Annotated in this window: 114 protein-coding genes and 1 tRNA gene (2 of these 115 only partly in view); 52 read left to right on the top strand and 63 right to left on the bottom strand. The window is 64.2% G+C overall.

The genetic code is table 11. The features are described from left to right. From ASC68_RS22215 to ASC68_RS22195, 4 genes are all read right to left on the bottom strand, one after another. Positions 1 to 465, bottom strand: partial view of a transcription termination/antitermination NusG family protein gene (locus tag ASC68_RS22215; protein WP_055884258.1) — the 5' portion only. Its footprint begins 90 nt before the window's first position; the window shows 465 of its 555 coding nt (coding positions 1-465); it begins with the start codon at positions 463 to 465; its stop codon lies beyond the left edge, outside the window. A 362-nt stretch (positions 466 to 827) separates the two neighbouring features. After that, positions 828 to 1733, bottom strand: a complete 906-nt coding sequence (locus ASC68_RS22205) for a hypothetical protein (protein ID WP_055884254.1) — start codon at positions 1731 to 1733, stop codon at positions 828 to 830. Then, entirely contained in the window at positions 1730 to 2326 is a 597-nt protein-coding gene (locus ASC68_RS22200; protein WP_055884251.1) for a helix-turn-helix domain-containing protein, read from the bottom strand. The genes ASC68_RS22205 and ASC68_RS22200 overlap by 4 nt, the downstream gene beginning before the upstream one ends. A gap of 171 nt (positions 2327 to 2497) precedes the next feature. After that, positions 2498 to 2716, bottom strand: coding sequence for a hypothetical protein (locus ASC68_RS22195; RefSeq protein ID WP_156387415.1), 219 nt, complete (start codon positions 2714 to 2716; stop codon positions 2498 to 2500). A gap of 43 nt (positions 2717 to 2759) precedes the next feature. On the opposite strand from ASC68_RS22195, the gene ASC68_RS22190 reads away from it, so the two are divergent. Then, positions 2760 to 3479, top strand: a complete 720-nt coding sequence (locus tag ASC68_RS22190; protein ID WP_197421367.1) for a LexA family transcriptional regulator — start codon at positions 2760 to 2762, stop codon at positions 3477 to 3479. Positions 3480 to 3984: 505 nt separating this feature from the next. On the opposite strand, the gene ASC68_RS22185 is transcribed toward ASC68_RS22190, so the two are convergent. After that, the gene (locus ASC68_RS22185; RefSeq protein ID WP_055884243.1) at positions 3985 to 4233 is read right to left on the bottom strand and encodes a hypothetical protein; all 249 of its coding nucleotides are present in this window, start codon (positions 4231 to 4233) and stop codon (positions 3985 to 3987) included. Between the two features lie 166 nt (positions 4234 to 4399). Here ASC68_RS22185 and ASC68_RS28760 point away from each other — a divergent pair, with 166 nt between their 5' ends. Both ASC68_RS28760 and ASC68_RS22175 read left to right on the top strand, forming a co-directional pair. Then, positions 4400 to 4798, top strand: coding sequence for a hypothetical protein (locus ASC68_RS28760; protein ID WP_055884240.1), 399 nt, complete (start codon positions 4400 to 4402; stop codon positions 4796 to 4798). Positions 4799 to 4930: 132 nt separating this feature from the next. Further along, a complete protein-coding gene (locus ASC68_RS22175) occupies positions 4931 to 5818 on the top strand; it encodes a DUF4238 domain-containing protein (RefSeq protein ID WP_055884237.1) in 888 nt (295 codons plus the stop codon). Between the two features lie 55 nt (positions 5819 to 5873). On the opposite strand, the gene ASC68_RS22170 is transcribed toward ASC68_RS22175, so the two are convergent. From ASC68_RS22170 to hisD, 9 genes are all read right to left on the bottom strand, one after another. Next, on the bottom strand, positions 5874 to 9023 hold the full coding sequence (locus ASC68_RS22170; protein WP_055884234.1) for a type I restriction endonuclease subunit R: 3150 nt from the start codon (positions 9021 to 9023) through the stop codon (positions 5874 to 5876). Next, the gene (locus ASC68_RS22165; protein WP_055884228.1) at positions 9023 to 10783 is read right to left on the bottom strand and encodes a DUF262 domain-containing protein; all 1761 of its coding nucleotides are present in this window, start codon (positions 10781 to 10783) and stop codon (positions 9023 to 9025) included. The genes ASC68_RS22170 and ASC68_RS22165 overlap by 1 nt, the downstream gene beginning before the upstream one ends. Positions 10784 to 10788: 5 nt before the next feature. Further along, positions 10789 to 11616, bottom strand: a complete 828-nt coding sequence (locus ASC68_RS22160; protein WP_055884225.1) for a DUF6615 family protein — start codon at positions 11614 to 11616, stop codon at positions 10789 to 10791. Beyond that, a complete protein-coding gene (locus tag ASC68_RS22155; RefSeq protein ID WP_055884222.1) occupies positions 11613 to 12836 on the bottom strand; it encodes an FRG domain-containing protein in 1224 nt (407 codons plus the stop codon). The genes ASC68_RS22160 and ASC68_RS22155 overlap by 4 nt, the downstream gene beginning before the upstream one ends. Next, the gene (locus ASC68_RS28440) at positions 12833 to 14197 is read right to left on the bottom strand and encodes a restriction endonuclease subunit S (protein ID WP_197421365.1); all 1365 of its coding nucleotides are present in this window, start codon (positions 14195 to 14197) and stop codon (positions 12833 to 12835) included. Before ASC68_RS28440 ends, ASC68_RS22155 begins: the two co-directional genes overlap by 4 nt. Continuing rightward, a complete protein-coding gene (locus tag ASC68_RS22145) occupies positions 14190 to 15785 on the bottom strand; it encodes a class I SAM-dependent DNA methyltransferase (RefSeq protein WP_055884219.1) in 1596 nt (531 codons plus the stop codon). The genes ASC68_RS28440 and ASC68_RS22145 overlap by 8 nt, the downstream gene beginning before the upstream one ends. A 288-nt stretch (positions 15786 to 16073) precedes the next feature. Next, the gene (locus tag ASC68_RS22140) at positions 16074 to 16529 is read right to left on the bottom strand and encodes a PH domain-containing protein (protein ID WP_055884216.1); all 456 of its coding nucleotides are present in this window, start codon (positions 16527 to 16529) and stop codon (positions 16074 to 16076) included. 308 nt (positions 16530 to 16837) lie between these two features. Continuing rightward, positions 16838 to 18223 carry an RDD family protein gene (locus tag ASC68_RS22135; protein ID WP_055884213.1) on the bottom strand — a complete coding sequence of 462 codons (1386 nt, stop codon included), beginning with the start codon at positions 18221 to 18223 and terminating at the stop codon, positions 16838 to 16840. Positions 18224 to 18554: 331 nt separating this feature from the next. After that, positions 18555 to 19868 (bottom strand): histidinol dehydrogenase, encoded by a 1314-nt coding sequence (hisD, locus tag ASC68_RS22130; protein WP_055884210.1) that lies wholly within the window; start codon positions 19866 to 19868, stop codon positions 18555 to 18557. 207 nt (positions 19869 to 20075) lie between these two features. On the opposite strand from hisD, the gene ASC68_RS22125 reads away from it, so the two are divergent. From ASC68_RS22125 to ASC68_RS22100, 6 genes are all read left to right on the top strand, one after another. Continuing rightward, a complete protein-coding gene (locus tag ASC68_RS22125) occupies positions 20076 to 21596 on the top strand; it encodes a M81 family metallopeptidase (RefSeq protein ID WP_055884208.1) in 1521 nt (506 codons plus the stop codon). Between the two features lie 50 nt (positions 21597 to 21646). Further along, positions 21647 to 22945 (top strand): extracellular solute-binding protein, encoded by a 1299-nt coding sequence (locus ASC68_RS22120; RefSeq protein ID WP_082528378.1) that lies wholly within the window; start codon positions 21647 to 21649, stop codon positions 22943 to 22945. 591 nt (positions 22946 to 23536) lie between these two features. Further along, positions 23537 to 24469, top strand: a complete 933-nt coding sequence (locus ASC68_RS22115; protein ID WP_055884206.1) for a sugar ABC transporter permease — start codon at positions 23537 to 23539, stop codon at positions 24467 to 24469. A 1-nt stretch (position 24470) separates the two neighbouring features. Next, positions 24471 to 25340 (top strand): carbohydrate ABC transporter permease, encoded by an 870-nt coding sequence (locus ASC68_RS22110; RefSeq protein WP_055884205.1) that lies wholly within the window; start codon positions 24471 to 24473, stop codon positions 25338 to 25340. Between the two features lie 2 nt (positions 25341 to 25342). Then, positions 25343 to 26431 (top strand): ABC transporter ATP-binding protein, encoded by a 1089-nt coding sequence (locus tag ASC68_RS22105; RefSeq protein ID WP_055884204.1) that lies wholly within the window; start codon positions 25343 to 25345, stop codon positions 26429 to 26431. A 6-nt stretch (positions 26432 to 26437) separates the two neighbouring features. Further along, the gene (locus tag ASC68_RS22100; protein ID WP_055884203.1) at positions 26438 to 27181 is read left to right on the top strand and encodes an SDR family oxidoreductase; all 744 of its coding nucleotides are present in this window, start codon (positions 26438 to 26440) and stop codon (positions 27179 to 27181) included. Between the two features lie 75 nt (positions 27182 to 27256). Here the strand turns inward: ASC68_RS22100 and ASC68_RS22095 are convergent, their stop codons facing one another. Then, complete coding sequence (locus tag ASC68_RS22095; RefSeq protein WP_055884200.1) at positions 27257 to 28297, bottom strand: substrate-binding domain-containing protein; 1041 nt, start codon at positions 28295 to 28297, stop codon at positions 27257 to 27259. A gap of 197 nt (positions 28298 to 28494) precedes the next feature. Between ASC68_RS22095 and ASC68_RS22090 the strand changes: the two genes are divergently transcribed. Genes ASC68_RS22090 through ASC68_RS22080 form a run of 3 tightly spaced genes read left to right on the top strand, consistent with a single transcriptional unit; the run spans position 28495 to position 31419 of the window. Then, complete coding sequence (locus ASC68_RS22090; RefSeq protein WP_055884197.1) at positions 28495 to 29688, top strand: aminotransferase class V-fold PLP-dependent enzyme; 1194 nt, start codon at positions 28495 to 28497, stop codon at positions 29686 to 29688. Continuing rightward, positions 29685 to 30710: a succinylglutamate desuccinylase/aspartoacylase family protein gene (locus tag ASC68_RS22085; protein WP_055884194.1), complete on the top strand. Its 1026-nt coding sequence runs from the start codon at positions 29685 to 29687 to the stop codon at positions 30708 to 30710. The genes ASC68_RS22090 and ASC68_RS22085 overlap by 4 nt, the downstream gene beginning before the upstream one ends. Next, positions 30682 to 31419 (top strand): MBL fold metallo-hydrolase, encoded by a 738-nt coding sequence (locus tag ASC68_RS22080; RefSeq protein WP_055884191.1) that lies wholly within the window; start codon positions 30682 to 30684, stop codon positions 31417 to 31419. Before ASC68_RS22085 ends, ASC68_RS22080 begins: the two co-directional genes overlap by 29 nt. A gap of 101 nt (positions 31420 to 31520) precedes the next feature. On the opposite strand, the gene ASC68_RS22075 is transcribed toward ASC68_RS22080, so the two are convergent. The 3 genes from ASC68_RS22075 to ASC68_RS22065 all read right to left on the bottom strand — a co-directional run bounded on the left by ASC68_RS22075 (position 31521) and on the right by ASC68_RS22065 (position 33917). Continuing rightward, positions 31521 to 32525 carry a pyridoxal-phosphate dependent enzyme gene (locus tag ASC68_RS22075; RefSeq protein ID WP_055884188.1) on the bottom strand — a complete coding sequence of 335 codons (1005 nt, stop codon included), beginning with the start codon at positions 32523 to 32525 and terminating at the stop codon, positions 31521 to 31523. Positions 32526 to 32542: 17 nt separating this feature from the next. Then, complete coding sequence (locus ASC68_RS22070; protein WP_055884186.1) at positions 32543 to 33046, bottom strand: RidA family protein; 504 nt, start codon at positions 33044 to 33046, stop codon at positions 32543 to 32545. Positions 33047 to 33146: 100 nt separating this feature from the next. Next, the gene (locus ASC68_RS22065; RefSeq protein WP_055884183.1) at positions 33147 to 33917 is read right to left on the bottom strand and encodes an IclR family transcriptional regulator; all 771 of its coding nucleotides are present in this window, start codon (positions 33915 to 33917) and stop codon (positions 33147 to 33149) included. A 192-nt stretch (positions 33918 to 34109) separates the two neighbouring features. Here ASC68_RS22065 and ASC68_RS22060 point away from each other — a divergent pair, with 192 nt between their 5' ends. The 3 genes from ASC68_RS22060 to ASC68_RS22050 are packed head-to-tail and all read left to right on the top strand — an operon-like array spanning position 34110 to position 37580. Continuing rightward, on the top strand, positions 34110 to 35069 hold the full coding sequence (locus ASC68_RS22060; protein WP_082528375.1) for an ABC transporter permease subunit: 960 nt from the start codon (positions 34110 to 34112) through the stop codon (positions 35067 to 35069). Beyond that, positions 35066 to 36001 carry a carbohydrate ABC transporter permease gene (locus tag ASC68_RS22055; RefSeq protein WP_156384724.1) on the top strand — a complete coding sequence of 312 codons (936 nt, stop codon included), beginning with the start codon at positions 35066 to 35068 and terminating at the stop codon, positions 35999 to 36001. Before ASC68_RS22060 ends, ASC68_RS22055 begins: the two co-directional genes overlap by 4 nt. A gap of 46 nt (positions 36002 to 36047) precedes the next feature. Then, complete coding sequence (locus tag ASC68_RS22050) at positions 36048 to 37580, top strand: DUF3502 domain-containing protein (RefSeq protein ID WP_082528374.1); 1533 nt, start codon at positions 36048 to 36050, stop codon at positions 37578 to 37580. 61 nt (positions 37581 to 37641) lie between these two features. On the opposite strand, the gene ASC68_RS22045 is transcribed toward ASC68_RS22050, so the two are convergent. The 5 genes from ASC68_RS22045 to ASC68_RS22025 form a co-directional block, all read right to left on the bottom strand. Then, positions 37642 to 38601 (bottom strand): class 1 fructose-bisphosphatase, encoded by a 960-nt coding sequence (locus ASC68_RS22045; protein ID WP_055884174.1) that lies wholly within the window; start codon positions 38599 to 38601, stop codon positions 37642 to 37644. 87 nt (positions 38602 to 38688) lie between these two features. Next, the gene (locus ASC68_RS22040; protein ID WP_055884171.1) at positions 38689 to 39474 is read right to left on the bottom strand and encodes an SDR family oxidoreductase; all 786 of its coding nucleotides are present in this window, start codon (positions 39472 to 39474) and stop codon (positions 38689 to 38691) included. Further along, positions 39471 to 40403: a dihydrodipicolinate synthase family protein gene (locus ASC68_RS22035; protein WP_055884168.1), complete on the bottom strand. Its 933-nt coding sequence runs from the start codon at positions 40401 to 40403 to the stop codon at positions 39471 to 39473. The genes ASC68_RS22040 and ASC68_RS22035 overlap by 4 nt, the downstream gene beginning before the upstream one ends. Before the next feature lie 72 nt (positions 40404 to 40475). Further along, positions 40476 to 41348, bottom strand: coding sequence for an amidohydrolase family protein (locus tag ASC68_RS22030; protein WP_055884165.1), 873 nt, complete (start codon positions 41346 to 41348; stop codon positions 40476 to 40478). Further along, entirely contained in the window at positions 41345 to 43042 is a 1698-nt protein-coding gene (locus ASC68_RS22025) for an IlvD/Edd family dehydratase (protein WP_055884162.1), read from the bottom strand. The genes ASC68_RS22030 and ASC68_RS22025 overlap by 4 nt, the downstream gene beginning before the upstream one ends. 255 nt (positions 43043 to 43297) lie before the next feature. On the opposite strand from ASC68_RS22025, the gene ASC68_RS22020 reads away from it, so the two are divergent. Then, on the top strand, positions 43298 to 44323 hold the full coding sequence (locus ASC68_RS22020; RefSeq protein ID WP_055884159.1) for a Gfo/Idh/MocA family oxidoreductase: 1026 nt from the start codon (positions 43298 to 43300) through the stop codon (positions 44321 to 44323). Positions 44324 to 44356: 33 nt separating this feature from the next. Continuing rightward, positions 44357 to 45022, top strand: a complete 666-nt coding sequence (locus ASC68_RS22015) for a GntR family transcriptional regulator (RefSeq protein ID WP_055884157.1) — start codon at positions 44357 to 44359, stop codon at positions 45020 to 45022. Between the two features lie 123 nt (positions 45023 to 45145). Here the strand turns inward: ASC68_RS22015 and ASC68_RS22010 are convergent, their stop codons facing one another. Next, complete coding sequence (locus ASC68_RS22010; RefSeq protein WP_055884155.1) at positions 45146 to 46750, bottom strand: beta-xylosidase; 1605 nt, start codon at positions 46748 to 46750, stop codon at positions 45146 to 45148. A gap of 387 nt (positions 46751 to 47137) precedes the next feature. On the opposite strand from ASC68_RS22010, the gene ASC68_RS22005 reads away from it, so the two are divergent. From ASC68_RS22005 to ASC68_RS21980, 6 genes are all read left to right on the top strand, one after another. Beyond that, positions 47138 to 49030, top strand: coding sequence for an ABC transporter substrate-binding protein (locus ASC68_RS22005; RefSeq protein ID WP_055884152.1), 1893 nt, complete (start codon positions 47138 to 47140; stop codon positions 49028 to 49030). A 71-nt stretch (positions 49031 to 49101) separates the two neighbouring features. Then, positions 49102 to 50106: an ABC transporter permease gene (locus ASC68_RS22000; RefSeq protein ID WP_055884149.1), complete on the top strand. Its 1005-nt coding sequence runs from the start codon at positions 49102 to 49104 to the stop codon at positions 50104 to 50106. Between the two features lie 4 nt (positions 50107 to 50110). After that, positions 50111 to 50965, top strand: coding sequence for an ABC transporter permease (locus tag ASC68_RS21995; RefSeq protein ID WP_055884147.1), 855 nt, complete (start codon positions 50111 to 50113; stop codon positions 50963 to 50965). A 1-nt stretch (position 50966) separates the two neighbouring features. Further along, positions 50967 to 51998 (top strand): ABC transporter ATP-binding protein, encoded by a 1032-nt coding sequence (locus ASC68_RS21990; protein ID WP_055884144.1) that lies wholly within the window; start codon positions 50967 to 50969, stop codon positions 51996 to 51998. After that, complete coding sequence (locus ASC68_RS21985) at positions 51995 to 52834, top strand: ABC transporter ATP-binding protein (RefSeq protein WP_055884142.1); 840 nt, start codon at positions 51995 to 51997, stop codon at positions 52832 to 52834. The genes ASC68_RS21990 and ASC68_RS21985 overlap by 4 nt, the downstream gene beginning before the upstream one ends. A gap of 155 nt (positions 52835 to 52989) precedes the next feature. Further along, complete coding sequence (locus tag ASC68_RS21980) at positions 52990 to 53208, top strand: hypothetical protein (RefSeq protein WP_055884139.1); 219 nt, start codon at positions 52990 to 52992, stop codon at positions 53206 to 53208. A 219-nt stretch (positions 53209 to 53427) separates the two neighbouring features. Here ASC68_RS21980 and ASC68_RS21975 read toward each other — a convergent pair whose 3' ends face one another. The 3 genes from ASC68_RS21975 to ASC68_RS21965 are packed head-to-tail and all read right to left on the bottom strand — an operon-like array spanning position 53428 to position 56272. Continuing rightward, positions 53428 to 54036 carry a hypothetical protein gene (locus tag ASC68_RS21975; RefSeq protein ID WP_055884135.1) on the bottom strand — a complete coding sequence of 203 codons (609 nt, stop codon included), beginning with the start codon at positions 54034 to 54036 and terminating at the stop codon, positions 53428 to 53430. Beyond that, complete coding sequence (locus ASC68_RS21970; protein WP_055884134.1) at positions 54037 to 54969, bottom strand: hypothetical protein; 933 nt, start codon at positions 54967 to 54969, stop codon at positions 54037 to 54039. Positions 54970 to 55003: 34 nt separating this feature from the next. Further along, complete coding sequence (locus tag ASC68_RS21965; RefSeq protein WP_055884441.1) at positions 55004 to 56272, bottom strand: site-specific integrase; 1269 nt, start codon at positions 56270 to 56272, stop codon at positions 55004 to 55006. A gap of 156 nt (positions 56273 to 56428) precedes the next feature. Here ASC68_RS21965 and ASC68_RS21960 point away from each other — a divergent pair, with 156 nt between their 5' ends. After that, a complete protein-coding gene (locus ASC68_RS21960; RefSeq protein ID WP_055884131.1) occupies positions 56429 to 57424 on the top strand; it encodes a DUF2971 domain-containing protein in 996 nt (331 codons plus the stop codon). A 17-nt stretch (positions 57425 to 57441) separates the two neighbouring features. Further along, complete coding sequence (locus ASC68_RS21955; RefSeq protein ID WP_156387414.1) at positions 57442 to 58374, top strand: hypothetical protein; 933 nt, start codon at positions 57442 to 57444, stop codon at positions 58372 to 58374. Between the two features lie 532 nt (positions 58375 to 58906). Here ASC68_RS21955 and ASC68_RS21950 read toward each other — a convergent pair. Continuing rightward, a complete protein-coding gene (locus ASC68_RS21950) occupies positions 58907 to 59215 on the bottom strand; it encodes a hypothetical protein (RefSeq protein WP_055884125.1) in 309 nt (102 codons plus the stop codon). A 167-nt stretch (positions 59216 to 59382) separates the two neighbouring features. Here ASC68_RS21950 and ASC68_RS21945 point away from each other — a divergent pair, with 167 nt between their 5' ends. The 3 genes from ASC68_RS21945 to ASC68_RS21935 are packed head-to-tail and all read left to right on the top strand — an operon-like array spanning position 59383 to position 60972. Further along, the gene (locus ASC68_RS21945; protein WP_055884121.1) at positions 59383 to 59700 is read left to right on the top strand and encodes a hypothetical protein; all 318 of its coding nucleotides are present in this window, start codon (positions 59383 to 59385) and stop codon (positions 59698 to 59700) included. Positions 59701 to 59709: 9 nt separating this feature from the next. After that, entirely contained in the window at positions 59710 to 60279 is a 570-nt protein-coding gene (locus tag ASC68_RS21940) for a hypothetical protein (RefSeq protein ID WP_156387413.1), read from the top strand. Between the two features lie 9 nt (positions 60280 to 60288). Continuing rightward, positions 60289 to 60972 (top strand): hypothetical protein, encoded by a 684-nt coding sequence (locus ASC68_RS21935; RefSeq protein WP_055884115.1) that lies wholly within the window; start codon positions 60289 to 60291, stop codon positions 60970 to 60972. Between the two features lie 949 nt (positions 60973 to 61921). On the opposite strand, the gene ASC68_RS21930 is transcribed toward ASC68_RS21935, so the two are convergent. The 7 genes from ASC68_RS21930 to ASC68_RS21895 all read right to left on the bottom strand — a co-directional run bounded on the left by ASC68_RS21930 (position 61922) and on the right by ASC68_RS21895 (position 69483). Then, positions 61922 to 63607 carry a hypothetical protein gene (locus ASC68_RS21930; RefSeq protein ID WP_055884112.1) on the bottom strand — a complete coding sequence of 562 codons (1686 nt, stop codon included), beginning with the start codon at positions 63605 to 63607 and terminating at the stop codon, positions 61922 to 61924. A 199-nt stretch (positions 63608 to 63806) separates the two neighbouring features. Continuing rightward, positions 63807 to 64316, bottom strand: a complete 510-nt coding sequence (locus ASC68_RS21925; protein WP_055884109.1) for a hypothetical protein — start codon at positions 64314 to 64316, stop codon at positions 63807 to 63809. A gap of 227 nt (positions 64317 to 64543) precedes the next feature. Continuing rightward, positions 64544 to 65305, bottom strand: coding sequence for a head maturation protease, ClpP-related (locus ASC68_RS21920; RefSeq protein ID WP_055884107.1), 762 nt, complete (start codon positions 65303 to 65305; stop codon positions 64544 to 64546). 144 nt (positions 65306 to 65449) lie between these two features. After that, on the bottom strand, positions 65450 to 66406 hold the full coding sequence (locus ASC68_RS21915; protein ID WP_055884105.1) for a hypothetical protein: 957 nt from the start codon (positions 66404 to 66406) through the stop codon (positions 65450 to 65452). 1 nt (position 66407) lies between these two features. Further along, on the bottom strand, positions 66408 to 66602 hold the full coding sequence (locus ASC68_RS21910; RefSeq protein WP_055884102.1) for an AlpA family phage regulatory protein: 195 nt from the start codon (positions 66600 to 66602) through the stop codon (positions 66408 to 66410). Between the two features lie 731 nt (positions 66603 to 67333). Beyond that, positions 67334 to 67410: transfer RNA gene (locus tag ASC68_RS21900), tRNA-Met, on the bottom strand. Between the two features lie 165 nt (positions 67411 to 67575). Next, the gene (locus ASC68_RS21895; RefSeq protein ID WP_055884097.1) at positions 67576 to 69483 is read right to left on the bottom strand and encodes a heparinase II/III-family protein; all 1908 of its coding nucleotides are present in this window, start codon (positions 69481 to 69483) and stop codon (positions 67576 to 67578) included. Positions 69484 to 69599: 116 nt separating this feature from the next. On the opposite strand from ASC68_RS21895, the gene ASC68_RS21890 reads away from it, so the two are divergent. Further along, positions 69600 to 70841, top strand: a complete 1242-nt coding sequence (locus ASC68_RS21890; RefSeq protein WP_156384723.1) for a cellulase family glycosylhydrolase — start codon at positions 69600 to 69602, stop codon at positions 70839 to 70841. A 196-nt stretch (positions 70842 to 71037) separates the two neighbouring features. Here ASC68_RS21890 and ASC68_RS21885 read toward each other — a convergent pair whose 3' ends face one another. From ASC68_RS21885 to ASC68_RS21875, 3 genes are read right to left on the bottom strand one after another with little or no spacing between them, the layout of a single operon-like run. Further along, positions 71038 to 71712 (bottom strand): MIP/aquaporin family protein, encoded by a 675-nt coding sequence (locus tag ASC68_RS21885; protein WP_055884093.1) that lies wholly within the window; start codon positions 71710 to 71712, stop codon positions 71038 to 71040. Further along, on the bottom strand, positions 71709 to 72239 hold the full coding sequence (locus ASC68_RS21880; protein ID WP_055884090.1) for an arsenate reductase ArsC: 531 nt from the start codon (positions 72237 to 72239) through the stop codon (positions 71709 to 71711). The genes ASC68_RS21885 and ASC68_RS21880 overlap by 4 nt, the downstream gene beginning before the upstream one ends. Continuing rightward, complete coding sequence (locus ASC68_RS21875; protein ID WP_055884088.1) at positions 72229 to 72588, bottom strand: metalloregulator ArsR/SmtB family transcription factor; 360 nt, start codon at positions 72586 to 72588, stop codon at positions 72229 to 72231. The genes ASC68_RS21880 and ASC68_RS21875 overlap by 11 nt, the downstream gene beginning before the upstream one ends. 188 nt (positions 72589 to 72776) lie before the next feature. On the opposite strand from ASC68_RS21875, the gene ASC68_RS21870 reads away from it, so the two are divergent. The 3 genes from ASC68_RS21870 to arsK are packed head-to-tail and all read left to right on the top strand — an operon-like array spanning position 72777 to position 75791. Continuing rightward, complete coding sequence (locus tag ASC68_RS21870) at positions 72777 to 73103, top strand: metalloregulator ArsR/SmtB family transcription factor (RefSeq protein ID WP_055884085.1); 327 nt, start codon at positions 72777 to 72779, stop codon at positions 73101 to 73103. A gap of 49 nt (positions 73104 to 73152) precedes the next feature. Beyond that, positions 73153 to 74556, top strand: a complete 1404-nt coding sequence (locus ASC68_RS21865; protein ID WP_055884082.1) for an NAD(P)-binding domain-containing protein — start codon at positions 73153 to 73155, stop codon at positions 74554 to 74556. A 14-nt stretch (positions 74557 to 74570) separates the two neighbouring features. Beyond that, a complete protein-coding gene (gene arsK / locus ASC68_RS21860) occupies positions 74571 to 75791 on the top strand; it encodes an arsenite efflux MFS transporter ArsK (RefSeq protein WP_055884078.1) in 1221 nt (406 codons plus the stop codon). Positions 75792 to 75983: 192 nt separating this feature from the next. Here the strand turns inward: arsK and ASC68_RS21855 are convergent, their stop codons facing one another. The 3 genes from ASC68_RS21855 to ASC68_RS21845 form a co-directional block, all read right to left on the bottom strand. Continuing rightward, the gene (locus ASC68_RS21855) at positions 75984 to 77399 is read right to left on the bottom strand and encodes a hypothetical protein (RefSeq protein WP_156387411.1); all 1416 of its coding nucleotides are present in this window, start codon (positions 77397 to 77399) and stop codon (positions 75984 to 75986) included. 16 nt (positions 77400 to 77415) lie between these two features. Beyond that, on the bottom strand, positions 77416 to 78411 hold the full coding sequence (locus ASC68_RS21850) for a GNAT family N-acetyltransferase (RefSeq protein ID WP_082528372.1): 996 nt from the start codon (positions 78409 to 78411) through the stop codon (positions 77416 to 77418). Between the two features lie 95 nt (positions 78412 to 78506). Next, positions 78507 to 79604, bottom strand: a complete 1098-nt coding sequence (locus tag ASC68_RS21845; protein ID WP_082528371.1) for a glycosyltransferase family 4 protein — start codon at positions 79602 to 79604, stop codon at positions 78507 to 78509. A gap of 224 nt (positions 79605 to 79828) precedes the next feature. On the opposite strand from ASC68_RS21845, the gene ASC68_RS21840 reads away from it, so the two are divergent. Next, entirely contained in the window at positions 79829 to 81268 is a 1440-nt protein-coding gene (locus ASC68_RS21840) for a lipopolysaccharide biosynthesis protein (RefSeq protein ID WP_055884067.1), read from the top strand. Positions 81269 to 81757: 489 nt separating this feature from the next. On the opposite strand, the gene ASC68_RS21835 is transcribed toward ASC68_RS21840, so the two are convergent. Both ASC68_RS21835 and ASC68_RS21830 read right to left on the bottom strand, forming a co-directional pair. Next, positions 81758 to 82252 carry a hypothetical protein gene (locus tag ASC68_RS21835; protein ID WP_055884064.1) on the bottom strand — a complete coding sequence of 165 codons (495 nt, stop codon included), beginning with the start codon at positions 82250 to 82252 and terminating at the stop codon, positions 81758 to 81760. 535 nt (positions 82253 to 82787) lie between these two features. Further along, a complete protein-coding gene (locus ASC68_RS21830) occupies positions 82788 to 84884 on the bottom strand; it encodes a catalase (protein WP_055884061.1) in 2097 nt (698 codons plus the stop codon). A gap of 192 nt (positions 84885 to 85076) precedes the next feature. Here ASC68_RS21830 and ASC68_RS21825 point away from each other — a divergent pair, with 192 nt between their 5' ends. The 4 genes from ASC68_RS21825 to ASC68_RS21810 all read left to right on the top strand — a co-directional run bounded on the left by ASC68_RS21825 (position 85077) and on the right by ASC68_RS21810 (position 87748). Continuing rightward, positions 85077 to 85724, top strand: a complete 648-nt coding sequence (locus ASC68_RS21825; protein ID WP_055884058.1) for a hypothetical protein — start codon at positions 85077 to 85079, stop codon at positions 85722 to 85724. Continuing rightward, on the top strand, positions 85711 to 86127 hold the full coding sequence (locus tag ASC68_RS21820) for a phage holin family protein (protein ID WP_055884055.1): 417 nt from the start codon (positions 85711 to 85713) through the stop codon (positions 86125 to 86127). Before ASC68_RS21825 ends, ASC68_RS21820 begins: the two co-directional genes overlap by 14 nt. After that, the gene (locus tag ASC68_RS21815) at positions 86127 to 87095 is read left to right on the top strand and encodes a DUF3618 domain-containing protein (protein ID WP_055884052.1); all 969 of its coding nucleotides are present in this window, start codon (positions 86127 to 86129) and stop codon (positions 87093 to 87095) included. The genes ASC68_RS21820 and ASC68_RS21815 overlap by 1 nt, the downstream gene beginning before the upstream one ends. 158 nt (positions 87096 to 87253) lie before the next feature. Continuing rightward, positions 87254 to 87748, top strand: coding sequence for a ferritin-like domain-containing protein (locus ASC68_RS21810; protein WP_055884050.1), 495 nt, complete (start codon positions 87254 to 87256; stop codon positions 87746 to 87748). A gap of 38 nt (positions 87749 to 87786) precedes the next feature. On the opposite strand, the gene ASC68_RS21805 is transcribed toward ASC68_RS21810, so the two are convergent. Continuing rightward, positions 87787 to 88908 (bottom strand): PAS domain-containing sensor histidine kinase, encoded by a 1122-nt coding sequence (locus ASC68_RS21805; RefSeq protein WP_055884047.1) that lies wholly within the window; start codon positions 88906 to 88908, stop codon positions 87787 to 87789. A gap of 3 nt (positions 88909 to 88911) precedes the next feature. Continuing rightward, the gene (locus ASC68_RS21800; protein ID WP_055884045.1) at positions 88912 to 89700 is read right to left on the bottom strand and encodes an alpha/beta hydrolase; all 789 of its coding nucleotides are present in this window, start codon (positions 89698 to 89700) and stop codon (positions 88912 to 88914) included. 164 nt (positions 89701 to 89864) lie between these two features. Here ASC68_RS21800 and ASC68_RS21795 point away from each other — a divergent pair, with 164 nt between their 5' ends. Beyond that, entirely contained in the window at positions 89865 to 90239 is a 375-nt protein-coding gene (locus ASC68_RS21795) for a response regulator (RefSeq protein ID WP_055884042.1), read from the top strand. On the opposite strand, the gene ASC68_RS21790 is transcribed toward ASC68_RS21795, so the two are convergent. Further along, positions 90236 to 90910: a hemolysin III family protein gene (locus ASC68_RS21790; RefSeq protein ID WP_055884038.1), complete on the bottom strand. Its 675-nt coding sequence runs from the start codon at positions 90908 to 90910 to the stop codon at positions 90236 to 90238. The two genes, ASC68_RS21795 and ASC68_RS21790, sit on opposite strands and share 4 nt — an antisense overlap. Before the next feature lie 149 nt (positions 90911 to 91059). Here ASC68_RS21790 and ASC68_RS21785 point away from each other — a divergent pair, with 149 nt between their 5' ends. Continuing rightward, entirely contained in the window at positions 91060 to 91314 is a 255-nt protein-coding gene (locus tag ASC68_RS21785; protein WP_055884035.1) for a hypothetical protein, read from the top strand. 1 nt (position 91315) lies between these two features. Further along, positions 91316 to 92056 (top strand): Crp/Fnr family transcriptional regulator, encoded by a 741-nt coding sequence (locus tag ASC68_RS21780; protein WP_248310582.1) that lies wholly within the window; start codon positions 91316 to 91318, stop codon positions 92054 to 92056. A 30-nt stretch (positions 92057 to 92086) separates the two neighbouring features. Here ASC68_RS21780 and ASC68_RS28755 read toward each other — a convergent pair whose 3' ends face one another. The 7 genes from ASC68_RS28755 to ASC68_RS21750 all read right to left on the bottom strand — a co-directional run bounded on the left by ASC68_RS28755 (position 92087) and on the right by ASC68_RS21750 (position 97507). Further along, positions 92087 to 92233 (bottom strand): hypothetical protein, encoded by a 147-nt coding sequence (locus ASC68_RS28755; protein ID WP_156387410.1) that lies wholly within the window; start codon positions 92231 to 92233, stop codon positions 92087 to 92089. A gap of 141 nt (positions 92234 to 92374) precedes the next feature. Next, entirely contained in the window at positions 92375 to 92740 is a 366-nt protein-coding gene (locus tag ASC68_RS21775) for a hypothetical protein (protein ID WP_055884033.1), read from the bottom strand. 29 nt (positions 92741 to 92769) lie between these two features. After that, positions 92770 to 93153, bottom strand: coding sequence for a response regulator (locus ASC68_RS21770; RefSeq protein ID WP_197421363.1), 384 nt, complete (start codon positions 93151 to 93153; stop codon positions 92770 to 92772). A 398-nt stretch (positions 93154 to 93551) separates the two neighbouring features. Further along, complete coding sequence (locus ASC68_RS21765; protein ID WP_055884027.1) at positions 93552 to 95132, bottom strand: PAS domain-containing sensor histidine kinase; 1581 nt, start codon at positions 95130 to 95132, stop codon at positions 93552 to 93554. 651 nt (positions 95133 to 95783) lie between these two features. Next, positions 95784 to 96419, bottom strand: a complete 636-nt coding sequence (locus ASC68_RS21760) for an SH3 domain-containing protein (RefSeq protein ID WP_055884024.1) — start codon at positions 96417 to 96419, stop codon at positions 95784 to 95786. A 260-nt stretch (positions 96420 to 96679) separates the two neighbouring features. Continuing rightward, positions 96680 to 97081 (bottom strand): hypothetical protein, encoded by a 402-nt coding sequence (locus ASC68_RS21755; RefSeq protein WP_055884020.1) that lies wholly within the window; start codon positions 97079 to 97081, stop codon positions 96680 to 96682. A gap of 24 nt (positions 97082 to 97105) precedes the next feature. Continuing rightward, positions 97106 to 97507, bottom strand: a complete 402-nt coding sequence (locus tag ASC68_RS21750; protein ID WP_197421361.1) for a response regulator — start codon at positions 97505 to 97507, stop codon at positions 97106 to 97108. 530 nt (positions 97508 to 98037) lie between these two features. On the opposite strand from ASC68_RS21750, the gene ASC68_RS28750 reads away from it, so the two are divergent. From ASC68_RS28750 to ASC68_RS21740, 3 genes are all read left to right on the top strand, one after another. After that, positions 98038 to 98235 carry a hypothetical protein gene (locus tag ASC68_RS28750; RefSeq protein ID WP_156387409.1) on the top strand — a complete coding sequence of 66 codons (198 nt, stop codon included), beginning with the start codon at positions 98038 to 98040 and terminating at the stop codon, positions 98233 to 98235. A gap of 1 nt (position 98236) precedes the next feature. Further along, entirely contained in the window at positions 98237 to 98428 is a 192-nt protein-coding gene (locus ASC68_RS21745; protein ID WP_055884015.1) for a hypothetical protein, read from the top strand. A gap of 438 nt (positions 98429 to 98866) precedes the next feature. Next, a complete protein-coding gene (locus ASC68_RS21740; protein WP_055884012.1) occupies positions 98867 to 99175 on the top strand; it encodes a hypothetical protein in 309 nt (102 codons plus the stop codon). A gap of 384 nt (positions 99176 to 99559) precedes the next feature. Here the strand turns inward: ASC68_RS21740 and ASC68_RS21730 are convergent, their stop codons facing one another. Next, positions 99560 to 99820: a hypothetical protein gene (locus ASC68_RS21730; RefSeq protein ID WP_055884006.1), complete on the bottom strand. Its 261-nt coding sequence runs from the start codon at positions 99818 to 99820 to the stop codon at positions 99560 to 99562. A 292-nt stretch (positions 99821 to 100112) separates the two neighbouring features. Further along, positions 100113 to 100427 carry a hypothetical protein gene (locus tag ASC68_RS21725; protein WP_055884003.1) on the bottom strand — a complete coding sequence of 105 codons (315 nt, stop codon included), beginning with the start codon at positions 100425 to 100427 and terminating at the stop codon, positions 100113 to 100115. 416 nt (positions 100428 to 100843) lie between these two features. On the opposite strand from ASC68_RS21725, the gene ASC68_RS21720 reads away from it, so the two are divergent. Then, positions 100844 to 101713, top strand: coding sequence for a Ku protein (locus ASC68_RS21720; RefSeq protein WP_055883999.1), 870 nt, complete (start codon positions 100844 to 100846; stop codon positions 101711 to 101713). Here the strand turns inward: ASC68_RS21720 and ASC68_RS21715 are convergent. From ASC68_RS21715 to ASC68_RS21695, 6 genes are all read right to left on the bottom strand, one after another. After that, positions 101710 to 102534: a Ku protein gene (locus tag ASC68_RS21715; protein WP_055883996.1), complete on the bottom strand. Its 825-nt coding sequence runs from the start codon at positions 102532 to 102534 to the stop codon at positions 101710 to 101712. The genes ASC68_RS21720 and ASC68_RS21715 overlap by 4 nt on opposite strands. Positions 102535 to 102735: 201 nt before the next feature. Next, on the bottom strand, positions 102736 to 102918 hold the full coding sequence (locus tag ASC68_RS28745; RefSeq protein ID WP_156384720.1) for a hypothetical protein: 183 nt from the start codon (positions 102916 to 102918) through the stop codon (positions 102736 to 102738). A 53-nt stretch (positions 102919 to 102971) separates the two neighbouring features. Continuing rightward, entirely contained in the window at positions 102972 to 103160 is a 189-nt protein-coding gene (locus ASC68_RS21710) for a hypothetical protein (protein ID WP_055883993.1), read from the bottom strand. A gap of 151 nt (positions 103161 to 103311) precedes the next feature. Continuing rightward, positions 103312 to 103620: a hypothetical protein gene (locus ASC68_RS21705; RefSeq protein WP_156387408.1), complete on the bottom strand. Its 309-nt coding sequence runs from the start codon at positions 103618 to 103620 to the stop codon at positions 103312 to 103314. An 81-nt stretch (positions 103621 to 103701) separates the two neighbouring features. Next, complete coding sequence (locus tag ASC68_RS21700; protein WP_055883987.1) at positions 103702 to 104049, bottom strand: hypothetical protein; 348 nt, start codon at positions 104047 to 104049, stop codon at positions 103702 to 103704. Positions 104050 to 104134: 85 nt separating this feature from the next. Beyond that, positions 104135 to 104335, bottom strand: coding sequence for a DUF2934 domain-containing protein (locus ASC68_RS21695; protein ID WP_055883984.1), 201 nt, complete (start codon positions 104333 to 104335; stop codon positions 104135 to 104137). 320 nt (positions 104336 to 104655) lie between these two features. Here ASC68_RS21695 and ASC68_RS28740 point away from each other — a divergent pair, with 320 nt between their 5' ends. Both ASC68_RS28740 and ASC68_RS21690 read left to right on the top strand, forming a co-directional pair. Beyond that, positions 104656 to 104844 (top strand): hypothetical protein, encoded by a 189-nt coding sequence (locus ASC68_RS28740; protein WP_156384718.1) that lies wholly within the window; start codon positions 104656 to 104658, stop codon positions 104842 to 104844. Positions 104845 to 104875: 31 nt separating this feature from the next. Further along, on the top strand, positions 104876 to 105733 hold the full coding sequence (locus tag ASC68_RS21690) for an alpha/beta hydrolase (protein ID WP_055883980.1): 858 nt from the start codon (positions 104876 to 104878) through the stop codon (positions 105731 to 105733). A gap of 17 nt (positions 105734 to 105750) precedes the next feature. Here the strand turns inward: ASC68_RS21690 and ASC68_RS21685 are convergent, their stop codons facing one another. Continuing rightward, complete coding sequence (locus ASC68_RS21685; RefSeq protein ID WP_055884430.1) at positions 105751 to 106716, bottom strand: SDR family oxidoreductase; 966 nt, start codon at positions 106714 to 106716, stop codon at positions 105751 to 105753. A 171-nt stretch (positions 106717 to 106887) separates the two neighbouring features. On the opposite strand from ASC68_RS21685, the gene ASC68_RS21680 reads away from it, so the two are divergent. From ASC68_RS21680 to ASC68_RS21655, 5 genes are all read left to right on the top strand, one after another. After that, positions 106888 to 107292, top strand: a complete 405-nt coding sequence (locus ASC68_RS21680; protein WP_055883977.1) for a low affinity iron permease family protein — start codon at positions 106888 to 106890, stop codon at positions 107290 to 107292. A gap of 46 nt (positions 107293 to 107338) precedes the next feature. Further along, complete coding sequence (gene xth, locus ASC68_RS21675) at positions 107339 to 108118, top strand: exodeoxyribonuclease III (RefSeq protein ID WP_055883974.1); 780 nt, start codon at positions 107339 to 107341, stop codon at positions 108116 to 108118. Positions 108119 to 109151: 1033 nt separating this feature from the next. After that, a complete protein-coding gene (locus tag ASC68_RS21665) occupies positions 109152 to 109412 on the top strand; it encodes a hypothetical protein (RefSeq protein ID WP_055883968.1) in 261 nt (86 codons plus the stop codon). Positions 109413 to 109585: 173 nt separating this feature from the next. Then, entirely contained in the window at positions 109586 to 109813 is a 228-nt protein-coding gene (locus ASC68_RS21660; protein ID WP_055883966.1) for a DUF2188 domain-containing protein, read from the top strand. A gap of 412 nt (positions 109814 to 110225) precedes the next feature. Continuing rightward, entirely contained in the window at positions 110226 to 110450 is a 225-nt protein-coding gene (locus ASC68_RS21655) for a hypothetical protein (protein ID WP_055883962.1), read from the top strand. A gap of 83 nt (positions 110451 to 110533) precedes the next feature. Here the strand turns inward: ASC68_RS21655 and ASC68_RS21650 are convergent, their stop codons facing one another. Then, a complete protein-coding gene (locus ASC68_RS21650; protein ID WP_055883959.1) occupies positions 110534 to 110716 on the bottom strand; it encodes a DUF3606 domain-containing protein in 183 nt (60 codons plus the stop codon). A gap of 683 nt (positions 110717 to 111399) precedes the next feature. Here ASC68_RS21650 and ASC68_RS21640 point away from each other — a divergent pair. Further along, positions 111400 to 111695, top strand: partial view of an HWE histidine kinase domain-containing protein gene (locus tag ASC68_RS21640; protein WP_082528368.1) — the 5' portion only. The gene runs 1531 nt beyond the window's last position; the window shows 296 of its 1827 coding nt (coding positions 1-296); it begins with the start codon at positions 111400 to 111402; the stop codon falls past the right edge of the window.

The following is a 111695-nucleotide window of genomic DNA, read 5'->3' as shown; positions in this document are numbered from 1 at the left end:
ATCCACCGCTTCCACCGTGCCGGCAAAGCTGGTGAACGGCCCCGCGGCGACCCGCACCGGCTTGCCGGTCAACCGCTTCTTCATGGCAGTCAGCGTGTGCTTCGTCGTCTCGCCGCGCAGCCGCCGGGCGGCGTCGGTGTCATCGAACAGCTGGCGGGCCTCGGCGTCGCGCAAGGCCAGCACGTCCCCGGTCGGCACCGGCATCGGCGGGTGCGGGCGGCCGGGCAGCAGCTCGAGCACCTGGGGGCAGGCGAGCACTTTCGAGGTGTCCTCGAGCCGCTCCATCCGGACGAACAGGTAGCGCGGGAAGTGGCAGAGTGTTGTGACCTTGCGCACCCGCAGCCGCCGGTTGAAGCGCTCGATCTGGTATTGCGGCAGGTAGGCCTCGAAGCCCGCCCGCTCGAGCTGGCGCAGCGCCTCGCGCTCGCCCTTGGCCCGTGTCCTCAGTGCGTACCACTCTGCCATGTTCGGTCTCCTTCAGCTGTCGGTCGAGGGCGCGCAACGCCGCCCGGATCTCTGCCATCGCGGCACTGGCGCCGAGGCCGCGATCCGAATATTCGGCCGCCACCTCGCGGATGCGTTCGATGAAGTTTTTGCGGCCGCCGCCGCGGTGCTCGGCGCCGGTTTGCGACCAGGTCATGGCGCGCCTCCACGCGGGGCGCGGCATCCGGCCGGCCCGCACCAGCAGCGCAGCCGGCCGAATTCGCCGGTGCGGATGGCTTCGCGGAGGCTGCCTTTGCCATAGGGGGCGTGCGGTGCGCCGCAGCCGTCGCAGCGGCGCTCGAAGACGTGGGAGCCACGGGCGGTTTCGGTTGCGCGGATCGGCATCAGTGCACCGCCTCGGCGACCAGCGCCCGGGCCGCCGCGACCACCTCGGGCTCGAACGACCAGGGGCTCGCCGGCGCCGGCTTGCCGCGCACCGTTTCGCAGGCGGCCCACAGGGTGGCATCGAGAATGCGATCGAGCCGCACCATGGTCACCGCCGGTCGATCCGGATCGACCTGCAGCCCCAGCCCCGCCGCCTCGCGCCAGGCGCCATCGCCGAGCCACTTGGCGAGATGCGGGGCATAGCGCCGGCCCGCCTCCTTGCTGCGCCCGCGCGCCGCACAATCCTCGGCGAACCAGTTCTGGTAGCGCCGCGCCGCCGCCAGCACCGGCTGGCGTTCGGCGGGACTGAGCGCCGTGAACGCCGCTTCGGCCCGCGCCCGCGAACTGGTGGGGTTGCGCGGGAATACCGACCAGAGCGTCGCAAAGATTTCGCGCGTTTCGGCTTCAGGCACTGGCGGGGGTGGGTTGGAGTCCTCCTTCTCTCCTCCTTCCTCCTCCATCTGCGCGAAGAGTTCGGCAGTGGTGGCGGCCGGGTGGGGAATTGCTTCCGCATTGGCGTGGCTGAGCCCGACATAGGCCTCCCATTCGGGCCGCAGCAGGCCCGAAGAGTTCGGCTTTTTCGGCCGCTGGAAGGCGCGGAAATTGCGGATCAGCCCGATCGGCCGGCCGCCCACCGCCTCGCGGCGGACGAACCCCCCGGCGATCAGCTCGTCGAACATTTCAGGTATTTCGACCGCATCGACCGGGAAGATCCGTGCCCTCAGGGTCAGCGGCTTCCACTCGAACACGCCATCATCGAACGCCTCGGTCCAGAGGCCGATCAGCAGCAGCCGGGCCGGGGCCGAGAGCGCCATGAAGGCCTCGTCGGTCCAGAGCCCGGGGTGGATGGAGCGGATGCGGCTCATCGCGCACCCGCCTGCTGTGCTGGGCGGGCCGTGTCGCCGGAGAGCGCCCTGGCCTCGAGCTCGGCGGCATAGCGGCGGATGTTGTAGAGCACGGTGGTGTGGTCGCGGCCGCCCAGGTGCCGGGCGATCTCGGGCAGGCTGATCTGGCGGCCGTTGACCAGCACTTCGTGGCGGATGCGCCAGCTCGCCTCGCGCCGCGCCGCAGTGACCGGCGCCCGCCGCGACGAACCTGACAGTTCGACTCGGCTGACCCGGTGTTTGGCCACGACTTCGTCGATGATTTCGCGCGCCGTCAGCGGGCGGGCGCTCGGGGCAGCGACGAGGTATCGCGCCGAAAACTCCATGGTGTCGTAAGGCGCCGGCTCGCGATAATCCGGCCAGGCCTCCGCCGCCGGCAGCAGCAGCGGCTGCATCGGTCGCGGGCGCGGCGCGTGGAACGGCCGCACCGTGAGGTTCGAGGCGGGCAGGGGGTGCTGGGCGGCACGGCGGATGCGCGCCTCGCGGGCCCGCCGCTCCTCGGCGAGGCGCTGCTGGCTGGGGCTGGCATCGGCCGCCCGCACCGGGGCGAGGCGAAGCTGGCGATAGAGCATCATGAGCTCGGCTCCATGGGCAAAGGGGTGGCGTTCACCGGCGCGGGGTGCGCCGGCGGTGGGGTGGTGGCGTTGCCCGCGCGCCGGGGCGCGCGAGCAGTGAAGCGTGAGGGTCAGCGCCGGCGCATCAGAGCGCCGGTGCCTGAGAATGGCGGGTGGGGCGGATTGCCGGGTTCATGCTGGCGTTGCCGCCCGCCCGAGCTCCGGTTTGACTCCTCGACGCGATAGCTCGTCGTCGTTGAGCATCCGCCCCTGCGACTGCGCCCGCCCGCCGGCAGGCTTTGGGAGTTGCTCGGGCTTGAACTGGCCGCAGCGCGGCGACTCGAAACCGAAGATGTCGTTGCTGCTGCTCATGGGGTGATACTGAGCATTAATGCACAGCATGTCAAGCATGAATGCACGATGCATTTGTGCACAAGGGTGCTAGGTTATGCACATGGCAGAACCCAACCAGCTCGCTGTCGAGTATGTGCGTCACGTGCTCGGCGTCACCGGCCTGTCGCCGACGGGCCTGGCGCTGAAGGCCGGCATTTCATCGACCACGCTGACCCGGCCGCTGAACTCGGCCGAGTACAAGTTCGCGCTGACCAACACCACGCTCAGCAAGATCGAGGCGGCAACCGGCATCGCCTACCTGAGCTTTGCCGCCGCCCACAGCACCGACCAGATGCTGCCCGGATCCGAAGCGCCGGCCCAGCCCCGCACCGCCGGCCAGCCGGTGCGCTACGTGCCGGGCGAGCAGGTGGTGCTCTCGGGCCGCCGCAACCTGTTGCCGGTGTTTTCGGGCGCCATGGGCGGCGATGGCAAGCTGATCGTCAGTTCCGATTTCGTCGACCACATGGCCATGCCCGCCGCGCTCGAGGGGGTGCAGGGCGCCTATGGGCTGATCGTCGATGGCAGCTCGATGAACCCCGAATTCTGGGAAGGCGACATCGCCTGGATCAACCCGCACCTGAAGCCGGCGCGCGGCCGCAACCACGTCTTCTTCCACACCCCGCCCGGCGGCGAGGATGCCGAAGCCATCATCAAGCGGCTCAACGGCTGGAACGATCGCGAGTGGCAGCTCGAGCAGTGGAACCCGGCCAGGCAATTCACGGAGTCGCGCCGCATCTGGCCGATCTGCCACCGCGTGGTGGGCAAGTACGAAGCGCCTTAGGGCAGGGGTCCTGGCCGACCGTCAGGTCGGGATCCAGCCCCAAACTCGATGCCCACCTCCCCCTTGACGGGGGAGGCAAGCGAAGCTTGGGAGCGCCAGCGACCTAGCGCAGCTCGGAGGGGGTGCGCGGAGTCTCGGCGCCGCAGGCAACCGCCGGACGGGCGGAGCAAGGCCCCTCACCGAGCCGCTCGTCGCTTCGCTCCAAGCGCGCTACGCGACGCCAGCCTCCACATCCCCGAAGGCCCCAGTCAGGCCTCTCCCCCTCGGCGGGGGAGAAAGCGAAAACTTGGGCTTAGCGCAGCTAAGTCCTTAGTTTTCGCCAGAGAGGGGGCGCGGAGCTACGGTGCCGATGGCTTTCCATCCAGGGGCGAGCCATGCAATGCAGCACCCGCGGAAGGCCTCGCAACCGACACAACCGCGGCATCTCAGGATGGCCCCGGCCTTCGCCGGGGTGACGCCGTGGGTGGGGCAAGAGCCGCGGGCGGAGTTCGGGCGGCAGCCCCCCTCAAGCCGCCGCCTCAGCCAGCAACTCGTCCGACACCGCCCCCAGCCGGCAGATGATCTCCGCATCCTGCCACTCCCCGGTCGCCGGGTCGCCGCTGCGCGAAAACGCCACCGCCGCCATGCGGTCGGCCATCAGCCGCTCGCACAGCGCCCGGGCATAGCGCGCATTGGGCACCTCGCGGCTCTCCTCGGGGATCGGATAGCCGTTCTTCCCCGCCACGAACCCCTGCACGACGTAATAGGTCACCATCCCCCGCAATCCCCAAGTGTTCACTGTTTGTTCACATTCAAACACCAGCTCAGCGACGGAGTCGAGTCGGTCTCGTGACTGCAGCGTGATGTGCATTCGTGCATGGCATCGCTTGACTCTAATTGTGCATTAATGCATCGTCATGCTATCGCACCTGGAGCTGGCAATGACCTCCTACCTGATCGAGCGCGGCCCTTACCCCATCGCCGCCGAAACCATCCGCACCGCCCTCGGCCTCAAAACCACCGCCCTCGACCTCCTCATCACCGCCGGCATCACCTCGATCTGCGCAATGAGCGTCCGCCCCGTCACCCGCGAAATCTGGGATGTCACGGTCGACGACGACCCAGCGACCTTCGGCGTCCCCCTCTCGATCAGCGCCCCCCGCAAAACCGCCGCCGACCGTCGGCTGGTGCGGCGGGTGGAGTATGTGGCGGATGATTTCGCGTTGGCGAAAGCGCGCGAGCGGGTGGAGCGCTGGTGCCGCAACCAGCATGAGGTGGCGCTGGCGCTGCTGGCGGAGCGGGAAGGGGTGGTGGCGACGGAGTTGGCGGAGGTGGCTTGAGGGGCAGGGCAGACGATGCGCAGGCTTCCCAAGGTTGATCATTGTCGCCGCGACGGGGAGCGTCGCGACCTCGGTTGACCGTCCGGAACCGACTGTGCATCGAGACGGGAATCTGCTCCCTTCAGGAACGAGATGGCTCGCAAGAACTCCCCTCACAGGCACCACTACATTCCGCAGATGATCCTGCGAAACTTCGTGAGTTCGGAGGGTGGCCTTTGCTTTTGGCGCCGTGAGTTCCAGGTCGGCGACGTCCGTGCCACAACACCCGACAACCTGTTTATTGAGGACAATCTCTACTCCGTCATGGACGACGAAGGCGGCCGCGACGTGTCACTCGAACACTGGTTTGCAAAAATGGAGTCGACCGGCGCCCGACTGATTGGCGACCTCCTGACGGTCGTGCGATCGGGAAGGACGCCCGTGCTCAGCGAGGATGCATGGGAGTTCTTTTGCTACTTTCACTACTACTCGGGGAAGCGTTCGGCCGCGTGGCATAGCCGGTTTGTCACTCGCGATCAGGTCGTGGCCCTCGCCAACCGGATGGCCAATGAGTTGCGCTGGACCGATGCAGAACGAGCTCAACTGAACGAGCCGGCGAAGCTCGACCGCGTCATGAACAACGCTCGGATCGCCGCGCAAGGCATGCCTCCCCCAGATGATCTCCTGGCCGTGATGCGCAACCGGGGCATGGCAATCTACGTCGTACCGACGGGGGCATCCTTCGTCCTGGGCGATCACCCAATAGCGATGGCACGAGTTGGAAAGGCGGCAGAAGCATCCGTTGGCGGCAAGACCACTTTCATGCCGATCGCCTGCGACGTCGCCATAGGCTATCACGTCCGTCCGCGGACCGTTCAAGTGGAACGCCTGACTCGTCCGCAGGTTAGAGCAATGAACGAAGCAATGACGCGGCAGTCCGTGATGATCGCCGGCAGATCGCACGCACTCGTCGCCTCCTTGTCGAAGTTGGGTTACGAAACCCCCGAGTACTTCACTACCGCCGACTATCTCTTCGGATAGCGATCGTCGGACGACGGGCAGATTCTGCATCGTCTCACCAGCGGGCCACCAACCGTCACACGTGCTGCGCGGTAATCTCCCGTAGCAGCATCTCCGCCTGCGCTAAGACCATTTGCACCGCGCTTTCCGACAGATCCGGTGGGTAGCCGTGCTTCTTGAGGATGCGTTTGACTAGGATCCGCATCTTGGCGCGGGCGCTTTCCCGCTTCTGCCAGTCCACGGTGACGTTCATCCGCAACTGCTCCAGGAGTTCGTGCGCGATAATGCGCAACCTCTCGCTTCCCATGGCTTCAATCGCGTTCTCGTTTTCGGCAAGTGCGTCGTAAAAGGCCACCTCCTCAGCGGAGAGCCCTTGTTCTTCTCCTCGCGCTCGCGCCGCCTGCAAATCCTTGGCGAGGGCTATGAGTTCCTGGATCATCTCAACTGCCGTGAGGGCACCGGCGTGATATCGCGCAACGGCTTCGTCGAGGCGTTTTGAGAAGAGCTTGCTCTCCACGACATTACTGGATGAGCGGCTGGCAATCTCACCGTTGAGAAGTTTGCGGAGCGCCTCAAGTGCGAGATTCTTGTATTGCATCCCCTCGATCTCAACGAGGAACTCGTCGGATAGGATCGATATGTCAGGCGTCTGCAGACCAGCGGCCTTCAGCACATCGACGATCTCCGCCGAGGAGACGGCGCGGTCAATCAGCTGCCGCACGGCAAAGGCGCGATCGGCTTGGCTAATCTTCCCGGTCCCGGTGCTCTTTGCTAGGGCAGCGCGTACGGCCTGAAAGAAGCCAACCTCATCTCGGATTTCGCGTGCGTAGTCGCTCGCCGAGGCCAGCGCGTAGGCTTTGGACAATTCCAGGACCATATCGAGAAACTTGCGGTGGGCGCGCTTCTTCTCTTCTGCCGACGTCACCTTCCCAGCCATCTCTTCGGCCCAACGCAAGACCCAATCCACCGCACCGGCTAGACAGGTGAGACGTTGTGCGGGAGCTCCCTCTATTCCCGGGCGGAGGTCATACCCGTGGAAGATGCCGGCGACCACTTCGAAGCACTCCTGCAGCAGCGCGATGGCAGCTTCTTCGTCGATGCCGGTCTTGTCACGGTCGGACTGGGTGTATTGGCCTAGCGCCGACTTTAGGTTGGAAGCAATGCCGACGTAGTCGACGATCAGCCCACCTGGCTTGTCACGGAACACCCGATTGACACGCGCTATGGCCTGCATCAGGCCGTGGCCTCGCATGGGCTTGTCGACGTACATGGTATTCATGCAGGGCGCGTCGAAGCCGGTCAGCCACATGTCGCGGACCAGCACCAGCCTTAGGGGATCTGAGGGATCACGGGCGCGTTTCGCAAGGTCATCGCGTCGCCGCTTATTGCCGATGTGCTGCTGCCACGACAGGGGATCGGATGCCTGGCCAGTCATCACCACCTTGATCGCACCCTGAGTGTCATCGTCCGAGTGCCAGGATGGCCGTAGGGCGACGATCTCATCATAGAGAGCGACGCAGATGCGGCGGCTCATGCACACCGCCATTGCCTTGCCATCGAGTGCTTCGATGCGCGCCTCGAGATGAGTGACGAGGTCAGCTGCGATCTGCTTCAAGCGCTTCGGCGAACCAACCAGCGCCTCAACGCTGGCCCATTTTGCTTTAGCCTTCTCGGCCTCGCTGAGTGCCTCGTCTTCGATGAGCGCCTCAATCTCGGCATCGATCTTTGGTTTTTCGTCCTCATTGAGCACGATGCGTGCCAGCCGGCTCTCGTAGTAGATTGGGACCGTCGCCCCGTCTTCAACGGCGCGGCTGATGTCATAGATGTCGATGTAGTCGCCGAAGATCGCCGGCGTATTGACGTCTTCCGCCTCGATCGGCGTCCCGGTGAAGCCGATGAACGAAGCGTTGGGCAGAGCCTGACGGATGTAATGGGCGTAGCCATACCGGCGCAGGCCGCTCCTGGCGTCGAGCTTGGCGTCGAAGCCGTACTGACTGCGATGTGCCTCATCGGCCATGACGATGACGTTGCGGCGATCGGTGAGCAGTGGGAAGTGCTCTTCACTGGCGTCTGGCGAGAACTTCTGCACGGTCGTGAAGATGACGCCGCCTGAGTTGCGACTGAGCAGGCGTCGCAAGTCATCTCGACTGCTGGCCTGCTCCGGATTCTGGCGGATGAGGTCGCGGCAAAGACCGAACGTTGAGAACAACTGATCGTCGAGATCGTTCCGGTCGGTAAGGACCACCAAGGTGGGGTTTCCCAGTTCCTGCGACTTGACGGCCAAGCCGGCAAAGAACGCCATCAAAAGACTCTTACCGGAGCCCTGCGTGTGCCAGATAACGCCAATCTTGCGGTCGCCATCGGGAGCGCTGGCTTCGACGGCTTCGCGGACGGCCTTCTGGGCGCCGTGGAACTGGTGGTAGCCGCCGAGGATCTTGAACGGCCCCGCTCCCTGATCACCAAAGACGACGAAGTCACGCATCAGCCGCAGGAAGTTCCGCCGATCGAACACACCGCGCAAGAGCGTGTCTAGCTCCGGCGTGCCGCGCGGCGCAAAATCCTCGCCGGTGATCGTGCGCCAGGGCATGAAGCGCTCTCGGTCGGCAGTCAAAGAGCCGATCCGCGCCTCCATGCCGTCCGAGACCACCATCGCAGTGTTAGTGCGGAACAGGCCTGGGATTTGCTGCTTGTAGGTCTCGAGCTGCTGGAACGCGTCGTCGATCGTAGCGCTTTCGGACGCGGCATTCTTCAGTTCAAGCACCGCGACTGGCAGGCCGTTGAGGAACAGCACCAGATCGGGACGGCGGTTACTGCGGCCCTCGACAACAGTGAACTGGTTGACGACCAACCAATCATTGTTCTCTGGGACCGCAAAATCGATGAGCCAGACTTTCGTGCCCACGACGCGGCCATCGGCTTGGCGATACTCGACATCGACGCCTTCGGTGAGCAGGCGATGGAGCCGTCGATTCTCTTCGACCAGGGAACCAGTTTCGGAAATCAACACCTTGCGAATTGCATCGCTTCGTGCGCCGTCCGGCACTCCAGGGTTGAGTGTCTCGACCGCACTTTCCAGGCGCTTGGTGAGCACCGTATCGCCAAAGGATTGACGTTGCGGCGCGGGACCATCAGGGGCGATGATAGCGCCGCCAAGATGTAGCCAGCCGAGGTCCTTAAGGATCTCGATGCCGGCGTGCTCGACAGTGTCCTCGGAAAACCCCTGCATCAGAGGCTCTCGAAGCCACGCTGGATGATGCGCGCCATCAGCACACGTCGCTGCTCCAGGAAATTCTGGAAGTCGAGGTCCTGCCAACCGGCAGGCAGCGCGTGCAACTCACTCATGGTGTGCCACTCGGCGTCGCTGAAGCGTGCACGAATGGTGGCTACGTACTCGGCCGGTGCGGTGTCGCTTATGTCGATATTGTCCGGCCACTCCAGCAGCGCGTAGTTGGCCATCTGGTTGGTCTGCACCTGGTCCGGAAAGCCATTACGCTCGAGCCAGGCTTTGGGAAACAGGTGGTGCCGCTCCAGCGGTTTCTTCTTCGTGCGGAGTGCCGGATCGATCAGGTCGGAGACGCGCTTATGCGAGAACAGCACTTTGGCATCGAGCCGGTTCTGTGACGCGACATAGGCGAAAAGCTGGGGGTTGCGCGCCGACGAGGTGGCGAGTTCGGCAGGTAAGGTAATGGCCCAGTAGTCCGCGGTCAGTTCGGATGTCACTAGCCGATCCAGCACCTCGAGGAAGGCATCGCCAGTCTCCACCCCCTTGAGGCGGTTGAGGTCGGCATCGACTACGGATTCTGGTGACCCCGAATAGCGTCCGGTGAGGCTGGAGAAGAAGAACCAGCGTCCGATGGCGCGCTGCAGCTCATGCTCCTTGATGGCATAGCGCGTCTTGCCGATGAGGTAGAAGGCGTAGGAGTAGAGGATCGCGCTTTGCGACGACACCATCTCCTCACTGCGGAAGCCAGCGCCGATCAGCGCGCTTAGGAACTGGTGCCAATAGCCAAGATTCAGCACGAGGGCCTGGGCCTCGGCAAGTTTGGCGAACTGCTGGTCGCGCAGGGTTGGCGAGAACTGCTCGGTTTCGGGGTCCTTGCCACGCAGGACTTGATAGACGCTCTTGAGCCGTCCGCGGCCAAAACCAAGCGCCACCGAGACGCGCAGCAACTGGTCTGGGTCGGGCTGGATGAAGTGGTTGTAGGGCGAAGCCGTGTTTCCTTTAGGCGGCTGCCGCGCTTCTCGGCAGAAGCGCTCCAGGTCGGCTCGGCCTTCGTCCCAGAACACCGATAGCAGCGTCAGGATGAAGTCAGCCTGGTTGAGCTTCACCCCTTCGCTGTTGATGCGCACGAAAATGTCGGCCACCTGCTCCTCATCGACCGAGGAGGCGATCTCCAGCGCGGTAAAGGGGTACTTCTGCAGGTCGAACAGGCGATCGAGATTGTGGGCGATCTCTTCCTCTTCGTCCTCGGTCAGCGGGGTTTTGGTTGAGACCTGTGCGAGGTAGTCATTGACGATCTTGCGGCTGGAACGCTTGGACGACCACATGTCGGAAATATTCGCGATCCACTCCGGGTCGCGCCGGATGGCAGCGTCGGCTACTTCGAACTTGCAGCTGCGCGGGTTGAAAGCTACTTCGATCTTACGATCCTTGTAGTCCGCATCTAGCACCGTCTTACCCTTGAACACTGCATAGAGCGACGTAAGGCGCTGCTGGCCATCAACGATCAGGCGGTTGGGCGCGGCGTGGGGCTTGTCGGTACTGCCGATCGTTCGCGCACCCTGCGTAGCTCCATTCTCCCAGAACAGCAGATAGCCAACCGGAAAGCCTTTATACATGCTGTCGAACAGGTCGCGGACCTTGGCGTTCGACCACACAAACGGTCGCTGAATTTCGGGCAGGCCGATGTCGCCGAGATCGATATAGTGCAGAAGATTGCTGAGATCGTAGTCGACGCGCTTGAAGCAGGTTTTGAGCTCGCTCATCGGTTCTATTCTGACTCTGTTCGAATGATTACGAAGCCAGCCAAACTTCGTTCGGCGGCAACCCTCCGGAGATTACTATCGAGTTCGGGTGGAGGTAGTCTATCTAGATCAAGCTCGTACTGAGCAAGGTAGGTGGGCAGTCGTTCGGCAGGCGGAAATAGTGGCTCAACATCCAGGTCCCCGCGGGCGTCAAGTGCACTCATTCGACTCTGGCCGAGAAGCGCCTGAACAGCGCTGCCGCTGGGCAGAGAGTGGGAGGCTGCGAGGCAATCGCAAACCATCCAATGCCAAGGAAACATAAGTGACGAGAGCTTGGAGAAATTGTTCGATCGGGTCGCCTTGACTGCTACGCCATCTGCCATGAAGCACCCGCTAGGGGTGAAGATCGTTTGAGGGCGCACACCAGTGACCGGACCGAAACCGACGGCAGGGCTTCTATTCAAGTAGAAACAGTACGCGGGGTTGAGTCTGTCCTTCTTTGCGTGAGCGAGCAGGTTGTCGATCTGTGGCAGTTTTTGTTTCTTGGCCTTCTGGGTTTGCAGCCTCTTGAAGTCCGAGCTGCCGGGTTCCAAGCGCTTAGCTTGCACCCGCAGCCCGGCCCAGCACCCTGGTGAGCCGATGTGCCACTCCCAATCCGCTCCGTTGCTCGCTTCCTCACTGCGGTTGAAGGCTTGAATAACAATCTGCGCCGGATGCCGGCGCCCGAGCTCAAGGAGCAGAGTCTCGGTGTTGGTTTCTTCGCTCCATTTGAGGCCAGCCCGCTGGGCATCCGTCATCCGTTGCCAAGTGAGTGCGCCCAGTTCCTGAAAGGTGGAGCAAAGCCCTGCACTCATCGGTCGACCTTGGAATCGCGGTTTGCGTAGAGCTCAGTCAATCGCTCCGCCAACACTTCGCGGGAGCTTTCCGGCCAGTCCATTGAGGCCAGCAAGCGCTTGAGGTCGACCTTCATTCGGGCGCGGGTAGTAGGGTGCGCCCACCAATCTAGACCACTCCTCGATGTGTAGAGGTCGTGCACCCGCCGGGCGATGGTGCTGAGGTCGAACAGGCCTGTCCCCTCTAAAGAGGCTAGTTGCTGCAGGACGTCCTCAAGAACGGCATCCGCACCAGCCTCGTCGGTAGGCATTTCGAAAGGCTTATTCTCAGCGACTGCAGCCGTCGCTCGCGCGACTGCCAGCGCCTTCTCCAATTCTTTCCGCTCCGCCACCGCCCGGCTGAGCCAATCGTTGCAGTAGCTGGACGCACCGGTGGGGTCTGGAAACAGGCTGGCATGGTGAATATTCATCTTGCGCAGCATGGAGAGGCAGGACACGCGATCCACATTTGGGATGTGTATCTTGCAGATGAACTTCGCCAGTTGCTCGGCGTCGGGATTGTCGAGATCGATCGCGCCCGTGTCGCCGAGGGCGTTGATGATCTCAGTCACCGGGTTCTCCGCTTCAGAGGAGGTGACAGTGAACAGGCCGGCTTGGTTGACCAGGCGAGTGTTCTCGCCGAACTTCGGTTCGAAGAAGAAGTCGTCGAGCACATCGTCCAGTGCCGATCGGTTGAGGCAAAACACAGTACGCGTCGGATTGTCTTTTTCTTCGACGCGATCGGCATCAGCAAATGCGAAAAACAGGGCGACGAAGGCAGATTCTGTCCAGTCCAGAAGCGGTGTGAATAGGCCGAAGTGCTGACCGATGGCCCAAACTTCGTTGTCATCGTAACCGCTAATGTCGGAGCCGCGCCCGCGCATTGAGAGTTTGAACTTGTGCAAAATACCAGCGGCCCATTCGCCGGGAATGGCGCCGCCGTCGAAGGCTCTGGACAGTCCCGGGGCCAATGGCCAGTCGTAGCGTCGATGGCCGCGATAGATCATCTGGCCGACATTGCTGCTATGAGGTGGGCCGGCAACTACGCGCTCAAGTTCGCGCCAGCTTTCGACCTTGCACGAGGGCACAAGGCCATCGATGCCCTCATCCCCAAATGCGAATTGCGGCCAAACGGTCAGTCGATCCAGATAGGACAGTTCGGCCTTTAGCGTATAATCGTCGGCCTGGGCAGCGGTCGTCATGGCGTTTCGACCTCGGCGGCACGACCAAGGCGCAATTCGCCGGACATTAACCGCGGCAGCAGATAGTCGCGGGTCTCTGCCAGCGTGTGGCTTTCCCGAGAGGCCGAGACAACGCGGTCAAGCAACGGCTGGGCCATGCTGCTGAACGCTCGAAAGACTGCATCCTCGATCGGGGTCGCAGAGACGATCGGCTTGAAGTTTTTCTTGCTGATTTCTTGGAACGTTGAGCCATTCGCGTTGGCGACAATCGCCGGCATGTTGGCTTTGCACCATAGGTACAGATAGGCGCTGCCGATTGGCCCGGCCGGCTGCAAGGCGATGAAACCTTGATTGATGGCCACGGGCTTCTGAGCAATCGCGAGGTAGCCTATCGGGGCGCGCGACGAGAGCAGCACCGTTCCTACTGGCAGCAGGCCCGAGGAGATTTTGGCGAGACCTTCATCGCTGATCCGTCTTTCCGTCTCGAACAGCGCGAAATCGCGCATTCCGGATAGGTCCTTCGGCGTTGCCCACCTATGTTGCCCTGGCGCCCAGTAGGACGGCTCGCCCGTGCTCGGCGTTGAGCCGCCTACAGGGTTTACTAGCTCACCTATGGGGCGCTCTCGCCACCCAACGGGGAGACCGTTATCGCCGAGTTCGTCCGTGAACGACGCAGCCAACGAAGCGGCCCTCGCGCCGTCTCGTGCTACCCCGCCCATTATGACAACCGGGTCGGTGGCGCCGGCGCGCTTGCGCTGGGTGGGACCGAAATCGATGAACCAATCTCGGAATATGGCTTGCGCCATCGTCTCAAGCGACTTGTTGGTTTCCCTGTTGATCGCGATCTTCAAGTCCAGCGGTCGCAATGTGTCGGCAAGTCGTTTCTGGACTTTTGGGGACGGCCACTCAACGCGCAGGCGCCGTTGCTCAGTTAAGCTGACGTATGGGAACGTATCCGACCCACCAGCCACAGCCCACACTTGGTTCATGAATGCGGGCGTGTGCATCCAGTAGTAGAGATAGAGAGGGTCAAGTATTTCCGGCTTCAGCGAGCGCCAGACAGTCACTCCGGGATTGGTAACAAACTCACCCGCCGCGATGTCCATTAGTGCGAGCCTGCCGACGGTAGCACGATGCGTGAAAAGGATGTCACCGCCGCGACCGATGCCCTTGCGGATGCGAGCACGAGCCGTGGCGTTGATCTTTTCGCAGCGATCTAGGTCGACCTCCCCATCAACCAAGTCGGGAGGTCGTACAAACGGAATGCCTCTTGCCACAAACTCGTGTGGCAGGGGCCTGTTCTCGCCATGGTTGCCGTCCTCAACGAAGAGGATACCCAGGCGAACTAGCTCAGCAACTGTGGAGTGATTGATTTCACCCACGCTCCACAACTCCCAGTGCTGCATCGATCCGAGCCTCTAGGTCTCGCCCGACGGCAAACTGTTGGGTCAGTTTCTCCCGTAGCTCCCCGAACCGCTCCTCGAAGCTTACACCGTCGTCCTCAATGTCCTGGGCGCCAACATAGCGACCTGGAGTGAGCACAAAGTCGTGGCTCCGGACCTCATCTAGGTTGGCGGCACGGCAGAAACCTTTTTGGTCTGCGTAGGACGGAAGCCCCTCGGCTTCGTTTGTTTCGGGCTTATTGCGCCACCGATGATAGGTGCTGGCGATGCGCGCGATCTCATCGTCGGAAAACTCGCGCCGGGTGCGATCGACCATGTGGCCGAGCTTGCGCGCATCTATGAACAGGATTTCGCCTTTGCGACTGCGATGGCCGTTTGCGCCTTTGTTGCGCGCAAGAAACCATAGGCAGGCGGGTATCTGCGTTGAGTAGAAAAGTTGGCCAGGCAGCGCCACCATGCAATCGACCACATCGGCCTCAACCATGGCCTGCCTGATCTCGCCCTCGCCCGATTGCTGAGATGACATTGAGCCATTGGCCAGCACGACGCCAGCCGTACCCCGCGGCGCCAGGTGATGTAGGATGTGTTGCAGCCAGGCGAAATTGGCGTTGCCCTGCGGCGGTGTGCCGTACGCCCACCGCGCATCGCCATCGAGGCTCGCCTGCCACCAATCCGAAATGTTGAACGGCGGATTGGCCATGGCGTAGTCAAACTTGAGGTTCGGAAACGCGTCGCGGATGAACGAACCCTCATTGTTCCAGGCGATGTCGGCATCGATGCCGCGCACCGCCAGGTTCATTTTGCATAGCCGCCAGGTCGTGTGGTTGCGTTCCTGCCCGTAGATGGCAATGTCGGACCGGCGTCCTTGGTGTGCCTCGACGAAGCGCTCCGACTGCACGAACATGCCGCCGGAGCCGCAGGCCGGGTCGTAGACACGACCGTTGGTGGGCTCGAGCAATTCGACGATGGTGCGCACGACCGAGCGCGGGGTGAAGAACTCACCACCTCTCTTGCCCTCGGCGCCGGCGAATTGCGAGATGAAGTACTCGTAGGCCCGGCCAAGTAGATCCTGGGCGCCACCCTGGCCGGCCTTCATGTCGACATTAGAAAAGAGGTCGACCAGCTCGCCCAACATGTTCTTGTCAAGCTGAGGTCGGGCATAGATCTTCGGCAATACATCCTTCAGGACGCTGGCATTGGCGCGTTCGATCGCCTCCATGGCGTTGTCGATCAGCCCTCCGATGTCGCCCTTCCGCTCTCGCCCGGTGGTCACATCGGTGAACGTGATTTCCGGTCGCTTGGCATTTGCCCGCAGGTTCTCCCACCGCGCCTCTGGCGGCACCCAGAACACATGAGCTGCGAGGTACTCTTCAGGATCCTCGGGGTCGGCATACTCTTCCTTCGAAAGCGCGGCGCGCTGGGCCTCGAACGCTTCCGAGATGTACTTTAGGAAGATCAGCCCCAGCGCGACATGCTTGTATTCCGAGGGTTCGAGATTGCCCCGAAGCTTGTCGGCCGCCTTGAAAAGCTCAGCCTCGAAGCCAAGGTCGTTGCCCTGTATCGCCATTATTGCCCCCAGATGCGTGCGATCTTGATTGTTGCACTAGAGGTGGCTACCGCACCTCGAGACTGATCACTGCCGCATTACCAACGTGATTTGATACGGCATTGACGTCAAAGGCAAAACCCCAATTGATCTTCGTGAACGGGGGATCGGGGCGGGGGGGCATGCGCGCCGCCTCCGGCAAGGCCGGTCCTTGTCACAAAACCCGGGTCCGGTAAGGTACGAGACCCAGGATATGTGACGCAGTTCAGGTCCGGCCGGGACAGCCTGTCGGCAGCGGCTCACCCGCCCCTACCGCACCACAATCGAACTCCTGAGCGCGATCGGATCCGCAATGTGGTGCAACCCCTCGATCCCCGACCCCGTCCCCCGCACCACGATCGAGCCATAGCCCAAAACGCGCCCGAGGATGGATTGGTCGACGATCACCGACTCGACCTTTTCCATGTTCATCTCGCCGGTCTGCCGGCGGATGAGGCCGCGTTTCTGGATGACGCGGCGGGTGGTTACGGCGATTTCGGTGGTGGCCTGCTCGATCCAGGCGCCGGCGAGGCTCCAGAGGCCGAAGAGCAGGAAAGCTGCGCCTGCGATGGTAAGGGCCAGGCTGAGGCCGGGCCCGACCGGCGCGAGGATCAGGATCAGGCCGGCGGCGGCGAGGATCAGGCCGCGGAGATAAACGATCCAGTGCATGCGGCCGATGGCCAGCACCTGCTCATCGGGTTTCAGCACGCTTTCGACATAGCCCATCGCAGAGGACCTTCCGCTATCAACACCATGCCGTACGCTGCGCTTGTTGAGGCAGGCGCTCGACTCAACGGTCGCCGGGCATTCGGCAACGATACGTCCTGTTCCCTATTACGGGGCTAAGGGCAAGCCGGATGCCTATGGCGTTGATGAGGTGGTGAGAGCAGGTCGGCTGACGTCAATCAAAAGGTTGACGCACGTTCCATCCGCGTCAACTCACGGGTTGACGTTGCCAGCCGGTGGGCCGCGCCGATTGTTGATCTGTCGCAAGAAGCGCTGCAGGTCTGGGCCAGGGCGCTGAGCGCCCCACCTCACCCTCCGACCCCCACACTCCTGAACAGCGCCTGCGTCAGCTCCGGCTCGATGATCTCGCGCGGGGTGGTGGAGAACTGGTCGATATAGACGATGCGCCAGAACTGGTTGCCGGTCTGGGCGGCGTAGACGGTGGTGGGGAAGCCGTCCGGGGCCATCTGGCCGCTGGCGGTCCAGACGCCGGGCAGGCTTGCCGTCGACCAGTTGCCGAGCGGGGTAGTGGCGCCCATGCCGCGGGCGAGGGCGGCGGTGTAGGTCGCCATGTCGATGTTATCAGCGGTTTCGACGCCGAGGAAGGCGGTAAGGCCGGTCTTCATGTAGGTGAAGCCGAAGAGGGTTGTGCCATCGGGGCCGGTGACGGCTTCGTATTGCCAGCCGGCGGGGATGGTGGTGGCGATCGCGGTGGTTGGGTTGGTCCAGGCACTGGGCAGCTCGAGGGCGTCGATGGCGCGCTTGTCCACGAGGTTAACCGCGGTGATCACGGCGTAGAGCGCGAGGCCGAACAGGATGCCCAGCGTGCGACGCAGGCGGTTCTGCGAGTGGGCGCGGACGGTCGCGACCTTTGTGTCGTAGGGCGCCGGCGAGCCGGCCAGCACCGCCCGGTAAGCCGAGACCATGGTGAATATGTTGACCAGCGGAATACCCAGCCCAAGCCCCTGGGCCCACACCCGGAACTCACGCTTGAGGTTGCCGCCGAAGCCGAAGCGCGGCCGGCCATCGACGGGTTCGGCCCGGATCGCGAAAATGGCTTTGCCCAGCGAGTTGCCGGTGAGCGTGATGATGGCGGCGTTGATCACCACCACGACCGGCAGCAACAGGAACACCATCGCCCTGGGATCGACGAAGTAGACCTGCAGGTAGAGCTTTGGGTTTACCCACGGCAGCACCCAGTAGATGCCGGTGAGCAGCACCGTGGCGATGATCGAAATGTCGATCGAGCGCGCGAAATAACGGGTCCATGGCCCCGCGAGCGCATGGGCCGCCGGCGCCGGGGCAAGGGTGAAGGCCGGCTCGCCGTCGTCGCCGGCGCGTTGGCTTTCATCGTCGCCGGCGCGTTGGCTTTCATCGTCGCCGGCGCGATAGCTCTCATCGGCGTCAGTACGATCGCTGCCCGGGCGATAGTCGCCGACGCGATCGGCGACAAGCACATCGCCATCGGCAGCATAGGCGGTTGCTTGCTGGCGGGCAGCGGGCAGGGGTGGTGGCAGCGCGTCATCTATCAGGTGCGCGAACTCGGGAGTATCGGCGAGCGGTGTCCACTCGGCCAATCCTTTGCGCCATACTAACGTCTCTGCCGTGATCTGACGGCTGGCGAAGAGGCTCTCGATCTCGTCGGCGGAATGCGGGCCGACGGCGGCGCCCTCGGCTGAATAGTACCAATCCATTATGAAATCCCCCAAATTGGGCGGATCGTTACATGGTCCTGCGGCGGCTGTCATTAGTTTGTTGCTGGTTTGTTCCCGGGTGGTGGTGTGGGGCTTCCGAGTCGGCGGGAACCTGGTGTGATCGGGCAACGCTGGTGAGGCTGTGACATCCCACTGGGTCCCCGCGTTCGCGGGGATGACGCCGGTGGGGTGGGGCGGGGGGCCATTGGAACCTGGTTCTCAGGTCCTTTCCCACACTGCTGCCGCCAGTGGCTGTGGACCCCCACCCCTGTCCCCTCCCCGCAAGGGGGAGGGAGACCAAAACACTGGCATCTCGGCTCCCGTCCCTGCCTCACCTCCGGCTGGCCGCCTCAGCATACGGCACGTTGCGGCCGCCATAGCGGCGGACGCGGATGTTGGCTTGTTCGGCGTGGCCGGCAAAGCCTTCGAGCAGGCAGAGGCGGGAGCAGTATTCGCCGATCATCGCCGAGGCCTCGTTGGTGAGGACACGCTGGTAGGTGACGGTCTTCAGAAATTTTCCCACCCACAGCCCGCCGGTGAAGCGCGCCGCGCCCTTGGTGGGGAGGGTGTGGTTGGTGCCGATCACCTTGTCGCCGAAGGCCACGTTGGTGCGGGGGCCGAGGAACAGGGCGCCGTAATTGGTCATCCGCTCGAGGAACCAGTCGGGGTCCGCGGTCATCACCTGCACGTGCTCCGACGCGATGGTGTCGGCGGTGGTCAGCATTTCCTCAAGCGTGTCGCAGACGATCACCTGGCCGAAATCGGCCCAGGAGCGGGCGGCGATGGCAGCGGTGGGGAGGATGGTGAGGAGCTGCTCGACCGCGGCGATGGTGGCGCGGGCGAGGGTTTCGGAATTGGTGAGGAGGATGGCCGGCGAGGTCGGGCCGTGCTCGGCCTGGCCGAGCAGGTCCGTGGCGCAGAGCTCGGCATCGACGCTGTCATCGGCGATAACCAGCGTTTCGGTGGGGCCGGCGGGCAGGTCGATGCCGATGGTGCCGAACAGCTGGCGCTTGGCTTCGGCGACATAGGCGTTGCCGGGCCCGACGATCATATCGACCTTGCCGATGCTGGCGGTGCCGAGCGCCATCGCCGCGACGGCCTGCACGCCGCCGAGGCAATAGATCTCGTCGGCGCCGGCAAGGTGCTGGGCGGCGACGATGGCCTGGGCCGGACGGCCTTCGAAGGGCGGCGCGGCGGTGATGATGCGCTTGACGCCGGCGACGCGCGCCGTGACCACCGACATGTGGGCCGAGGCGAGCAGCGGGTATTTGCCGCCCGGCACATAGCAGCCGACGGCATTGACCGGGATGTTCTTGTGGCCGAGCACGATGCCGGGCAGCGTTTCCACCTCGATATCGGTGAGCGCGGCGCGCTGGTGCTGGGCGAAGTTGCGCACCTGGGTCTGGGCGAAGCGGATATCGTCGAGCGCCTCCTCGCCGACGGCCGCGACGCAATCGGCGATCTCGCTGTCGGAGAGGCGGAAATCGGTGCGGTCATAGTTGTCGAAGCGCTGCGACAGCTCGTGCACGGCGTCGTCGCCGCGCTTGATGATGCTCTCGATGATGGTTTCGACGGTGCTGCGCACCTGGCGGTCGGCCTCGGCGGTGGTGGCGGCAGCTGCCGCGGTCTTCAAGTAGCGGATCATTTCCAGTCCCTTGATGTGCTTGGCAGCCCCGGTTTTCGGCCGGTTCGCCGCCTCTGAAACAGGCTGCGCAACGCTACTGCATCCGGATGCAGAAAGCTATTGCATCCGGATGCAATTGTTGCTTATCTTGCTCTCGCCGGATCGGTCGGCGGCCTCGCGGGGAGGGCGCAGCGACCAAACCGGCCAGGAATCTAACGGGGTTGCTCGATGTTCAGGGTGTTGGTCCTCGAATGCATGCAGGAGGTATCCTCGTTCAATCCGGTGCAGTCGGCATACGAGAACTTTCGTATTGATCGGGGCAACTCGATGCTGAGCCAGCGCGGGCTCAACACCGCCATTGGCGGGGCGCTCGCGGTGCTCGAGGCGGATCCGGAAATCACCGTGGTGCCGGGCTATGGGGCGCGCTCGGACAGCGCCGGGCCGCTCTCGGCCGCCGGCTGGCAGCGGCTGAGTTCCGAACTGCTCGAAGTGGTCGATCGCAATGCCGATGTCGATGCGGTGCTGGTGTCGCTGCATGGGGCGATGGCGGCGATCGGCGAGCTCGACCCGGAGGGCGCGCTGCTCAGCGAAATCCGCCGCCGGGTAGGGCCCGAGACGCCGATCGTCATGTCGCTCGATCTGCATGGCATCGTCACCGCCAGGATGATCGAGGCGGTGAACGGGCTCGCCATCTATTACACCTATCCGCACCGCGATTTCGCCGATACCGGCGCCCGGGCGGCCCGGGTGCTGCTGAAGCTGCTGCGCGAGCGGCCGGCGACCACGATCGTCCGGGTGACCATCCCGGCGCTGGTGCGCGGCAACGAGCTGGTCACCGATACCGGCATCTATGGCGAATACCTGCGGGAGTGCCTGGCGCTTGAACAAAGCGGCGCGGCGATCGCGGCGGGGGTGATGATCGGCAACCCGTTCACCGACGTGCCCGAACTCTGCAGCCAGGTGCTGGTTATGACCGATCGCGACCCGGCCGAGGCGGTCAAAACAGCCGAGCGGATCGCCGCGGCATTCTGGGCCGAGCGCAACCGCATGCAGGCGCACCTGACGCCGCTCAGCGAGGCGATTGCCGGAGCCAAGGCGATTACCGATGGCACGGTGCTGTTTTCCGATGCGGCCGATGCGCCGTCATCGGGCTCGAGCGGGGATTCGAACCTCCTGATCAAGGGCCTCAGCGATGCTGGTTACAGCCGAAAGGTGCTGGCGCAGATCGTCGATGCCGGCGCTGCAGCGGCGGCGCACCGGGCCGGAGTGGGGGCAACCATCGAGGTGAACCTCGGCGGGGCGCTCGATACCAAGCGGTTCAGCCCGATGCGGGTCGTGGCGCGGGTAAAACTCCTCTCCGATGGGGAATCGCGGCTCGAAACCATGGGCATTCCGTTGAGCGCCGGTCCGACCGCGGTGCTGACCTTCGACAATTTCACCGTGGTGGTGTTCAGCCGTTCGCTCAGCCTGTTCGACCGCGCCATGTACTATTCCAACGGCATCGATCCGGTGGATTACGACCTCGTCGTGGTGAAGTCGCCGCATACCGAACACCACATGTACGAGGCCTGGGTCAGGCGCAACTTCATCGTCGATGTGGCGGGCTCCACCTCGGCCAACCTGCCGACGCTCGGCCACACCGTGTGCGCCCGGCCGATGTTCCCGCTCGATCCCGAAGTGCCGTTCACGCCGCAGGCGGAACTGTTCCACTCGCACCTTTCCACCCCCGCGGCGCGTGCCACTGGGTGATTAACGACCGGCCCTTGGGGGGCCGCCAGCGACTACAGGGAGAACCACAAATGTCTAAGATGAAGACCTGGTTTGACGTGCATCGCCTTCGCCTCAGCCACGCGGTGCTGCCCGCCGCGGTGCTGGCCACCGGGCTCGCCGGCATCGCGCCGGCCGCAGCGCAGAGCTTCAGCTTTTCGGTGATGGCCTCGGGCACCTATGACAAGGCGGCCGCGGACCTCGCGCCGGCTTTCGAGGCCAAAACCGGGGTGAAGACCACGGTGGCGGCGTTCCCCTGGGCGATCCTCAGGCAGAACAACATCACCGACGTGCTCACCGGCACCAACCAGTACCAGGTGATGAGCGGCGGCTTCTATCTCGTTGATATCTATCCGCATTTCGTGCCGCTGGCCGAGATGATCAAGGCGGATAACCTCGCTGACGGGATGATCCCCGGGCTGATGGATCCGGGCCGGTCGGAATATTTCAACGGCCAGCAGATCGGCTTTCCCTACGGCACCGACGTCTATGGTGTGATGGTCAATGACGAGATGCTGAAGACCGCCGGGGTGACCGGCGAGTTCAAGACCTGGGCCGATTTCGTCGCCGCCTGCCCGACCATCGAGGCGGCCTTGCCCGATGTCGCCTGCTTCTCGCACCCGACCGGCAGCCCGGAGCAGATCAGCGCCTTTTTCACCGGCGCCTATGACGGCACCTATATCAAGGGCGGCAAATACGAGCTCGATACGGCCAAGGCCGTCGAGGTGGGGAAACTCATCGCCGAGCTCTGGAAGCACCTGCCCAAGCAGGGCAACGCCATGTCGTTCGACGAAGCCAATGCGGCGTTCCGCGACGGCAAGGCGGCGATGCTGGTGACCTGGCCATCATTTGCCAACAAGTTCCTCGACGAGGATACGAGCCCCCTGAAGGGCAAGTGGCATCAGGTGTCGTTCCCCGGGCCGGGCTATCCGCAGCTCAGCCAGTGGCAGCTGTTCATGGTCGATACGGCGCCCGACAAGGCGGTGGCCTGGGACTGGATCAAGACCTTTGCCGGCCCGGAAAACGCTGCGGCCAACTACAAGAAATATGGCATCGGTTCGCCCTGGAAGGCGCTCTATGACGATCCGGAGCTGAAGGCGGCCCATACCCACGATTGGCCGGCCAAGCTCGCCGACCTGCCGCGGGCGCAGAACCCGGTGCTGTCAGGCGAGGCGTTGGATTTCCTCAACAACACGCTGCAGGATGTCGCCAACGGCCGCGTCTCGGCAGAGGACGGCATCGCCAGCATCAACCAGGCCTGGGCCAATTTCCCGGTCCCGGCAACGCTGCTGGAAGTTGCCGGGAGCGTTGGAGCGGTGGCGGCGGAGTAGGGGTATTTCACGGGTGGCTGCCCCACTCACCTGTGTCACCCCGGCGAAGGCCGGGGCCCAGCCTGAGATAGTGAGGACCGGCGCAAGAGCCGAAGCATCTCAGGATGGATCCCGGCCTGCGCCCATAGGCGCCAAGTTAGAGCGAGGGGCTTTGTCACAGATGTCTCCCCACCCACGGTGTCACCCCGGCGAAGGCCGGGGCCCATCTCGCGGCGAGGGCTTCGCCCTCGTCCGCCGGAGATGGTGAGGTATTTGTGCAAGTGCCGCCACATCTCAGGATGGGTCCCGGCCTTCGCCGGGATGACATCGAGTTCTTGGGCGCCGCTGGTGACGAACTCATGCCGAGCCTCATTTGGCTTAGCGCATGTGGGCGGCTGTCATCCCAGCGAAGGCTGGGATCCATTTCTCCACTTGCGCCGGCTGCGAGTTGGGTCCCAGCTTTCGCTGGGATGACACCGAGTTTGGGGTGAGTGCGGTGGGTCTATTCGACCAACGCGCCGCCATCAGCGGTGGGTTGAGGGGGCCGCCGGTGGCCCGACAAGCAACCGCGGAGGCATCACCTCCGCGACATATTTCAGAGCAGGGCAGGGTATGTGGGTTTCGCGGACGGTTTGGGGCTTTGCCGATTGGCTGGAGAGTAAGGTCGGCGAGCGCGGCATTCTGATCGCCTTCATCGTGCCGGCAGTGGCGATCGTCGTGGTGGCGCAGTTCTATCCGCTGCTCTACTCGTTCTACATTTCGCTGGTTGATTGGACGCTGTCGCGCTCCACCGAGCCGGGCGATTTCGTCGGGCTCGCCAACTACACCAAAATGGCGAGCGACAGCGTGCTGATCCAGGCAGTGGGCCGCACCATCTGGTTCGGGCTCGCCAGCACCGCGGCGCAGATCGTTCTCGGCTTCATTCTTGCCTACCTGACCATGGGCGAGACCCTGGCGTTGCGTGTCGCCCGCACCATCCTCATTCTCCCCATGGTGATCGCGCCGGTGGCAGTCGGCACGATCTGGCGGATGATGCTCAGCGCCAGGGTGGGGCCGGTCAATCAGGTGCTGCGTAACCTCGGCATCCCCACCCCCGACTGGCTGGGCGATCCGACGCTCGCCATGGTCTCTATCGTCATCATCGATGTGTGGGAATGGACGCCGTTCGTCTTCGTGATCTTTGCCGCGGCGCTCTCGTCGCTGCCGTCGGAAGTCTTGAAGGCGGCCGAGGTCGATGGCGCGACGCCCTGGCAGATCCTTCGCATGGTGATCCTGCCGATGCTGGCGCCGGTGGGGCTCTTGGTGGTGATGTTCCGGCTGCTCGATGCGCTGTTGACGCTCGATATCGTCTTTACCACCACCTTCGGCGGCCCGGGCTTTGCCACCCATACGCTCAGTTTCTGGATCTACCAGCAGGGCCTCCGCTACTTCAACATCAGCTATGCCGCGGCGATCTCCTGGGCCTCGCTGATCGGCTGCATGCTGCTGGTCGCGGGCCTCTTGGTCTGGCGGGCGCGGATTTCGCGCTGGCAGAAGGAGGCCTGAAATGGCGGCACACCTCTCGCATGCCGCAACGAGCGGCTTCGGCCCGCTCGGCCGCCGCCTGCTGGTGGTCGGCATCATCCTCCTGGCGCTCTTGGTAACGCTGGCGCCGTTCTTCGTCCTCTTCGGCAACAGCCTTCGGCCGGCCGACGAGTTTCTTTCGGACAAGTCCGGGCTGTGGCCGAGCCAGTTGACCTTCGAATATTACGCGGCGGTGCTGAGCGCCAATGGCACGACGTTCAGGATCCTCCTCAACTCGGTGATCGTCACCGCGGCGACCACGGTCATCGCGGTCTCCACCGGCTGCCTCGTTGCTTATGGGCTGGCCCGGCTGAAGCTGCCGTTCCGGCTCTCGACCATTATCGGGCTCACCTTCCTGATCGTCAGGTTCTACCCAAAGATCACCATCGCCATCCCGTATTTCGTGCTGATGCGCGATTTCGGGCTGCGCGATACCTATGCGGCGGTGGTCATCGCCCATGTCAGCATGACGCTGCCGATCGTGGTGTGGCTGATGCTGGCCTTCTTCGAGGATTTCCCGAAGCAACTCGAGCAGTCCGCCATGATGGATGGCTGCGGCATCCTCAGGCGGTTCTTCTCGATCGTTCTGCCGCTCACCGTGCCGGCCATTGCCACGGCGGCGCTGCTCACCGCGTTCTTTTCGTGGAACGAGTTCCTGTTTGCCTCCGCCGTCGGGCCGCTCAATGCCAAGACGCTGCCGGTCGAAATCTCCGGCTTCATCACCGACAAGGGCACCGTCTGGGGGCCGATGTCGGCCATGGGCACGGTCATCGTGCTGCCGGTCATGGTGCTCGCGCTCATCGCTCAACGCTATCTCGTCCGCGGTCTCACCGCCGGCGCCGTCAAAGGCTGAAAATGGCAGGTTTGATCCTCTCCAACGTCTGGAAGAAGTTCGGTTCGGTGGTCGCGGTAGAGGCGCTCGATCTCGAAATCCGCGACCGCGAGTTCGTGTCGTTCCTCGGGCCCTCGGGCTGCGGCAAGACCACGACGCTCAACATGATCGCCGGGCTCGAAACCCCGAGCGAAGGCCAGATCCTGATGGATGGCCTCGATGTCACCAAGGTGCCGCCGCGGCTTCGGAACTTCGCCATGGTGTTCCAGGGCTATGCGCTCTATCCGCACATGACGGTGGCCGACAATATCGGCTTTGCGCTCAGGGTGAGGAACCTCGACAAGGCGGAAATCGCCAAGCGCGTCGCCGACGCGGCCGAGCGGCTCGAACTCAAGGAAGTGCTGCACCGCTACCCGCGCCAGCTCTCCGGCGGACAGCGCCAGCGCGTGGCGCTGGGGCGGGCGTTCGTGCGCGACCCGCATGTGTTCCTGCTCGACGAGCCGCTGAGCAATCTCGATGCGGTGCTGCGGGTGCAGACCCGGGTGGAACTGAAGCGCCTGTTCGCCGATCTCGATACCACGGCGGTCTATGTGACGCATGACCAGGCCGAGGCGATGACGATGAGCGACCGCATCGCGGTGTTCCGCCACGGCGTGCTGCAGCAGTTCGCCAGCCCGCTCGATATCTACCGCAACCCGGCCAACCGGTTCGTCGCCACCTTTGTCGGCAGCCCGCCAATGTCGGTGGTTGAAGCAACGCTCGGCGACGACAACCAGCTGCGGGCCTTCGGCACCAGCCTCGCGCTGCCCGAAACGGTGCTGGGGAAACTCAAGGTGGGGAAGAGCTATGACCTCGGCCTCAGGGCAGAGGATCTGGTGCTGGCGCCCGATGGGCAGCTGAAAATGCGGGTCGATCTGGTCGAGCACCTGGGCGCCCAGACCATCGTTCATCTCTCCTCGTCGCAGGGCCGGCTGATCGCGCAATCGAGCCCGACCGAACCGGCCAAGGCCGGCGACATGGTCGGCATCCGGCTCGATCCGGCAGGGCTTTACCTGTTTGACCGGCAGAGCGGGGCGGCTATCGTCACGCCAGGTCTGATCCGGCAGAACTGAGGGAACATGGGACGGCTCGACGGCTTAGCGGCGATCGTCACCGGCGCCGCCGGCGGCATCGGCAGCGCCATCGCGGCGCGGTTCCGGGCCGAGGGCGCGCGGGTGGTCGGCCTCGATGCGAAGCGGGCCGACGGGCTCGACGGGTTCGTCGCCTGCGACGTGGCGGATGGCGCGGCGGTGGACGCTGCTGTGGCGGAGGCGGTGGCGCTGTTGGGCGGCCGGCTCGATATCGTCGTCACCGCGGCGGCGCTGACCGGCGGCCGTGCAGCATTTCCCGATGTGAGCGATGACGAGTGGCAGCGCTATATCGACGTCAATCTCAGCGGCAGTTTCTATGCCTGCCGGGCAGCGGCGCGGGCGATGATGTCAGGCGGTCGCGGCGGTTCGATCATCACCATCGGCTCGATCAATGCGCTGGCCGCCGAGGCGGGTGCGCTGGCTTATGTCGCCTCGAAAGGCGGGGTCGGCATGCTGACCAAGGCCATGGCGGTCGATCTGGCCCGCCACCGCATCCGCGCCAACATGATCGCCCCGGGCCCGGTGACCGTGCCGCGCAACCGCGAGCTGTTCGAGACGCCGGGGTTCCGCCGGGGGTTTGCAGCGACCATCCCGATGGGCGCGGCGGCCGAGGCGGAAGATGTCGCCAATGCGGCGGTGTACCTGGCGGAACCGGGCTCGGCGATGGTGACGGGCACCACGCTGGTGGTCGATGGCGGGATGCTGGCCCGGGTGCCGACGTTTGGGGAGTAGGGGGTTTCGCCGAAGCTTGCAGTCGGCGTCCCTCCCCCGCAAGCGGGAGAGGGCCGCCGACTGAGAGATCGGGCGCTACCGCCCCCGCGCCCGCACCGATTTCCGCTGTACCAGCGTCCCCGGCAGCAGTGAGGAATGTTCCGCCGTCACCGGCTCGCCATCGCGCCGGGTCAGCAGCCGCACCGCCGCTTCGATCATCGGCTCCACCGGCTGGGCGAACGTGGTGAGCTCGTAAGTCGGCCACCCCGCCAGCGGGATGTTGTCGAAGCCGACCACCGAGATATCCTGCGGCACCGATAGCCCCAGCCCGAAGCGGAGCGCGTCCATGCCGCCCAGCGCCATGATGTCGTCGGCGAAAAAGATCGCGTCGGGGCGGGTGCGGCCCAGTTCGAGCGCTGCGGCATAGCCGCCTTCATAGGTATATTCGCCGGTATCGAGCCGGCCGAACAGCGGCACGCCCAGCTCTTCGAGCCCCTGGGCAAAGCCGCGGCCGCGGGCCACCGAGGTAGCCGAGTGCGGATGGCCGCCGACAAAGGCCGGGCGCTTATGGCCCATCTGCACCAAATGCTGCGCCACGGCGCGGCCGCCTGCTTCGTTGTCGCAGGAGACGCTGGGCAGGTCGAGCTCGGGGATGGTGTAACTGAACGGCAGAACCAGCCGGCCGGCATCGCTCCAGCGGCGCGCCATCTCGGCCGAGATGGTGCCGGTCATCACCACGATCGCATCGACATTATATTGCAGCAGCAACGGCAGCTGGCTGTCGATCTGCTGGCCGGAGGGAACGCTGAACAACAGCGTCTGCAACCCCATCTGCTGCAGCCGGCGGGCCAGCGGCTGCAGGATCGAGACGTAGAACGGGTTGGTCATGTTGGCGGTGACGATGCCGACAATGCCGCTCCGCCGCGTGGTGAGCGAGCGGGCGATGACATTGGGCTGGTAGCCCAGCTCACGCGCCGCCTCGAGCACCTTGGCGCGCATCTTGGGGGAGATGGTGGCGCCTTCGGAAAAGGCGCGCGAGATGGTCGACTGCGAGATGCCGAGCGCCTTGGCGAGTTCGCGCCCGGTCAGCGGCGCGCGCCGGCCGGCATCACTCTCGTCCGCGCTGTCATCCGTCATCAAAGAAGTCCCCACTGGCCGCCGCTGCATACCGATGCAGGACGTTTATAGCATGCCGCCGGCAACCACCAGAGACGGGGCCGAGGCACGTGCCCGAGCCCCCGGAAAAATCCTCGCGGGAGCAACGTGGTTCAATGTTGCATCCGGATGCAGCCTGATGTTTGATGGCGTCAGCGGTGGACTGAGGAGACCGGGTTTTGACGACAGACGATATTGTGGCGCGCTGGGGCCTCAGGCCGGTGATCAACGCCTCGGGCACCATGACGGTGATCGGCGCCTCGAGCGCGCGGCCTGAAGTGATCGAAGCGGTGAGCGCGATCCTGCCGCGCTTTGTCGAAATCGATGCGCTGCAGCAGGTGGCGAGCCGCACCATCGCGAGGCTCTGCGGCGCCGAGGCAGGGTTCGTCACGGCATCGACCGCGGCGGGGATTACGCTCGCTGTCGCCGGGGCGATGACCGGGCTCGACCGCGCCGCCATCGCCCGGCTGCCCGACGCCTCCGGCCTGAAATACGAGGTGGCCGTCATGGCCGGGCACCTCATTTCCTATGGCGCGCCGGTCGAGCAGGCGGTGCGGCTCGCCGGGGCGGAAGTGGTCAGCGTGGGGCAGGCGACCTCGGTCGCCGAATATGAGCTCGAGGCAGCGCTCAGCGAGCGGACGGCGGCGGCGCTCTACGTGATCTCGCACCATGCCGTGCAATACGGCATGCTCTCACTCAGGCGGTTCAGCGAAATTGCCCATGCGCACGGCGTACCGGTCATCGTCGATGCGGCGGCCGAATATGGGCTGAAGTGCTTCATTGAGGAGGGGGCGGATATCGCGCTCTATTCGGCGCACAAGTTTTTGCGCGCGCCGACGGCGGGGATCGTTGCCGGCCGGCGCGACCTGGTGCGGGCGGCCTACCTGCAGAATGGCGGTATCGGGCGCGGCATGAAGGTGGGCAAGGAAGGCATTGCCGGCACCATCGTGGCGCTCGAGGCCTGGGAGACCACCGACCACGTGGCGCAGCGCGCCGCCGAGGCGCAGCTTCTCGCCCTGTGGCAGGCGGCGCTCGCCGGGCGGCCCGGCGTCACCGCCAGCATCGTTGCCGACCCGACCGGCAATCCGGTGGATCGGCTGGGGGTCAGCATCGACCCGGCGCTGGCGAAGACCACAGCGTGGAACCTCACCAGCCGGCTCGCGGCGGGCACGCCGTCGATCGCAGTCCGGGCCGAGGCGCTGGAGCATGGTTATTTCGAGCTCGACCCCTGCAACCTCGACGCAGCCGAGGCGAAGATTGTCGGCGAGCAGTTGGTGGCGGCGCTCGAGGCCAGCCTTGGCGGCGGCGCGCCGATGACCTCCTATGCCGAGTGGTTCTCGACACGCGAGAGCGAGATCTGGGACATCCAATGAGCAGCACACAGCAGCGGGTGGTGAGCACCCGCCTCAGCACCGACGTGGCGTTTGACGGGGTGGGCAAGCGCCACGGCTATATCCGCCTGCCGCAATCCACCCATGAATCCGCCTATGGGTTCGTCCCGATCCCGCTGGTGGTGATATCGGGCCGGCCGGGGCCGACGACGCTGCTCACCGCCGGCAACCATGGCGACGAATACGAGGGCGAGGTGGCGCTCAGCAATCTCTGCCGCACCCTCGATCCCGAGCAGGTTACGGGGCGGCTGATCATCCTGCCGACCCTGAACCAGCCGGCGGCGGTGGCCGGGCGGCGGGTGTCGCCGCTCGATGGCGGCAACCTCAACCGGGCCTTTCCGGGCGATCCGGGCGGTGGGGCGACGGCGCAGATCGCCAATTATGTCGAGCAGGTGCTGATGCCGCTCTGCGACACGGTCTGCGACATGCATTCGGGCGGCAGCTCGCTGCATTACGTGCCCTCGGTGGTGACGGCGCGCTGGGCCGATGCGACACGCTTTGCGCAGTCGCTGGCGCTGGTGCGGGCGTTCGGCGCGCCGGCGGCCTATGTGCTCGATCCGCCCGGGCCGGACGATCCGACGCTGCTCGGCGCCGCCGGCCGCAAGGGCAAACTGTTCCTCGGCACCGAGCTCGGCGGCTCCGGGGCGCTCAGCGCCACAACGCTCGGCGTCGCTGAGGCCGGGTTGCGGCGCTTGCTGGCGCATCTGGGGCACCTGCCGGACGATGGGACGCCAGGGTACGAAACGCGCATCCTGGTGGTCGGCGGGGCGGATTACTTCGTCCATGTCGACGATGACGGGGTGTTCGAACCGCTGGTCGAACTCGGCGACGAAGTGAGCGCCGGGCAACCGGCGGCACGGGTGCATTTCCCGGAGCGGCCGTGGCTGACGCCGTTGGTGCTCAGCTTCCAACGTGGCGGCATGGTGCTGTGCAAGCGGGTGCCGGCCCGGGTGAAGCGCGGCGATTGCCTGTTCCATGTCGGCACCGATCATGAACCTCGATGACGACCTGCACCTCTTGATGAGCGGGGGGCTGGGGTTCGATCTCACCGATCCGCTCGATTGCAATGTCTACCTGGTGCGGGCCGGCGACGGCTGGCTGATGTTCGATGCCGGGGCAGGGCGGAGCGCCGCCGCGGTGCTCGATGGGCTGGACGGCATCACGATCAAGGCGCTGTTCCTGACGCATGGACATGCCGACCATTCGGCCGGCGCCGCGGCGGTGCGCCTGCGGCTGGGTCTGCCGGTGCTGGCCGGCGCTGCCACGGCCAAGATGGTGACGGCGGGCGACGAGGCGGCGATCAGCCTGCTGGCGGCGAAGGCGGCCGGGGGGTATCCCGCCGATTTCGCCTATGCGGCCTGCCCGGTTGACCGGGTGCTCGATGATGGCGAGGCGGTGGCGTTCGGCGCGGTGAGGGTCACCGCGGTGGCGACGCCGGGGCATAGCCACGACCATATGAGCTATCTGGTCGAGACCGGCACCCGGCGGATGCTGGTGTCGGGCGATGCGCTGTTTCACGGCGGCAGGGTCGGGGTGCAGGACGTGTACGACTGCAGCGTGCCGCAGATCTGCGCCTCGGTGCGGCGGCTCGCCGGGCTGGAGTTCGAGGTGCTGTTGCCGGGGCACGGGGCATTTTCGCTGCGGGACGGGCGGAGACATGCCGAGGCGGCGATGGGGTATGTGGAACGGATGGCGTGTCCGCCGTCGATTTAGGGGGGTCGATCTGGTGCCGATCTGGCGGTCAGGAGTCCCTCCCCCCGCAAGCGGGAGAGGGTGCGCCGACTGAGCGGGCGGTGTTTGACCTCGCACCAGCCCTAATACCCAAACTCCCCCACATGCGCGAACAGCCCCGGCAGCCCGCCGGTGTGCACAAATACCAGCGTATCCGTCGGCTTGAACGCCCCCCTGCGGATCGCGGCGATCATCCCGGCCGCGGCCTTGCCGGTGTAGGTCGGCTCCAGCAGTACGCCTTCGGTGCGCGCAAAAAGCTCAATCGCTTCGATCACCGCCCGCGTCGCCGGCAGGCTGAAATCGGCGCGCTGGGTGTCGTCGATCGCAAAATCACCCTCGCCGATGCGGCGGTCGATCTCCAACAATTCGGCGCATTTGTTGGCGTAGGCGATGGCGTGCGCTTTGCTCTGATCGTGCGGCGAGGCCACCGAGACGCCGGTGATGCCCAGCTGCTGGCCCAGCGTCCGCAACCCGAGCACCAGCCCGGCAGTGGTGGGGGCGGCGCCGGTGGCGAGGAACAGGTGGGTGGGCTCCCGGTCGAGGCCGGCAAACTGGGCGACCAGTTCCTCGGCGGCCGAGACATAGGCGGCGGTGCCAAGGGTCCCGGTCTTCCCCGGATGGTAGACCAGGTAGGGCCGGTGGCCGGCAGCCGCGGCCCTTTCGCAGAGCCGGTTGAGCTCGGCGACCAGCGCCGGATCGAAGCGGTCGGCGATCGGGGTCGTGTGCACCTCGGCGCCGAGGATCTCGAACAGGAAGCGGTTGCCGGTGAGTTCTCGCGCGCCAGTGACGCCGGTGAGCAGCAGGATCGGCTGCATCCCCAGCCGGTTGGCGCCGGCGGCGAGTTCGCGCAGTTTGTTGGATTGCTCGCCGGCCGAGGCGATCACCGCGGTGGCGCCCTCCGCTTTGGCGTCGCCCAGCACGAACTCGAAGATGCGGGTCTTGCTGCCGCCGACCGACAGACCGCTGAGGTCGTCGCGCTTGATCAGGATCTGCGGTCCGCCCAGCGCGGCGCTCAGCCGCGGGGCCGGCTCGAGCGGCGTCGGAAAGTGGCCGAGCGCAGCGCGCGGCAGGTGATCGACAAGTCCCATGGTGCCCCCTCCAGCAGTCAGTCTACGGCAACGATGGCTTCGATTTCGACGGTGATCAGCCGGGGCAGCGAGTTGACCCCGATGGCGGTGCGGGCATGCGCGCCGGGCTCGCCGAACACCTCGAAGAACAGGTCCGAGCAGCCATCGATCACTTGCGAATGCTCGGCGAAATCCGGGGTCGAGTTGACCATGCCGAACAGTTTGACGATGCGGCGCACCCGGCGCAGGTCGCCCACCGCCTCATGCAGCACCGAGATCAGGTTGAGCCCGGTGAGCCGCGCATGCTGGTAGGCCTCGGCCGAGCTGACATCGTCGCCGACCTTGCCGGTATAGAGCCGCCCGCCGGCTTCTGTCGGGCCCTGGCCCGACAGGAAGATCATGTCGCCCTCGCGCGTCGCCGGCCGGAAATTGGCGATCGGCGTCGGCGATAGCGGCAGCGTCAGCCCCAGCGCCGCCAGCCGGGCATAGGGATCGCCGGCGAGGCCTTGGGGCAGGGCGGCGGAAAGAGGCTCGTTGGTCATTGCGGGTCCGAAGCGATCGTCATGGCAAAGCCACGATAGAGCGACGCTGCATCCGGATGCAACAGCATTCTTGCATCCGGATGCAGGATGCGGCGGCGCCTCAGCCGAGCCCTATGCTGATGCGGTCGGCGGTGGCCAGCGCAGTGGCGCGCACCAGTTGCTCGTATTCGGCGTCGCGGCCGGCGAGAAACGGGATACTGACGGCGGCGACGACGTCGCCGGAGCGATCGCGGATCGGCGCGGCGTAGGAATTGACCGAGGCGCTGAACTCGCCATGGTCGCGCGCCCAGCCCTGTTCGCGCACCCGCGACAGTTCTTCCTCCAGCGCTTCCGGCTCGATGAGGGTGCGTTCGTTGTAGAGGGTCAGCGGCCGCGAATAGATGCGCTGGCGTTCGGCCTCGGGCAGGAAGGCGAAGAGCGCCTTGCTGCTGCCGCCGGCATGGATCGGCAACTGCTCGCCAACCCTCGCATGCAGCGCGTGCTGCTTGGTGCCGGGGGCGACAGCGACGACCAGCACATGGCCGCGATCATAGATCGAGATCTTCGCCGTCTCCCCCAGCGAGCGCGCCACGAAATCGAGATGCGGCTGCGCCGCCTTGGCGACCTGCCCGCCGGATGGCATGCCGACGGCGTCGGCCAGCGACAGCAGGCGGCTGCCCAGCACGTAGTCGGAATTCTCGAGCTGACGGACCAGCCCATGCGCGGTCAGCGAGTTGAGGATGCGGTAGACGGTCGAGCGAGTCACCCCCGACTGTTCGACCAGGCGCTTGAGGCCCAGCCCGTTCGGGGCCCGCTCCAGTTGCTGCAGAATGGCCATCATCCGTTCGATCGCCGGATTGCGGTTCTGCGCCTCGATCTCCGCCTCACGCATGGCTTGACATCCTGTCCGTTTGGTCGGCACGGTTATCATCTGATACCAAGAGTTTCAAATAAGAAACTGCGGTGTTGGGCGGTTCCAGTGCTTCGGGGAGGGGCTAGTGAGCTATCGTCGAATCCTGCGCGCCATTGGCTATGCGTGCGTACCCTTGGCGTGCGTGCCCTTGGCGCGACGGCAGAGCGACCGATGACCGTCACCAAACCAGGGGCTGGCCGCGCCGGTTCGCGCCGACATGGCTTGTCGTCGCGCGACAGCCTGGTGCTGCTGCTGCTGGCGTTGCCCGGCATCGCCTGGTTCCTGGTGTTTGCCTATGGCCCGATGGTTGGTCTGGTGGTGGCGTTCAAGGCCTTCAACATTCGCGACGGCATCTTTGGCAGCCCATGGAACGGGCTCGCCAATTTCCGCTACTTCCTGATGAGCGGCGACGCCGCGACCATCGTCTTCAACACGGTGTTTTTGAATGCGCTGTTTCTCGGCGCGTCGCTGTTCGCCGGGCTCGTGCTGGCGCTGATGCTCAACGAGATCCGCGGCGGCCCCTATCGCCGCTTCATGCAGTCGGTGATCTTCTTTCCGTATTTCGTCTCGCCCATCGTCATTTCCATCATGCTGCAGGTGATCCTCTCCGGCGTCGGCGGGCGCGGCGGCCTCGTCAACAACCTGTTGAGCGTCGTCGATCTGCCGCAGGTCAGCTGGTACACCGAAGCCGGCGCCTGGCCGTGGATCCTCACCATCGTCAAGGTGTGGCAGCTGGGCGGCTACACCTCGGTGATTTTCCTCGCTGCCATCACCTCGATCTCCGAGGAGGTCTATGAGGCAGCGGCGATTGATGGGGCAAGCCGCTGGCGCATGGCGCTGTCGATCACCGTGCCGCTGCTGCTGCCGACCTTCGCGGTGCTGGTGGTGCTCGGCGTCGGCCGCATGTTCTTCGGCGATTTCGCCACCATCTACGCCATCGTCCAGGACAATGGCGTGCTGTTCCCGACCACCGACGTCATCGACACCTATGTGTTCCGCTCGCTGCGGATGATCGGCGATTTCGGCACTACGGCCGCCATCGGCCTGTTCCAGTCGGTGGTCGGCTTCGTTTTCGTGGCGGCGGCGGTGCTCGTGCAGCGCCGCTTCCACAAAGAAAGCAGCATCCTGTGAGCGCCATCGATCAGGATAGTGCTGGGGCCGCGGCGAACGTCGGCGCGCAACCGGTTCGGAGGGCCTCCCGCCGCCGGATGGAGCCGTTCGCGGCCGTCAGCTACGTCACCGTCACGCTGTTCGGGCTGTTCTGCCTGGTGCCGCTCTGGATGATCGTCGCAGGCTCCTTGACCGATGAGTCGGTGCTCGGCCTCAATGGCTATAGCCTCTTCCCGCAGCCCTTCTCGCTTCGGGCCTACGAGTTGCTGTTCACCGGGCAATCCCTGCTCAACGGCTATGTCGCGTCGCTGTTCATCACCGTGGTGGGCACGATCCTCTCGATCTCGTGTACCGCCGCGATCGCCTGGGTCATCGCCCGGCGCCTGCCGTTCATCAGCCGTCCGCTGACCATGTTTGCCTATGTGCCGATGCTGTTCAACGGTGGCCTCGTGCCGTTCTACCTGCTGGTGACGCAGGTACTGGGTCTCACCAACAGCTGGTTCGCCATGATCCTGCCGCTGATGCTGGCGCCCTTCCTGATCTTCGTGACGGTGAGCTTCTTCCGGCAGATGCCGGAGGAGATCCTCGATGCCGCCCGCATCGATGGGGCCGGCGAATTGCGCATCTTCTTCCAGATCGTCTTGCCGCTGTCGAAGCCGATCCTCGCGGTGCTCGGGCTGTTCTACGCCGTCACCTACTGGAACGAGTGGTTCACCGGCCTCCTCTTCCTCACCGATCCGGACAAGTTCCCGCTGCAGCTGATCCTGCAGAACCTCATCTCCAACGTGACCAATGCGGCCAGCCTGCCGAGCTCAGCCGGGGCGGCGATGGCGCCCGTCTACCAGCTGCGCTTCGCCATGACGGTGCTCACCGTCGGCCCCATTCTGCTCGCCTACCCATTCGCACAACGCTTCTTCGTCAAGGGCATCACCCTTGGCGCCACCAAGGGGTGACGACGGCACCTGAGTCCGTCGCACAAATGAGGAGGAGACGACCAACATGAGACTCACGCGCAGACACTTCATGGCCCTCAGCGGGGCCGCCGGCATGGCCACGGCCTTTTCAGGCCTGTCGCCGGCATTCGGCGCCAGTTCGGGCACCTCGGTGGCCTTGCTGCCCTCGCAGGCGCCGACCAACTGGAAGGCCGTGCTCGACAAGGCCAATGCCAAGCTCATGGAGGAGCATGGCTTCACCTTCGATGCGCAGTTCATCAACTGGAGTAACTACGGCCAGCAGTCGCTGCTGAAATTCACCGCCGGCGCCCAGTTCGACACGGCGCTGCAAGCCCTGTGGCTCAACATGGCCCAGCTGCAGCAGAGCGGCGCCCTCGCCGACCTGACCGGGCAGATCGACAAGTGGCCCAACCTCAAAAAGCAGATCGCGCCCAAACTGATCGAAGCCAATTCCTGGGGTGGCAAGCTGTGGGGCATCCCGCAGGTCAACAGCGCCGGCCGCATCCAGCACTTCGGCATCCGGCAGGATCTGGCGGAGAAGTACGGTTTCGCCGAAATCAACGACTTCGGTACGCTCGAGAAGTTCTTCTACGCCATCAAGGAGAAGGAATCGGGGGTCACCCCGTTCGCCCTGGCGTCGCAGACCGGCTGGCAGACGGCGGTAGCGACCCCTACCGGCATGTTCAACGAGTACTCGTGGGAAAATCCCTACACCATGCAGTACTCGCTGGCGGGGTCAGGCCTGCGCTTCTACTTCGACAAGGATGCGGCAACGACGGGCTCGTCGCGGCCGATCCCCTGGTGGGACGATGCCGGCACCGTCGAGGCGCTGCGCAAGATCCGCCAGTACTACCAGGATGGCATCATCAACGCCGACGCGCTCAACGTCGACCAGGCGACGATCGAGAGCCAGTTCGGGGCCGGCCGGTTCGCGGGCCTCTGGTCGATGACCGATGGCCTCCAATCCAACCGGCTGGCTGGATTGAAGCGCGCCGTCCCGACCGCGGCCCTGGGCCAGGTCCTGCCGTTTGGCGGGCCGCTGGGCGGCGTCAAGCCGGTGCAGACCTTCCAGGCCGACAACATGATCGTGGTCAATGCCAATGGCGGCGATGTCGACCGCGCCATGGCGCTGCAGGATTGGTTCTCGGTGCAGGAGAACCACGATCTGGTCGGCCTCGGTATCGAGGGTACGGACTGGAAGGCGGTTGGCGACAACAGCTTCGAGCAGCTCAGCACGTATAGCTTCCCGAGCTATGCCATCCTGTGGCGGGCAGGGCTCGAGCGCCTCACCTCGTCGATGACCGAGTCCGAAAAGAAGGTGTTCGGCTGGGCGCAGAACTACGACAACTTCACCTCCGATACCTTCGCCTCGTTCATCGCCGACGTGACCCCGGTCAAGGAAGCCGCGGCGCAGATGAACAACGTGATGACGCAGTACGCCAACCCGCTGTTCTACGGGGTCGGCGACGTCGATGCCGGGCTCGACAAGCTGAAGAAGGCTGCCGACGCGGCCGGCCTCGACGTGATCATGACCGAGCTGACCAGGCAGGGCGACGCGTACCTCAAGTCGCGCACCTAGAACGCCCGGCTGGCAGAGCTATCGCGGAGAGCGCCAGCGGCGCCTTCCGCAACCGGCTCCGTTAGCCCGCGACATAGCCGACATACTCGTCGACCTGCCGCCTGGATCCCAGCACCACCGAGATGCGCTGGTGAATATCGGTGGGGGGAACGGCGAGCAGGTCAAGCTGGCCGGTGGTGGCGCCGCCGCCGGCCGTGCTGACGATCAGGCTCATCGGGTTGGCTTCGTAGAGCAGCCGGAGCCGGCCGCCGCGTTTGGCGGTTTCGCTGTCGGATGGATAGAGAAAGATGCCGCCGCGGCCGAGGATGCGCAGCACTTCGGCCACCATCGAGCCGACCCAGCGCATATTGTAGCGCTGGCCCAGCGGCCCGAGTTCGCCGGCGAGGCAATCGCCGATATAGCGGCGGGTGCCCGCGTTCCAGAACCGCTCGCGGCTGGTGTTGATCGAGAATTCCGGCATGTCCTCGGGGATCCGGATCTCGGCCTCGACCAGCTCGAACTGGGGGCCCGAGAGCACGAACAGCTCGACCGTTTCGCCGAAGGTCAGCACCAGCGAGGTCGCCGGGCCGTAGGCGACGAAACCCGCCGCGAGCTGGGCGCTGCCGGGCTGCAGCAGGTCGGCCTCGGCGGTGGCCGGGATGATCGAAAAGATCGAACCGACCGTGACGTTGACGTCGAGGTTGGAGGAGCCGTCGAGCGGATCGAACAGCAGCCCGTGCGTTCCGCCCGCGGCGAGCCGGATGGGATGGTCTTCCTCTTCGGATACCGCCCAGGCGATGGCCGGGTTGGCGCGGCAGCGCTCGATAAAGATGCGGTTCGCCTCGATATCGAGGGGCTTTTGCGCTTCGCCCTGGACGTTGGTCGTTCCGGCCGTCCCCGACAGTCCGGCGATCGGGGCGGTGCGCAGCACATGGGCGAGCTCGGCCGAGGCCGCGGCGACATCGGCAACGATCGAGGCAGCGACAGCCAGCTTCGGGTTGGTCGCGATTTTGGCGAGATAGGCGGAGAGGGTGGTACTCATTCATCTGCCACGTTGGGAACCCGGCACGACGCTAGCCTGCAGTTCCCCCACGCGACGAGATAGACATTGTGCGATTGGCGGTTCGGCCTACACCGAACGGATCATGCCGCCATCGACGCGGATCTTGGCGCCGGTGACGTAGCCGGCGCGGTCGCTGGCGAGGAAGGTGACGACGTCGGCCAATTCCTCGGGCTTGCCGTAGCGGCCGGCGGGGATGGTGGCGAGCGAGGCTTTGCGGACCTCGTCGAGGCTGAGGTTCTGGCGCTTGGCGGCGGCTTCGTCGAGCTGGTCGACCCGGTCGGTGTGGACGCGGCCGGTGACGATGATGTTGACCGTCACATTGTCGGCTGCCACTTCGCCGGCGAGAGTCTTGGACCAACCCAGCACTGCGGCGCGCAGGCCGTTGGAAATGGCGAGGCGGGGGATTGGGGATTCGATGCCCGACGAGGTCAGCGTGACGATGCGGCCCCATTGGCGCTCGACCATCTTGGGCAGCAGGGCCTGGGTGATCTCGATGAGGCTCAGCACCATGGCGTCAAAACCGCTGGCCCAAGCTTCGGCGCCGGTAGAGCGGGCCTCGCCGGGAGCAGGGCCGCCGGTATTGTTGATGAGGATATCGACACCATCAGCCGCCAGTACCTGCTGCAGCAGCGCGTCGCGGCTCGCCTTGTCGGTAAGATCGAGCGGCAGGGCGGTGATGCGGCCGGTGGCGCCGGGGTCGAGCGCCTGGTTGAGCGCCGTGATCTCGGCGACGCTGCGCGAGGCGCCGATGACTTGCGCCCCCTCATTGGCAAGCGAAACGGCGATGGCGGCGCCGAGGCCCTTGCTGGCGCCGAGCACCAGGGCCTTCTTGTTTTCGAGCCCGAGTTTCATGCGCCGATCTCCTTGAGGCGTTTGGTTTGGGCGCTGAGCAGCCGCTCGACATCGGCGATATCGAGAGCCGAGAGCGCCGGACGCGGCTTCCTGAGGGCGCCCGATTTGATGACGCCGCGCTTCGCCAGCACATATTTGCGCGCCGCGAGGCCGAGGCCCTGCTGCTGCTCGTAACGGGCGAGCGGCAGATAGGCTGCAAACAGTTCGGCGGCGCGCTCGAGGTTGCCGGCCACATGCTCGCGCACCACGCCGACCATCATTTCGGGGTAGCAGAAGCCGGTCATCGCGCCATCGGCGCCGCGGCCCATCTCCTCGGGCAGGAACAGCCCGCCATTGCCGCAAAGGATCGAGATGCGGCGGGTTTCGCCCTTATCGGAGGAGGCGCGCAAGGCAGTGATTTTGCTCAGCCCCGGCCAATCCTCGTGCTTCAGCATCACGCAGTTGGGCACATCCTTGATGATCCGGTCGATCACCTTGGGCACGATCGTGACATTGGTGGTGAGCGGATAATCCTGCAGCACGAAGGGCGTGTCGCCGAGCGCCTCGCCCACCGACTGGTAGAAGCCATAGGCCTGGTCGTCGGTCTTGATGGTCCAGGGCGGCGCCACCATGACACCGGCGGCGCCTTCGCCCATCACGGCGGTGGCGAGCTCCTGCATCGGCGCGAGGCCGGGGGCGGAGACGCCGACCACCACCGGCAGGCGGCCATCGAGCCGGCGCAGCACCCGCTCGACGACGAGCTTTGATTCCTCGGCAGTGAGTTTCGGTGCTTCGCCCAGTTGTCCGAGCACCGTCAGCCCGTCGACGCCGGCCTGTTCGTAGAAATCCACCATGCGATCGACGCTTTCGAGGTCGAGCGCGCCGTTCTCATCGAACGGGGTCACCGCGATCACGTATACGCCGCGCGCCGCTTCGGTCAGTCTGGTCATCCTCAATCTCCGGTCAGTCCAGCGGGGGAAGGTGATGCGAGCTTCGATCCCCGGGACAAGAAAGAACTCTAACTAGCGGGAAAAGAACAGCGTTTGCGCGTTGGTGACGAGCACCTGATGCGCCACGCTTTCGTCCCCCAGCCAGTCATGGGTCAGTTCGATCAGTTCGGCATCGTCGGGCATCCGATCGAACAATTCGGTATGGGGCCAGTCGCTGCCCCAGAGCAGGCGCTCGGGGTGCGAGGCGAGGAGCTGCCGCGCCGCGGCGGCAAAGGCAGGAGAGCCGGCAGCACGGGTCAGCCGATAGGGGGCCGAGAGCTTGGCATAGCAATCGGGCGCATCGAGCAGGTGCTGGATCTTCGCCAGCTGGGCGCCGGCATCGGCGGCATCGAGGTCGAGAAAGCCCAGGTGGTCGAGCACCACCGGGCAGGCGATGGCGGGCAGCAGTGCGGCGATCTCCTCGAGCTGCGCCGGCCGCACCTGGAACTGCAGCATCCAGCCGAGATCGGCGATGCGGGCCGAAAGCGCTGCGATCGAGGTGAAGGGCAGGCCGCCCTTGTTGCGGGTGTTGACGCGGACGCCGCGCACGCCCAGGGCATCGAGGCGCTGGAACTCGGCCTTGTCGGTTTCGGGATGCAACACGACGATACCGCGGAGGTTCGCCCGGTCGGCGGCGAGCGCGTCGAGCAGCACGCTGTTATCGAAGCCGTAGACGCTGGGTTGCACCAGCACGCCCTGGGCGATGTTCACCGCGGCGGCGTAGGCCTGCCAGTCGGCAAGCGTCCGCACGTGCGGGGTGTAGCTGCGCGGGCTCGCCAGCGGCACGCCGTCGGCAAAGACGTGGAAATGCGTGTCGACCGTGCCATCGGGCAGCAGCGCCCGCGGGGCGCGGTTTAGCGGCCGCGGCGGCAGGCAGAGCGGCGCGTCGGCTGCCGTGAGGCTCACGACTCCTGGTCCTGCATGAAATCGAAATCGGCGCCCTGGTCGGCCTGGGTGACGTGGTTGTGGTAGAGCTGCGCATAGCCGCGGGGCGGCGCCGGCTTGGCCAAGGGCAGGGCGGCCATCCGCCGGTCGAACTCTTGGGCGGGGATATCGAGGTGGATGCGGCGGGCCGGCACGTCGAGGACGATGAAATCGCCGGTCCGGACGATGGCGAGCGGCCCGCCATCGGCCGATTCCGGCGCGATATGCAGCACCACGGTGCCGAAGGCGGTGCCGCTCATCCGGGCATCGGAAATCCGCACCATGTCCTTGACGCCCTGCCGGGCGAGTTTGCGCGGGATCGGCATGTAGCCGGCCTCGGGCATGCCGGGCGCGCCTTTCGGGCCGGCATTGCGCAGCACCAGGATATCCGCGGGGCTCACGTCGAGATCATCGCTGTCGAGCCGGTTGGCGAGGTCTTCGGTGTTCTCGAACACCACGGCCCGGCCGCGATGCTGCATCAGGGTCTTCGAGGCGGCCGACTGCTTGATGATGGCGCCGCGTGGCGCGAGGTTGCCCTTCAGCACCGCCAGCGTGCCGATCGGCTTCAGCGGCGCCGCCATGGTGCGGATGATGGTCTGGCCGGGCTCGTCGACCACCGCGTCGATCACCTCGCCGATGGTCTTGCCGTGGATGGTCGCGGCGCTGGTATCGAGCTCGGAGCGCACTTCTTTCAAAAGCGCCGGCACGCCGCCGGCCTGGTGGAACTGCTGCATATAGTGCTGGCCGGAGGGCTGCAGGTCGACCAGCAGCGGCACGCGCTTGCCGACTTCGTCGAGCAGGTCGGTATCGAGCTTGATGCCCAGCCGGCCGCAGATGGCGGCGAGGTGCACCACCGCATTGGTCGAGCCGCCCATCGCCTGCAGCGCCACCATGGCGTTTTTGAGCGCCGCAGGGGTCAGCAGTTCGCGCACGGTCGGGCCGCCCTCGGCGGCGAGCCGCCCGGCGAGCCTGCCGGTTTCCTCGGCGAGGCGGGTCCGCTCGGCCTCGGTGGCCGGCGCCGAACCGCCGCGGGGCAGGCAGAGGCCCAGCACTTCGGTGAGGTTGGCCATGGTGCTGGCGGTGCCCATCACCGTGCAGGTGCCGACCGAGCTGACCAGCCGGTTATTGACTTCGTTGATCTCGGCTTCGTCGATCTCGCCGGCGCGATAGCGGCCCCAGAAGCGGCGGCAATCGGTGCAGGCGCCGAGCCGCTCACCCTTGTGGTGGCCGGTGGCCATCGGCCCGGTGGGGAGGAATACGGCGGGGATATCGCTGCTGGCGGCCGCCATGATCTGGGCCGGCAGGGTCTTGTCGCAGCCGCCGATCAGCACCACGCTGTCCATCGGCTGGGCCCGGATCATCTCCTCGGTTTCCATCGCCATCAGGTTGCGCAGGTACATCGAGGTGGGCGACGCAAAACTCTCGTGGATCGAGATGGTGGGGAACACCATGGGCAGGGCGCCCGACAGCATGACGCCGCGCTTGGCCGCCTCGATCAGCTGCGGCACGTTGCCGTGGCAGGGGTTGTAATCGGAATAGGTATTGGCAATACCGACGATCGGCCGGTCGAGCGCATCGTCCGAATAGCCCATCGCCTTGATGAAGGCCTTGCGCAGGAACAGCGAAAAGCCCTGGTCCCCATATGTGGTCAGCTTGCGACGAAGGCCGTCCGGCACTTAATCCTCCTGGCGGCGCCTCGAAACACGCGCCGTTGTGGCGTTCCAAATTAGCGGCGCGCGATGGATTGTCAATAAACAAGCGCAGCCAACCTGTCGCAGATGTGCGGTGTTATCGCTCAAACCTCGGGCGTCAGGCGCATTTTGTCTAACGATTCGTGGATATGCACCCGATGCGACGATAGATTGCGCTACTGGTTGATTATTGACAAAATGCCATCGAGGGGGCAGTGAAGCCGTAGTAGTCGCGGAGGAATGATGAGCGTGTCCACTCGCCGCATCGGCATGATCGGGGCCGGCTGGGTGACTGGCTACCATCTGCCCGCCTGGGGGCGGCAGCGCCACCGCGCCAAGGTGGTGGCGATCGCCGACCCGTCGGCCGCGGCGACGGCGCAGCGCGCGGCCGAGTTCGGTATCCCCGGCAGCTATGCGAGCGCCGAGGCGATGCTGGCGGCCGAAGAACTCGATGCGGTCGATATCTGTTCGCCGCGCGAAACGCATGCAGCGATGGTGCGGCTGGCCGCCGCCCGGCAGCTCGATATCCTCTGCCAGAAGCCGCTCGGCACCGATTTCGCCGAGGCCGAGGCGGTGGTCGCGGGCGTCGCGCCGCCGACCCGGCTGATGGTGCACGAGAACTGGCGCTTCCGCGCCTATTACCGGGTGCTGAAGCGCTGGCTCGACGAAGGCGCGGCCGGTGAGATCAGGCAGGTGAATTTCGAGTTCCTGTCGTCTGGGATGCTCGCCGGCCCTGATGGGCTGCGGCCCGCGCTGGTGCGGCAGCCGTTCTTTCGCACGCAGCCGCGCCTCCTCGTCATGGAAGTCTTGATCCACCATCTCGATACACTGCGCTACTTGCTCGGTGAGCTCGAAGTGGTGGCGGCGCGGCTCGAACGCAGCAATGCCGAAATCGTCGCCGAAGACGTGGCGGCGGTGGTGCTGCGGCGGCCGAGCGATGGACTGGTGGTCAACGTCACCGGCAACCTCGCGGTCGCCGGAGCGCCGCCGGCGCCGCGCGATCACCTGAGGATTTTCGGGACGCGTGGTACCGTCGAGCTCAAGGGCGCGACGCTCAGGCTCGAAGCCGCTGTTCCCCGCGCGGAAGACTTCGATCCCGATGCCACCTACCAGGGCTCGTATGACGCGGCGATCGGGCATTTCCTCGATGGCCTCGACACCGGCAAGCCCTTCGAGACGGCGCCCGAGGATAACCTCAGGACCTTGCGGCTGGTCGAGGAAATCTACCGCCTCAGCCGGTTCGACCCGGCGGCCGAACCGCGCTAACGTGGCGCGCTTCGCGAGCAGTTGGAGGACCAGTTGACGGTCAGGGACGAGATAAGGCCAGGCGTCGTCGAGCACGACGATCTCACCATCGCGCGGGCGCTCGAAGAGGACATCATCTTCGGCCGCCTGGCGCCGGGCACCCGCCTCACCGAGGACATGCTGCTCGCCCGTTTCGAGGTGACTCGCCACTTCGCTCGCCAGGCCCTGGTGCAGCTCGAAGGCATGGGCGTCGTGGTGCGCGAGCGCAACAAGGGCGCCACCGTGCGCTCGCTGTCGCCAAGCGAGGTGCAGGAGATTTACGCCGTGCGCGAATTGCTGCAGCGGCAAGCAGCGCTGTGGATCCCGCTGCCGGCGCCCGCGGCATTGATCGCCGAGCTCAGCGCCATCCACGAGGAACACGGCCAGCACATCGAGGCGGGGTACCTGCGCGGCGTGCATGAAACCAATGACCGCTTCCACCTGACCCTGTTCGGCGCCTGCGGCAACTCGCATTTGGTGCAATCAATCGAGCTCTACATGCGCCTCAGCCTGCCGGTGCGCGCCAACTCGATGGCCGACAAGGCCTCACTCCGGATCTCGCACGAGCACCACCGGCTGATGATCGAGATGCTGAAGGGCAGCGACAACTGGGTGCTGGCGCAGCTGTGCGTGGACCACCTGCAGCCGAGCAAGCGGAATTATCTGAGCCACGTGAGCTGAGGGGCGCGCACACCGGCCTCTCCGTGATCCTCCCCCGCCACGCGGGGGAGGATTATTGAGAGGCCGATGCCCCCAAAAGATGAGCGCGCGCCGTGGGAGGACGGCGCGCGCTGCTGCTCGGCGTTACGCCTCGAGCCGCAGCAGGGAGACGCCCTGGCGGGGTAGCGTGGTGCGGAGCAGGATTTTGCCGTTGTCGACTGCCACCGCACCGACGGTCTCGATTTCGGCCAGTTGGCCGGCGGCCTCGAGCTCGGCGTATTGGGCTCTGGTCGGGTTCTGCGGGCTGCCCATCGCCTTCCATACGCCGAAGGCGTTGGAGTGGGTTTCGTCCATGCGGTAGTGGCGGAGCGCGGGGGCCTTGCCGGTCCAGCCGTCGACGGTGATCGTCACTTCGGCGCTCGGGCCGGCCTCGTCGTCATCGTGGTAGTGATAGACGAGGACGCTGACGCCGGTGTCGTCGCGGGTGGCGACGACGTTGACGTCGGGCGCGCCGCGCACCCCATCGGCCACCAGGTCCGCCAGCGGCTGGCGCTGCGTACTCGCTGTCTCCAGCCAGTCGCCGCCGAGCTTGCCCAGCATGCGGAAGCCGTTCAGCACCGCCTTGTCGACGCCGTTGGTGGCGAGATCGCGGAAGCCGTCAAACCAGGGCTGGTCGTCGAACAGGAAGGCCCAGGTGACGGCGCCCTCGATGGTGAGGTTGGCGCGCGCCGCCAGCTCATAGGTGCGCAGCATGCTTTCGACCACATAGACGCCGTAGAGCGGCCCGTTGCGATAGCCGTTCTGCGGGTGGTAGCGGGCCGAGCAGGCGGCGCAGCCTTCCGGATCGGATTCGCCGATAACGATCGGCAGGTGCCGCAACGAGGGGAACTCGTTGATGATCCCCAGATGGGTGTCGATATCCTTCAGCTGCTTGTGGATGCCCATCCGCACATGGTCCTTGTAGACCACCGGGTTGCCCTTGGCGTGGAAGGCGATGAAGTCGATCGGCGAGTTATGGTCGACCACGTGCTGCAGGAACTCGCGCATGAAGGTCTGGGCCTTCGGGCTGTTGAAGCCGCCACAGACGTGCGGTCCGCCGACGCGCGCCTTGGGCAGAGCGCGCTTCACCGCCTTGGCGCTGACATCGTACATTTCGCAGAATTGCGGGATGGTGCCGGTCCAGTAGTGGCCGTCGGGCTCGTTCCACACTTCCCACGGCCAGCTCTCGACCACATCGCGGCCGTAGCGATCGGCCATGTGGTTGGCCCAGGCCTCGATCAGGTCGCCCCATTTTTTGAGGTCGTTCGGCGGCGCGGTCCAGCCGGTGGTGATGGTGGCGTATTTGTCGTTGGGGGCCCAGTGGTGGCGGTACTCGCCGTCGAAATCCGACAGTGCCTCGGGGGTGAAGCCGATCTGCACCAGCGGAATATTGCCCGCCTCGACATAGGCGTCGAAGATCTTGTCCATCACGGTCCAGTCATAGACCGGCTTGCCGTTGGCATCTTCGGTATAGGCGTTGGTCGAGCCCCATTTCAGCGCCGGCAGGCCGTCGCCGCTGGTCAACAGGTTATGGGTGCGGATAAGCGGCGGCTCGGGGCTGAGCTCGGTCAGCTCGCGCAGCAGCTTCTTGCCGTGCTCCGAATAGGTGTAGTTCGGCTCGTCATAGCCGAACCAGTTCCAGAGCGGCTTGTAGGGCCCGGTACGACGGTCGGCGTGAACCGCAATGCTCACGTCAATAGAACTGCTCATTTCTCTTCCTTGCTGGCGCTGCTGCGCCGGACCCCTCCCGAGGTCTGGCCGATCGCGGTGTCATGACCAGGCGACTTTTCTCGCGAGGAGAAGCTTCGCCATCGCTGTCGCAACCTATGGCAAACAGCTATTTTGTCAATAATACGTTCGGACGCGCGGCGCGCAGAGACACTGTTATGTCAGGATTTCGGGCATTTTCTGCTGATTTTTGCGGAAGAGGGTTGCCGAGTGCGTGCAAATTGTCGATAAAGATCGCCGTGAGACCGTTGCCTGCCAGGCGCTTCCGGGGCCTCGATAGCGAGGCCAGGAAGGCAGGCTCGGGTCTCTAAGTCTTTCATCGATCCGACGAAAAACGGGGCTCGCCTGCGAGCCGGGAGGAACAGCAAGATGAAGTTTCTAAGGACAATCGCCGTCGCGGCGCTGGCGTCATTATTGGCGCTGCCGGCCTTGGCGCAGGATTTTATCGCCGGCATTCCGCGTAACGAGGCGCTGATCATTCAGGGGCCGACGGCGCAGAACGCCGACTGGTTCAACATCTGGGCGCCGGGCGGCGGCGCCACCACGAACGGCACGCAGCAGCTATCGGCTGACACCTTCTGGTTCATCAACCCCGAGGGCGGCCCCAACCCCTGGCAGAACGCGCTCGCCACCGAGCCGCCCATCTACAATGCCGACTTCACCGAGATGACGGTCAAGCTGCGCCAGGGCGTCTACTGGAGCGATGGCGTCGAGTTTACTGCCGATGACGTGGTCTACACCGTCCAGACGCTGATCGATCACCCCGGCATGAACTGGGCAGCAGCATTCGGCGTCAATGTCGCCTCGGTAGAAGCGCCGGATCGCGACACGGTGGTCTTCAAGCTCAAGGCGCCGAATTCACGTTTCCATGCCCTGTTCACAGTACGCTGGAACGCCGCCTGGATCATGCCCAAGCATATCTTCGAGAAGGTCGCCGATCCGCTGGCCTACAACTTCAACCCGCCGGTATCGCTGAGCGCCTACGTGCTCCACAGCTACGACAAGGCGGGCAACTGGACGATCTGGAAGCTGCGCGACGATTGGCAGCGCACCACGATCGGCATGGATTGGGGCCAGCCGCAGGTGAAGTACGTGGTGTACCGCGCCGCCGGCAACCCGGAAGCCCGCGTCATCGAACAGCGCAACCACAACCTCGACGTGATCAACGACATCACGCCGGAAGGCATGTTCTCGATCATGAAGGATAACCCGAGCGCTGCCGCCTGGCTCGCCGGCTTCCCCTATGCGCATCCCGATCCGACGCTGCCTTCGGTGCTGTTCAACACCAAGAAGGCGCCATTCGACAACAAGGATGTCCGTTGGGCCCTGGCGCTGCTGATCGATATCCGCGCCGTGGCGCTCGGCTCCTATCGCGGTGCGGCGAACCTCTCGGCTCTCGCCACCCCGCCGACCGGGTCGGCGCCCGAGGACTATTTCGTGCCGATGCAGGATTGGCTCACCAATTTCGAGCTGGATACCGGCACCCGCAAGATCAAGCCATACGATCCGACCATCGCCGAGCAGCTCGCCAAGATGGTGCGCCCGCAATGGGGTGACCAGATCCCGACCGATCCGGAGCAGCTCAAGCGCACATTCGGCTTCGGCTGGTGGAAGCAGGACGTGCAGGCGGCGACCGAGCTGTTGCAGAAGGCCGGCTTCACCAAGCAGGGCAACCGCTGGATGAAGCCTGACGGCACGCCCTTCACCATCCGGGTGCAGGTCGAAGGCGACGCCATCCCGACGCTGGCCCGCGCCGGCACGGCGATCGCCCAGCAGTGGACCCAGGCCGGCATCGACGCCAAAGTCGACGTTGCCGGACCGACACACGGTCAGCGGCTCGGCACCGGCGACTTCGAGACGGTCATTGCCTGGTCGATCGAGACCTGGGGCGGCCACCCCGACCTCAGCTTCTTCCTCGATAGCTATCACTCGGAGTTCATCAAGCCGGTGGGCGAGATCCAACCGCCGCGCAACCTGCAGCGCTGGGAGGATCCACGCCTCGACGAGATCATCGAGCGCAACCGCACGGTCGCCTTCGACGCACCCGAGGTGAAGCAGCTGGGTCAGGATTTCCTCAAGCTCGCCGTCGAGGAAATGCCGATGATCCCGCTGATGGCCTACAACAAGTTCGCGCCGTTCGACACGACCTACTGGACCAACTACCCGAGCATCGACAACCCGTACTCGGCATCCGGCCCGAACTGGTCGAACATCCGCTACATGGTGGTGAGCCTGAAGGCCGCCACGCCTGCGGCGCAGTAAACCCACAACGCACCTGGACCAGCCGGTAACTCCGGCTGGTCCGCTCCGATCCAACTGATCCGAGAGGCGGGATGCACGGCTTTCTCATCTATCTCATGAAGCGCTTTGGCCAGTTCCTGTTCGTGGTGTTCACGGGCGTGACACTGTCATTCCTTATCGCGCACTTCTCCCCGGTCGATCCGATCGAGCAGACGGTGTCGCTGCTTACCAGTTTCGGCAATACCGATCCGCGTTCGGTCGAGTTGCTGCGCGAGTCCCTGCGCGAGCTCTACGGCACGGGTGGTTCGCTGCTCGATCAGTACTTCACCTTCTGGGGCCGCGTCCTGACAGGCGATTTCGGCCCGTCGCTCTCTGCCTTCCCGACCCCGGTGAGCACCGTGATCGGCCGCGCCATGCCGTGGACGGTCGGGCTGCTGACCCTCGCGACGCTGTTCTCCTGGACCCTGGGAAATCTTTTCGGCGCGCTCGCGGGCTATTTCCGCGACAACCGCCCGCTCAAGGTCCTGGGCGTGTTCGTGATGTCGATGCAGCCGATCCCCACCTATATCGTCGGCCTGACCCTGATCATCGTTTTCGGCTACCTCTGGCCCGTCCTGCCGATCAGCGGCGGGGCGCAACTGAATCTCGAGCCGGGCTTCACCTGGGAGTACGTCTCCTCGGTGATCGTTCACGGCACGCTGCCGGCATTGACGCTGGTCTGTGTCGGGCTGGGCGGCTGGTTCATCTCGATGCGCTCGCTGGTCTCCAACATCGTCACCGAGGATCACGTGGTCTACGCCGAACTGGCGGGTGTCCCCGGCCGGACGATGTTTTCACAATACGTGGCGCGCAACGCCATGTTGCCGCAGGTCACGGGCCTGGCGCTGACTTTGGGCCATGTGTTCGGCGGCGCCGTCATCGTCGAGTTCGTCTTCAACTATCCGGGGATGGGCAAGCTCCTCGTCGCGGGCATCTATGCCGGCGACTACAGCCTGGTGCTCGGCGTCACCACCATCGCGATCATCGCCGTGGCCACCGCCGTGTTCATCATCGATGTGCTCTATCCGCTCATCGATCCGCGCGTGAAACTGGGGTAGCGCCATGAAGATTCTCATTGACCTCTTGCGCTACAATCGCGAGTTCCTGGTCGGCTCGATCTTCCTCGCAGTGATCCTGGCGCTCGTCGTCGCCTCGTTCTTTGCGCCCTATGACGAGATGATGACCTATGTCGTCATCCCCGACATGCCGCCTTCGGCCGAGTACTGGCTGGGTACCAATTCGCGCGGCCAGGACCTGTTCTGGCAGCTGGCGGCCTCGATGCGGAACACGCTGATGTTCGGCATTGTCGTGGCCCTGGTCAGCCGCGTCATCGCCATCACTGTCGGCCTCGTCTCGGGCTATCTCGGCGGCCGCGTCGACCAGGTGATCATGGCGATCAACGACACGCTGAACGCGCTGCCCAACATCCCGATCCTCTTGCTCCTGGTGTTCGTGCTGCGCGACCAGATGAGCTGGCCGATCCTCGCGGTCACCGCGGCGCTGCTCGGCTGGCAGCATGACAGCCGGCTGATCCGCTCGGTGGCGCTGTCGCTGCGCAATCGCGAGTTCACCCGCCAAGCGGTGTTCTCGGGCATGCGGACCGGGAAGATCCTGTTCCGCGAGCATCTGCCCTACGTCATGCCGATCGTCTTTTACACCACCATGAACAACCTGATCTGGGCCATCGGCCTCGAGGTGACGCTGTCGATCCTCGGCTTTTCCGACATCAACCGGCCGACCATCGGCGGGATGATCTACTGGGCCAATGCCCACTCGGCGATGGTTGCCGGCATCTGGTGGTGGATCGCGGTGCCGATGGTTTTCGTCGTCATCCTGTTCCTTGGCCTGTTCATGCTGGCCATGTCGGTCAACGAATATATCGATCCGCGCAGCCGGCTCGCCCGGATGGGAGCCTGACATGCACGAAGTTCTCAGCAAGGCCAAAAAGACCGCCGTGGCGCCCAAGAATGTGCTGACTGTCGAAGGGCTTAAGGCCTACTACATCAACGAACACTTCGGGGTGCGGCGCGAGGTGCGGGCGGTCGACGACATCAGCCTCACCGTGCAGCGCAACGAGGTCTACGGCATTGCCGGGGAATCCTCGAGCGGCAAGAGTTCGCTGATCAAGACGCTGGCCGGCGCCATCCGCCCGCCGATGCGGGTGATCGAAGGCTCGGTGAAGTTCGATTTCGGCGGCCAGAGCATCGATGTCTATGGCGAGCCCGAGCAGCTGAAGCCGGCGCGCTGGCGCCACCTCAGCTACATCATGCAGGGCTCGATGAACGTGTTGAACCCGGTGCGCCGGGTGAAGCACTCGTTCCACGATTTCGCCTATCGCCATATGGGGCTGGGTGGCGCGGCGTTCTGGAGCAAGGTGCGCCAGCATCTCGAGCGGCTGGGGCTCGACCCCGATGTGCTCGAAGCCTTCCCGCACCAGCTTTCGGGCGGCATGCGGCAGCGCATCACCATTGCGCTGGCGACAGTGTGCGAGCCCGAGTTCATCATCGCGGACGAACCCACCACGGCGCTCGACGTGCTGGTGCAGCAGGATGTGCTGGGCCTGATCAAGGACGTGCAGGCCCGCATGCAGGCCTCTATCATCTTCGTCACCCATGACATGAGCGTCCACGCGGCGATCACCGACCGGCTGGCCATCATGTATGCTGGGCGTCTGGCGGAGGAGGGGGCAACCCAGGCGCTGTTCGACAATCCGCAGCATCCCTATACCGCGCACCTGATCGGCAGCCTGCCGCGCATCGGCGATGTGCGGGTGCGCAAAAGCCTGCCGGGCAAGCCCCCCGCGCTCTCCGATCCACCGAGCGGCTGCCGCTTCCACCCGCGCTGTCCGCTCGCTATCGAGCGTTGTTCCAGGGAGGTCCCGCTGATGCAGCCCAGCGCCACCGGCGGCCGCGTCGCCTGCTTCCGCGCCGGCGAGGTGGTGGCAGCATGACCGACCTGTTGCGGCTCGACCATGTCACCAAGCTCTTCCCGGTCGGCGGGTTCTTCTCGCGCCGCTCGATGAAGGCGGTGGACGATGTCAACTTTGCGCTCAGCGCCGACAAGCCCGAGATCTTCGCCATTGTCGGCGAATCCGGCTCGGGCAAATCGACGCTCGCCAAGATGATGCTGGGCAATGAAGTGCCGAGTTCGGGGCAACTCAGTTTTGACGGCACAGACGTTGCGGCAATCCGCGGCCGGGCGGCGCGCGAAGCCTTCATGGCCAAGGTGCAGCCGGTGTTCCAGAACCCGTTCGAGGCGTTCAACCCGCTGACGCGGCTCGACGAATACCTGTTCGCCACCGCCCATCGCTTCCTCGGCACCAGCAACCGCGGCGCCCGCGAAGCCGCTGCCGACGCGGCCCTGCAGCGGGTCGGGCTATCGCTGGCCGAGGTGCGTGGCCGCTATTCGCACGAGCTCTCCGGCGGCCAGCTGCAGCGCATCGCGGTGGCCCGCGCGCTGATCCCCAACCCCAAGCTGATCGTCGCCGACGAGCCCGTCTCGATGGTCGATGCGTCGCTCCGCATGTCGATCGTCAACCTGTTCCGCGACCTGCGCGACGAGCTGAAGGTCTCGATCATCTACATCACCCACGATTTGGCGACCGCCTACTACATCTCGGACCGGGTGATCATCATGCAGAAGGGCAAGGTGATCGAAAGCGGCGACGCGCGCACGGTGCTGGAACACCCGACCCAGCCCTACTCGATCGCCCTGAAGGGCGCGGTGCTGCCGCCGGACCCGGCGGCGGCCTCGGCGATCATCCGGGGGCGGCAGGTGGTGGCGTAGGGGGCGTGCATCGGAGGAGCTGGCTCAGGTTCTGGCGATGGGCACGCGGCCTAAATGCGCGTCGACGGCATCAACCACCTTGCGCGCCAGCGGCAGGTTCTCCTTCTCCGCGGCCCAGACCTTATGGAAGCGTGCGACTGTCTCCCGCGCTCCTGGTGGCCCTGATCTGGATCCTGGGTTCGTTGGCGGTCGGCGTGGATTTCCTACACAGCCTTCTTCCCGACGACCTTGCCTTTCGCCCCGACCGGATCCTTGGCCTGATCGAAGAGGGAGGCGAGATGCTCGTCGTCTCAGCCGCCAATGCTTACAGCGCATATCTTCTGCGATGGTATTTCCGAGCCGCAGAGCCGAACGCGGGTGAGGTCGGAGGCTGATCGAGGCTCACCGCACCATCAGTCGGGTTTCCCTTTCCCGCTTCGCGGGGGAGGGATTGCACGGCCGTGCGTCTGTCGCGCGGCTTCGGCCGGTGCCCGGCGATTTTAGGGGATCTGGTAGCGGAGGAGGGATTTGAACCCCCGACACACGGATTATGATGCCGTCTCATGTGCCCGTGAGACGCAGGCTTCCGAAGCCATGTCGCGTCTATGTCGCGCTTACGCAGCCTTCTTGTCGTCGTCCTTGCGAGAAATGATGTGGCCATCCTGACGATAGAGTCGGTCCATCAAGTAGTAGAGACCAAGAGCGGTCACGACGAACAAGTGCGCCACCCACAGGCAAACCGCGAGCTTCGCTCCAGCACCGAGCCAGAAAATCAAAGTGGCTGAACTACCGGCAAAGGCAGTCACTATGGGCTGCGCTAACACTACGGCCATGGCACCCGTCAGGGTAATCGCCATAGACGAGAAGGCCAGAAAGCCAAACATAATGCATGTGAACTCGCGGCGGCTTAGCGCTGACTGGACCTGCTTTCCATCGTCGTCCTTCGTGATCAGGGCTATCGGCCCGGAGCGAATGACCTTGTCGAGGTCAGGCGAATTGAAGGTCGCGGCCGCCACTAGCGCGGCTATGTAAAAACCGGTGAGGGCTCCGGTGAATGGCAGTACTTTATCAAGAAATCCGCCGCCGCCGAAGAAGTTGGCATCCAAAAAGGCGAATGGCGCCCAAATGAGAATGGCTATAATGATGGTTGGTATTAGATCAATAAAACGCTTTTGCTTGTTGACCAGTCTGAAATAGCGGAGCGGATAGAATAGCTGATGCATCTAGCTTTGCTCCTTCAAATATGTGGCCGCGAAGCCAAGAAGCTCCGGGTTGACTAGGTCACTACAGGGGTCCATCGCCTTTTTCAGAGGCACTTGGGCTGCCCGAACAAAAAGCACGTCAGCAGCGTCGGCTTCACGGAAAGAGACCACCCGTGACTTACCCTCCGGCATTCTAACTCGAATCCGGATATCTTGCCAGCCTTCACCGAGCGCCCATGACTTCAGCGCCTTCAATTTGTCCACCATGTCGGGCGCGTCTGGCTGGACCTTGAAACGTAGGCGCTGTTCCTTGGGTACGAAGGTAGGCATATCGAGGCCGGTGTCCTCGGCGGGTCGAACCAACTCGACGGTATCGAACTTTACCGTGCCATCGCTTCCGAGCTTCTCACCCTTCACACCATCTAGAAGCGCGCGAGTGAAGGTTTCTTTCTCGTGGCCTCTGTCGTTTACGTAGCTGTAGTTGTGGCGTTCGAGGATCGTTGTGAGGAGTGTCTGGACGTGGCTACGCGCGATTCCCGGAACCTCTTCCAGCATCGCCGCGTAAGCCGGCTCTCCGCCGGTTAGCCGCCGCAACTGCACGAACAGATGACAGGAGACGGCAACCATGTCGTCTTCGGTCTTATCTGCTCGGCGTAGTTCGCCAGTTTTTCGATGCTCGAAGACCTGCGCCGCAGCGTCAGGGTCGCCTCTCCGCATCAGTATAACGACCATGGTGGGGTCGGTGGTGCGATCTACTGCCGTAATCCTGAGAACATCATCCTTGCCGAACTCGTGTCGCGCTCGGCCAGCCTTGAAAGCTCGCTCAATAACGGTGAGAGCATCGGCTTGCGGCCCGGTGGTCGTAAGTTCCAGGGCAACTCCCTTCATTCTGTTGGCCCTGAGCGTAAGGGTGCAATGCAGAAGAAAGCGCTCGTATTCTTTGAGCAACAACATACGTTGGCGACCTACTCCATGGCGGATCTGCAGTTTAGCCTAACAGTGCCATTTCGGCTTCGGCCAACCCAGTGTCATCATTCCCATTCGGGAACAAGTGTCCATAAGTATCCATAGTCATCACGATTGACGAGTGCCCAAGACGGTCTTGCACACTCTTCGGAGGCAGACCAAGGCCTCCGTCTTCACGGCGATTTATGCACCATGAGGCATAAAAGTGCCGGAGGGAGTGGAGGCCGGTGTATTTCGCCACCATGACAGGCGTGCCGTCCTCTTCCACTTGGCCGCTGTCCACGGTTACGCCGGCCGCAACCTGCACCGGGTGGAGACCACGGTTGATGATGTTCGCGTGGGATTCGACATTGCCGTTGCCGTTCGGGAAAACGAGATCCAGCACCTTCACCGGATTGCCATGGGCGTCCGCCTTCCCCGTGGCCTTCTTCGGGCAAGCGAGCTTCCACTCTCTGAGGGTGTTGAGCACCAGGGGGGGCATCGGGACGCCGCGCTCCGAGGTGGCGGACTTCGGCCGACCGATATCGTTGAACCGGTCCGCGCGCTGGCGGACGTGGATGACCCGCTTCTCAAAGTCCACGTCCTCCCACTTGAGGCCGCGAAGCTCCGAGGCGCGGAGGCCGGTGAATATGGCGATGAGGAGGAGGGGCCGCCACGTGCCGTCCAGCTTACCAACCATTGCCTTCACCTCGTGGGGCAGGGGGATATCCACGCCCACCACGAGCTTGCCCTTCTGGCGCTTCTCAAGGCGGCGGTCCTTTCCCTGCTTCCGGGCGCCGCGCATGTCGCGAACCGCGTTTCGTCCGACAAGTCCGCGCTCCTGAGCGTCGGCAAGGAGAGAGCCGAGACTACTCATCACCTTCCGGATCATCGCTGGGGAGCGCTTGGCCTTGCGGCGGCCCTTCGGGACGAGGACCTCATCTCGGAGGGTATCGCGGAAGGCCGATACTGCCGGAGCGTTGAGGGCGGTGAGCTTCTTGTCCCCCAGGTGGTCCAGAATGTGGAACTTAAGGTGTTGTTCGTATTGGGCAACGGTGGTGCGCTCAAGCCCGGCCGCACGGGCACCGGCCAGCCATAGCTTTCCCGCCTCCCGCACCGTCACCGATGCGCTATCGGCGACATGCACGCCCTCACGGACCTCCACGTGAGCCGAAGCGGCGAAGTTGTCCGCATCCTTCTTCCGCTTAAATGTTTTGAGGCGTCGGGTGCCCGAGCCGTCAACGTAGTCCACCACCCACGCCTCTTTGGCCTCGCCCTTGGCGTTGGTCCACTCCCGCTTCCGAACCGACATATCGCGCACTCCAAAAAGGATCATGTCGCGTTTATGTCGCGCAGATTCCGCTTGTCGCCAAGTAGTTATGTGGGGCGAGGGCGGCCATCGTTAATGATGTGATCGGTTCCGACTCGCGCTACAATTTCTTAATCTGGTTAGGAAAGGGAATTGGGCATGGTCGAGCAGCGCTCTCGTGCAGACGTGTGGGCGCTGGTCAACGATGCGCTCTATGCCGAGCTTATGGCCGAGGGGCACGAGTACTTCGATAACCTACCCTTACTCGCCCACTACACATCAATCTCTACGTTCGAGGCCATCGTCAAAAATGACGAGGTCTGGTTCTCGAACCCGCTATTTATGAACGACATTGAGGAAGTGCGGTTCGGCATCCAAGAAGGGACGGATGCATACTACTTCAGCGATGAAATAGCGACGGCGTTGGGGGGCGATGACACTGTTGCCGACTTTCGCGCATGCCTCGACAACTGCGTGAAGAACTTCGAGGTCAATCACGTATTTGACACCTACATTCTTTGCCTCTCAGAACAAGACCGATCAGACGAAGACGGACTCCTGTCGATGTGGAGGGGATACGGGGACGGCGGAAAAGGTGTAGCCATCGTATTCGACGGGACGCCTATGGCAGAGGAGCCGGATAGCCCAATCCTGATCGGCAAAGTGGACTATCGATCCACCCAAGAGCGGCACGATTGGTTCAAGGGGCAAGCTGCGTTGTTCGCAGAGCAGGTTCTGGTGGGAAAGCTTGTTGGGGAGGAGATCCTCTACGCAACGGAGGCATTGTTCGGTCGCCTTCGACTTGCCTCCCTCTTCTCGAAACACGTCGGGTTCAGCGAGGAACGAGAATGGCGCATCGCGTACCTACCTGAACGCGACCACGGTGCGCTGCTCCATGCCTATCGCGGCTACTTTGTGACGGCGCGAGGCGCGGAACCAAAACTCAAGCTTAAGATAAAGCCGATTCCCGGTGTAACGTCTCAATCTGTTTCGCTTGAGACCCTGGTGAAGACAATACTACTCGGTCCGAGCCTTCAAGCGCCTCTGCTTCGTCAATCCGTAACGCGTATGCTCGAACTAATGGGTCGGCCGGAGCTAGCTTGGCGGGTCAAAGCGTCGCGCATTCCATTTCGCCCTACTGGCCTTCAGTTTTAAGAGATCGGAGACGGGAAGTGTTTGGTACGACCTCAACGGTCTGGCGTCGATACAGAAACAAGTATGCTACGGTTGTGTTGAGAGACGTCGCACTTGAGGACGAGATGCTCGACGGCGTGATAGCAGGGGCGGACTTTCGGAAGATAAAGGTCAGTGATGCGATTGAGCGCATCGATAAGAAGATAGGAAGATGGGAAGCCGTCCAGATGAAGGTGACGCTTTATACTGCGGTGCCGTATCTTCTTCTGTTTTGTTCCATAGTCGGAGTGTCGTTGGAGATACAGTTTCTCGGAATAACCTTGAAGGGGATTGAGAAGCTTAAGGAGCTCATCTTCGTATCAGTGTCGTTGGCGGGATTGTATTTCGGAATGCTAGAGAGCGGGCTTAAGAAGCTTAGAAAGCTACGCGAGAGGCTATATCGTCAGAGGTACGGTGAGAAGGCTGGCCCACTTCTGAAATATCTAGTGGAGGATGAGTCTCCGTACACAAATATGGATGTGTATATTTCGGGTGAAAGATACCTGGCGCTTCCCGCCAAGTTGATTGTAGAGGGGGTTCGTGGTGTTTCAATAATGGTGACCTTGCTGTTAGGATTTGCTATCTACTTATACATCACACTTGTTGTCGCGCTAGATTTGTGGAATCATTCAAATTGGCCAGGAGTCTGGGGTCAGGTCTTGGTGGCTGTGGTGTTTATAATAGCCACTGCACAAACAACCGCTACAGTGCTGAAGACGGCGTTTCGCTTTAGGTACGTGGATACCGAGAAGAGCGCCAAGCTGGCGGTGGCCGATCCCGAGACGGGGGAGATCGTTCAAGAGATCAAAGATATGATCAACAAGGACGTTCGCTTCTGGAGGGGCATCAGGATTGTGGCGACAGTTGCTATCGTTTTGGTGTTCTACGCTTGGTTCTTTTTCGGTATATTTCGGACACCTCCGTTAGTCTGATAGGACGCATCCAGATTGGGGGCGAACTGCGAAACGGATCACATCCCCGCCCGCACCCCTTGCCCTCGCTGCGTACCGGTCTGTAGCGCTTTGGGATCATGAATCCCGCAGACCCTTTCTTGGCCACCCATCTGGCGGACTATCGGTTCCCGCGCTTGCAGGTTTCGTGCGCGAGTTGCGGACGACACGGAGACTACTCGGTCCAAACCCTTCGCAAGCTCTACGGCAACCCGCCAATGGCCGAGGTGCCGCGCTTCGTCGCCATGCGCGGCCAACTGCCCATTGGCCTCAAATTTCCGGGCAAGGACTGTGAGGCGAGGTTCGCGACGAAACGTGCTCCAGCGGTGGTGGAGTACTTGGGATCGGCCTACCACGCCGGCTGGAAAGCTTTGCTCACCTGCCATCGCAGCCATCAAGGGTTGAAGTCCGCAAAACCCTGCCGCGAGCCATATGCAATCGACCTCGGCAGTCTGGTGGCGGCGTTGGGTCAAACGCGGCAAGCCTCTCAGCACCGAGGTTGGCGCTTGCCACCTCAGCCGCTTACCGCCGCCCGCCAACGCGGCGCCGGGGGGTGCTCCGCGACGAAGGCCGCGTGGCCCTCCACGATGGAAGGGGACGAGCGCTCGGGCTCGCCAAACGCAATTACCGGCCGGTCTCCGCAGGCCTCGCACCGCAATTGCGCGGATAGCTCCGCCCATCCCCGAGCGAGGTCGAAATGCTCGCCATGGGTGAACTCGAAGTCCATCGGGTCCATGCGTTTCTCGTGACCGCATCTGCAGAGGACGCGGACTGCAATGCCGGCGTTCGAGAACTCGCGAGGGGTGTGGGGCGACGTGAGCATGGTGGTCTCCAGCGGACGATTCCGCCGAAGGATAGCACTGAGAACAAAAGAGGAACAGCTGCTAGGGATCGTAGGGGGCTGGGCGCGGGGCCACGCCGTGGCGAGGTGGCTTGCAGGTCCGTGGCGCCGCCACTAAGTAAATTGGATCGAAAAGTCGGAGAAATTTGATGAAATTCTTCCTGCCTGCCGCCGAGTCACCCGAACAAGCGGAGGACATCTACGGAAAGGTGAAGTCTTTCGTAGTAGAGCAATCTGGACCGGTTCGCGACGTCCGCTATTACGCCATCTACTATCGCCATAACTCTCGGGATTTGGTGGCTACGGTTGGCGAGCCCGAGCCCCTCACGGGAGAAACAGTAGTGGCGATCTTCAAGACTCAGAACGATAGCGGTCCGTTCCTCGTGTGTACCTTGAATAGGGGTGTTGCACGCGGTGCGCCGATCTTAGCAAGCAACGACGCACGGGCCATCGAATTCAAGCACTAGGGGTGAGACGTGACAATTGTTCAGAATGGCATTTCCAGGCAGGATCGTGTCCGGCGGGTAGTGATTTTGTGCGCCAGTTTCGCTCGAAACCTCGCCTACCAACGCGCGATGGTACCGTTTCGTGCGCGGCTTAATCAGAGCGACCATGAGTTCTGGATGACGGTGAGCAACAACAGCCTGGACGTTGCAGTCTTGGAGTGGTGCAAGCTCATGGCCGACCGCAACGACAAACATCATTGGTCACATGTCGTGACGGACGCCGCCGCGTTTGAGGGTTCGCTGCTCACGGCCATCGGCATGACTAAAGATGAATTTGCAGGTTACGAAACTGCGATGAGGCGGTATCGAGATAAGTTCATAGCGCACCTCGATTCCGACGCCGAGATGGACATTCCGCAGCTTGAGCAGGCCGAAAGGGCGGTGGCGTTCTACCATAGTCACGTGGTGGAGCAGGAGGCAGAGGGCATCGACCTCCATGGACTTCCAGCTACTGGGGCCCAAATGGCTACCTACTATCACGCAGAAGAGCGCAGCGCCGCAATTCGATACGACGCGGCTATGCAGCCTGTCGCAGGTTGACGAGCAAACGTGCCTAGCGGAAAGAGACTGTATCGCTATTTCACCGAGTTGCGTTACGCGGAGGCTTTCATCAAAGGGAGCCTGCTCTTCCGGTCACTGTCGTACTATCGCGACTACGAGGACGATGAGGTCCGTGCCGACCAGAGCGAGGGACGCGCAACGTTCAAACCGCATGGCGGCCTGGAGATAACCAACCATACTCAAAGGACCAAGTTCACCTTGGCCGGATCGTCCTTCGCAGCCTCAGTCAAGCAGGATGAGATTCTGGTTCACTGCATGAGCACCGCACTCACCGACGAGATGCGGAGGCGCTTTGGAGCGACAGCGTGCGTAGAGGTACACGACGTGGCCGCCTTTTGCCGTCGCTTGGAGGCCGCCCTACCCGACGCCGTGTTCCCGGTGACCTCCGGCCGCCCAAGGATCGGTCACCATGTCGAATACTACCGAGAGGACATACCACTCCAAGCGAGGTGGGCACTTCCCGGGCGCATCGCCAACTCAAAGCCTGAGTCGTATCGATGGCAGAAGGAGTTTCGACTAGTCTTCTCCGAGACCAAGGCGCTCGATTTCATGAACATCAAGAATGAGATCGTGATCGGTACTCCGACGAAGGCACAGAGGCCACCGTTCTACCCGGAGAAGATCGTGGAAGCTGGTTCACTGGACGACATTTGCCGTCTCATAAGTGACTAGGGCGCCGGAAGCGAACGAACATAGCCGAGCCGAGACTCCCGCGATTCGTGGTGTTCTCGATTTCTCTACCCCCGGGGCAGGTCGGTTAAAAATCGCTTAAGCACCTAGTAAAGTGTGGGTTTCCGTCCATCCACCTCGGACGTAGCGCTTCCGAAAAGCCCACAGCTGCTCCGGACCCGAGCTGAAGCCGCCCCTCATCGCACGCGAAGCCCGGGAAGGACCCGACGATACCAGGCTGGCGCCACCTCCCATCCCAAGCGCAGCCGTGCGACCGCCCAAGGACCAATAGGAATCCAAGACGGGAAGCTCGGCGACTCCGACGAACCATTTCCGAGAAGCCAAGGCCACAGCGATGTAGCTTCACCCATCGCCATCGCTATGGACGCGATCTAAGAGGGAAGGGGTTTGACGGGGTTTAGGGGGGGCACTTTGACCCGACCAGAATAGAAAGTAGCGAAGGTATTCTTATTACAGTGGGCTGAAACAACCCCCTTAAACCCCGTCAAACCCCTTCCCATCGGTCATCGAGACCATGTGGACCGCGTGCCTAGGTAGGCAAACAGGCCGCCGAGAAGTATGAGGCCAATCGAAATCCAGTTCACTATCTCGATCTGATAGAAGGGCCACCCTCGATATTGAAGCGCGGTGCCAACGATTATCATGGCCGCGCCGACTAGCCCAGTGAGCAGTTGACCATCGCCAGTTTTCTCGGCGCCGCAATAAGCGCAAACTCGCGCGCTCGAAGGAATAGACATAGCGCAGTGTGGGCACGTGGTCATATCCGTGCCCCTTCCTGCAGATTGTACTGTTTCACAAAAGCCCCCCTTTTGCCCGATGAGTACTGATAGAGGGCGCGAGGGTTTCGTCAAGACGGTCGGCGGCCCGGTGAACGGGTGTGCTCCCGACCATTCGCGGTCAGCCGTGTAGACTGACCTACCTTTGCCAGCGGTCAAGCAACGTCCAGCCAGAAGGTACTAGCCGACTTGGTGTCCACCTTGGCGCGGATGACGAGCCCGCCGCTGATGCGCCCCTCTACCTTCATCAGGTACTTGCCGAGGTTACGGGAGTTGACGCCCACCCGCCCGGACACGGCGGCATAGATGGCGCGGCCAAGTTCGTCCGAAACATCCTCCGGCCAAGCCGGCATAGCCGGCCACGCGAACTGCGAGGGGTCCGCTACCGTGCGGTCAATCAACTGCTGAGCTGTGACCGGGTAGCGGAGGCCGATACCCTCGCGCCACACGCGCATTAGCGAACGATGTGTCTCGCGCACCGGGTCAACCGACACAAGCCGGTGGCGCGTCTCATGCGGGTCCGGCTCACCCGCCCATACCAGGGCCCCACGTACCATGCGGTCCCAATCGGGGAACCGCGAGGGGGAGAGGCCCTCGGCGCCGGGGAAGCCAGCCGCCGCATGGGCGCGGAGGACAGTGAGACCGGCAACCGCAAGCTCGGCGCGGTGTTCAATCGCATAGGCGACGGGGTCGCGGTCGAAGGTGCGGGACTTCGGGTCTTCCACACGCGCGTCCAGATTACAGAGGATGACACGATCGGTAATGTCGCCCTTGAAGGTCATCCGGTTGCCGTTCAACAGCCATAGGACATTGGTGGGCACCACCGCCATTTTAGATAGCCCCAAGACGCGGCTCTGCCACTGCTCCGAGGTAAGGATGGTGCAGAACTCATCGGACTCCACCTCCTGCTCCACATTGTCGATGATGACGACCGCATCGCCCTTATAGAGGGTCGAGAATAGTCTCTTTTGGAACTCCTCCTGACTCGAGCCGTAGGAGATGGCGGTGGGCTTGCGCCCCGTCGCGATAACGGAAGCAACTTCGGAGATTTTCGTCTTGCCGGTACCCATGACAGGCGCGTCAATCGCATGTGCCGGCGCCGTCGAAATCGAGCGGCGCACCAGCCCGGTGAGCATGGCTGAGAGCGCCACAGAGCGCGCGGCGCTTGGTCCGCCAGTATCGCCCGAAGCGTCCGGTTCAAAGGGAAAGTCCTTCACCACATCCGTGAGCGTCTGGAGGGCGACGATGGCATCTTCTTGAGACGGACCATCGGGAATGGGTGGGAACTCCAGTCCGCCGGTGTCGAGGTAAAGTTGGGACTCGTCGTCATAGCCGGGGTTGGCCAAAATGGAGCCGTTGCGGCGTAGTGTAGGAGCTTCGATTGCCCCCCGCAGGACGCGGAGTCCCCATTGGCCTCGGGCGAGATAGTGGCGGGCAATTTCGAGACTAGGAGCGGCTACGGCATCAGCACCTTTCTTGGGCTTGCCCGTCTTTTCGTCCGTCCGTAGGGAGTTGAGGCGCATGTCCACCTTGTACCAAGCGCCGCAAGAACTCATGACCTCCACGAGGTAATGGGGCTGCACCTCAGTTAGAACCAATGCCCCTTGCGCTCGCGTCGCGTGTGAAGTCGCGCCAACCGAAACCACGTTGTGATGGATGAGGTGAACTAGGCGCCCGTTCTGCTGAAAAATCTCGGCGTTCTGGTCCAGCATCGCCAACTCAGCTTGATCCAGCGTCCAGTCAATATGTGTGGCGAAGATACGCACGTTGAGCAGCCCGGTAGTCTTGTGCCGGCCCTGCAGGAGCACGTGCTCTTCAATCTTCGACTTGGGTGTACTCATGGCGGGCCTCTGCTTTCTAACGGGTGCGCTCGGCGGCCAGAGGCCAATCTACCGCCGAGCGCCACCCGCCTAGTCACCGGGCGCGGCACCGACCGGATGGGTATTTAATTGGCCACACCATGCCGGGTGAGGCTGTTCCAAGGCAGAAAATACCACCTCAGAGGCATGGACCCCTAAGAGTTTGGGCGAGCACTGCCCCTTAGGTGACGAGACCTTGGGTCTCGAAATCCAACTGGTCGTCCAGCCAGAGCACCCGGCCGAAGTCCGGGCGCGTGATGAGGATGCACCCGGTCCAGCCCGGGAAGTGAAACGACGCATAGAGGTTTGGGGGCGTGTGAACGAGGAGCCCGAGCGTCTCGGCATGTTCGCGGATATCTTCGAGGTGTTCCTCCGGCTCATAAGGCTCGGTCAGAATGGCGACTGGCAGGCGATAGCGGCGGAAATATTGGACATGGTCGAAACCACTAACCGGGGGGACGCCTGCCTTGGAACTACGAGGACGAGGTCCCGGAGGTGCCGCGAGGGTCGAAAGGTCGAACCCTCGGGTGGTGGTTTGCATCTCATTTGTCCGAGCGAACTCAGAGAGGAGCCTGTGTTTCTCGCGGGTATAGGGCCAGCGGTTGGGAGCGGCTGCGGCGAAGTGGTGCGCCTCCAGCCGGGTGAGCGGGCGCTTCGGGATCATGTCGGGGGTGTAGTGATATCGGTCCATTTTGGCCTCCGAGGTAACTATGCGGGCATTGGTCAATGCCTCCGTGGGTGAATGCGGTGGTGGCGCGCACGCCACCGGGCGAAGTCAACGGCCCTGGCTCGAACTTCCGCGCTCGTCATCGAAGGGCCATCCTCCGATGGAGCAGTGCTTATAGGTCGGCCCGTTGGCGCGGCCGTTTGGTCTGTGGGAGACCCGCCGGTCACTTTTGGGAAAGGCCCAATTAGCCCTCATTTCTTTCGCCCCGCGAAACGGCCGTGGAAGGCTGCGAACGCCTCGGCGTTGGTGAGCGGGGGAGGGATAAGGTCCGAAACGTCTTCCTCACCATCCGAAGGCGCGGGCATGGCGTTGCCACGCTCGCCCCAATAGCTCGCGGAGAGTTCGGCGATGGACTTGGGGGTGGTGAGCGCGGGGACGTTCCGAAACCCGCGTCCGGTCAGGTCGAACGCGGAGGCGGCCATCTTCAGGTCCGCGCCAATCTCATCAGCAAAACCCAGACGCACGGCGGTCTCGGCGTCCATCCAAGTCTCGGCGTCCATCATGCGCGCGATCACTTCCTCGGATTGGCCGGAACGCCGTGCATACACAGTGACCATTCGCTTACGGATGGCCTCAAGCAGCGAGGCGCCGCGCGTCAGGTCTGCCGAGCCGCCGCCAACACTCGCGGCGGGATTGTGAATCATGAATTGTGCGCCGGCTCCCATGACAATGCGGCGTCCGAGCATCGCGATATATGAGGCCATGGAGGCGGCAAGGCCGTCGACATACACAGTCACCTCGGCTCCGCTACGGGTGATGATGTCCGCAATGGCGTTAGCAGCGAAGACGGAACCACCGGGCGAGGAGATGAACAGGTCGACCCGGCGGGGATTGTTGAGGGCCTTCCACTGGCGAGAGAACGCTTCCGGAGTGAGGTCCCCTTCGCCGAATGTGCCGTAGAAGGCGATGGACGGGACGGCGCCCTGTGGATTGATTTTGAGGTAGTTGGCCATGGTGGCCTCCTTACATTTCGCGGCTCCTTGGAGCGGGTTGAGGGAGACCCGGCGCGGCCGCTCCATTGACAAGAGCAAGCGCGCGCCGGGACGGTCGGGGGCACCGCAGAAGCGGCGCCGCCACGGCGGGGAGGGACCGCCGATTCAGATGACTTCAATGCCGAGGACTGCGAGGGGGCTCATTTCGGGCCTGAACTCAATTTCCGGGGAATCCCCGGCGAGCACCACGCGGAGCGCGGCTTCCTCGTAGTGGAGTTCGAGGAGTTCGGCGCGAAGCTTCGTGAGCCGGGTCTTCTTCTCCTCGGCGTCGATGCGCAAAGCGGCATCACCGGCAAAGGCCGCGTCGATGCGAGCGAGGTAATGTTCCCGGATTTCGTCCCCGAGGATCGCGACTAGAAGTGGTAAATAGTCGACGGTCGTCACCACGCGCGCCGGCTCGGCGTGCACTGCAGGGAGGGACACTACGGGAGGTTTGCGGACCAACTCCCCTTCGTGCACGTAGAAGTTGAAAGCATCGCGGGACAAAGCCTCGTCAAGCTGGCGAACCAACTGTTGCTTGAGCGTCGGGATAGGAGTCTCGGCGTTGCGGACTCGCTCGATCTCGCGGCGCTTCTCGGCATCGGCGGCAAGGATGACGCGGAGACGCTCGACCGGATCGCGGGCAATCTTGACCTTCTTTTCACGGTAGCGCCGGCCGCTCACGTGGAGTTTCACCAGTGTCTGCACAGAACCGTAAAAGACATGCCGCGCGCCGGCCAAGGCGGAACTATCCAGACTCCCCTCACGGTCCGCTGCCCTCTCCGACTGCAGCGCCAGCGCATCCTCGTCATCGAGGGCACGCATCTCCATCTCGGAGAGTTGGCGGCCGTTGACTTGAGCTTCGTAGGCTACCTTCTCCCGGTTACGGCGCGCGTCGGCGGCACGCTGGTTCGCGGCCTTCCTTCGGGCGTTGGACCCTTCAAAGCGACCCTGCCGGGCCAGCATGTATTCACGCGCGCCAGGCATCCGGCGCCGCAGCTCTGACCACCCCTCGCGGACAATCTTCTCCGCAAGGTCGAGGTCGTCGCGGTGGGCGAAGTCGATGTAATGCAATCTGGACATTTCAGTTCTCCTCTCGGGGAGTGGTGGCGAGCACGTGCTCCTGCCAGTGTTCGATTTCGATTGAGTCCCAAGCCTTCTGACGCGGCCCGAGGACCATGGCCCGGGGGAACTCCCCAGCCTTGATGCGGCGGTAGATTTCCGAACGAGAGAGCGAGGTCTTCGCCCTCACCGCTTCGATGTTGAGGAAGTCGCGCATGGCTCCCTCCCTCACGCGGCCGTGGCGATGGGCGCGCATCGGAGGAAGCCGAGCAGCGCATCACGGTCGGCCACCCACTGATGTCCGACTTTGCGAGCGGGAAGCTCGCCGCGTTCCAGTAGGTGGAAAGTCGCCCGGGGTGTCTTCCCGATGGCTGCGGCGATGGCGCGGGCGCCCCAAATGATGGGCGAGGATTCAGACGTAGGGGTGTCCATGTGGGGACCCTCCTCGGTTTGAGGTTAGGGGTCCCGTTAAGGAGCTTCACACCGTTCGCCGAGCACGCACACCGGGGCGATACACCAGACTATGCCGTCTGGTTGGCAGGCCGGTTACCCGGCCATGGCGCAAAGTCACGCGGAGCTTATCCGCTGGGCATTGAACCGACCGTCAAGCTCCGTCTCACAATGGACGGTATGGGATCGGGCTCCAATGACTATCGCCTACGCCCCATTTCTATGGACGGTCAAGGTTTCATGAGGGGGCACTGCAGTCCCACGGGATGCAACCCGGGCCAAAGAGACGGGAGCGGATGCGCTCAGCCGACAAAGTGGAAATCAAGGAAGACCGTGGCTTACCGAGGACTCTATGTCGCGTTCATGTCGCATGGAGTCGCCGGGACCGCCGGGAAAAGCGCGCAAAAGCTGGGAAATCGTGGGTAGCGACATAGCGCAACATGGCGCGAAACATCGAAGTCGATGGCGATAAAAACGAGCAATATCAATGAGATAAAATGGTAGCGGAGGAGGGATTTGAACCCCCGACACACGGATTATGATTCCGCTGCTCTAACCAACTGAGCTACTCCGCCCCGAGGTGCGGGCGGTCAGAGACCACCGGCGGGGCGCTATGCGCGGCGCCTTCTTAGGTTTGGCGGGGGTGGGTGTCAAGCGTTGCCGCTAGGAAGCGGATAGGGAGCAGCGAATAGCCGGTAGCGAATGGATTCCCTGCCTGCTCGCTAGTGGCTGCGCACCACTCACTTGGCGACGCTGATCCTGGTCACCACCCCATCCGGTCCGATATTGCCGCGCCAGACGATGCGGTCGGCGGGGAGTTTTTCGCCGAAGCGCGGGGCGACCCAGCCGCCGGGGCCGGGGGTATCGCCGCCGCGGGCCACGGCGATGGCGGGGGAGGGGAAGCGGAGCGTCAGCACGGGGGCGCCGGCGCGCTGTACCAGTACCGTGTCGCCGTCGATCCGGGTGTCGAGATCGCCTGCCAGCTGGAACACCAGTTCGGCTTCCTCGGTGCCGCCGTTGAGTTTGTCGGTGATGGCGAAGCCATCGGGGCCGGGCGCGATGCGACGCTCGTGGGTGACGCCGAAGGCCTTCACATAGCCGTCATGGCTGGCGTGCAGCGGGCCGAGCCAGAGCGCACTTGCCTTGTCGGACCAGTTGAAGGCGCCGGAGATGCGGCTCTGGTTGTGGCCGTAAAGGGTCAGCGTGTTGTGCGCGGGCGTGCCGCGGAACCAATCGCGCCAGGCGCCGCCCGAGCCATAGAGATACGTACCGGGGTCGACCAGCACCGGCTGGCCGTCGAGCGCGAGGGTGACCGAGAGCGCGTCGGCATGGCCATGCGCGGCGATCGAGAGGTAACCGAGCGGCCCATGGTCGAAGCTGAGCGTGGCCGCGTGCCCGGCGAGGGATCCGCGCCAGACCGTGAGGCCGCCATCGGAGAAGGTGGTGAGGCCATCGGGCGGGGTGGAAACCGCCGATGGCTGGCCGAAGATGGCGCTGCGGAGGTCGCCCGGCGCTGGGGTCATGCCGGGGATGCCGAGGAAGCCAGCAATGGCGCTGGCGATGAACCCGATATAGCCGGGCTCGTCGCCCCCCAGCGTCAGCACCCGGCCCTCGTCATCATCGCCCAATGCAGGAGGTGGCTCGCCAAGTGAATCAATAAAGCTGGCGAAGGCGCTGATCCGGTTGTCGAAACTCTCGGGAAACGGAACGCCGGCCGCCCGCGCCGCGAAGGCGCAGAGCAGGGCCAGCTCGACGGTGAAGGCAGCATAGGTCGGGGTCTGCTCGGCGCCGCTGCCATCGGCGAGAATCTGCCGATCGATCTCGGCGATGAGCGCCGCGCGGGTCGCCGGCGGTTCGGTGCCATAGGCGAGGCCGATGAGGTATTCGCCCGCCAGCTCCGCCACCAGGTGGTTATTGGCCGACGAGAATTTTGAGGGGAAGCGCGGCAGCCAGAAGCGGCTGGCGGCGAGGATTTCGCCGATCATCCGCCTGGCGCCAGGGCTCAGGCTGTCCCCGGCGAGGCTCGCGACGACGATGAGGCTGATGGCGCGCAGCGCCACCTCGATGCCCGAGGCCCAGGCGACGCCGCGGAAGGGCGGGTTGGCGGCGTGCCAGCTGGCAATGGCGGCCTCGATGGCAGCAAGCGCCCCGGCATTATCGGTGAGCAGCACCTCGGCGGCGAGCGGCACGAGCCACTGCAGCCGGTTGAGCTCCCAGACATACTTGATGTCGCCACGGCTGCCATCGTGGCGGAAATCGATCTCCAGCGCATAGGCCTCGGGGCCGGGCCAGGCGCCGGAGGTGACCGGGTCGAAGCGCCAGAGGGTTTGGGGGAACAACTCAGCCGGGTTGCGCGCCGGCCAGTCACGGCCGAGCGCGCTGAAGCGGCCGGCCAGTGTGTTGGCGGCAGCGGCGGCGATGGCGGTGCGGGTGGCTTCGTCGGCGCCCGCGAGGCGGTCGCGCAGGCCGGGCAGGGTGGGGAGGGTGGTGAGGGTGGTGAGGGTGGTGAGGGTCTGGGGCGCGGGGTAGCGGGCCCAGCCTTCATGCCGGCCCTTCGAAATGCGCTGCTTTGCCGCCTCGCCGAGGCGGTGCAGCACCTCGGCCGGCTCCATGCTGCGCAGTCGGTTGATGTACCAGCCGAGCTTCATCGGCGCCCCCAGCGTTTGACGTCTGATACACCATAGAGGGCGATTTCGGCGCGGGTGAAACCTCGGCATCGCATCGTGCGGTTAACATCGGCGCGGGCGCGATGCGGAGAGATGCGATGACCACGATCTGGCGGATGATGGTGCTGCTGCTGGCGCTAGTGGCCGGCAGTGCCGTCGCCGCGCCGCTGCCGTTGCACCGCGGGGTCAACATCCACCAGTGGCTCAACTGGTCGCCGCTCGCCGCAGATGGCAGCTATCGCTGGCCACCCTACCAGTCGGTGGCCGACTGGCTGGCGGGCGGGCGCTCGGCCAGCGACTGGCCGGCCTCCGATCCCTTTACCGATATCCGGGCGTTGGGCTTCGATTATGTGCGGCTGACGGTCGATCCGGGGCCGCTGCTGGCGACTGAGGGCGAGCGGCGCCAGGAAGCGCTGGCGGTGCTGGCCGATGCGGTGACGAAGCTCCTGGGCGCCGACCTCAGGGTGGTGCTCAACCTCCACTCGGTGTCGCAGGTGCCGCAATACAGCATGGACGTGGTCAATGGGCCCGCCGGCTCCGACGCCATTGCCGGCTATATCGCCATGGTCGCCGATGTCGCGCGCATCCTAGCGCCGTTCGGAAACGACCGGGTGGCGATCGAGCCCTATAACGAGCCGGCGCATTACCCCTGCGACGCCTCGGGCAGCGAGGATTGGCAGCAGATCATGACGGCGACGGTCGCGGCGGTGCGCGCCGTCAGCACCGAGCTCACCATTGTCGCCACCGGCGGCTGCGGAGGCAGCATTACCGGGCTGACCGATATCCGCCCCGGGTTCGACGACCCCAATATCCTCTACAGCTTCCACATGTACGAGCCGCACAGCTTCACCCACCAGCGCGCTGATCGTGAAAGCGATTTCGCCTCAGGCCTGCCCTGGCCGGCGAGCTCGGGCTCGGCCGAGCTGACGGTCGAAATGCTGAAGGCGCATATGATGGCGGCGGGGCTCAGCGAGGCGGAGCAGGCGCGCAACCTTTCGGCGGTGGGCGGGGCGATCGATGAGTATTTCGCCGAGAATTGGGACGAAGCGCGGCTCAAGGCGCGGGTCGGCGAGGCGGTCGACTGGGCCAAGGCCAACGCCATCCCGCCCGAGCGGCTGTTCATGGGCGAGTTCGGAGTGATCCTGATGACCCCGGACGGCCGCATGGGCGCCTTCAATTCCGACCGGCTGCGCTACCTCACGACGCTGCGCCAGACCGCGGAGGCGAATGGGATTCCCTGGGCGATCTGGGAATATGCCAACCCCTATGGGATGAGCGTGATCGAGCCGACAGGGCCGGCAGTGCCGGACCGGGAGATGCTGGGGGCGCTGGGGTTGTAGGGGGGCCGCATTCCAGTGGAGCATGACCACTGGTGCCCGCAGTCGACCGTGGTAGGCACAGAGCTGGCCCACCCACCGGCTGTCATCCCAGCGAAAGCTGGGACCCATCTACTTGCTTGCGCTGCGGCGAGTTGGGTCCCCCAGCTTTCGCTGGGATGACACCGAGTTTGGGGAGGTAGCGGCGCTCAACCGAACCTCAGTGACTATCAGAACCCGCCTCGACCCGCACCCACAACCACCGCACCAATCCATACGCCAGCAACCCGCCGACCAGCTGCGCCGCGACGAACGGCAGGACGTCGCTCGGGCGGATGCCGGCGAACGTATCGCTCAGCGCTCGGGCCAGGGTCACTGCCGGGTTGGCGAAGGAGGTTGAGGCGGTGAACCAGTAGGCGGCGGTGATGTAGAGGCCGACGGCCCAGGGGATGTCGGTGGGGCGGCGCTGGCCGAGGAGGATCACCAGCAGCAGCCCGAAGCTGGCGACGATCTCGGAGAGCCACTGGCCCACCCCCGAGCGGGGGGTGGTGGAGAGGGCGATGGGGGCGAGGTCGAACATCAGGTTGGCGAGGATCGTGCCGGCGACGCCGCCGGCCAGCTGGGCCAGCACGTAAGGCGCGAGCCTTGCCCATGGCAGCCGGCCGCCGAGCGCCGCGACCAGCGACACCACCGGGTTGAGATGCGCGCCGGAGATCGGGCCGAGCAGCATGATCAGCACCACCAGCATGGCGCCGGTGGGGAGCGTATTGCCGAGCAGGGCCAGCGCCACATCGTCGGTCAGCCGGTCGGCCATGATGCCCGAGCCGACCACCGTCGCGACCAAGAGCGCGGTGCCCAGCGCCTCGGCCGCGAGCGGCCGGAGAGTGTCGGTCATGCGGCGCCCGAGGCCTTGGTGGTGCTGCCGTCCATGGCGCCGATGCCGCGCAGCTTGCTGCCCAGCGCCATGTTGTCGATGCTTTGGAGCGGCAGGTTGACGAAGGCGGCGATGCGGTTGCGCATGAAGCGCAGCGCATCCTCGAAGGCGGCGCGGCGGGCAAATTCCGGACCATCGACGGCGGCGGGGTCTTCGATGCCCCAATGCGCCGTCATCGGCTGGCCCGGCCAGATCGGGCAGGCTTCGCCCGCCGCGTTGTCGCAGACGGTGAAGACGAAATCCATCTTCGGGGCGTCCGGCACGGCGAACTCGTCCCAGGCCTTGGAACGGAGGCCCTCGGTGGAGATGCCGGCTTCCTTCAGCACCGCGAGGCTCATCGGGTGGACCTGGCCCTTGGGCGTGCTGCCGGCCGAATAGGCATGGAAGCGGTCGCCGGCCACGTGGTTGAGCAGGGCTTCGCCCAGGATCGAGCGGGCCGAGTTGCCGGTGCAGAGGAACAGGACATTGTAGATGCGGTCAGCAGGCATTGCTGGTGGCTCCCGGAGTGCAGCAGGGGGTGAATTCGGCGACGAGTGGCTGGCAGAGCTCAGGGCGGCCGCCGCAGCAATCGGAAACGAGGAAACTGGCCACCTCGCGCACCCGATCGAGCTCGGCGCGGTAGATGATCGAGCGGCTGTGCCGCTCGGCGGTGACGAGGCCGGCGCGGGTGAGCACCGCGAGGTGGCTCGACATGGTGTTCTGCGGCACCTCGAGCCGGCGCGCCACTTCGCCGGCCGGCAGGCCGTGCGGCTCATGCGCCATGATCAGGCGGAAGGCGTCGAGCCGGGTCGCCTGGGCGAGGGCGGTGAAGACGTCGATGGCATCGGTGTTTTCCATATATCGGGATTTACCGATATGTTGGCTGGCGGGCAAGTGAAGGTTTTATGACGGCAGGTGGTCGGCAGTCGGCAGTCGGCAGTAGAAGAGCGATCTGCTTCGACTGCCGACTGCCGACTGCCGACTGCCTGTTTCCACAATCATCGAAATAGCCTTGACACGCCCATCCGGCGGCCTATGCTATTTCCATGAACATCGAAACAGCAGCAGCGCAGCTCGAAGCCCTGGGCAACCCGACCCGGCTCAACATCTACCGCACCCTGGTCAGGGCCGGCGGCAGCGGTTTGCCGGTGGGTAAGCTCCAGCTGAAGCTCGATATCGCGGCGTCGACGCTGTCGCATCACATCAGGAAGCTGGTCGAGGTCAACCTCGTCAGCCAGGAACGGCAGGCGACGACACTGATCTGCCGGGCCAATTATGCCAGCATGAATGGGTTGCTCGGCTATCTCGCCGATGAGTGCTGTATCGACGAAACCGGCGCCTGCGCGCCGGCAGCCAGCGAGGTGGCGGCCTGAGGCCTCCCCTTTTTGTCCTATAATTCTAACTTTCTAGAAGGATCGAATCATGAGGAACATGCATCTTCCGGTTGCGGTCATCGGCGCCGGTCCTGTGGGTCTTGCCGCGGCGGCGCAACTGGTGTCGCGGGGGCTGACGCCGATCATCTTCGAGCGCGGCGCGTCGGTCGGCGCGTCGCTGCTCGAATGGTCGCATGTGCGGGTGTTCTCGCCGTGGGAATACAATATCGATGCGGCAGCCAGGGCGCTGCTCGAGGCTGCGGGGTGGGAGGCGCCCGAGTCGACCGAGCTGCCGACCGGCGGTGAGATCGTGGCGCGCTACCTGCAGCCGCTGGCTGAGCTGCCCGCCATCGGCACCGCGCTGCGGCTCGGCGCGACGGTGACGGCGATTACCCGGCGGGGCCTCGACAAGGTGTCGAACAGCAACCGCGACACGACGCCGTTCGAGATCCGCTGGACCGATGCCGATGGCGTCGAGCGGGCCACGGCGGCGCGGGCGGTGGTCGATGCTTCCGGCACCTGGACGCGGCCCAACCCGATGGGGGTGGATGGGCTGGTGGCTCCGGGAGAGCGTTCGCTCGGCGACCGCATCGCCTATGGCATTCCTGATGTCATGGGGGCGCAGCGGACCGATTATGCCGGCCGCACCACGCTGGTGGTGGGCGGCGGGCACTCGGCCATCAACACGGCGCTGGCGCTGCTCGCTTTGCAGGACGCGGCACCCGATACAAAGATCCTCTGGGCGCTCAGGCGCAACCGGCTCGATCGGCTGCTCGGTGGCGGGCTCAACGACCAGCTGCCCGAGCGCGGCGCGCTGGGCCTCAGGGCGCGGGCGGCGATCGACGCCGGGCGGCTGCAGATCCTCGCGCCGTTCGCCGCGACCGGGCTCGCCCGCTCTGCGGAGGGCGTGACGGTCAGCGGCACCCTCGGGCTGGCGCCGCTGACGCTCGAGGTCGATCGCGTCATCGTCGCCACCGGTTTCCGGCCCGACCTGCAGCTGCTCAGCGAGCTGCGCGTCGGCATCGATCCGGCGACCGAGGCGCCGCCGGCGCTGTCGCCGCTGATCGACCCCAATTTCCATTCCTGCGGCACGGTACCGCCGCATGGGGTGGTCGAGCTCACGCACCCGGAAGCCGATTTCTACATCGTCGGCGCCAAGTCCTACGGCCGCGCCCCCACCTTCCTGATGGCCACCGGCTACGAGCAGGCGCGCTCGGTGGTGGCAGAACTCGCCGGCGATCCGGTCGCCGCCCGGCAGGTGCACCTGGTGCTGCCTGAAACCGGAGTGTGCAGCGTTACGCCGGCCGCGCTCGGCGGCGCCGCGTGCTGCGGTGGCCCGGCGCTCGATGCGAGTTCGTGCTGCGTCGCCGATGAGGTCGCCAAGGCCGAGGGCGAAGCCGGCTGCGGCTGCGGGACTCCGGCGGTGACCGAGCCCCTCGTCGAACTCGCCTGAACCTCGGAGCTCCGATGTCTTCCCGCAATTCCGCCGCGATGATCTGGGCGCTCGGCACCACCCAGGTCATCGGCTATGGCACGCTCTATTACGCCTTCAGCGTGCTGGCTCCGGCGATCGGCGCCGAGTTCGGCTGGCCGCCGGAATGGGTGTTCGGGGCGCTGAGTGTGGCCCTCCTGGCGGGGGGCTTCCTCGCCCCTGTGGCCGGGCATCTGGCCGACCGCTTCGGCGCCGCGCGCACCATGGTGGCGGGTTCGGTAGCGGCGGCGCTGCTGCTCGGCGCGGCCGGCCTCGCCGTCGATGGCTATAGTTTTGCCGCGGCGCTGATCGGCATGGAGATCGCCTCGAGCCTCGTGCTCTACGCCACCGCGTTTGCGGCTTTGGTGCAGGCAGGCGCCGAGCAGGCGCAGCGGCGCATCACCTACCTGACGCTGATCGCCGGTTTCGCCTCGACGCTGTTCTGGCCGCTGACCGCGGTGCTGCTCGAGCAGCTGGGCTGGCGGGGCACCTATTTCGTCTTCGCGGCGCTCAACCTTCTGGTCTGTGCGCCGCTGCATTTCTGGCTGGCGCGTGGCGCTTCGGTCGCGGCCGGGCAGGCGGCCGGCAAGTCGCAGCAGAGCGTCGCCGAGGCCGGCGTGCTGCCGCTGGGGCGGCGCAACCTCGCCCTGGGGCTGATCATGGCCGGTTTCGCCATCGAGGGGCTGGTGCTGTCGGGCGTGCTGCTGCAGATCATGCCGCTCCTCCAGGGGCTCAGCCTTGGCGCCGGGGCGCTGATCATCACCACGCTGTTCGGGCCGGCGCAGGTGCTGAGCCGGCTGGTCAACATGCTGCTCGGCCGCGACCTGCCCGCCACCCGGCTCGCCGTCATCGCCGCGGCGCTGCCGCCGGCCGGCCTCGTCGTGCTGGTCACCACCACGCCATCGCTGGTCGGTGCAGTGGTGTTCGCCATCCTGTTCGGGCTCGGCTCAGGCCTCACCAGCATCGTCGCCGGGGTGCTGCCGCTCTATCTGCTCGGCCGCAACCGCTACGGCGCCCGGCTCGGCTGGCTCTCCTCAGCCCGCCAGATCGCCTCCGCCATCGCCCCGTTCCTCCTCGCCGTGGCGATGGGCACGCTCGGCATTGGCGGGGCGCTGTGGGTATCGATCGGGCTGGGGCTGGTGGCGGTCGGGGTGTTCGTTGCGGTGGAAGCGATGGCGTCGCGGCGGGTGGCGGCGGTTTCGGTGGAGCGAGGGTAGGGGGCCGCCGCCTGGCGCAGTGGGGCACTCAAGCTCCCCCACCCACCAGCTGTCATCCCAGCGAAAGCTGGGACCCAACTCGCAACCTTCGCCAGCGGAGAAATGGGTCCCAGCTTTCGCTGGGATGACACCGAGTTTGGGGTGGCCGTGGTGGGTCTGCGGCGGGATGACGCCGATAGGATCAGCCCGCCCTCAGTACTTCGAAATATCCAGCCGCTGATCGATAAAGGCGCGTTTGCCCGCCCGGCCGCCGGCCAGCCGTTCGACCTGTTCGATGGCGAAGACGATCTTGCCGTGGGTGCGCTGGGTCAGGCCGGTGGCAACGCGCAGCGCGTCGCTTTCGCTGCCATCGGCAGTGGGGATGTAGCGGATGGTGCTGTGGCCCGGCTGATCCTGGAAGAACTGGTATTCCTCGATGCCCTCGAAATAGCGCGGGTTTTCCGGGGTGAAGTCGATGGTGACGACGCGGTTGCCATCGGCCGAGATCAGGAAATCCGGCTTCCGGCGCGGGGTCAGGCGCTCGACGGTGAGGCGCTGGCCGTTGCCGGGCGTGGGCAACTCGACCAGCGTCGCGCGGTCCTCGGTGTCGTAGCGCAGGAACGGCATGCTCATGCCGGTAAAGCCGGTGCCGACCAGCCGGCCTTCGCGGCCGATCTCGGTGATCGGCTGGCCGGCTTCATCCACCAGCTCGGCGCGGCCATAGAGCGGGTCGAACTGGTAAAAGCCGTCGCTGCTGATCTCCCTGGCGAACAGCACTTTTTCGCTGAGCCCATAGAAATTGGCGATCGGCACGTTGCCGAACACCTCGGTGATGATGCGGCGCTGGTGCGGGTAGAGTGGCTCGGAGATCGGCAGGATACCCTTGAGCGGGCGTTTGGGCAGGCGGCCGATGCGGCACATGTGCCGACACATCAGCTCAATGGCCGAGGGGTAGCCGTAGAGATATTCGAGCTCGTGCTTGTCGATCAGGTCGAGATAGGTGCGCACGTCGTCATGCGTCATCGGGAACACCGAGAGCCGCAGTTCGCGCAGGGCCGGCTCCCATTGCGAAATGCTGGTGCCCTTGGGGTGGAGCCCGAAGCCGCGCAGGACGATCTTGCCGGTCTGTTCGGTAAAGCCGATGCGGCTCCAGTTGTCATAGACAAAGGCCATCTCGCGGGCGCTGCGGTCCTTGTCGAGATAGAAGGTGAACGGCCGCTCGCCGTTCGAGCCGCTGGTATCGCCGCGGTCGGCCTCGCCGCGCGGTACGGTCAGCACGGCCTCGCCGGCCAGCCGCAGCTCTTCCTTGCGCAGGATCGGCAGGCGGGTGAGATCGCTGAGCTCGAACGTCGTCGCGTCGAAACTGCTGCCGAAGGCGCGCTCGATCAGCTCGCGATAGAACGGGCTCAGAGCATGGGCGCGGCCGACAATGGCGCGTAGCGAAGCCAGGTGCTGTGCATCGGCATAGGCGGGGTCGGCGCTGGCCAGCGCGATGCGCTCGCGCCACTTGCGGTAGCTGCCGCCGAATTTCAGCTTGGTCGGCACCAGCGAAATCAGCGGCGCCAGCGAGCGCCGCACCACTTCGGGACTTCGCACATAGGCGCCGCGCGCCACATCCATCAGGCTCATCTCAGGTCCCCCACCCTCACCAGCTCATCCATTCGCCGGCGAGCTGATACTCGACCGGCTTCATCGTCTGCTTGAAGCGCGTATAGCCATCGCCGGGCTTCAGCCCGCCGACATCGAAAGTTCTGACGCCGCGGCGGTGCATGTCGCGCAGCACCTGCCACATCAGGAAATTGCCGGCATTGAGCTTGCGGCCAGCGGGGCCGAACCAGCCGACGTGATATTCGGCGTGCGTGCCGAAGCGGACCACCGACATGCCGGCCACCGGCTCGCCCTGGTGCAGCAGCTGGAACACCGAGACATCCTCGGGTGCGGTCAAGCGCAGGGCGCGCAGCAGGGTTGGGTCGGCGGCGGTAAAACCGCGCTCGGCCATGTTCTCGGCATGGCGCGCCAGCATCCACTCATAGGTCGCGTCGTCCTGAGCGATGCGCAGCTCGGCGCCGGCCTTTTCGGCATTGCGCACGCGGTTGCGGAAGGTGGACGCGAGGCCGGCCCACAGCGCATCTTCGCCGACGGTCAAATCGATGCGGCCCGATTGCCAGGAGCGGCGGTGGCGCAGGCGATAGCCGGCGCTGCGCAGCAGCGCGTCGCTTGGCGCCCCGAGGGGCAGGGCAGGGGCGATCAAGAGCGGCGCCGTCCAGATGCGGCCCCAGCGGCGGCGGAGCGCGGCATAGACGCCGACGATCTCAGCTGCATCAGGGGCGGCGTCGAGGAACAGTGGACCACGATTGACGCGGTTGACGAGGTGAAGGCCGAAGCGGCGGAACTCGAGCACGGTGGCGATCGCCACCGGCCGGCCGGCCTCGAGGAACACTACGCGCCTGACGGTCCACCCCTTCGCCGCCTTGCCTTCGCCATAGGCGAAGCCCTGTGGCAAGTGCGGGTCGGGGCATGAGGCGATCAGGCTGTCCCACCGGGCCTTGTCGGCCACGAGCTCTGCGGTGATCGCCTCCCTCGCGTCCCCGGTTTTCGCCGGGGAAACTGGTGTAGCGGTGCTCAAGACGTCGTAGGTCATTCCGCATTCCCAAACGCGTCGACCTACCGTTTGCGGCGCGCTGGAACGTGGTAGTCCCGGGCAGGAAAACTGGGAACCAAAAGGTTACCTTAGTGTTAACGCGCGGCGCTTATCCACACCTCGCCCACGGCCCGGGCATAGGGGGTGAGATCGAGCTTTTCGCGGTGCAGCTGCAAGGCCGCAGCGCCCAGCCGATCACGCAGCGGCTTGTCCTCGACCAGCCGGGTCAGCGCCGTGGTCAGGGCATCGACATCGCCCACCGGCACCAATAGGCCGGTTTCCTCGTCGATGACGATATCGGATACCGCGCCGACCGGCGTCGCCACCACGGCGAGGCCGGACGCCATGGCTTCGATGATCGACATCGGCAGGTTCTCGGCAAACGAGGGCAGCACCATGATATCGGCCGAAGCGATCAGTTCGGCGACGCGTTGCGGGCCGACCCAGCCGGGGAGATCGACGCGGTCGGTGAGGCCCAGCTCGGCCGCCTTGCTGCGCGCCGCCTCGACATGGCCGTCGCCGCCGATGGTGGCGCGCCAGCTCTCGAGGTGCTGCATCCGCGCCAGGGCGTCGCCCAGCTGCGGCACGCCCTTGCGGTCGCCGATGCGGCCCAGAAACAGGATGTGCACCCGTTCGCCGCCCCCCACATGCGGCAGGGCTGGCTGCGCCGTGGCGTTGGGCACGATGACGATGCGATCGGCGGCCCGCGGCGCCCGCGCGGCGACGAAATCGCGCCAGACCTGGCCGAGCACCATGGTGTGCGCGGCGCCTTCGAACATTGTCCGGATGTCCCGGCTCAGGCGGCTCTGATCGTCTTTCCAGAACTCCCGATATTCAGCGCCATGCAGATGCAGCACATAGGGGATGGAGAGCAGCCGGGCGAGCCGGGCAATCTGCAGTTTGCGATAGGTGCTGCCGGCGCTGGCGAGATTGATATGGAGCACGTCGAGCCTGCCCATGGCCTTCAAGCCAAGCATGCGCAGCAGGAAGCCGCCGAGGTAGAATGGCGAGAGTGCTATGTGGCCGGGGCCGCGGGTGGCGCCGAAGTGCACCTTGAGGCCGGCAGTGCCTTGCCGCTCGAGCTCGGCGCGGAGGCCGCCCATCACCCGGTCGATGCCACCCTGGCCGGTGCCGCCCGAGGGGGTGGCGACCAGGACGTCGAGGGGTTTGGTCTGTGTGTTCCGCTGCAGCATGAGCGAGCCATAGCGCCCGCCGGGAGCGGGGGGAAGCAAAGGCTCGGGTCAAGGTTTACGGCGGGGTGGTGAGGGGCGGGGCGATGCGCCGGAGCGGCCGGCGAAACCATCGAATTCGATACAATTGCCGCCGTTCACCACCATCCGCTAAAGCGCTGTCGGGTCGGAGCCGAAAGGGTTAAGCGAAAGTGAAGAACATCCCCAATAGGGGAAGGTGACCACCCTTGCTGCTCCGCTCGACCCTGCTCTATACCCCGGCGATCCTGCTGACGCGCCTCTCGGCGCTGCTGATGCTGGTCATCGCGACGCGGCTGATCGACCAGACCGAGTATGGCCTTCTGACCCTCGTCGTCACGGTGGGCGAGCTCACAGATTCCGCGGTCAGCAGCTGGCTGCGCATCGCGCTGCTGCGGCTCGGCGGCAAGGGCGAGATCAGCAATGGCAGCGTGAAGCTCGCGGCGCGGGTGCTGGTGGTCACGACGCTGCTGGGGCTCGTGGTGTCGGTCGCCGGCTCAGTGCTGGTGGCACCCGAGCGCTGGGTCGAGTTCGCCCTGGCGGTGGGCACCTATCTCGCCGTCGGCGCCCTTGGCCGCTTCGCGCTCACCCTGTTGCAGATGCAGCAGCGGCACACCGCCTATTCGCTGCTCGAGTTTTTCCGCGCGGTGCTGCAGCTGGCGCTGCCGATCGCGGCGATCCTCATGATCCACGGCTCGTTCCTCGCGGTGTCGCTGGCCTCGAGCCTCGCCGTGCTGATCGCCGGCAGCGTCGCGCTGGCGCTGGCCAGCCGCCGCGTCGTCATCGGCCCGTCGCGCTTTACTCATCGCGAGCTGTTCGCGCTCGGTATCCCGCTGATCGCGGTCGCCACCATCAGCTTCGGGCTCAACAGCGCCGAACGCGTGCTGCTCAAGCTCTATTACGATGCCGGCGCCGTAGCAGTGTTCGCTGCGGTCTATGCACTGGCGCGACAGCCGATAGATACCATTTCCAACGCCATCAACATGGGGGCTTTCCCCGAGTTCGTCAGCAAGTTCGATACCGAGGGCTCGGCCGCCGCCGGGCGGTTCCTCACGCATCAGATGGCGCTGATGGGGCGGCTCACCTTCCCGGTGGTCGCCATGCTGGTGGCGCTCTCGACTGAAATCGGCGGCCTGCTGCTGCCGGCCGACTACCACCAGAACCTCGGCGCGCTGTTCCCGATCATCGCGCTCAGCGTGCTCTTCGCCAACTTCACCAGCTTCGTGTTCGAGAACGTCTTTCACGCCCACAAGAAGCCCTGGCTGCAGATGGTGGCGCTGGCGCCTGGTTCGGCGGCGACCATCGCGCTGTCGCTGCTGCTGATCCCCGCCTATGCCGAAATCGGCGCGGCGCTGGCGCTCGCCGGCGGCACGCTGGTCGGGCTCATCGCCGCCTGGGCGGTGAGCCACCGCCTCACCCCGGTGCCGATCCCCTATAGGGATCTGGGGATTTCCGTCGCCGTGGCCGCTGCCACCGGCCTTGCCGCCTGGATCGCCAGCGCGCTCCTCGGCGACAGCTGGCCGCTGTTCAAGCTGGCGGCGGGCGGGGTTGCCGGCGGGCTGGTGTTTCTCGGCCTGCAGTCGCTGCTGCACCCCGAAGAGACGCGGGCCCTGGCGGGAAAGGTGCGAGCGAAGCTGGGGATGGCCTAGCCACCCGGTTGTGGACGAGGTTGCAGCGAAGGGGGGAGACTCACGAGCAACCCCTGGTGCAGCTCCTTCGCTTTCGGCCCCTGAGCATTGACTGCAGCTGCAGTGACGCGGCGCCCGACCGCCCAGTTCACTCTGCGTTGATAAGGTCAGCCAAGGAACGGTCAAGCAACGGCTGGCCATGGGAAATATGGCTGCCCTTCGACCGAACCTCGGAATCACGCCGAAGTGAATAACGCTTGCACGACGCCAGGCCGGCTATACGGGTGGCATGGCAACACCTAGTAGACCGCTAAATCGCTACGCCTTGAGTGACCCGCCACGGCCACAACTGCAGCTGACGCAGAAGGCCTGGACCTGGCTTGGATGCATAGCCTTCAGTGCAGTTATTTGGGTGGCGATTATTAAGCTTGGGCTGGAGATGTTCTGAGGGGCGTGGACGCGCCTTCGCGGCCGGTAGCGCAAGCTCAGAGGAGTCTCCGACCTTTCGGGTTAGTCCGCCGCTCGCGGGGCGGTGAGGCTGTCCTCCATCCGTTCGACAATTGCGTCGAAGCGCTGTCGCTCGCCGGCCGGATAGCTAGCCTCGAAGGCAGAAAGCTGCGAGAGGTCGGGCGAGAACATGAACTTGGCGTAAAAGATCAGGTCATCGCCCCTTGCCTGATCAGCCTGGTAATAGCCCGACACCGCCAGCCAGGAGCGACCGTTTCTGCTGTACGTGATCTCGCGGATGCGCTCCGCACCGGCGAGCACCTGCTCGAACCCGGCGGGCGATCGGCGTTCGGCATTGGTGGCGCAATAGATATCGATCTGGCCTGCGGCATCCTGCTCGATCAGCGTGAGGCCGGTATCGGTTTCTGTGATGTCGAAGCCCGCCGCGGGATACTCTACAGCGTAACCACACGCTGCGTTCCGATACATCGTCCACGCCTCCTGGCCCTGGGCGGTGCTGGCGAGCAAGCCCAGCAGCAGTACGAAAAATGCGCGCATGACCCGGGTCCGATCCTGAGAGTGACAGCCTTTCTCAACGAGACTTGCGGGGATGCGTTCCGGCTGTGGTGCCGCTACTGCAAGGCCGGCAGGCCTTCAACTACAGCCCTGCTGCGTATGCGCAGCACCGATTCCAGCGGCAGCGGCACAATGACGTACCCATCGCGCAGAAGACTGCGAAGCAGCCTGCGGCCAACAAGGGCGTTACGTGGCTCCTCGCTCGACGTCACCAACCAGCGCCATTCTTTACCCGCAGGATGCGGAGGGATTACACTGTGCGTATGGGAGCAGATCAAAAGTGGATCACACCCCGCCGAAGAGCCATCTTCAGTTGCATAAATGATGAAGGGCACGTGTTGGGGTGGCTCCGTTCGGCGATGTAGTTTCGATCGGTCACGAGCGACGCGTCGGTATGCGCCTGTCATGTGATGGTGACGGGCGTCTCGCTGTGTCCTGGCTGGAAAACCTGCTCGAGCTCGCTTCGTTCCCGCCAATGCTTGTTCGGCCTGTCATCAGAGATTGACCCGGGCCGTGCTCACGCCCCATCCGGGCGATCCCAGAAGCGCAGGGCCGTGCAGGTCTTTATGAACGCTGCGGCGTCGGTGCTGGCGAGATCGGTGAATCCGTCGTCGAGATCGTCGGGCAGCCCGGTCTTGGCGAAGAGCTTGTTTGCCGCTTCGACGAAGCCGATGAACTTGTAGTGGGCGTAGGCGTCGGCGACGAAATCGCGGGCCGCCGGGAGTTTCAGCAGCGACAGCACCCCTTCGTCGCCGGGCAGCACCGCCACGGCGTCGAACAGCACGGAGGGGCCGCCATCGATCTTGTGGTGCGCCGCGAGCATCGTGCCGTCCTTGGCGGTGATCCCCGCCACGCTGGGGGCGATGAGCTCCATCGTGCCGCCTGCCGCCGTCACGGCGGCCTGCAAAGCATCGAGCAGCGCGGCATCGACGCCGTCGGTAATCAGCACGCCGAGTTTCCGGCCTTTGAAGGTGGCCGGCGGGTTCTTGAGGATCGACAGCGCGTCCGATGCAGGCAGGTCAGGACGCGGGGTCACAGCGGGAGACGCGGCGGCCGGCAGCGCCTTGAGGCCGAGGCCGTCGGCGACCGTCTGCGCCAGACCCTCATCGATGTTGAGGAGATGTGAGACGACGCGCTCGCGGATGGCCGGCACTTCGACCTTGCTCAGCTCGAACACCAGGGCATCGCCGATATGGCGCTGCTCGATCAGCGACTGGCTGATGAAGAACTGCCGGGCCTGGCTGTAGTGATCGGCAAAGCTCTCGGGCCTGAGGCGTTGCTTGGGCCCCTCGGCTTCCTCGGCAAAGCTCTCGAAGCCGGCCGCGGTTTCGCGCGGCCCGCCGATTTCCGTGCCCCAGGAATTGGGCTCGTAATTGGCGCGTCCCTTGGGGTTGTGGAAAGCCATGTGGCCATCCTGCTGGAAATTGTGGAACGGGCATTTCGGCGCGTTGATCGGCAGGTGGGTGAAGTTGGGCCCGCCCAGCCGCTTCAGCTGGGTATCGAGGTAGGAGAAGTTGCGGCCCTGCAGCAGCGGGTCGTTGGAGAAATCGATGCCCGGCACGATGTTCTGCGTCATGAACGCCACCTGCTCGGTCTCGGCGAAGAAGTTGTCGGGCATGCGGTCGAGCACCAACCGGCCAACCGGCGTCGCCGGCAGCAATTCTTCGGGGATCAGCTTGGTGGGGTCGAGCACGTCGAAATCGAAGCTGTCGGCGAACTTCTGATCGAAGGTCTGCAGGCACAGTTCCCACTCGGGGAAATCGCCAGCCTGGATGGCGTTCCACAGGTCGCGGCGGTGGAAATCGGGGTCGGCGCCGTTGATCTTCACCGCCTCGTTCCACACCACCGACTGTATCCCCAGCTTGGGCTTCCAGTGGAATTTCACGAAGGTGGATTTCCCCTTGGCATTGACCAGCCGGAAGGTGTGGACGCCAAAGCCTTCCATGAAGCGGAACGAGCGGGGAATGGCCCGGTCGGACATCACCCACATGATCATGTGCATCGATTCAGGGGTGAGCGAGATGAAGTCCCAGAAGTTGTCGTGGGCGCTCGCCGCCTGCGGAAACGCCTTGTCGGGCTCGTCTTTCACCGAATGGATGATGTCGGGAAACTTGATCGCATCCTGGATGAAGAACACCGGGATATTGTTGCCCACCAGATCCCAGTTGCCCTCCTGGGTGTAGAACTTGACGGCAAAGCCACGCACGTCCCGCGCCAGGTCGAACGAGCCCTTGTTGCCGGCGACGGTGGAGAAGCGCACGAAAACCGGCGTCTTCTCGCCGGCGCGCTGGAACAGGTCGGCGCGTGTCAACTCGGGCAGCGGCTTGTAGGTCTCGAAGAACCCATGTGCACCGTAGCCGCGAGCGTGCACCACGCGCTCGGGGATGCGTTCGTGATCGAAGTGGAAGATCTTCTCGCGAAAATGCGCGTCCTCGATCAGGGTGGGGCCGCGCGCGCCCTGCTTCAGGGTGTTCTGGTCATCGGCAACGGGCATCCCCTGCTGTGTGGTGAGAACGTCATAGCCCTCCTCGGCGCGCTGGTGGGTTTCGCCGCCTGCGCCGCGCCTGACGGGCTGGTCGCCATAGGTAATCGTCGACTTGGTAGTTCGGGCCATGGGTGCTCCTTGGCCCGCGGATCGCGCGCCTTTCAAGCTTAGCGTGGCTCGCGCGCGATCGTTCCGTCGCAGTGGCGAAATTGAGTTGGGGCTGCGCCGGAACGATGTCCCCTTCGCCAAGTTGAATTGTCAGCAGCCACCGAGGAGCGCCGCCTTACGAGCGCTCTCGTGGAGTTCATAGGAGCAGCACAAATGGCCCCCGATTACCCCACCGACACCGACCTCAGCCCCGACCGCACCCGGTCCGATGCCGCCGCGCTCACCGAAACCGCCCAGAGCGACCTCAGCCATCTCGGCGAGGAGGTCAAGCAGCAGGCCGCAGCCATCGGCGACGAGGCCATGACACAGCTCGAGGGTGCCACCGAAAAGGCCAAGGGCATGGCCGCAGATCAGAAGGACCTGCTCGTTGCCCAGCTGGGCGGCGTCAGCGGCGCCCTGCAGAAGGTGGCCGGAGAGCTCGACAGCAGTGGCGAGGCCGGCAGCCGCTATGTCCGCATGCTGGCCGACGGCGCCGAAAAGCTGACCTCGACGGTGCGCGACAACGATGTCGACCAGATCATCGGCATCGCCCAGGATTTCGGGCGGAAGCAACCGGTTGCCTTCATGGGCGCCGCTGCCCTGCTTGGCTTTGTCGCCTCTCGCTTCGTCCTCGCCTCCGCTTCGCGCAAGCCCGATGCAGCGGCTAGCCCTTCGGGGTCGGCCTACAGCTCGACCTACGGTTCGGGCAACAGCTCGAACTACGCTTCCGGCCGCTCAGGCCCGGGGCAGGGCTCGATGCAATCGGGTTCGAACCCCTCGACCTCGGTCTTTAACGAGGGAGGCCGAAATGGCGGATACTGAGCGCCCGCACACCCTGACCGACCTGCTCGGCGGCTTGGCGGGCGACATTTCCGGGCTGTTCCGCAAGGAAATCCAGTTGGCCAAGACCGAGGCGTCCGAAAAGCTCGGTGATGTGCTCGCCGCCTCCAAGGGCCTCGCCATTGGTGGAGTCCTCGCCATCGGCGCCGTCGGCGTCTTTTTGTCGGCACTGGTGATCGGGCTCTCCTGGGGCCTCGTCGCCATCGGCATGTCGGAGCAGGCCGCGGGTTTCATTGCCTCCATCGTGGTGGCCGGCGTCGTCGGCATCATCGCCTGGAGCTTCATTTCGAAGAGCCTCGAAGCCTGGAAGGCCACCACTTTCGAGCTCGACCGCACCACCCATTCCCTCGCGCGCGATGCCGAGGTCGTTAAGGAGAGCCTGTGATGAGCAGCTACGGAAAAGACTCTGCCCAGCTGGAGCGCGAAGTCGAACAGCAGCGCCAGCGTGTCGAAGACCGGATCGGCGAGATCAAGGACCGGCTGTCCCCCGGCCAACTGGTGGATGAGCTGCTGAGTTACAGCAAGGATGGTGGCCAGCATTTTGCCGCCAATCTCGGCCACACGGTTTCCAATAACCCGCTGCCGGCGGCGCTTCTGGGCATCAGCCTCGTCTGGCTGATGAGCGGACAGGGCCCGAAACTCTCGGCGCCAAACCCGGCGCCGCAGCCCAGCCGCTACCGCTCCGATTACCCCTATGCCACCGTCTCGGGTGGCCTGCGCCGGGTGAACCACGCGGCCGACGAGTCCGGCAAGTGGTTCAGCGAGTTCGAGGATGCCGGCGGCAGGCGCTTCAAGGCCGAATCCAACGAGCTGGGTCACCGGGCCGGCGAGTTCGTCGACGAAGCGGGCAAGAAGTTCGGCGGCTTTCTCGATGAGGCCGGCCACCGGCTGCAGGATTTCCAGGACGAAGCCGGCAACCGCATCGACGAGGCGGCAGGTTGGGCCTCGCATGCCTGGCAGGACCTCCGTCACCAGGTCGGCGATATGTTCGACAGTGTGCAGCAGCAGGCCCGGCATGTGGGCAGCAGCGCTCAGCACCAGACCGATCGCGCCACCAAGGTGGTGATGGATTCATTCCAGAACCAGCCGCTGGTCGCGGGGGCGCTGGCCTTTGCCGCCGGCGCCGCCCTCGGCGCTGCGCTGCCGCATACCGAGCAGGAAGACAAGGCCGTGGGCGAACTGGCCGATGAGGTCAGGGGCAAGGCCATCGATGTCGCTTCGGAGGTCTACGAGGAGGGCAAGACCCGCGTCGCCGACCTCTACGAGAAAGGCAAGGATGGCGCGGCCAAGGTCTACGACGAAACCGTCAAGGCCGTGAGCGACAGCGTCAACGGCACCCCCGAGCTGCATTAGCGGGCGGGGATTTGCCGAACCGCAGGTCGGGCGGGCGAGGCTCTGTAAGCCAGCTTGTCTGTCCGGCCTGCCTGCTCGACCAGCGAACGGCAGTCGGGCTGCACATCTCGTCCGTTCGCACCCATCACGTTTTCACCACCACCGCTTGGAGAGCCAAAATGGCCACCGAAGAAAAGACCCTCGACGACCTGTTCCTCGATACGCTCAAGGACATCTACTATGCCGAAAAGCAGATCGTGAAAGCGCTGCCCAAGATGGCCAAGGCGGCGGTCTCGCCCGAGCTCAAGGCCGGTTTCGAGCAGCATCTGCAGGAGACCGAAGGCCATGTCGAACGGCTCGAGCAGGTGTTCGAGCTGATTGGCAAGCCGGCCCGCGGCAAGACCTGCGACGCCATTCTCGGCATTCTCGAGGAAGGCAAGTCGATCATGGAAGATTTCAAGGGCACGATGGCGCTCGATGCCGGGTTGGTCTCGGCGGCGCAGGCAGTCGAGCATTATGAGATCGCCCGCTACGGCACGCTCAAGAGCTGGGCGTCGACGCTCGGCATGAAGGATGCCGTGGCCCTGCTCGATGCAACGCTGCAGGAAGAGATCGCGACGGACAAGAAACTGTCCAAGGTGGCGATCGGCAACGCCAACCTCAAGGCGGCGTAACGCATTCGGCGGGGCTGGTGCCCGGACCAGCCCCGCCTTCAGGCCTGCGGCATGCGGAAGGTGAAGCGCGTCTCGGTTGCATCCGACGTCACGTCGATCCGCCCGCCATGCGCCTGGGCAATCTGCGAGGCGATGTAGAGCCCCAGCCCCAGGCCCTGTACCCGCGAGTTTGGGTTGGAGCGATAGAATGGCTGGAACAGCTGCGCCATCGCTTCGGGCGGGATTGGCGGGCCGGCATTGGCCACCGAAAGCTCGAGTTCGCCGGCGCGCAGCACGGCATCGACCCGTACCGGCTGATCGGCCGCCCCATGAGTGATGGCATTGGCCAACAGGTTCGAGAACATCTGCGCCAGCCGGGCGTGGTCGGCCTCAACCTCCGCGGCAGCATCGAGATGCAGCTCGATCTCGCGCTCCGGATAGCTGGTCCTCAGTTCTCCCACCACTTGCGCCAGGGTCGGCAGCAGCGGCTTCAGGCTGCGGTTGAGCTGCAGCCCGCCACCCAGCCGGCCGCGGGCAAAATCCATCACATTGTCGATCAGCCCGCTCATCCGCAGCACGCTGCCACGGATCAGTCCGATGACCCGCTGCGATTTCTCGCTCTGCGGTTCGCGCATCAACAGGTTCGTGCCGCCGTCGATGGCGGCCAGCGGGTTGCGCAGGTCGTGCCCGAGCACGGCGATGAACTGCTCGCGCAGCTCGGCCGCCTCGTGCTCGGCCAGCAGCAGGCCTTTCGACAGCCGGGTTTCGGCCTGTGCGGTCTCGGTGGCGTCGACCAGCTCGCGCTCATAGCGGCGCCGCTCGGTGGCCCGAAACACCGTCACCCGGGTGAACAGCAGTTCGCCTTCGGAATCGCGGCGCTCGGCGGCATTGGCGAGGACATGCAGCGGCGTGCCATCGGCGCGGATCAGGTCGAGCGCCACCTCGTCAAAATACCCTTGCATGCGCAGCAGCGGCGCGAAATGGGTTTCATAAAAGATCTGGCCGGCAGTGCTGAGCAGGTCGCGCAGGCGCTTGCCGACAAGCGCGTCGGGCGCGATGCCGAGCCAGCGCGACAGGGTCTGGTTGGATTTGACGATCCGCCCGTCGCGGCCGAGCGAGAGATAGCCGCACGGGGCATTCTCGTAGAGATCTTCGAGGTCTTCGGCAGCCGGCCCTGGCATCGTTCAGATGAAATCCCGGATCGCCGCAATCACTTCGGCGGGCGCGCTGAGATTGGGGCAGTGGCCAGTCGCTTGCAGGATCTTCATTTCGCTCCCGGGAATATTGTCGCGCACATAGGCGCCCACTGCCTCTGACGCGATGATATCATCGCTGCATTGCAGGATCAGCGTGCGGGCGGTCACCTTTGCGAGGTCGGCGCGGTTATCGGCGGTGAACGTGGTGCGGGCGAACTGCCGGGCGATCGCCGGATCGGTGCGGCAGAAGCTGTTGGTCAGCTCCTCCCCCAGTTCCGGGCGATCGGCATTGCCCATGATCGCGGGGGCCATTGCCGCCGACCAGCCCATATGGTTGTCGGCGAGCGAGGCCAGCAGCTCCTCGATCTGCTGGGCGGTGAAGCCGCCATGATAGCCTTCGGCATCGATGTAGCGCGGCGAGGGGCCGACCAGCACCAGGCTCTCGAACATCTCGGGCGCCTTGAGCGAGGCGAGGACGCCGATCATGGCGCTGACCGAGTGGCCGACGAACACGCCGCCCCCGACGCCGAGGGCCCGGCCGATTTCCACGAGGTCGTCGGCATAACCCTCGAGTGTGGAATACTTGCCGGCATCATAGGCCGACAGGTCGGACTTGCCGGCGCCGACATGATCGAACAGCACGGTGAGATGGTCGGCCTCGAAGGCGGGGGCCACGAAGCGCCACATGTTCTGGTCGCAACCGAACCCATGCGCAAAGATCATCGGCTTCAGGCCCGCACCGGCGGTAACGACGTGATTGCGAAAGATAACGGTCAATCGAGGCTCCGACTGGGCGCGCGGACTGGCCGCCGCAGGCTTAACGCGGCGGGAGCCGAAAGGATCACGGCCCGGCGCGAGTCATTGTGTTCACGAGTTACGTCCCGTGAAGGATCGATCGGGGCCGCTGGGAGTTGATGCTGACTTACCCTTGAGGTGATGTCGTGACACATGCTGTTTCAGTGCTGGTAGTCGAAGACGAAGCGCTGATCCGCATGGATATTGCCGATCAGCTGGAGCGCGAAGGGTTTTTCGTCTTCGAGGCCGCCAATGCCGACCAGGCTATCGTCGTGCTCAATGCCGAGCCGAGCGTGCGCATCATGTTCACCGATATCGACATGCCCGGCAGCATGGATGGCCTGAAGCTGGCCGCCGCGGTCAGGAAGCGCTTTCCACCGGTACAGATCATCGTCACCTCGGGACATCGGATGGTCGAGATCAACGAAATGCCCGATGGTAGCGTGTTCTTCGGCAAGCCCTACCAGCACGCCGCAGTGATGGCGTCGATGCGCCAGTTGCTTGCCGCGCCGCCGCGCTAAAGCCGCTGCAGCACCATGCAATCGAGCACCGCCCACAGGTGGATGCTGGCGCCCAGCACCACGAAGCAGTGCCAGATCACGTTGTGGAAATGCAGACGCTCCCACAGGTGGAAGATGATGCCGGAGCAATAGGCGACGCCCCCGGCGATGATCAGCAGCAGCGTGCTCGCGGGCAAAACGCTGGCCAGCGACTGGAAGATCAGCACACCGCTCCAGCCGATGCCCAGATAGAGCAGCAGCGCCAGCCGACCGAAATGCTGCGGCACGATCAGCTTCAGCGCAATGCCGATCAGCGCCGCGCTCCATACCGCAATCAGCATCACCGTGCCCGCAGGGGTGTCGCCGAGCAAAGCGAGGAGCGGCGTGTAAGTGCCGGCGATGAGGAGGAAGATGGCAGCCTGGTCGAAACGGGCGAGGAGCCGCTTCAGCGGCGCGACCGGCGCCAGGTTGAAAGCGAGGGAGATGCTGAGCACCAGCAGCAGCGAGGCGACATAGACGCCGAGCGCCAGGGCGCTCTCAATGCCGCTGCTGGCGACGAGAAGGCCGCCGAGCCCCAGAGCGACGAGCAGCCCGATCCCGTGGATCACCGCATCGCCGATCAGTTCCAGCCGGGAATAGGGTTTGCCGCGATGCCACCAGGTGCGATCGGGGTAGGGGGTTAAGGTGATCATTGGCACGCCTCGCTGTGACAAGCTCAACGTGCCCGGGCCCCACCTGATCCATCGTCCATTGAATCTATTGCAACGTAGGCGACGGAACGCATGCCAGCCGACCCCGTTTGTCTCGCACACCAGCCAGGTGGGCTTCACGCGAGTTTGGCATGATCTACTTCTTCGACGTACGCGACGGGGACGACCTTTCGCCTGACGACACCGGCATAGACCTCCCCGATCCTGCCGCCGCCAAGCTGCAGGCGACGCTTGCCCTGACCGAGATGGCGCGAGATGACCTGCCGTCCAATGGCGACGAGCGGAAGCTCTCCATTCACGTGCGCACCGCCGAGGGGCCACAGTTCGACGTGTCGCTCGATTACGAGTTGCAAGTGACGAGCGGCCAAACCCCAGACCAGGACTAGCATGGCCCAGATAGACCCAGACGCCTTCAACCCGTTCTTTTCCATGGTGTCGGTCAGGGACGATCTGACCGACGAAGAGCACAACGCCATTCTCGCGGCCGCCGGTGCGTCGCGGCGCTTCGCGGCGGGCAAGGATATCGTCACCCAGGGCGATCGCCCCGGCTTTAGCACGCTGGTGGTCAAGGGCATGACGGCGCGCTATTCGACCGTCGAGGACGGCGGGCGGCAGATCACCGGCCTTCATATCGCCGGGGATTTTGTCGACCTCCACTCGTTCCCGCTACAGCTAATGGACCACTCGGTCACCGCCATCACGCCATGCGAGGTGGTGACGTTTCCGCACCAGCAGCTCATGCACATCACCGAGTACTATCCGCACCTGACGCGCGTACTGTGGCTGCTGACGCTGCTCGACGGCGCCATCCACCGCCAGTGGATGGTGACCAAGGGCCGGCTCACCGCCGACGAACAGATGGCGCACCTGTTCTGCGAGCAGTTCGTACGAGCCCAGATGGCGGGCCTCGCGAACGCCCAGACCTATCCGTTTCCGCTGACCCAGGCGCAGTTCGGCGATGCCTTGGGGCTATCGATCGTCCACACCAACCGCACGCTGCAGCGGCTGCGGCGAACCGGGGCGCTCGAATGGGAAGACGGCGTGGTCGAGATCTTCGACTGGCCGCAATTGCGCGAGCTGGGCCAGTTCGACCCGACTTACCTGCATCTCGAGAAACTGCGGCGCTAGTCGAGGCCAGCGATGCCGGTGCCTCGACGTTCAGTCCTTCGCGGGCTTGGTGAGCCCGGGCTGTTCCTGTTTGGAGCCATCGGGGCGACGGCCCAGATCGTCGATATTGTCGTCCATTTGCTGGCCCGCGCCACTCTCGATTGGTTCCGGCCTCGGCTTCGGCTTGTCCTTGCTCATTTCAGGTCCTTTCGGGGAAATGCTGCAATCGAAAAAACACTCGCCGCACCCGACGGATGCGGCGACCAATTGTAAGGGCTTCCCGCTCTTGCTGGCGTTGAACCTCAGGTCTAAACGTCGGTTGCGGGGGTTCGTTCCGCCTCAGGTCGCTGAGCGTTGCCCCACTGCGGGACCCTTTCTCGCGGTTGCCTCGAGCTGGTCGATCATCCTCCGAAAGGCGGCGTCGACGTCGAGCAGACGGCTATGCTCGGGCTCGCCCTTGATCGCCGCGCGGAATTCGCTGTGCCGGCGACGGATCTCGGCGAGCAGGGCGCCGGCCTCGAGCCGCGCGAGGTCCCGATCTTCCTGCGTGCTGTAGAATGACTCGGCGAGGCCGCGGAGCCGCGCCGCCTTGCCGTTCCAGCGCTGCAGGTCCCCGATAAACGGTTTGAGCGTGCCATCGGCGCGCCTTCTCTCCAGCACGCTGGTCTGGGCGTTCCGGTGCTGCATTGTGTCGGTAGCCGGCATGGATGGTTCTCCCTCGAGAGGCCTTGAAGTCATTCGGCCTGGTAGGCGCTCGTTGCGGGAACCAGCCCCGCCACGGCGGCGAGGAGGTCCTGGTCGCTGAAGGGTTTGGGCATGACCCTGGCATCGGGAAAGTGCTCGCACACCTCCTCGACGCTGGCGGCGGTACAGAAGACGAAGGGGATGCCCTCTTGCCTGAGCCTTGCCACCAGGCCCTCCGGCTCGGCGTGCTGCAGGCGGAAATCGATCACCGCCAGGTGAATCCGCTGCTCCGCCAGAAGCGCGAACGCCTCGTCGATATCGGTGGCAATGGTCACCCGGTAGCCCGCACCAAGCAGCGGCGCCTCGATGACCGAGGCGATGAGATAGTTGGTCTCGACGACCATGGCCGTCAGGCCGGGTAATTGGTGTGTCATGTATGCGCCATACGCAGGAGGACCCATCCACCCGGTGGTGGATCGGCAGGCTCGATGCGCTTCGCCAGGACGCCCGGTTGCAGCAAAACTAGTGGTGCCCTGAGGGCACCGGCTCGACCGGTCAATGGACCCTAGGGCCATCGGCGTCCCGGCGCATTAAGAAAAGACATGTCGTCGGAACTTGCCTCGCACAGGTGGGTTACCTTCGCACCTCAGAGGATCACCCGTGGCAAAGCTTCCCAAGCGCTCGCCCAAAAAACCCGCTGCGAAACCCGAAGGGCAAGCCTCGCCCGACATCAGCGATCTCAGCAAGCCTGCCAAGGCTCGACCGACCGACTGGCCGCCGGCGGCCCGGCCCAAGGGTTAGGCGCATGTTGTCGGCCGCATACCAGCGCGGTTCAGGTAGCGAGAACGCTTGGCTCGGCGGTCACTGCCACCGCCGGCCTGGCGAGGGCGGCTGCGCCTAATGTGCTGGCGATAGCCGCAGCGAGATCCTGCTGACTGAACGGCTTGGAAAGCCGAGGCAGGTCGCGCGCCGCGCTGTCGCTGAGTTCGGCATAGCCGGTGGCAACAAGGATGGGGATATGCGGCCAGGCGGCCTGCACCTTCTGGGCCAATTCCGCGCCGGTCATTTTCGGCATGCCCTGGTCGGTGATCAGCAGGTCCACCGTTTGCCGCTCCAGCGCCTCGAGGGCCTCGCGGCCCGAATGAGCCTCCACCACCTCATGGCCAAGCTCCTGCAGCATTGCCATGGTGTTCATCAGTACCAGCGCATCGTCATCTACTGCGAGGACGCGCAGGACCTGCCGACCATCCATGGGGCGGGAGGCCGGAGGGGCGACCGCAGTGTCGGCCTCGGCCTCCGTCACCGGCAGCCAGATCGAGGCGGTGGTGCCGCTACCAGGCTCGCTCTGCAGTTCGAGATAACCACCCGATTGCTGGGCGAGGCCATGCACCATCGAAAGCCCGAGGCCGGTCCCTTTGCCGATCCCCTTGGTGGTAAAGAACGGTTCGGTCGCCTTGGCGAGGGTATCGGCATCCATCCCCTCGCCCTCGTCGGCCACGCTGAAGACGACGTAATTTCCCGGGCGGTCACTTGCCTTGTGGCGGGCGGTGATGCGCACTGTGCCGCCGTCGGGCATGGCATCGCGCGCGTTCACCACCAGATTGAGGATCGCCGCCTCCAGCTGCGAGATATCGGTGCGTACTGCCGGCAGGTTCTCGGGAACCTCGGTGCGGATCAGGATGGCCGGCCCCAGCGAGCGCTCCAGCAGGTCGCTCATGCCCTCGACTGTTGTCTTGAGGTTGACCGCCCCCATCTTGAGTTCCTGCCGGCGGGCAAAGGCCAGCATGCGCTGGGTCAGCACGGCGCCGCGGCGCGCCCCCTTCAGGGCGTTGTCGATGAACGGGCTTATGTTGGGGTCGGCATTCATCCGGCGCTGGACGATTTCGAGGCTGCCGATGATCGCCATCAGCAGGTTGTTGAAATCGTGCGCCACGCCGCCGGTCAGCTGGCCGATCGACTCGATCTTCTGCGATTGGAACAGCGCCTCGCGGGCGCGTTCGAGTTCCTGCTGGGCCTGGTGGCGTTCGGTCAGGTCGCGGGTGATCTTGGCAAAGCCGACAAGGTTGCCGTCGGGATCGAGGATGCGGTCGATGACGACATGCGCCCAGAACTGGCTGCCATCCTTGCGGACACGCCATCCCTCATCTTCGAAGCGGCCCACTTCCGCAGCGCGGCGCAGGTTGATCTCCGGCCGGCCGACGGCCCGATCCGTGTCGGTGTAGAAGATTTCGAAGTTCCTGCCGATGATTTCGCTGGGCCGATAGCCCTTGAAGCGTTGCGCCCCGGCGTTCCAGTTGGCCACGATCCCGGTGGGGTCGAGCATGTAAATCGCATAGTCGCTGATCGCCTCGACCAGCAGGCGATAGCGCCCATCGTCGGTGAGTGATGCATCGAAATTGTGAGAATTGTTCATCCAGCCCGCCCGCCGACAACAATGTCGGTCGGTAGGAACTTACGGCGAGGGCTTTGGTTGCCCACCAATGAAAGGGACCCCGACCTTTGCGGGCCGAGATCCCTTTGGTGCACAACGATAGGGGCGTATCGCCGTGGCATGATGAATCCAGGGGGATGGGCTCATCGTCCGCGTGGTGCGGATAAGCGGATAATGCCGTGGGCAAGCGTCGGTTCCCTGCGCGGCGAAAACTCTTCGATTGGAGCCTCACGCACCAGCATGAGCCGCCTGGTTTATGACAGGTAGCGGCGAAGCGGCAGCGTGCATAGGTGGGGGGCGGCGGGACAGCAGCGTCGATAGCCGTGCTTCGGCCATCCACCAACTCTGCTGCCGTCGGGCATAGGCAGCCGCTGCTGTCGCATGTCTCGACCGAAAGGTCCTCTCGCGCTGGCGCCACAGGTTGACCTCCCGCAGCGCCACCAGCACGCCGGACTTGCCATTCGGCTTAACCCAGATCGGCGGAAGCTGCGTGACCATGGAGGTGCCTCACTGATGGAATGGAGCGACCCGGCGTGCATCCTGACATGCAGCAATGCCCGCCGGATCTTGGCTCCCGGAAGGGGTCCCGGGAGTTTTAGGGATAGCGGCCGCTAGCGACGCCAACCATTGCAGTTAGTTCAGGCGGTCGAGATAGCGGCAGGTTCGGATCGTCTCGCGCTCCGAGCCGTACTCGAAGATGGCCCGGCGGTCGTTCGGGCCGTCGTTTCGCTCGGCAACGCGGCGTGACAGGATCTGGGCGCGCTGCACATCGGCATCGCGGCCGGCAGCCACGTCGTCGCGGCTGAAGAAGGTGACAAGGCAGACCACGTCACCACGATCGCGGCCGGGGCGACCCATCATCAAGCCGTCGCGGAAGCCAAACAGGCCGTTGCCAAAGCCAAACCCGAACCGCACGTTGACGTCGGGCGCGCGGCCGATGAGCCGCGGATAGCCGTCGTCATCGTCGAAGTTTCTGGCAACCTCTACACCGCCATCGGCTGCATTGTAGTAGTCGTCGGCGTTGCCGTTGTCGGCGAGCAGCTTGGCCGAGACCCAGCCATCCGGGCCTGAATGGTCGACCCGGCACCAGCCATTCGCTGCGCACTCGGTCACCGTGACGCTTTCGCCCGCCGCGAGCGTGTCGACGACGCCGAACGAAGCTCCGGGCCCCGAACGGACATTGGCGCCACTGACGGCCTCAGCCGCCATGGCGCCGGTCGACAGCAGCCCGATGAGGAGGGCCGAGCCGAAGAGTGGAGGAAGTTTCATCACAGCGCATCCTTCTTCAATGAGGTCTTGTCCGCCGCGACGACTCAACTTCGAAGCAAGCCGGCAGTTCCGCCTGGCAAGGGCTTATTCGGCGTGCTCGCCTGGGTGGCCGCGGGGCTCGTTCGCAGCGGCATTCGGATGGGTTCCATCACCGGTTCGCTACCGCCAGCCCAGCAGCAGAGCGACAGGAGTCACGACCGCCGCCAGCACCAGAATCCAGAACAACAGCGTCATCATGGCGTCGGCGACGCGGACCGGCTTCAGTTTTGCTCATCCTGCTGATGGACACCCCATGTCGCCGCTTGCGTGGGTGGAGGCCCGGACAGGCCGCGGGCCGATACGATCTGCAACTGGTCGATCAGCCGCCGAAACGCCGCATCGGCATCGTCGAGCCGGCTGTGCGGGGGCTCGCCCTTGATCGCGGCATGCAGTTCGGTATGGCGCCGCCGGATCTCGGCGAGCAGCGCGCCGCTTTCGAGGCGAGCCAGAGCCCGGTCCTCTTCACTGCTGTAGAACGAGTCCACCAGGGCGCGGAGGCGCGCTGCCTTGGCGTTCCAGCCTTGCAGGGCGCCGATGAACGGCCTCAGCGTGTCGTTGGCCCGCCGCTGCTCCAGCACGCTGATCTGGGCGTTGCGTTGGCGCGTCGTGTCGTAGCTTTGCATGGTGGATCTCCATCGATTTGAAGCTCAGGGGCCTACATACGAGCCGCGGTCGGACACCAGGGCGGCGACCGCCGTGAGCAGCTCCTGATCGCTGAAGGGCTTCAGCATCACCCGCGCGTTGGGGAAGTGCTCGAACACCTCCTCGACACTCGCCGCGGTGCAGAAAATGAAGGGGATGCCCCGTTGTCGCAGCCGGGCAACCAGTCCTTCCGGCTCGCCGTGCTGCAGGCGGAAGTCGATCAGTGCCAGACCGATGTCGCGGGTATCGAGCAGCGCGAACGCTTCGTCAGGGTCGGCGGCAATCGCCACCTGGTAGCCGGCGCTGAGCAGCGGGGCCTCAATCACCGAGGCAATCAGGTAGTTCGTCTCCACGACGAGCGCCGTGGAAGGGGTCGAGTGAGGGATCATGTCACTTTGTAAACGCATGAGGACCATCCACCCGATGATGGAACGGCAGGCTCGACGCGCTTTGCCAGAACGCCCGGAAGCAGCGAGATCAAAGGTACCGGTGAGGCGCCTGCTCGTCCGGCTTGCAAGTATCCTAGCCGGGTCATCGAGGCCGGACATTTACAAATGACATATCGGCGATACCGGAGAGAACGGGGCGGTGGTTTTGATTGCCCCGAGCGGTCAAGCGAAGGGCCGGCATTGTGGAGCCATCGGTGCGGGCCGAGATTGAGACAAAGGCCGGGGGGACGTCGCCTGACCCCTAGCCGACTGAGCGCCGGACCCCACTGCGCCTCCCATTCGGGATCCGTCCCTTCATGGCTGGATGTCGTTAGGTTCGATCACCTGCGAAGCTAATGCCGTGTCCCGGGCAGCCACGCGTTGGGATTATTTCGGCTGAGCAGAATATTACTGCCGTCGTGGGAGAATTGCTGGTGGCACGACCGTTAGTTTGGGAACTGAGGGGGCCTGGACAGGTTGACTTCGCTCATTAAGTGCGAGGCGTGTTCATGTCGAAATTTTCTCACAAGCCACCAGCCCCCAGCGTGCGCTTTACGCTCGGCGGCGCCCTTGCGTGGGCCAAGGCCCAACCGAAAACTCAACCACCGTCGCAGCAGCAAGTAGCGATGGAACTGATTGCCAAGCTCGACCTGCCCGAGCCGCTCAAGGTGCGCCTGCGAGAACTCCACAGCATTGAGGATAACTGAGATGGCGATCATGCTGCAGTTCACCCGCCATACCAAAGCCGAGACGGTGGTGGCGAAATCCGTCGCCGTCGTGAAGGCAGCGCTGCCTGCCGGCAGCGGCATCAGCCGCGATGAACTGTTGGACCTCCTGCTCGAAATCCTCGATGGACCCGAGGCTCTGGAAGTCTACAACCGGGTGATGCAAACCTATTGACGAGCAGCAATTGGCCGGCCCCGGCCCGTAGTGTCGCGAACGAAGTTCGTGTGGTGAATCTAGACCAGTGGACCACGGAGCGATCGGCAAGCGGATCTTCTTCTATGTTCATTCCTTACTTGGTGCGCCGGCTGGAACAGCGAGCCGCGCGCATCAATGCAGTCTGTGTGCCCAACCTCATGGACGTAGAAGTGCCGGTGGCGTTTGCGGCGGACCCACCGGCACCTGAGCGTCATCGGCCAAGGCTAGGCGCAGCGGTTTGCCCGATGACACCCATTCCGCTAGTGGCGAGCCGACAGGCATCCTGTATGCAGCGATGCCCGTCGAATGTGGCTCCCGGACCAAGGGGCCGGAAGCGGTCGACTGTGCCCGATACTTGAGCGCGCGCCTGCCGCGCTACGATGGTCCGAAGCGGCTCTGAGGGATGCCACTGCCAATATGTGGGTAAAGGTCGGCGCCGGCGGCGCGGCCAGCGGACCTGGCGTTTTGGGGACCCGCAACGCCACCGGCACCGATCTGGCGATATTCAGATCTTCGGCCCGCATGTCAGGCAGGCGGAAGATAGTCTTCACCGACGTGGCCGCCGCAACCTTCGAGGCCGTATCTGCTGCGAAACCGATCCCGATGACCGTCATCGTTCCGGAGATGGCGACGACTGATGGGAAAGTACCCGCGGAAATCAATGCGCTTGCCATTTTGCACCTCTTGGGAGGTGTCGGCGCCACCCCAATGGGCGGCACACCATAGGGGGCGCCGACTGGTCTTGTTTCCTGCACCGTGACGCGGCCTATCGGTGCAGTCTGCCGACACTACCAGACACTGTCTGACGTCCGACTGAGTGCGAGCGTCAGCGAAATTGCAGTTCCCGCAGCCTCGGACGGGAACCGCCGCACAAGCGCGCGGTTTATGACGCGGAATGGGGAGGTGGGAGTGGTCGCTGCCTATCAGTTGCTGGTCCATGTCGCTGTCGCGACACTACTGCTGGCTCTCGCCATTTATGCACCGCTACTGTTCAAGAAGGGACTGCCCCGGTGGGCAGAAATTGGCGCTGTGGCTATAGGCGCAACCCTGGCGGGCGGGGTGATCTATGCCCTGTTGACCGGGCACTGGCCCTTGAGAGGCTGATCTTGTTCAGGCGACAAGTGAGGGATCGGCCAGTGCCGGTCCCGCCGATGTATCGAAGGCCAGCCGAACTGAGAAGGCTGCGTCGTTGCCGTGCCTCACCCGGATGATGAGTTCTTTCGACGGGCCATCGGACGGCAGCAATTCACGGGCAAGCTCGGTCAGTGCCAGCACCGCCTGGTGACGGGCCCTTCGGTCGCTAGCGCATTCCACGCCAACGTCGTCTCGGGCCCAGCCCGCGCCATCGAAAATGTCGAAGTAATACCGCATGATAGCCTCCACCAGTCACGGAATACGTGGCACGAGAAGCTTGGTTGCAATCATGCCCTCCGCGTTTGAACACGAACTGTTGCAGCTAAGGAAAAGGGCGTATGGTGCAGCTCGATGCATGGGCCATGGCAGACGGCGGATGATCCGGCCTGGGGAGGAGCATCGTGCTTAGGGGGCGGTACGGCATTGGATGGATGATCGTCGCGTGGCTTGTGACCGTCGCGCTCATCGCAGCCGGTATCTATCTGGTCGGCAACCTTACCCACCTGTTTGGCGGCTAAGGTCCAGTCCCTCAGCCCCGTATCAGATTATCGAGGGCCGCAAGATAGTCGACGACAGCAGGCATTTCACGGATGTCATCCATCTCAAGAATGAACGCCTGACGGGTCATCTCCATCTCTCTTCGCAAAGCGGCCAGCTGCATTTCGCCGGCAGCCAGTGCGTCCGCCGTTTGATGGCGAGAGTTGTGCATGGCGCGCAACTGCAGCGACTTGCTCCGCCAGCGCTTCAGGTCAGGCAGGTAAGGTGCAACCCTCTCCCTTGCCAGCTTCCGCTGAGTGATCAGCGGACTCATGACGCGCGAGGGTGACGAGTTTTCTTCGTACATTTTGAGGCTCCCGTTGCAGCCTCAAACTTCCGTAGGGTCAGCAGGTTCCGTCGTTGTCGAGGGCCGACAGCGTCGGAACCAAATCGCACTCCTGAGGTTGGAATCTGGCCTGAGGTTGCCCCTCCCTGGCCTCGGGCCCTGTGTGCCGCCGGGCCCCGCTGTCCCTCCCAGCCGGGTCCGGCTTACACAGCCAAAGCCAGGCCATAAGTCAGGCCTCACCAAGCTGGACTTACCGCCGGCGCTGCGGGCACCCTCAAGGATCCCTCCCGCGCCTATAGCCCCAGCTGTCCATCGGTCGGCAGGGATAGAGAAGGGCGGGGTGAGGGTGTGCGCCACACCGCCGGCCCTTCCCAGCTCCGGAGAGGGAACAGGCTCGCTCTCCAACCGTTGTGAGGTCTCAACGGAGGTCGCGCAAATTGGCAGCTCGAGCAATCTGGAAGGGTGTCATAAAGATCGCGGAGATCGTGTGCCCCGTGTCGATGTACGCAGCCGCGTCGCAGTCGGAGCGCATCTCGCTCCACATGGTCAATCGGAGCACCGGAAACCGCCTCAAGCGGCTCTATGTCGATGAGAAAACGGACAAGCCGGTCGAGCACGAGGACCAGGTGAAGGGCTACGAGACCAGCGATGGCCAATACGTGGTGCTCGAGCCCGAGGAGATCGCAGCCGCGGTGCCGAACAGTGACAAGGCTCTCACGGTCGACCAATTCATTGCCTGCAACAAAATCGAGCCCACCTACTTTGACAAACCCTATTACCTGCTGCCGACCACCGACATTGGGAACGAAACCTTCGTCCTGATCCGCGAGGCGTTGCGAGAGCGAAAGGCGGCTGCAATCGCGCACGCCGTGTTGTTCCGGCGGCTGAGGCCGGTTCTGATCCGTGCACACCACGACGGGTTGATCGCAACTACGCTGAACTTCGACTACGAGGTCCGTTCCGCGTCCGACGCCTTCAAAGGGATCAAGAAGAGCAAGATCGAGCCGGAAATGCTCGATCTGGCCAAGCATATTCTGAAGACGAAGGCCGGCGAGTTCGACCCGAGCAAGTTCGACGATCGCTATGAGGAGGCTCTGGCCGATCTGGTGCAGGCCAAGATCAACGGCAAGAAGATTGTGCCACTTCGTCCTCCCAAGCCAACGAAGAAGAACGACCTGCTTGAGGCGCTACGGCTCAGCGCCGGCGCCAAGGGCGAGTCGGCGCCGCGTCGTTCTGCCAGCAAGTCGAAAACGAACAAGGCTGCGCCAGCTAAGAAAACTGCTCCCGCACAGCGAAAGGCGGGTTAGCGCCCGCCTTTGGCTTGCTGACCGGGCCTGTTCTCCAGGCTCTTCTTCAAAGCCGCCATGAGATTGATGACATTGGTGGGAGCTTCGGGCTCGGCCTCGGCCTCGGCCTTTGCAGGCTTCGATTTCCGCTTAGGCGACTCCTTGGCCTTGATGATCTCTTTGAGCTTGGCCTGCACGGGGTCTTTGACCATGTCCTTGTTCCAGGCGGCTGTGCGCTCCTCGATGATCTTCTCGACCATGCTGAGCATTTCCTTGTCGGGCTTTGCCTCGTCGACCTTCTCGAAATACTCGTCTTCATCCCGCACTTCGTCGCCGAAGCGGAGCGTCCAGAGCAATATGCCGGTATCCCAGGGCTGCAGCATCACTGCGCGCTCGCGATTGCCGAGGACGAGGCGAGAGATACCCACCACGTTCTGTTCGGCCATCGCCTCGCGAATGACGGAAAAAGCCTCTTCACCGACCTCGTCGGCCGGCACCACGAAATAGGGCGTGTCGAAATAGGTCCACTCCACGGTATCGGCCTCGACAAATTCGTCGATGTCGATGGTGCGGACGCTGTCGAGTTTCACGGCGTCGAGTTCCTCATCTTCAAGGATGACGAACTCGTCTTCGGCCTTCTCGTACGCCTTCACCTGGTGATCGTCATCCACCGTCCGCCCGGTCTCGGCGTCGACGTACCGGGTGTAGATCCGGTCACCGGTGGTGCGGTTGAGAGTGTGGAAGCGAACGCGGTTGCCCTCTGTGGTCGCCGGCGAGAGCGTCACTGCGCACGTCACCAACGACAGCTTCAGGTAGCCTTTCCAGTATGGTCGAACTGCCACGATCACCTCCGTCGAATAACGAGGGCAACGCCTTATGCGCACGGTTGTTCCGATGGGAGCGGTCGTAGAGCCTCACGACTTCCGAAACACGTTAGGGCAGCGACGGGTGAGCAGGAGAGCCCGACGACTCTTCTTGTCGTAGCGGGTCGCAAGCTGGGGGACCAAGGGCACTCCCTGCACAAAGCGAAGCGATGCCCACCGCTAGTTCTGCTCGTCCTGCTGATGCACGCCCCACGTTGCCGAGCGTTCGCGGTCCTCATCGAAGATCGCTTCCTTCGTCATACGTGGCAGCTTCTCATGCACGGGCGGGGTTCGTGCAGTATTCTTCAGCTTCGGTGGAATCCGCGGGGACGGGAAACGGTCCTCCGAGTATGCCTTGGACATGGTGTCCTCCCAAGGAAAGGCCCGCCCCTAAAAAGGAGCGGGCCGGCGGGTGGTTACTTGTCGTTCTTGTGGCTCTGGCGACCGGCTTCGGCATGCTGCTCCCGGGTGCCGCCCTGCGTGCCGGACGACGATTTCTCGCTGCCGGAGCCTTTAGACTGGGAGCTGCCAGACTTGTTTCCGTTACCGGACGAGTTGCCGTTGCCCGATGACTTGTTGCCGCTTGAACTCTGCTGGTTGGCCATTTTGTTTCTCCGCTAAGGATCATCCCTAGGACAAACCAACCTTGCCGTTTGAGCTTCGTTCCGGATCAAATTACTCGGAAGATTGTCATTTGATATTGACGACCGAAACGAACTTTCCTGCCGGGGTCGCCGCAGGCGATGCGGCGACTGTTCAGTCGAGCCCGCGTTGAGCGGCAAACTCGGCAAGGAAGGATTCAAGCCGAAGCTTGAAATCGCCAAATTTGCCCGTTGGGTCCTCTGACGGTGCCGTCTTCAGGAAATCCTCGAGCAGGGTTGCCGCCTGGGATTCCAAGTCGTCTAGCCGGCTGACGGCGCGGGACCGATGGAGGATGTGGAGGTTTGTGTCGCCGAGGGTGCGGAGAACTTCTAGAAAATCGAGACGAAGACTGTGTAGGCGGGTGGCAAAGGGTTTGATCGACGTCGAGGCGAATAACGATTCCCGAAAATGGTTCTCGTGCATGTCGGCCCCCGCGACAGACACTACCGCACCCACCAGAGTCGAGTTGGTTGCATTTGATCAATTTTGCGGGCAATTGCCGCGCTACTGGTTGGTGTTTGTACCCTGTTGGACAAACCCACCCGTTACGCATTGCTCAAGCGTGATGGACGACAGGTCCAGCTCGCCCGCCACCTCGGCATCGGATTTGAGCTTGTCCTCCGTGGTCTGATCCATGCTGGTCTCAGGCTCTTGCGTGCCGGTCGCACCTTGCTGAAGTTGCAACTCAGCACAGAGTTTCTCGACTGCCGCCACCTGATCGTCGGGGACCGCTTTGCCCTCGATGGTGCGATCCTGCGCAGACGCGCCCGACGAAACACCCATCAAGAATATTGCTGCAGCAATGCTCACCTTGGCCCAGTCCTGGGCTCGTACACGGCTCGTGATTGCCATGGTTGGATCTCCTCGTGGTCGGGAGCTTGAGAAACGTCGGCAGCGGACGTTGGTTCACACAACAGTTTAGGTCGGCGCTGGGGCATCAGTGGCTTGGAAACCCCGCCACCAGCGGGGGCTGTTCTACCTCGGTCTGCTCGGCTGAAAGATCCAGGCCAAGCTCTTCGGAAAGCTGCCGTTCGGCGCTCTCCCAGTAATGTTTATCTCGCCCTTCCGGTCGGCCGTCGGCCTCCCAGAGGGTGTAGGCGCGGTCCTTGATCTGTTCGTGGGTGGTCAGTGCAGACATGGAAATCTCCATCATTGATAGCGTGGGGACATCAGTGCCAAGCTTGCTACACCTTCGGACGGCTGATGCCAGCGGACGTCACCGCCGGCTTGACCGCGTGGCGCCAGTCTTCTTGCTGTCGTAGCGAACTTCGAGGTCCTGGCCGCCAGCGGCCATGGCGCGATCCAGCGAACGACCTCGGCTTCAGTGGCGGGCATCATCGTCTCCTTTGGTTGCTTTGCGTTGCGAACGCAGAAAGAGCGGGATGGTTCAGCACTTGCCGACGGGGTCGCTGAAGCCGTTATGGTGGGGAGGGATGATTTCAGTCCGCGAGGGGTCGCGTGCAAGTTGCGGCATGGATGTTGTTGGCGTTGAATGTTTCCGGTGCGGCGATCATGGTGAAGTACGGTCTTCCCCGGGAAGTACCGTTTGTCGGTCGCCACGACGCCGATCCGCTCATGGGTTATCTCGGCCTGCTGTTGTTCGGCAGCAGCGTTGCGATCCGCGTCGCGATTACTGCGACCAGCTAGAAACCCTCGATCAGGTGCAGAGGTACGAGGGATGTTCGAGGGATTCGAGCTCGATTTCGTCGATCTATCCGAGGCCCGCCTGAGGGTGCGTCATGGTGGAAAGGGGCCGCCGGTGCTGCTGTTGCATGGCCACCCGCGCACCCACATGACCTGGGGGCAGGTGGCGGATCGTCTTGCCCCATCCTTCAGCGTGGTGTGTCCCGACCTCAGGGGTTTCGGCCAATCGAGCCACCCCGCCGATGCGCCGGATCACGCCGGATCGTCGAAGCGGGCGAAGGCGCGTGACTGTATCGAGCTGATGGCGCGGCTGGGCCATGACAGGTTTGCCATCGTCGGCCATGACCGAGGCAGCTATGTCGCTTTTCGCGCGGCCCTGGATCACCCCGACAAGATCACAAAGCTGGCCGTGCTGGACGGCGTCCCTATCGTCGAGGCACTGGAACGGTGCGACGCCCGGTTTGCCGAGCTGTGGTGGCATTGGTTCTTCTTCGCGCAGCCGGAAAAACCGGAGCGCGCCATCCTCGCAGATCCCGTTGCGTGGTACGCGGCAACGCCCGAGTTCATGGGTGAAGAAGCCTACCGCGACTTCCGGTCCGCCACGTCGGATCCGGCCACCGTGCACGGCATGGTCGAAGATTATCGTGCCGGCCTGGGGATCGATCGAAGCCACGATGAGGCCGATCGCGCCGCGGGGAGAACCATAGCTTGTCCGACGCTGCACCTGTGGTCCAAACGCGACGACATGGAACTGCTATACGGCGATCCTCTCACGATCTGGCGACGCTGGGCGCCTGCCGTGACCGGCCACGCGATCGACAGTGGGCACCACATGGCCGAAGAGGCGCCGGACGAACTGGCGAGGGCTCTCCAGAGGTTCCTCCGGGACTGAGCCGGCTTCGGTTCGGCTTAGCCGCCGCCATAGCCGCCGATGATGGGCAGAATTTCTCCGGTGATGTAGCTCGACATCTGCGGACTGGCGAGAAAGACATAGGCTGGCGCGATTTCTTCCGGTTGCGCCGGACGCTTCATCGGCACCTTTGAACCGAACTTGCTGACGTCATCGGCCTCCTTGTCGGAGGGATTGAGCGGGGTCCATACCGGCCCCGGCGCGACGCAGTTAACCCGGATATGCCGCTCCAACAATTGACCCGCCAGTGACCGGGTGAAGGCGTGGATGCCGCCCTTGGTCATGGAATAATCCAGTAGCGCCGGGCTACCCTCGATGCCGGTGACCGAGCCCGTATTGATGATGGCCGAGCCCGCCTTCATCACCTTGGCTGCCGCCTGCGCCATGAAGAAATAGCCGTAGAGGTTGGTCTTCAGCGTTTCGTCGAAATGCTCTTCGCTCAGGTCCTCGATACGCTTGGTGTGGACCTGAAAGGCGGCGTTGTTGATCAGGACGTCGAGGTGGCCGAACGCCGCGATGGTCTGCTCGACTGCATCCTCGCAGAAGGCGCGATTGCGCACATCACCTTTGATCACGATGGCGCTGCGGCCCTCATTTTCGACTGCGGCCTTGGTTTCCGCCGCATCTCGGTCCTCGGAGAGATGTGCGATCACCACGTCGGCGCCCTCACGGGCAAATAGCACGGCCACCGCCCGACCGATGCCGGAGTCGCCGCCGGTGATCAAAGCTACCTTTCCGGCGAGCTTCTTCGAGCCAAGATAGAACGGCGCGTCATAGAGCGGGGCGGGATCCAGTTTGAACTCGGCTCCCGGCTTGGGCTGATGCTGCTTCGGAAATGGCGGTTCAGGGTAGGGGCGGGCGCCCGCCTGCATGGCCACTTCCCGTTTTTTTGGGGTGGCGGCATCGGCTGTCGCGACCTCTGCCTGAATGTCCCGCTGCCGCTGAGCTGTAGCTTTGGATGCCATGGTGCTCTCCTTGATGCTGAGGAGGTCAACTTCGGCGAGCAGGGCAAGGTTGCCACGCGACATAAACCGACGTCGTCGCGTCAAGATCGCGATCACTAGTAATCGCGCCGGGCTGATCGCCCTCCCGCGGGCCCGCATCCAAATTCCATCAGGCACGTTATCGATGCCACCATGAAGCAAGCACCTTCCAGCCGCATCAGCGGACTGATTTACCGCCTCGCCGACTTCCTGTCGGACTGGCGGGGGTTCGTCGCCACGTTTGTGGCTTTGATGGTGGGCATCGGGATTGGGGCCGCAATGCAGTTCAATGAAGGCTTCATGTTCGCCTTCAATATCTTCCTGTCGGTCGCGGCTATCGTGATCAGCGGCGTTATTCTTGTCGCCGGCGCGCGCAGCGAGGCGGCCCTGCACGTCAAGCTCGACTACCTGATCGAACACTCGCCCGCCACCAACAAGGTCGTCGGGCTCGAGCACCTCGATGCGCGAGAGATCGAGGAGGAGCGAAAGCGCGTCGAGCAAGAAGCTGCGGAAGCCATCGACGACGCGATGGAAGACGCCGGCCTGAAGCGACACTGACCATCCCTATGCGTGGGCCACTGGCCCAATCGAAGGATCCTCGGCAATGACTACACTCGCCACCTTCAACGTTAATGGCGTCAATGGACGGTTGCCGGTGCTGCTGAGGTGGCTGGCCGAAACCGAGAGCGATGTAGTGTGCCTGCAGGAGCTGAAAACCTCCGACGAGAAGTTCCCCGAAGCTGCCATCACGGAGGCGGGGTTCCACTCGATCTGGCATGGACAAAAATCCTACAACGGGGTCGCCATCCTGGCTCGTGGGACCGCACCCATCGAGCGCCGCCGCGGCTTGCCCGGAGATCCAGACGATACTCACAGCCGCTATCTCGAGGCCCAGGTCGGTGATCTCATCGTCGGATGCCTTTACCTGCCCAATGGCAACCCCGCCCCCGGACCGAAATTCGAGTACAAGATGCGCTGGTTCGAACGCCTGCTCGACCATGCGCGGGCGCTGCTGGCGGCTGGCGCACCGACCGTGCTTTGTGGCGACTTCAACGTGGTGCCAACGGACATCGATGCAGTCGTGCCTGGCCGATGGGTTTGGGACGCGGTGATGTTCCCGGAAGCGCGAACAGCCTATGCGAGGCTCCTCGAACAGGGCTGGATCGACGCTCTCAGGGTCATCCACCCTGACAAGGGCATCTACACGTACTGGAATTTTTCATACCGAGGCGGCTACGACCGAAGCTCGGGCCTGCGGATGGACCACGTGCTGATCAGCCCGTCATTGCGTGGCTCGCTCCGCGACGCCGGTGTCGACGTCGAGACACGCGGTTGGGACAAGCCCAGTGACCACGCGCCGGCTTGGATAGAACTTACCGCTTGAGCGATGGAGACAGGTCCGAAGCTGGCACAGCCGGCGCGCCGTCGACCTCGCAATCAGGTGCCTTGAATAAGCACCCCGAGCGCAACGCCGATGGCGGCAGCGGCGATCATCAGGAACAGGAATGTCGGAAAAACCCACCATTGCAGCTTCGGTTCGTTCATTGCCTCACCCTGTGAGAAACCACGTGCCGAGCCAGGGCCGTCACCGAGGGGGTGGCGGCACCGCTGTGGGGCGAAGTAGTTTGTCGCGGTGCCGCCGTGCCGGATGAGGGTTTGATCAACCGAACAGCAGCGTCATACCCTATATGCGGTGACGGGCCACTGACGTTGCTTTCAGCGAAATTGCAGGTTCGGCCAATGCGCGGTGATCACTGGATCATAGGAGGGCGCTCGTCGCCGGCAGGCTCGCCACTGCGTTCAAGGCGGTCGGCATCCCGTCATCCGGATGGGTGCCGCAACGGCGGCCAGATTAATCCTATGCGAGCATTTCGGTGGTATCAGCGAGATGCGGGCCACAAGGGTGGGAACGTATGTGGTTTGTTTCCAGAAAGATCGGGCGTGCCACCAAGCAGCGTTCGGCTGCCTATGTAGTAACGTACCGAATGCAGACTGGTACGGGCAGACTAGAGGTGAAATCCCAGGCGCAGGCTGCCGAACTGGTTCGAGAACTGCGTTTGGCCGGAGCTTCGGACATCGTCGTCTTTGATTCGGAGGAGCGGCAGACCACAATCGACGCGCGATCAAAGTGAACCACTCGTCTGCCTGCCGGGCGCCGAATTGGCGCGCCGCGACTGACCTGGTTTCACTGACAGTCGTGAAATTTCGCGCACGAGGCCCGAGGCCGTAGCGGACTACTTCCAGCGAATTCGCCGTCCTAAGCGATGCGGCGGAACTGAGTGCCCGGAGCAGCCCCAAACTTGGCTTCGGGTGCTCAGCGCGGCAGAAAAATTTGGCGTGGCAAGCGCGGTCGTCCTGCCCGTGGAACTCGCCGGCATTGAGATCATTCTGGTCTCCTGCAAACCAGGAGATTGACTATGCGCGATGTCGTGCTCGCAGGACCAACCCCAGCTGAAATAGTTGCCTTGGTCAGGTTGGCCGAGCATGGGTCGGGTCTACCGCCCCACCTGACCCTGCCGCTGATTTCCAAGGGCTGGATCATGATCACCGCAGACGGCTCCGCTCTTCTCACGCTGGCGGGCAGGGTGCTGGTCGACCAGGCGCAGACCGTCGATATCGACAAGCTGGCAGGCACACCCGCGAACCTCGCGGCATGGGGCGCACACCAGGTCGCCTGAACAAGCCACCAGCACCCGCTTGACCCTCAGTCAGGCGCTGGGCGGTTCCGGGGCGCAGGGTGGTCGACAGTCCATGACACAGCTCCCATGGGCGCAAAGCCGCCGGCCGTGTTTCACCCTTCGAGCAACAAGGTTGCCGCCCCGACGTTCAAGTCGGCTGAGGAGGACCCGACATGGCCAATCAGCACCACTTCATCGTCAACCACCGCGATGACATCTGGCAGTACACATTCCGTGGGAGCATCTTCGCGCACTTTACTTCGCGCCAGGCGGCGATCGACGCGGCCATCGAAGCTGCACGCGCCACCAACGAGCCGTATGTGCAGGTGATCGTGCAGGATGCGGACATGAAGCAGGAGCTGGTGTGGCGCCCGGATGGCGACGAAGCGCCTTCCGCCTGAGCCGCCGCGTGGCGATTCTGGTCGTCCTGGGTGTGTTTCGCTTTTTTCCGCCCCCGGCGGCGGTTTCGATCGGCATTGACGCCCGACATTGGCGCGACCTCCATTTGGTCAGCCTCACTGCCAATCAAATGTGAATTTCAGGCGTGCACGACTAAGGCACAGTGCCCCCTTTCGCCGGTCGCCGCCGGTGACTGTTGAGCCGGGAGCTTCGGGAGGAGTGCTGCCGGCTCATTTTTTGCCGGAGGAAGCGAACGGCCTGGCCCGCTTGCAAGCTTGGATTTCGCTGTCGGGCGCATCTGCAACTATTGAGCGGTTAGTGTGATCGAGCTGGGCAGACCGCAATCGGTCGTGGCTTGTGCCCGTTTCAGACCGGGGCATATCGTCTTGAACTCCATCATCCCGGAGTCTCCCCATGTCCGAAAAGCCCTATGGCGCCCCCGGCGGTGCCCACAGTCTCAGCGTCGCTACCACCACCGTCGAAGAGGCGACCCGGCACGCTCTCGAGCTTCGAGCTCGTGACCGCGCCATCGAGGGGACCCATGGCTGGCGGGAACAGCAGCGAGTAGAAGCCGCGATTGCCAAGGCCAGGACAGCCAAGGAGCGCAAGCGGGCCAGAAATCCCTACTCGCAGAGTTAGAATGGAAACGGCCGGCGGATCACCATGGGCAGCGGGATGGCACCGCAGACAGTGCGCATCCCGTTGCCGCTCCCCGGCATCGTTCAAGCGGAACGTCTTGCGATCTCATCGGCGCGGTCCCGGCTGCCGCCGGCTTCGGCGATGATTTCCAGGGCGCGCTGCACGCTGATGCCGTGCTTATGGGCGAAGTCGTTCACTTCATAGTCTTCGTTTCGGGCCACACGCGACCGATCCGGGCGGCCTACGTTCTTTTTGTCGTCAGCCATCGCGGCCTCCCTCGTTGATGACGCACAACGTCGGGATCAGCGATCAGTTTCTCCTCGCAACCGAGGGCACGGCGGTGGGGAGGGCGGGGCGCCAGCCGCTGGGGGAACCATTGCCGGCAGAGAAGATTTAGTCAGCGTCTGAGTGACGACTCCCTTCGCTTCAGACCTCACTGTGCCGCCGGACCCCTACTGCACCTCCGAGTGGGGGTCCGGTTGCTACTTGTCGGTCTGCAACTTCCGGGCCGCCCGGCCCGTCAGCGACGCTCCCCTATTGCGACGGAGTGGCCGGCACGATCTCTCCCATGGGGCCCGCAGGACCGATTGGCCCCGTGTCCCCCTTCGGACCGGCGGGGCCGGCATTACCCCGCGGACCAGCCACGCCCGGGTCGCCCTTCGGGCCGGCAGGTCCGACCGGACCAACATCGCCCTTGGGTCCAATCGGGCCCGCGTCTCCCTTCGGACCGGCCGGACCCGTCGGGCCGGCATTGCCTTTCGGACCGATCGGTCCGGAATCACCCTTGGGGCCAGCGGGGCCAACCGGCCCGGTGCTCCCGGCCGGCCCAACCGGCCCGGTCTCGCCAACGGGCCCGGCGGGGCCTGCCGCACCGGTGTCACCCTTTGGACCGGCGGGGCCGACATCCCCCTTCGAACCAGCAGGCCCGGCAAGCAGCTGGACGGCCTCGATGTCGGAGGATCTGGCTCCGCCAAAGGCGTTGACGATCGTCCCGCCCGTAATGCTGTTCCAGATCAGCAATAGAATGAAGAAAATCAGGGCTCCGACAAAGCCCGGCAGCACTCGGCCGACCCACCACTCGCGATCCATGGCAACCTCCCGTTTGGAGCAAGCCTGTCACGACGCGGCCTCCAATGCACATCAGTTTGTTAATCGATCCACCGTGGCGCGCTCTACCTCGACGTCCGGGACCGCCGGTGCCAATGCGCTAACTGCGGGGCGGGAACTTATTCAGCAACAGCGCGT

It is taken from the genome of Devosia sp. Root105 (genome assembly GCF_001424865.1).
GTDB lineage: Bacteria > Pseudomonadota > Alphaproteobacteria > Rhizobiales > Devosiaceae > Devosia_A.
Note: the sequence above shows the minus strand (reverse complement) of the source record. Positions and strands in the feature narration are given on the sequence as shown.

Coding starts and splice junctions, on each gene's coding strand:
- ASC68_RS21820 (WP_055884055.1), top strand. CDS start 85,711: ATGGCGGATACTGAGCGCCCGCACACCCTGACCGACCTGCTCGGCGGC.
- ASC68_RS21765 (WP_055884027.1), bottom strand. CDS start 95,132: ATGAACAATTCTCACAATTTCGATGCATCACTCACCGACGATGGGCGC.
- ASC68_RS21855 (WP_156387411.1), bottom strand. CDS start 77,399: ATGAGCCTGATGGATGTGGCGCGCGGCGCCTATGTGCGAAGTCCCGAA.
- ASC68_RS22085 (WP_055884194.1), top strand. CDS start 29,685: ATGAGCAGCACACAGCAGCGGGTGGTGAGCACCCGCCTCAGCACCGAC.
- ASC68_RS21960 (WP_055884131.1), top strand. CDS start 56,429: ATGGTCGAGCAGCGCTCTCGTGCAGACGTGTGGGCGCTGGTCAACGAT.
- ASC68_RS22080 (WP_055884191.1), top strand. CDS start 30,682: ATGTCGGCACCGATCATGAACCTCGATGACGACCTGCACCTCTTGATG.
- ASC68_RS21750 (WP_197421361.1), bottom strand. CDS start 97,507: ATGCGTTTACAAAGTGACATGATCCCTCACTCGACCCCTTCCACGGCG.
- arsK (WP_055884078.1), top strand. CDS start 74,571: ATGTCTTCCCGCAATTCCGCCGCGATGATCTGGGCGCTCGGCACCACC.
- ASC68_RS22165 (WP_055884228.1), bottom strand. CDS start 10,783: ATGAGCGAGCTCAAAACCTGCTTCAAGCGCGTCGACTACGATCTCAGC.
- ASC68_RS22120 (WP_082528378.1), top strand. CDS start 21,647: ATGTCTAAGATGAAGACCTGGTTTGACGTGCATCGCCTTCGCCTCAGC.
- ASC68_RS21650 (WP_055883959.1), bottom strand. CDS start 110,716: ATGGCTGACGACAAAAAGAACGTAGGCCGCCCGGATCGGTCGCGTGTG.
- ASC68_RS21680 (WP_055883977.1), top strand. CDS start 106,888: ATGAAGCAAGCACCTTCCAGCCGCATCAGCGGACTGATTTACCGCCTC.
- ASC68_RS22060 (WP_082528375.1), top strand. CDS start 34,110: ATGACCGTCACCAAACCAGGGGCTGGCCGCGCCGGTTCGCGCCGACAT.
- ASC68_RS21985 (WP_055884142.1), top strand. CDS start 51,995: ATGACCGACCTGTTGCGGCTCGACCATGTCACCAAGCTCTTCCCGGTC.
- ASC68_RS21915 (WP_055884105.1), bottom strand. CDS start 66,406: ATGTCCAGATTGCATTACATCGACTTCGCCCACCGCGACGACCTCGAC.
- ASC68_RS21825 (WP_055884058.1), top strand. CDS start 85,077: ATGGCCCCCGATTACCCCACCGACACCGACCTCAGCCCCGACCGCACC.
- ASC68_RS21875 (WP_055884088.1), bottom strand. CDS start 72,588: ATGGAAAACACCGATGCCATCGACGTCTTCACCGCCCTCGCCCAGGCG.
- ASC68_RS22020 (WP_055884159.1), top strand. CDS start 43,298: ATGATGAGCGTGTCCACTCGCCGCATCGGCATGATCGGGGCCGGCTGG.
- ASC68_RS21815 (WP_055884052.1), top strand. CDS start 86,127: ATGAGCAGCTACGGAAAAGACTCTGCCCAGCTGGAGCGCGAAGTCGAA.
- ASC68_RS28760 (WP_055884240.1), top strand. CDS start 4,400: ATGACCTCCTACCTGATCGAGCGCGGCCCTTACCCCATCGCCGCCGAA.
- ASC68_RS21705 (WP_156387408.1), bottom strand. CDS start 103,620: ATGCACGAGAACCATTTTCGGGAATCGTTATTCGCCTCGACGTCGATC.
- ASC68_RS21810 (WP_055884050.1), top strand. CDS start 87,254: ATGGCCACCGAAGAAAAGACCCTCGACGACCTGTTCCTCGATACGCTC.
- ASC68_RS22070 (WP_055884186.1), bottom strand. CDS start 33,046: ATGACCAACGAGCCTCTTTCCGCCGCCCTGCCCCAAGGCCTCGCCGGC.
- ASC68_RS21910 (WP_055884102.1), bottom strand. CDS start 66,602: ATGCGCGACTTCCTCAACATCGAAGCGGTGAGGGCGAAGACCTCGCTC.
- ASC68_RS22045 (WP_055884174.1), bottom strand. CDS start 38,601: ATGAGTACCACCCTCTCCGCCTATCTCGCCAAAATCGCGACCAACCCG.
- hisD (WP_055884210.1), bottom strand. CDS start 19,868: ATGATCCGCTACTTGAAGACCGCGGCAGCTGCCGCCACCACCGCCGAG.
- ASC68_RS22170 (WP_055884234.1), bottom strand. CDS start 9,023: ATGCAGGGGTTTTCCGAGGACACTGTCGAGCACGCCGGCATCGAGATC.
- ASC68_RS22135 (WP_055884213.1), bottom strand. CDS start 18,223: ATGGATTGGTACTATTCAGCCGAGGGCGCCGCCGTCGGCCCGCATTCC.
- ASC68_RS22105 (WP_055884204.1), top strand. CDS start 25,343: ATGGCAGGTTTGATCCTCTCCAACGTCTGGAAGAAGTTCGGTTCGGTG.
- ASC68_RS22115 (WP_055884206.1), top strand. CDS start 23,537: ATGTGGGTTTCGCGGACGGTTTGGGGCTTTGCCGATTGGCTGGAGAGT.
- ASC68_RS21770 (WP_197421363.1), bottom strand. CDS start 93,153: ATGACACACCAATTACCCGGCCTGACGGCCATGGTCGTCGAGACCAAC.
- ASC68_RS21710 (WP_055883993.1), bottom strand. CDS start 103,160: ATGGCCAACCAGCAGAGTTCAAGCGGCAACAAGTCATCGGGCAACGGC.
- ASC68_RS22010 (WP_055884155.1), bottom strand. CDS start 46,750: ATGAGCAGTTCTATTGACGTGAGCATTGCGGTTCACGCCGACCGTCGT.
- xth (WP_055883974.1), top strand. CDS start 107,339: ATGACTACACTCGCCACCTTCAACGTTAATGGCGTCAATGGACGGTTG.
- ASC68_RS21890 (WP_156384723.1), top strand. CDS start 69,600: ATGACCACGATCTGGCGGATGATGGTGCTGCTGCTGGCGCTAGTGGCC.
- ASC68_RS21690 (WP_055883980.1), top strand. CDS start 104,876: ATGTTCGAGGGATTCGAGCTCGATTTCGTCGATCTATCCGAGGCCCGC.
- ASC68_RS21780 (WP_248310582.1), top strand. CDS start 91,316: ATGGCCCAGATAGACCCAGACGCCTTCAACCCGTTCTTTTCCATGGTG.
- ASC68_RS21870 (WP_055884085.1), top strand. CDS start 72,777: ATGAACATCGAAACAGCAGCAGCGCAGCTCGAAGCCCTGGGCAACCCG.
- ASC68_RS28745 (WP_156384720.1), bottom strand. CDS start 102,918: ATGTCCAAGGCATACTCGGAGGACCGTTTCCCGTCCCCGCGGATTCCA.
- ASC68_RS21695 (WP_055883984.1), bottom strand. CDS start 104,335: ATGTCTGCACTGACCACCCACGAACAGATCAAGGACCGCGCCTACACC.
- ASC68_RS21835 (WP_055884064.1), bottom strand. CDS start 82,252: ATGCGCGCATTTTTCGTACTGCTGCTGGGCTTGCTCGCCAGCACCGCC.
- ASC68_RS28750 (WP_156387409.1), top strand. CDS start 98,038: ATGTCGAAATTTTCTCACAAGCCACCAGCCCCCAGCGTGCGCTTTACG.
- ASC68_RS22100 (WP_055884203.1), top strand. CDS start 26,438: ATGGGACGGCTCGACGGCTTAGCGGCGATCGTCACCGGCGCCGCCGGC.
- ASC68_RS22075 (WP_055884188.1), bottom strand. CDS start 32,525: ATGGGACTTGTCGATCACCTGCCGCGCGCTGCGCTCGGCCACTTTCCG.
- ASC68_RS21950 (WP_055884125.1), bottom strand. CDS start 59,215: ATGCTCACGTCGCCCCACACCCCTCGCGAGTTCTCGAACGCCGGCATT.
- ASC68_RS22175 (WP_055884237.1), top strand. CDS start 4,931: ATGGCTCGCAAGAACTCCCCTCACAGGCACCACTACATTCCGCAGATG.
- ASC68_RS21970 (WP_055884134.1), bottom strand. CDS start 54,969: ATGTTGTTGCTCAAAGAATACGAGCGCTTTCTTCTGCATTGCACCCTT.
- ASC68_RS21925 (WP_055884109.1), bottom strand. CDS start 64,316: ATGGACCGATATCACTACACCCCCGACATGATCCCGAAGCGCCCGCTC.
- ASC68_RS21885 (WP_055884093.1), bottom strand. CDS start 71,712: ATGACCGACACTCTCCGGCCGCTCGCGGCCGAGGCGCTGGGCACCGCG.
- ASC68_RS21760 (WP_055884024.1), bottom strand. CDS start 96,419: ATGAAACTTCCTCCACTCTTCGGCTCGGCCCTCCTCATCGGGCTGCTG.
- ASC68_RS22095 (WP_055884200.1), bottom strand. CDS start 28,297: ATGACGGATGACAGCGCGGACGAGAGTGATGCCGGCCGGCGCGCGCCG.
- ASC68_RS21685 (WP_055884430.1), bottom strand. CDS start 106,716: ATGGCATCCAAAGCTACAGCTCAGCGGCAGCGGGACATTCAGGCAGAG.
- ASC68_RS22205 (WP_055884254.1), bottom strand. CDS start 1,733: ATGAGCCGCATCCGCTCCATCCACCCCGGGCTCTGGACCGACGAGGCC.
- ASC68_RS22000 (WP_055884149.1), top strand. CDS start 49,102: ATGCACGGCTTTCTCATCTATCTCATGAAGCGCTTTGGCCAGTTCCTG.
- ASC68_RS21730 (WP_055884006.1), bottom strand. CDS start 99,820: ATGCGGTATTACTTCGACATTTTCGATGGCGCGGGCTGGGCCCGAGAC.
- ASC68_RS21745 (WP_055884015.1), top strand. CDS start 98,237: ATGGCGATCATGCTGCAGTTCACCCGCCATACCAAAGCCGAGACGGTG.
- ASC68_RS28755 (WP_156387410.1), bottom strand. CDS start 92,233: ATGAGCAAGGACAAGCCGAAGCCGAGGCCGGAACCAATCGAGAGTGGC.
- ASC68_RS21755 (WP_055884020.1), bottom strand. CDS start 97,081: ATGCAAAGCTACGACACGACGCGCCAACGCAACGCCCAGATCAGCGTG.
- ASC68_RS22195 (WP_156387415.1), bottom strand. CDS start 2,716: ATGCTTGACATGCTGTGCATTAATGCTCAGTATCACCCCATGAGCAGC.
- ASC68_RS22005 (WP_055884152.1), top strand. CDS start 47,138: ATGAAGTTTCTAAGGACAATCGCCGTCGCGGCGCTGGCGTCATTATTG.
- ASC68_RS22110 (WP_055884205.1), top strand. CDS start 24,471: ATGGCGGCACACCTCTCGCATGCCGCAACGAGCGGCTTCGGCCCGCTC.
- ASC68_RS22140 (WP_055884216.1), bottom strand. CDS start 16,529: ATGGGCTATGTCGAAAGCGTGCTGAAACCCGATGAGCAGGTGCTGGCC.
- ASC68_RS21790 (WP_055884038.1), bottom strand. CDS start 90,910: ATGATCACCTTAACCCCCTACCCCGATCGCACCTGGTGGCATCGCGGC.
- ASC68_RS21740 (WP_055884012.1), top strand. CDS start 98,867: ATGTGGGTAAAGGTCGGCGCCGGCGGCGCGGCCAGCGGACCTGGCGTT.
- ASC68_RS21865 (WP_055884082.1), top strand. CDS start 73,153: ATGAGGAACATGCATCTTCCGGTTGCGGTCATCGGCGCCGGTCCTGTG.
- ASC68_RS22185 (WP_055884243.1), bottom strand. CDS start 4,233: ATGGTGACCTATTACGTCGTGCAGGGGTTCGTGGCGGGGAAGAACGGC.
- ASC68_RS21660 (WP_055883966.1), top strand. CDS start 109,586: ATGGCCAATCAGCACCACTTCATCGTCAACCACCGCGATGACATCTGG.
- ASC68_RS21930 (WP_055884112.1), bottom strand. CDS start 63,607: ATGAGTACACCCAAGTCGAAGATTGAAGAGCACGTGCTCCTGCAGGGC.
- ASC68_RS22050 (WP_082528374.1), top strand. CDS start 36,048: ATGAGACTCACGCGCAGACACTTCATGGCCCTCAGCGGGGCCGCCGGC.
- ASC68_RS22145 (WP_055884219.1), bottom strand. CDS start 15,785: ATGGCGATACAGGGCAACGACCTTGGCTTCGAGGCTGAGCTTTTCAAG.
- ASC68_RS21850 (WP_082528372.1), bottom strand. CDS start 78,411: ATGACCTACGACGTCTTGAGCACCGCTACACCAGTTTCCCCGGCGAAA.
- ASC68_RS21975 (WP_055884135.1), bottom strand. CDS start 54,036: ATGCATCAGCTATTCTATCCGCTCCGCTATTTCAGACTGGTCAACAAG.
- ASC68_RS22125 (WP_055884208.1), top strand. CDS start 20,076: ATGTTCAGGGTGTTGGTCCTCGAATGCATGCAGGAGGTATCCTCGTTC.
- ASC68_RS21990 (WP_055884144.1), top strand. CDS start 50,967: ATGCACGAAGTTCTCAGCAAGGCCAAAAAGACCGCCGTGGCGCCCAAG.
- ASC68_RS21920 (WP_055884107.1), bottom strand. CDS start 65,305: ATGGCCAACTACCTCAAAATCAATCCACAGGGCGCCGTCCCGTCCATC.
- ASC68_RS21830 (WP_055884061.1), bottom strand. CDS start 84,884: ATGGCCCGAACTACCAAGTCGACGATTACCTATGGCGACCAGCCCGTC.
- ASC68_RS21775 (WP_055884033.1), bottom strand. CDS start 92,740: ATGCCGGCTACCGACACAATGCAGCACCGGAACGCCCAGACCAGCGTG.
- ASC68_RS21700 (WP_055883987.1), bottom strand. CDS start 104,049: ATGGCAATCACGAGCCGTGTACGAGCCCAGGACTGGGCCAAGGTGAGC.
- ASC68_RS21805 (WP_055884047.1), bottom strand. CDS start 88,908: ATGCCAGGGCCGGCTGCCGAAGACCTCGAAGATCTCTACGAGAATGCC.
- ASC68_RS21995 (WP_055884147.1), top strand. CDS start 50,111: ATGAAGATTCTCATTGACCTCTTGCGCTACAATCGCGAGTTCCTGGTC.
- ASC68_RS21725 (WP_055884003.1), bottom strand. CDS start 100,427: ATGTACGAAGAAAACTCGTCACCCTCGCGCGTCATGAGTCCGCTGATC.
- ASC68_RS22160 (WP_055884225.1), bottom strand. CDS start 11,616: ATGAGTGCAGGGCTTTGCTCCACCTTTCAGGAACTGGGCGCACTCACT.
- ASC68_RS22200 (WP_055884251.1), bottom strand. CDS start 2,326: ATGATGCTCTATCGCCAGCTTCGCCTCGCCCCGGTGCGGGCGGCCGAT.
- ASC68_RS22035 (WP_055884168.1), bottom strand. CDS start 40,403: ATGACCAGACTGACCGAAGCGGCGCGCGGCGTATACGTGATCGCGGTG.
- ASC68_RS22190 (WP_197421367.1), top strand. CDS start 2,760: ATGGCAGAACCCAACCAGCTCGCTGTCGAGTATGTGCGTCACGTGCTC.
- ASC68_RS21965 (WP_055884441.1), bottom strand. CDS start 56,272: ATGTCGGTTCGGAAGCGGGAGTGGACCAACGCCAAGGGCGAGGCCAAA.
- ASC68_RS21655 (WP_055883962.1), top strand. CDS start 110,226: ATGTCCGAAAAGCCCTATGGCGCCCCCGGCGGTGCCCACAGTCTCAGC.
- ASC68_RS21785 (WP_055884035.1), top strand. CDS start 91,060: ATGATCTACTTCTTCGACGTACGCGACGGGGACGACCTTTCGCCTGAC.
- ASC68_RS22155 (WP_055884222.1), bottom strand. CDS start 12,836: ATGACGACCGCTGCCCAGGCCGACGATTATACGCTAAAGGCCGAACTG.
- ASC68_RS21665 (WP_055883968.1), top strand. CDS start 109,152: ATGCGCGATGTCGTGCTCGCAGGACCAACCCCAGCTGAAATAGTTGCC.
- ASC68_RS22040 (WP_055884171.1), bottom strand. CDS start 39,474: ATGAAACTCGGGCTCGAAAACAAGAAGGCCCTGGTGCTCGGCGCCAGC.
- ASC68_RS21895 (WP_055884097.1), bottom strand. CDS start 69,483: ATGAAGCTCGGCTGGTACATCAACCGACTGCGCAGCATGGAGCCGGCC.
- ASC68_RS22065 (WP_055884183.1), bottom strand. CDS start 33,917: ATGCGTGAGGCGGAGATCGAGGCGCAGAACCGCAATCCGGCGATCGAA.
- ASC68_RS21845 (WP_082528371.1), bottom strand. CDS start 79,604: ATGCTGCAGCGGAACACACAGACCAAACCCCTCGACGTCCTGGTCGCC.
- ASC68_RS21880 (WP_055884090.1), bottom strand. CDS start 72,239: ATGCCTGCTGACCGCATCTACAATGTCCTGTTCCTCTGCACCGGCAAC.
- ASC68_RS21945 (WP_055884121.1), top strand. CDS start 59,383: ATGAAATTCTTCCTGCCTGCCGCCGAGTCACCCGAACAAGCGGAGGAC.